The following is a 115343-nucleotide window of genomic DNA, read 5'->3' as shown; positions in this document are numbered from 1 at the left end:
GTTGTATCTGATATAACCTGCTGGGGATTCACGTTACGGGAAATAATATTTAAAACAAGAATGACCAGATGCTGAAGATTTTCATCAAAATAGGAAGGCTTGTTGCTGTATTCTGTGATCATATTTTCAATTAATGAAGCGATCATGTTGCAGTCTCTCTCATCTTTAATCAATACCTGCTCAAAGCGGTTGTGATGCGTGAAAATAGCTTCCAGCTGCTTTAACCATTCTATGACTCTTTCTTTTTCGTGTTTGGTTTTGTACTGTTCGAGAAAGACTTCGGAAAACCGGATGGAGCAATAACGTGTATTGGTAGTGCTCTCAAAACCTCTGCAGTCCAGCGGGGTAAACAAAAAAATACTGCCTTTAGTATATGGAAACTTGTTTTCATTAATAATCCTGGTGCCTTCCCCTTCCATAATCTGTACAATTTCAAAGAACTGATAGATCAACGGACGTTCATGCCAGTGTTCCATATCGGATACAAATATATCTAAAGGTTTATGTAAATGTTTAGTTTTCATTACCCGAAATGTACAAAAAAAACCGCCCGATATCCCTGTTTTTACCTCTTGGTTCATGTTAATTTTGTCAAAAAAATATGTCACAGAAAAAATTAGTCGCTCCGTTTATCAGCGAAAACATTTCTCTTTCCAGCAGAGTTGTAATGGCTCCCATGAACCGTAGAAGAGCCATTAAAGGCATCCCGTCACCATCCATGATTACCTATTACCAGCAGAGAGCCGGTGCAGGATTATTAATATCAGACAATATTGCCGTTTCCTCCAATGGTGGAGCGTATATGAATACTCCGGGAATATATACTAAAAACCAAAAAGATGCCTGGAAAAAAGTAGTTGAAGGAGTACATACAAAAGGCGGAAAAATATTTGCCCAATTAGTACAGTCAGGCCGTGTTGGCCATCCGGCCATCCAAAATAATGAGCCATTGATAGCACCGTCTGCCATACCTGTGAATGAAACTATCCGTATTCCTGATAACAGCTATCAAAGCATGACCATTCCTGATGCTATCAGTACAGAAGAGATTCCGGTTTGGGTAAAAGTTTTTAAAGAAGAAGCCATCAACGCGATGGAAGCGGGATTTGACGGTGTTGAAATTCATGCAGCTCATGGCTTTCTGATCGACCAGTTCATCAATCCTCTGAGCAATACCCGAACGGATGAATACGGCGGAAGTATTGAAAACAGAACGAGGTTCCTTTTTGAAGTCATGCAGGAAGTTATTGCAGCAATTGGTAAGCATAAAGTAGGTATAAGACTTTCCCCTTTCCGCGAAATTTATGACCTTAAGACTTATCCTGAGGAACTGGCAACCCACGAATATATCCTTGATGAACTACAGAAACTGGATATTTTGTATGTTCATTTTTCTAATGCGGTAGCTGATGGAAAACCTTCAATTCCATTGAGCTTTTTAGAGAATGCGAGACAACGTTTTAAAAACATCATCATAATTGCCGGTGGCTTTAGCGTAGAAACAGCGGAAGAAATATTGCAAACCGGGCTTGTGGACCTGGTCGCTTTTGGCAAACTCTATATTTCCAATCCTGATTTGGCAGAACGTATAAAAAATGATCTTCCGCTGGCGGATTGGGATGAGGAAACGTTTTATCACGGTGGAGACAAAGGGTATATTGACTATCCGAAAATATCATTTCAGGGATGTATAGAGTGTTAGCTTTCATATTGAACTAAATTTTAATTGATCTGATACGAATTCCCGGATAGCTGGGAATTTGTGTCAGATCAATCGCGTTCTGCTGTTCGATTTAAAATCCTGTATTTAAGCCTTGAAGCAGGATTTTCAATCATAAAGCGATATAACAAACCTCCGGCAATACATCCTGCCAGGCAGACTAAAAGACTGAAATTGTCTGACACATTCATTCCAAACTGCCCAAGAGTATATTGAATCATATGGATAATTCCTTTATGTGAAAGATAAATTGCATAAGAAAGCGCCGCAATCTGTGTAGTACTATATGATTTTGACCTGAAGAGAAATGAAGACCCAGAAAGTGACGACATCAAAATAATCCCATAACTTATCGCTACAAAAGTAAATCCAAAAATGGAAGCTTCTTCAGAAACCTGATCATTACATATCCAAAATGAAATCCCCAACAAAATCGCTCCAAGAATGAGAAGCTTATTCCCGTTGTTATGAACTGCATTTTTAAACTGAGATGAATATTGCATTAAATAACTGACTGTAACTCCTACTGCCAGACCGTCCAGACGTGTATGTGTAGGATAATACATTTCCATATACCAAACTTTCCAGAAATCTTCGGTATCCAGCACCGGAACAATAAAGTCTTTCCAAATGATAAATCTGGCTGTCAGCGAAAAGATGATGAGGAAGGCAGTAAAAAACACTGTATATCTCAAAACTTTTGCCTTCACTACGACTAAAAGCATGAAAGGAAGGAAAAGATAAAACTGTTCTTCAATACATAAAGACCATGCATGCGAAAACGTTCCGCGGTTAATGACATCGAGTCCATAGTTTTGAGTAAAGGTGATAAACTTCCAAAAAGAGGATAATGCCTCTCTTTCTCTGAAAAACGGAAATGAAAAGTACAAAGCCAAAGTGAAACAATACGGCGGGATAATCCTGAAAAAGCGTTTGGTAAAAAATATTTTTAAACTGATACTTCCACTTTTCTCAATTTCTTTAAACAGCTGTCGTGATATCAAATAACCACTCAGTACAAAGAAAAGATCTACCCCGGTCCACCCGAATCTCCCTAAGGTATCCAGCCAGGCCGGATGTTGAAACGCTCGGTAATGGTACAATAAAACCAAAACAATGGCTAAAGCTCGTAAATGATCCAGTCCGTAAAGTCTTTCAGAAGAATTGTAGTTTGTCTGCATTTTTTTTCTGCAAATGTTGTAAAACAGATCAGACTTTTTGTATAATCATGGCAGACAGCTATAATCTGCATGCCAACCGTAAAATCAGCCGTCCGAATGATAAATAAATCTTTCCGTCACTAATTTGCTTCTTTTTATCAAAAAATGGCAGGCTGCACTTCAGGATTTTATATTTTTGAAGACTATGACACTCGGACCGGAAAATAATCTCAAACAGAATATCTGTTTCCAACTGCTCTTTTGGACGGCTTTGTTTGTATTTGGAATTGCAAGAATGTATGGAGAATATGATGACGGAATCTCTTGGGAAATCATCATTTATAATTTCTGTCACTGGATATTTCAGATCGCAGGAGCCAATTTTATCTATTTTGTTCTTATCCGGAATTTTTTTGACCGGAAAAATTATTTCGCATTTTCGCTGTCCCTTATTTTCAGTCTGTATGTTATTTCTGTGGTCAACAGGATATTCATTGTTTATCTGGCAGAACCTTTCTTCATCAGTGTTCCTAAAGACAGCTTCTACAGTATTTTTACGGATATCGGCTATCTTTGGACTCACTATATTTTTACAATTATCAGTGGAGCTTTTATTTTTGTTTCAGTAATATTTGTGATTCGGTATAAAGATGAAAAAGAAAACACGGCGAAACTGCAGAAGGAAAAAGCCGAACTTGAATTAAAATCTTTGAAATCCCAGCTTAACCCACATTTTCTATTCAATACTTTGAATAATATTTATTCCCTTTCGATCAGCAATTCAGAGAAAACTTCTGAATCAATCAGCCGTCTTTCAGATATTCTGGATTACATTCTGTATAAAGGCCCTAAAAATGAAGTATCCATATCTGAAGAACTCAATATGATTGATCATTATATCACCTTGGAAAGCCTTAGATACAGTGAAGGAAGGTTAAAAATCAGCAGAACAGCTTCCTTATATTCAGCCGCTATGATTCCTCCGCTACTCTACCTTACATTGGTTGAAAATGCTTTTAAACATGGCGCAGAAAAAACGATAGGCTCAACTGAGATAAAAATTGATGTTTCCACAGATGGCTCCTATTCAGTTTTCAGGATTCAGAATACTTGTGGAGATGATGAGTATAACAACCCAGAAGGTATCGGGTTGAAAAATATAGAAAAACAGCTCCGGCTCCATTACCATGATGATTTCATACTCAAAGTTTCAAAAGAAAACAATATTTTTAAAGTCGAAATAAAAACTCCAGCAATCTTATGATCAACTGTATCATTGTAGATGATGAACCTCTGGCAGCAGCCCTGCTTGAAAAACATATTTCCGGGATCGGACATTTAAAACTGACTGGAAAAGCTGAAAATGCAATGGATGCTTACAAACTTCTGCAGACGAAATCTGTAGACCTTATGTTTTTGGATATCCAGATGCCTCATTTAACCGGAATTGATTTTCTTAGATCACTTCCTCAAAAACCACCAACTATTTTCACAACAGCCTACCGCGATTTTGCCATCGAAGGTTTCGAGCTGGAAGCTGTGGATTATCTTTTGAAACCTATTACTTTTGAACGTTTTTTCAAATCTGTAGAACGGGTTTTAAGAAACAGAAGTGATTTTCAGGAGGACTTTATCATCATTAAAACGGAAGGAATGAACCGGAAAGTCTTTATTCAGGAAATTGTTTATTTTGAAAGCCAGGGAAACGATATCAAAATGGTGTTGGCCAATAATGAAAACATTATATCAAAGCATACAATAACAGAGCTGGAAGCCATTTTATCCGGAAGAAATTTTGTCAGAATTCACCGTTCATTTATGATCAATGCTCAATTCATGACTGCTTTTAACAACAATGAAGTCCTGCTAGGCATTCATCATCTTCCTGTAGGCAGAAGCTATAAAAATGAGTTCAATGCTCTTATAATAAAGGTTTCTAAAGGCTCTATTAATTGATGAAAACCAATTATCTCCTCTAATCTAAATATAGATCTAATTACGTTTAACTATATAATAAGCTAATTCACCATATGTTCTTTTCAGATTATCAGTCCGATTAAATCCTGCTTTTTCTGATACTTTTTGTGAACCTATGTTATCAAGATCAGTTACGGCTACAACTTCATTGGTCTCAGTATTTAAAAAGCAATATTTTACGAGAGCACGGCTCACTTCTGTTGCTATTCCTTTCCCCCAATATTTTTTACTTAAAGTATATCCTATTTCAATCTGATCAGGTACATCAGCAAAGGTCCTGGCCAGGCACATTCCGATAAAATCATTATTTTCAGAATCAAATATTCCAAAACGGCCAAACGGGCCTTCAAGGTAATCCTTCAGAGCTATTTCGAACATTTCTATATACTGTTCAGGTGAACGATAAGGAAGATATTTGGTAACCTCCGCATCTTCAAAAAGGTCACAAAACAGGTTTTGCTCTTCAACTGAAAATTGACGGATAATAAAGCTTTGATCCTGATGTAGAATATTCATATTGGAAAATTATACTAATGAAAGGATAAAATTACAAATTATATAGCTTTTATCAAGATTATAATGCTGATCACTTATATTTTCTGAAAGCAGGCGCTTTGAAATAGTCTTTTCATTCAGAAACTTTATATTTCGCAGCTTTTGAAACTTAATTAATTATCTTTGAACAAATTGAAAGGCAAAACGGCTCTCTGACCAACTGTGGAACATTTAAGTTTGTTCATGTCTGGAAAAAGACTCCTGACGGGCGGAAAATTTCAAGAGTGGTCAGCTACGGACACTAAATAACTCAGAATAATTTTAAAATCCCAGTTAATTAATAGTTTACAGCACTAAAAAGCTTATCCAGCTCATTTAATATTTTGGAAATGATGCAGATAACTTATAAACGTCTGCCAACAAATGATTTGCAAACCTCCCCGCATGCAATGGCATGCATAATATCAACAGCTTCCCCATCATGGATATTAAAAAAAAGTCTTACTTTTGTTTGAAATAATAAAATTGTTTAGAAACTTTTTATTAGTAATTTTAAGACACAAATTTATAAAACATTAAAATCCCTTCCACATGAGAAAAATAATTCTACTCATTACATGCATGTTCAGTATTTCAGTTTTCTCGCAGATCAAAGTGCTGAAAAATGAGAGCTTGGTGGAAATTGGCAAAGATAATTCCGTAGGTTTATATAAAAAAGAGGATAAATTTACCATCAACTACCAGGATCTTAATACAAGTAACCTGAATACCATAAGGTCTTTTTCTTTCCAGAACCTGAACAGCGATGTATCTGGTCTGTATAAACTGCTTATGGACGGCTTTATATCCTCTCCGGACGAAAACATCATCCTGGAACTTCCTAATGATATTATTGAGCTTCATTACGAGAAAAATTATGGCCAACCAACCGTACAGTTTATCCAATACATCAATAAAAACCGTAAATATGTTGGCAAATCCCAGTTTTTAACCAGAAAACAGGTAGACAAAGTATTCGGAAGAACGAACGGAAAATCTGCCATGTATGAGAAGCCTGCTACCATGCAACAGATCAATGGTACAAAGTCTTACTCAAATCAGGCATCCACTGCGGCACCAGCTTCAAACAGCGGCAGTAAAAACAAGAAATCAAGAAAATAATCATATTTATTTTTCAATAATACTGAACTCATTCATCCGGATGAGTTTTATTTTTAAGATAAATCCCAGATATACCGCTATTATTTCTAATATTACGCAACCGTACATTACGAAATGAGTTTTTTATTTTTTACTTTTGCAGAAAGACATTACTTATTATGCCGCTTCAGATAATCAATTTAACCAAGAAATTTGGGGAACAGACCGCACTAGATAATATCAATATTTCTATTGATAAAAATGAGATCATTGGCCTTCTGGGTCCTAACGGAGCCGGAAAATCCACCCTCATGAAATCTATTGTCGGAGCATTGAAAATTGATCAGGGCGAAATTATCTTTAATGGAATGAATATTTCCGAAAATGAGATCGAAAGCAAGAAGAAAATAGGTTTTCTTCCCGAAAACAATCCGTTATACCTGGAAATGTATGTCAGAGAATACCTTCAGTTCGTTGCCAATATCCATAAAATATCTGCAGCCAGAGTAGATGAGGTGATCGAGCTTGTGGGAATTACTCCGGAAAAATCAAAAAAGATCGGCCAGCTGTCTAAAGGATACAAGCAGAGGGTTGGTCTTGCACAGGCCATCATTCATCAGCCGGACCTGTTGATCCTGGATGAACCAACCAACGGCCTGGATCCTAACCAGATTATCGAGATAAGAAATGTAGTGAAAGAAATCGGGCAACAGAAAACAGTACTTCTGTCTACTCATATTATGCAGGAAGTGGAAGCGCTTTGCTCACGGGTCATTCTCATTCACAAAGGAAACATTCTTCAAGACTGCCCTATTGATGAATTTAAAGGCAGATTCGACAGTCTGGAAGAAGCTTTTGCAAGCTATACGGCTGTTTCTTAATACTCATGGAAATACACATCACTCACGGACAGGGCATTATCAAAGTTCTGTACGATGGTTTTGCCAGCTGCTTAATCATCAGGCGTCCTGTGGCTGTTAACTGGCCGGATTCCCGGGGAAGTGTGGGTGAATATTATGCTGTTTCGGAACTCTCTGATGAAGAGAAAATAACTTTGGCTGACGGTCTTAACCATGCCCTTACGGATGGAACCGAAGAAGAGATCATAGCTCAGGTTGAGGATTTTCTAAAGCTTTTTGAAAGTGGAAGTTACCAGGTTAACCTGGGTAAAATTCCGTTCGACAATTCCAATTTCTATATGGCCAGGCCTTTGCCTGATAACGAAAATATTCCTGACCGGAAGAAATTTTCCGGCTGGTTCTACCCTTTCCAGGATTTTAATTATCTGTATACGCTGGAAAGTAAAAGTATAGATCCCAAAAGAATCGAATATTATGTAGATCTTATCAGAAAAGGAGGCCGTCCGAAACCCGTTGTATTTTACAGTCTCTACCATCTCGATCCGATGATGAGCTGTGCTTTTGTTCTGGACGGACATCACAAAATTGAAGCTTATACCCGACTGAAGATGGATATCCCGGCAGTTTTTATTGTAAAGGATAATAATGACTACAGCCCTGCATCAGAGATCATGCATGGAGCACACCACCTCCTTCAGGATATTGAGTTTGAACATCTTTTTCAGAATAACGACGAAAATCTGCCCAACATTAATTTTATCAATGATGAGATACTGACCAATGCGCTGGATAAAATGCTTAAGGAATCGGAAAGAATTGACACCTCTATTATTGAAATATTGATCAGGCATCACGAGTCCGGTTCTATGGATGAAAGAAAGTGGCTGAACAGGCGGCTTGATTTTTTAAAGGAAAACGTTAACCTTAGCTTTTTTAGTTTCAAAAAAGGTTTAAATGTATATTCACCGCAATATTCTGAAAGACATAAGACCAATATATGGTTCCTGAAAACGCTTAAAAGCGCAGTGGAACTGAATGCATGGATCAAAGAAACCATCTTACGATAAATATCCAATGGCTTCATATTTGATGAGTCTATTAATCTAACCAATAACCCATAATGCGATGATTAAAAGAATCTTATTAGGAGCCTTTTGTATGGCTCAGTTTTCTTTGGCTTATGCAATTGATAAGCCGGTAACCTCCAATTTTATTACTGTTTCCAGCAAGATACTTTCTTCTCAGCAGGTTCCGAAAACAGTGATCATTAAAACGAAAAAATTTAAAATCAGGATCGACAAGCAGCCAAATGGAAAATATCTTTACCAGTCATGGGCTGCCAACGCCAGGATCACATCAAAGCCAAGCATGATCATCAGTGACGGTGAGCTGATCCCTGATGGTTCCGGAGGAAATTACTATTTCAGCTTTGCCAATAAAGGATATACGTATCAGATATGGAGAAACTACCTTACCGATTCAGCTTCCAAAGCACCTTATACACTGACCGTGAATAATGAGAATGATCAGGAAGTTGTACGCCAGGACGGATTTGTAGTGAAGCAATAAAATAATATTATATGGCTTAACTAATATAAAACAACAAAAAATAACCAACCTGCAGATTACATCATTTCAAGACAGTTAAGCTGTGGAATTGTGTAATCCGTGGGATTTTTATAATATTAATTTATTGTATAGATAAGCTTATTACGAGCCAGACTGTTTCAGCTCTGTATGGAAACCGCTTGCTTCATAGCTTTCTTCAGCAGCTTTATACCCTATGTTAAAAATTTCTTCCAGACGGTCTTTTTTGCGCTCAAAAGTTCCATAGGAGGAAAGTTTTTGGGAAGAAATAAACCAGTCACAATAGTCGAATTTTCCTTTTTCGACTCTATATGAAAGAAGGTCGTAGGAACGGGAAACAATCGCTTTAATGGATTTCAGGTCTTTAATATCAATATCATGCGGCGGTGACACGAAAACACCGATCAGTTTATCGCATTCATCTCTGATGATATCTGCAGGAAAGTTATTCAGAACGCCTCCGTCACAGTACATTTCCTCACCGATGATATAGGGTGTTGTAACTCCCGGAATAGAGCACGATGCAATAATAGCATCTACTACTTGGAAGTTTTCGTCAAAGATTTTTTGAGTCCCGGAAACCAGTTCTGTGGCTACAATTTTCACTTCTTTTTTCAAATCCCCTAATTTCATATCATGAAAAATGGGTTTAAGATAATTACTGAAAATCACCGAAGAAACCAACCCCGGCTGGTTGAAAGTAAAATGCTTCCAGTTGAAGAAATAAACCGAATTGAAAAATTCCAGAATCTCATCCGGCGTTTTTCCTACTGCATGCAGACACCCCACAATAGATCCTGCACTGCAGCATGACAGCACATTAATATCTATGTTCTTTTCATTCAAGAATTTTAAAACTCCTGCATGGGCGATCCCTTTGGTACCGCCTCCTGACAAAACCAGCCCTGTTCTCTCAAAATTCATAGAATAAATGTAAGAAAACAGCCTGAAATAATCAGATTAATTTTAAGAAACATGCGGATTTTAGAATTATTTTAACAAAACACCTGGTAAGCTGTTCTTCCTATCTGATTCAAAAAAGCAGATAATTTAATTTGGAACGATCAGTTTAAATTGTATATTTGTCTCATGCCAAGAAATAAGGAATTTGATTATACAGAAAAACTGGAACTAGTGCGCAACCTCTTTTGGGAAAAGGGATACCACACGACATCCATGCATGATATTGTAGCTGTCATGAAGCTGAACAGGAGCAGTATCTATGATACCTATGGCAATAAGCATGATTTATTTTTAAAATGTCTGGCGAATTATGCGGCCTTCAAAGAAAATCAATACTCAAAAGCGTCACAGGCAAAAGATAGAGGAATTGAATCTCTAGAATATATCATCCGGGATGTTGTAGATCAGACACTGGCAGATAACAGAGCGTGTCTTATTGTAAAAACTATTTTTGAAGTGGCCCCTTCAGACCAGAAGGTTAAGCAGTTCATCCTGAAGAATGGTGCGGTGCTGCAGGCGATTTTAGAACAGGCCATATTACAGGCCCGTACGGAAGGAGATATCAGAAGTGAAAGTTCTTCATCTGTTATTGCCCGTTATATTCTTGCTTCTTTCAGTAGTTTTTGGAGTCATTATATCTTAACGCAAAATAAAAAAGAAGTAACGGAAATGGTTGATTTTTTAATGGAACAAATCAGGAAATAAATTTTTTTATCCAATAACGGAACGATCGGTTTAAAATACAATAATAAATATTAATCAAGTAAGAATAAAATGGAAAAAAAGACTTTAAATGAGATCAGAAAAAACAAAATTGAAACCTATTTCAAAAAGATAGATTCAGTAATATTTGATGATGAATACTTTGATCTTTATGCCGAAGATGTAGAAATGTATTATCCTAAATTTGGGTTTGAAAAAGGGAAACAGGGAATTAAAAATTTCGGAACGGTCATAGGAAAGCATTTGGAGAAGCTTACTCATGATATTCAAAATTTCAGGTATACTTTTTCAGATACTGTCATTGTGGTTGAAGGCAACGAAAAAGGAGTTACAAGGTCTGGTAAGGAATGGCCGGACAATCATACGTCTTTTGGTAAATTTTGTAATGTTTTTGAATTTGACGGTGAACTGATTAAAAGAGTTCATATCTATGTAGATCCTGATTTTACATCGGAAGATACCGAAAGGCTTGCTATTTTCAGGAACGACTCCGGTAAACAAAATTCAGTACCCTCGACCAGAGATGTAGTTGAAGAATTCTATGATCTGCAGTTCGGAAGGAAAGAAGGAAATATAGTAGATCTTTTTGCAGATTATGTAGACTGGGATTTGCCCGGCAACAAGGATAAATTCCCATGGACAGGAAAAAGAGAAACCCGTGAGGAAATAGAGCTGTTTTTTCAAGAATTATACAATAACATACAATCGGAAAGCTTTACTATTGATTTTATTTCTGTAGAAGGGGAAAACGCAGCCGTAGCAGGACAGTTATCCTCCAGAATACTGAAATATGACAAAGTGTTCAGTACCGAATTTGTTGTTATTTTTAAAGTGATTAACGGAAAAATTGTCAAATATCATTTCTTAGAAGACAGCTATAAACTTAATGAAGAAATGAAATAAAACGCATTCTCTTCCCTGTACAACATTCTTATGGTCGTTACAGAATATTTTAAACCACAAAAGTCACAGAATTTTCAAATACTTTAAGCATATAAATTTTCTGACTTTTGCGGTTTTATTTTGATACATCCAGAATATGGACAGTTTTTATACTGTTGTTATTTCAGCAGGTATTCCTGCATGAATCTGATCACGGCAAGACGCTGAAAATCCACATTTTCTTTTTTCCTGAATCCGTGGCCTTCATTTTTAGCTTCCAGATACCATACTGTTTTTCCCTGGGCTTTCAGCTTATCTCTCATCTGAACAGCTTCTGTGACAGGAACTCTGGGATCATTGGTTCCCTGGATGATGAACATTGGTTTTTTAATCTTATCGATATTATTCAGAGGGGCAATTTTAGTAAAGAATTCTGCCATTTTGGGAATTCTTTCGTCGCCATACTCTACCCTTCTCAGGTCTCTTCTGTATTCTTCCGTATTTTTAAGAAAGGTATTAAAATCGGAGATTCCAACAATATCTACGGAGCATCTGATCTTATCGGCATATTCATAAGCAGTGGCCAGAGTCATAAAGCCTCCATAGCTTCCTCCCATGATCATGATCCTGTCTTTATCCAGCTCAGGCTGCCTGGCGATCCAATCAAGTAGGGCTCCGATATCTTTCACGGAATTCATTCTCAGGTCCCAGTTATCGGCCGCAATAAATGTTTTCCCAAAACCGGATGAACCTCTTACATTAGGATAAATCATGGCAACTCCCATTTCATTGGTAAAATAATTGGAAGAACCCAGAGAAGATGCCATAGACTGGCCTTCCGGTCCTCCGTGGATATTAATAATCACCGGCCTTTTTCCTGTAAACTTCGATGACACCGGATAATAAAACCCTGAGATCTTCATATTGTCAAAGCTCTTCCATTCGATCAGTTTTGGGACGGACATATCGGAAGGCTGCATTTCACCTTGCTCACTTTCCGTCCACCTTTCTATATTCCGGGTGGCCATATCCATTTTATAAACATCTGCACCTGAATCTGCTGCTGATCTGGAGAAATAAAGAGATTTCCCATCATTGGAAAATTTCACACCACCAATCAGACCGATCGGGATTTGGCTGACAGGTACATATTTTTTTGTAGCCGTATCCAGAATATACAATTTATTGATTCCGCTTTCATTGGTTACAAATGCCAGCGTGGATTTATCTTCAGAAAGCTCATAATCTTCTACATTCCATGGAATGGAAGAGGTCAGGTATTCTGTTTTTTTAGTTTTCAAATTCAAAACTGCCAGTCTGCTGAATTCATTATTCCGGTCTGTAACATAAAAAATTTCATCAGGATTTTTGCTGAAAATACCCGCGCTTTGCACGACTCCTTTTTCTTTGCGGTCTGTGATGGGTTCCAGTTTTTTAGCTTCCAGATCATACAGGTACAGATAGGAATCGTTAGCTGAAACATATTCTGCAACCAGAAGCTTTTTACCGTCTTCGGAAAGATCGGAAATTCCCCAGCCGCCTCCTTTGACTTCCAGTACCAATTGTGCATTTTCCGGTTTTAGAGGATTCATGTAATAAATATCCCTGTCGCCACCGTTTCTTTTTGTGGATGAAAAATAAAATCCTGACCCATCTTTTTTCCAGATTACTCCTCCATTCTGGGATCGTCCGCCATCGGTGAGAAGTTTAGATTCCATCGTCTTCAGATCAAGCTTAAAAAGCTGCCCGAATTCATTTCCTCCGGTATCTTTGGTGTAGATCAGATACTCCCCCTTTACGGGCTCATATGAGGCTGTATTGACGGGTTCATCAAAGAAAGTAATCTGCTTTCTCGCTCCCATGGGAACAGAAATCTTATGAAGCTGATTGGTCGAAGCAAAACGGGTCACCGCAATGATCTCTTTTCCATTAGGATGAATGTCTGCAACACCTGCATTTCTACTCTCAGAATACTTTTTAATAGTCTGATTCAAACTCTTTGGAATAGGCAGAATATTTTCGACAATAAGATTTTCATTGGGGCTTACAAAGTCATTTTTCGTCTGTGCAGACAGGAGTCCGGCGAACAGAAGAGGAAGAATAATATATTTGTTTTTCATGCTTAAATTTTGCCTGAATTTACAAAAAACCACAGACATTATCCATGGTTTCATTTATTTACAAAGTTTCTATATGATTATTTTTTATCATATCGTTCAAGGATCTTTATTAAATCTGTATCCTCAACCATCCCATCTATCAATAGTGAAAGATCGGGGTACGCTCCGAATATTTCCTTCAATTGTGCTCTTGCTCCCGGTGCCCTAAAATATATTTCATTAATATTTTTGTTCTTCCGCATGATCAAATAATCTGTATTCTTTGTTTCATAGGTATAGATAGGGCCGTCGTAAAAGCTCTTTCTGTACCATTGCGTCTTATTCCCGCTATACATTACCTGAAGCAATCCGGAATCTTTAGAAAGAACGGATTTTGAGTTAACGAATGTTCTTTTTACTTTTTTAAGGTCTCTTATTTCCAGGTATTTAATATCATTTTCATTCACTTTCAGCTTTTTACCTGAAGGATCTAACACTGTGATCTGGCGGATATAAGTTGCCGGAGAAAACTCTTCATTATCATACAATCCAATATTCAGAATTTTTGTTTTTATAGTGTCCTTAGAATTTTTCAGGACATATTTTGCCGGAAAGTATGTTTCTTTCTGAGAAAATAAAAAATTAAAACAAAGGAAAAGAAGGAGTAAATTTATCTTTTTCATAATTGCAGCTATCATAAAAAAAGCCCAGAACAAATCTGAGCTTTAAATATAGTTATTAATATTTTAGTTATTCATATACTTTTCAAAAATCGCTGAAAAGTCTTTCTGATTGTTATCTTTCAAAACTGTTTTTTGACCAGTTAAAAACATATTCTGAATACAGGTATCAGTTAAATTGATCTTAGATATGGATTACTTCACCGTAAGCTGCTGCTGCTGCTTCCATAATCGCTTCGGAAACCGTTGGGTGTGGGTGGATCGATTTAATGATCTCATGACCTGTAGTTTCCAGTTTTCTGGCCACTACTGCTTCTGCAACCATATCTGTAACTCCTTCTCCAATCATGTGACATCCTAACCACTCACCATATTTGGCATCAAAAATAACTTTGATGAATCCGTCTGTATTTCCGTTAGCAGTTGCTTTACCACTTGCGGAAAGAGGGAACTTCCCTACTTTGATCTCGTATCCTTTTTCTTTAGCCTGCTTTTCCGTAAGACCTACAGAGGCTACTTCTGGGTGACAGTATGTACATCCCGGGATATTGCCATAGTCGATTTTTTCAACGTGCATTCCTTTGATTTTTTCAACACAAGTGATTCCTTCAGCAGAAGCAACGTGTGCCAAAGCCTGTGTAGGAATGATATCACCGATTGCATAGTAACCCGGAACTGAAGTTTCATACCATTCGTTCACTAAAACTCTTCCTTTATCAGTCTGGATTCCTACTTCTTCCAATCCGATGTTTTCGATATTGGCAGCGATACCTACGGCAGAAAGTAAAATATCAGCTTCAAGGGTAATGTTTCCGTTTGCTGTTTTTACAGTTGCTTTTACGCCTTCTCCGCTTGTATCAACACTTTCAACTGATGCATTAGTCATGATCTCTATTCCTGTCTTTTTAAGAGATTTTTCCAGGTGCTTAGAAATTTCCTCATCTTCTACAGGAACAATGTTTGGCATAAATTCTACAACAGTTACTTTAGTACCCATTGTATTATAGAAATCGGCAAATTCTACCCCGATAGCGCCAGAACCTACAACAATCATAGATTTCGGTTGCTCAGGAAGAGATAATGCCTGTCTGTATCCGATTACTTTTTTACCATCCTGAGGAAGGTTAGGAAGTTCTCTTGAACGTGCTCCTGTTGCGATAATAATGTTCTCTGCTGCATATTCAGTCACTTTACCATCTTTATCTGTAACAGAAACTTTTTTACCTTTCTGAACCTTAGCTGTCCCAAGAATCACGTCGATCTTGTTCTTCTTCATCAGGAATTCAATTCCTTTGCTCATTTTGTTGGCTACGCCACGGCTTCTCTGGATTACATTTGGAAACTCAAAGCTTCCTTCCACTTTATTCAGACCATAGTCTTCAGCATGGTTGATATAATGAAAAACCTGAGCAGACTTCAGTAAAGCTTTCGTAGGAATACATCCCCAGTTCAGGCAGATTCCCCCTAAGTTTTCTTTCTCGATAATTGCAGTTTTGAAACCCAATTGTGCTGCTCTGATCGCTGTAACATAACCGCCAGGACCGCTTCCGATGACAATGATATCGTAGTTCATTATTTTAAAAATTTTATGCGAATTTAAGGAAAAATATTGGATGTTCTATGTTCTGTCATTCATATTTCACTGAATACTACGTTCATTTGGTGGACCGTTGACTGGCTTTATATTTCCTGGTTATTTTTTCCTTTTCAATCTTTTACTTTCAGGAAAATTATATAAAGCTGAAATAAGCACAGAAAAAAAATAAAGAAAGCCGTTCTCAGCTGGTGAAAACGGCTTTCTTATCAGTTTAATGTATAATTTTAAAAAGATCCGGGATTACAGTTTTTTAAGTAATCTTTTCTCGGTCCGGTATCTTTCATTTAAAGCTTTCATCTGATCTCTTTTCATCTTTTTTGTCGCAAGCGGATGATTCATAATCAGTTTCTTTTCTGTATTGTATTTTTTGTCCAGCTCACGCGATTTACTGCTGATTAGCTCACTTTTGGATGGGTGTGGAGGTGCCGGTGGTCGTTTCTGGGCATTCACACTCATCGATAAAACTAATAACAATACGGTCGATATAAAAAACTTTTTCATGACATTTTACTTTTAAGAATGATTTTAAAATGATTAATTAATATCCATTCAATTCATTCAGGTTTTGCAATACATATTACATATATCGTACCAGAGTTTTTATCCTTCGCATTCACCTTCTGTCAGCAGGCTTTAGAAAAGGATAAATCCTGAATAAGAAATTATTCTACCTCAATATTCTGTTTTAAGGGAAGGTTTTTAGAGGAATTTCCGACCATAATTCTGTAGGTTCCTTTTTCTACTGTCCAGTTCATATTTTCATCTAAAAACCGGAGTTCTTTGACTGGAATTTTAATGGTTACCTGCTTTGATTCCCCGGGATTTACATACACTTTCTGAAAACCTTTTAACTCAATAACAGGTCTTGAAACTGATGCCAGCAGGTCTTTCACATACAGCTGAACGACTTCACTTCCTCCTTTGGTTCCTGTATTTTTGACATTGATTCGGGCAGTAACAATATCATTTTCAGAATATTTCAACTGATTAAGCTGCAGATCCGAAAGCTCAAAAGTGGTATAGCTAAGGCCAAAACCAAAAGGATATAATGGTTCACCACTCAAATCATAATAATCATTTCCTCTTCCTGTCGGATGATGATTGTAGGTCAATGGCAGCTGCCCTTCTTCGGCCGGAAAGGTAATGGGCAATTTCCCTGAAGGATTTTCCGCTCCGAAAAGAATTTTCGCCACCGCGTTTCCGCCCTCTTCTCCCGGATACCAAACATCCAGAATGGCTCCTGCTTTATCTTTCCACGCTGTGGTTTTGATAGCAGAGCCCCCAACTAAAATTACGGTTATGGGTTTGTTCAGTTTTGAAACTTCATGAATAAATTTTTCCTGATTTCCGGGCAGGCTCAGCGAGGAACGGTCCTGAAACTCTCCTTCATGAATTCCGGCAGCAACAATGATATGATCTGCCTTTTCTGCAGTTTTTAAAGCCTCATTAAATTCTTTCTGAGCATCATCAATACCATAATTCCAGATCAGCTCAACATGAGCTTCTCCCCTGCTTTCCCGGAATTCTATAATGAGATTGTATTGTTGGTCTTTCACAAAATCTATGGCAGCTGTTTTTGTTGAATAGCCCAGCTTTTCCCATTGATCAACAATTAATTTTCCGTCCAGATATAATCTGAAACCATCGTTTCCACGCAGGCCGAGCTGGTATTTTCCATTACCCGGAGCCTTCAGTTGACCTGTCCACCGGATGCTGTAGTTGTCCGGCTGTAGTTTTTCAGGATCCGGTGAGTATAGGGTCCATTTGAAATTAATCTGCTCATCCTGCCTTTGAAAAGCCTCCTTTCCCTGTAAGCCCGTATTTGGGAAATAATTTCCTTTTAAGCCTTTCTTATTTTCAGATGATAAAAGATCGGCAGGAACCGTTGCAAAATCCTTCAGATCCCATGTAATACCTTTTGAATAAAGGATCTCTATATTTTTATCTTTTGTAATGTTTTTAATTCCCTCAAGCATACTTACTTTATAGTTTCCCGGCCCGGAATAGCCGCCAAGTCTCGCATCAACGGCATCTGTTCCGATCACTGCTATTTTCTTCACATTAGCAGAAACCGGGAGTGTTCCCCTATTATTCTGTAATAAAACAATAGATTCAAGAGCTGCTTTTTCGGCTAACGGTTTATGATTAATCATTTTCAATTCATGAATTTCCCGGTCAGAGATATAAGGATTCTCAAAAAGCCCGAGTTCAAATTTTGCCTTTAAAACCCTTGCTACCGCATCATCTATCCTTTCCTGTGAAATCCGTCCATCCAAAAACGGAGGAATAAACAGCTGATAATGTTTGTATTCTGTCTGGAAAATTACGTCAAGCCCTGCATTCATAGCCTGTGCAGAGGCATCATCATAATCTTTTGCCGTAAAATGAAGTACATTGGCGCCTCCTACAGCACTGGCATCGCTAATGACAAAGCCTTTGAAATTCCATTCTTTTTTCAGTTTTTCTGTGAGCAGCCAATGGTTGGCAGTCGAAGGTCTTCCGTCGAGAAGGTTATAGGAGGTCATCACAGACCTGCTTTTTCCTGAGGTAAATGCTGTATGAAAGGGAATAAGATGGGTTTCTTCAAGATATCTTCTGCTCCAGTGAATAGGATAAGAATCTCTTCCGCCTTCTCCTACATTGGCTAAAAAATGCTTTGGAGTGGTAATGATTCCCTGGTTTTCAAATGAGCTTACGAAACCAACGCCCATCACAGAGGTTAAAAAAGGATCTTCCCCGTACGTTTCCTCTGTCCGTCCCCATCTCACATCGCTGGCCAGATTCACTACCGGGGTCAGAACCTGGCGGATTCCTCTTAATTTTGATTCTTTTGCAATGGCAGAAGAAACCTGCTTCATCAGTTCGGGATTGAATGTGGCAGCAAGCCCAATAGCCTGGGGAAAAGCCGTTGCTCCATCACGCATTAATCCGTGTAAAGCTTCATCAAACGGGATGATCGGAATTCCCAGTCTGGATTCTTCAACAAAATATTTTTGAATAGCATTGATTTTTCTCGCGAGCTTTTCCGCATCTTCACCGGCATTATATTTCAATAGCTGGCCTGCTGCCCCGCCACCCTGATTTCCGGCACTGACCTGCAGACCAAAGATTCCGTGCCTGTACTGGTCTTTGGGAACATTATCCAGATCTCCCGGGATCATAAAACACTGCCAGAATTTTTCTTCGGGAGTCATTCTTTTTAACAGATCCTGAACTCTTACTTCTACGGGCTGTTTCGGATCTTTGTATAAAGGTTTTTCTTTCTGGGCACTCAGGAATGCGGAATTCAGAACAAGCACAATGACCGCTGCTTTAATACAGTTAAATTTCATTAATTCGTTATTTGAATGGCGGTGGCATACTTTAATTTTTTTCTGTCTTCCGGCAGCTTCAGCTCTACTGTAGTTCCTGTCTGTTTCCACGTCACTTTTGAATTGATTCCAAGAATTTTCAATGCTTTCGGTTTGAAGTTTTCCGGAAGTGAAAAAGTGAGTACATCAGGAGCCTGATACTCTTTCTGATCATCAATATGAAAAACATTGAGGATTTTGCCGTCTTTAGACCGGGTATAATAGAAGTTCCCGTTATGGTAAGGCTCAGTGCTTCTTGTAGCAAATACAGCTGATTGATTTTTCTCCATCCAGCCCGAAATCTCATTTAATCTTTCATAAACAATTGCATCATAATCTCCATTTGGGCCAGGAGCAATATTCATGAGGTAATTTCCACCCCGGGAAATAATTTTGATGAGTGTTTCAATGATTTTTTGAGAGGATTTATAATGGTCGTTGGGAACATACGAGAAAGAATCTCCCATCGTAATGCAGCTTTCCCAGGGAATGGAAAGGGGATGTTCCGGGACAGCCTGCTCGGGGGTCACATAATTTTCCCACTTTCCGGGTACGGTACGGTCTACAACTATGATTCCCGGCTGGTTTTTCCTGGCCATGCTTCCAATTTTATCCATATCAATATCCTGCTCTACTTTGATGGTTCTCTGCCATTCCACAGACGGATCAATGGTTTTGAAAGGCCGTACCCAGCCTCCATCCAGCCACAGAATATCAATTTTCCCGTAGTTGGATGTAATTTCATTAAGCTGATTAAAAGTGAATGTTTTAAAGCCTTCCCATCTTTCAGGATACTTTTTCGGATCGTAATTTACATTTCTGTCTTTCGGCGGAAAATAGGGCCACCAATAGTTTTCCGAATGCCAGTCGGGCTTTGAAAAATAAGCTCCAATTTTGAAACCGTCTTTTCTGAATGCATTGAAAATCTCTTTGGTAACGTCTGCTTTAGAATTTTTTGAGAACGGTGTTTTTGGTGAGGTAACTTTATAGTCCGATTCCTTGGTGTCAAACATGGCAAAGCCGTCATGATGCTTTGTGGTGAAAACTACGTATTTCATTCCTGCTTTCTTTGCTGCATCTGCCCATTTTTGAGGGTTAAATCCTGTGGGATTAAAGGTAGTCTGAAGGTTTTCATAGTTCTTGACATACTCATTGTAAGATTTCCCATGTTCAGGCTTTCTCTGAGTCCAGGATTCGTCTTCAGGGCATAAGCTCCAGCTTTCTACAATTCCCCATTGGCTGTAGGTCCCCCAATGCATAAACAGTCCGAATTTCAGATCCTGCCACTGCTCCAGATTCTGAACAACAAGCGGATCATCCGGCTTCTGATAGCCTGCAGATACATTATGAGCCTGTGAAAAGAAAGCAGAAGAAATAAGAAAAGATGAAAGAAAAAAGGTTTTTGTTTTCTGTTTAATGAGCATATGACGTTCGTTTTTGCTAAATTAAACATCCTGCCACTAATCAGCAAACCTTAATTTTTCAATAAATGCTGCAGCGCTTTATCCAGTTCATTTCTGCTTTTCAATAAGAGTTCAGTTTCCGTATTTAAGAAGAGGGAAGCTATTTCCAGCTGCCGTACCGGAGCATTTAATCCAAAAGGGATTTTGAGTTTTGGCATAAGATCTCTGTTGGACACAGGATTGGGAGCGGTTACATTGATGGTTCCTGATATACTTTCATGGCTAATGATCCATTCAACAGCTTCACAGAAATCATCAATGTAAAAGAATCATCAATGTAAAAGCTCCTTTAAGCATGACATCCGTAAACTGGACGTTTTTTTGCATACTGATGATTTTGGTTGTCAATGTCTGATTAATTCCTAAATGTGTGGCTCTCCATGTTATGGTTTCATTTTCTTCAATCAGTCCGGACGTCCTGCTATTGCCTTTTCATTGGTTTTTGATGTTGATTTTTGGTGCAGGTCAATATCCCTGGCCAAGTCGAAAACTTTGTGAATATCTGCTTTGATCAGGGTTTCTAAATATATTGTAGCCATAGTTTTAGTTTTAAAGAGTTTCGGGATTCCTGTTCCGAGATACATATTTTAGTTTACCATTTGCTGTCTAAGCTATTATTTTTTTAAAAAGTCTGTTTTTTGTTCAGCTCCGGCAGTTCCTTATCTATTCTTGCAGCCAGTTCCGGTAATTTGATCGTTGGAACAGCAGGAAAAAGATGGTGCTCCATATGATAGAACATACTGAAAGTAATTTTGTTTTTCCAGGATCCACGCTGTGTTCTTGCGATATCAGGGTTTTCATGGGTGTCATGATGAACAGTCCATACTGCAAAGAATGCCATTAAAAATTCTCCGAAAAGCATGATCAACGCATGATAGATCAGAAAATTAATCTGAAAATAAAACACTATAAAAGTAAAAATCGCTATTGAAACGAGTTCTATCATCATATTTTTTTTATACTTTTTATTGGCTTTTTTAAAGGTGATCCAGTGGATCATGAACATATGTTTCGGACCATACAAGACTGCTTCATACCATTTCATAGAGGCCGATTTGCCTTCATAATCTTCTTCTGAAAGACAGAATTTATGATGCCTGATATGGTTAAATTTTACCGCATGAATAGATGCCATCATCAAAATACTGTTCAGATACAAGGAAAGCCATGTTAGAAATTTTCCGGTTCCCAAAGCATTGTGAAATCCATTATGCACCTGTCTGAGCGCCGTCAGAAAATAGAATGCAGAAAAAGGAAGAGCCAGCCAGTAATATTCATAATAAGCCAAAAATATCGAAATAAAAAGCCAAGGCAGACTGATATTGTTTTCAATGAGCATTTCTTTAACGGAAAGAGTTCTGAGGTCTTTCCATTCTACTTTTTTAATAAGTTCAAGATGGTTCATTTTTTTCATTTTTAAAGGGTAAGCCAAATAATAAATGCCCAAGTTATCATTTTGAATAGGATCCATGAGATGGTAGGAAGATCATTCAACTTTAAGAGTTTGCATCGTCTTAAATGTTCCAGAAGCATTATCAATACAACAATTCCGAAGTAGATAATATAAAAAGAAGATACGAAATTGGTTAATAAAGCCGGAATTAAAAACAGTGTTCCGATCAGAGAAACTGTCATCATATTTCCGAGATAGTCCCAGATTTTATCTTTTAAATAAATTCTCAGAAATACAGTCTGCCAGATAATCTGTCCGATGCAAATACCCAATTCTCTTGTAAAACTATGATTCAGGTTTAGTCCCAGCTTTCCGGAAAATATACTTAGAATATACGCCGAAAAGACAATTACAAAGGCAATGTACATTACTCTGTATTTCAAATTAAAACCAGGAATACAAGCCTGTTCAGTGTGATTTGCTGATGGAATGATCTGTTTCCGGTTATAGGAAACAAATGAATACAGTTTTTTGAAAAACCAGTACAAAGAATTCATCCTGCCAATTCTTTCAAGCAGAGGAAAGGAGTTTCCAATGATCAGAAGAAGGCTGTCCAACCCATACACAACTTCATTTCTGTTGTGATCTATCAATGCAATCTCGTTTTTTGCACGGTTAAAGTCTATGATGGATTTATTCGCTTTTGAGATTTCTGTAAAAGCTTCTCTTCCATTCTCATCAAGCATTCCAAATTTTGTAAAACCTTTAGAATAGATATTGCACATGGGACATTCATTGTCGTAGATCAGGGTGTGTTTTTTTAAAGTGTTCATGGCTGTTTATTGGTAAGATTTATAAGTTCTGTAATTATCATAGATGTAGATTACGGCCATAACCGGACTGTAAAATAGTGCGCCAATTAAGATCATCAGAAGCATTTCAGTAATATCTGGATGCACCTTAAGTCCGAAAACGAGCAACAATGAAATCCAGACCGGTAGAATAAGAATTCCATAAATGATATATAAAAGAGATTTTTTTCCCGGCTGAAGAACCCTTATTAAAAAGCTGACAAGCTGTGGAATGCCTACCACAAAATAAAATGCTCCTCCAAATATTCCTATGCTTTCGATTATGATTCCGGCAATCAAGATTGCTAACTGAATATAAAAGTCATATGCTGCAAATGTTTTCATGATCATTTATTTAAAAGATTAGAAAATCCCCGCGGGTTCTTTTATGGGAGGATCTGAAAGTGATATACATCCAGATCTTAAAGATGAGTGTTTTCATTTTGCAAGTATCTCTTATTAAACATCTTATAAATATTATATTTTCAGTAATTTTTGAAAATTAAATTCAAATAAAAAAGGATGGTATCCTTTTCTATTTTAACAGATTGGTAATTTTACCTACCAGCCAGTGATCATCACTTTTGATTGCCATATCCATAATATTGTTGATCTTTCCCGTTACGGAACTGAAATCATCCATCAGCTTTACAAATTCTTTCGCTTCCTGAGAATCATTATCCTCTATGTTTTTTAATTCTTCCAGGAAAGCAATGACAGGTTCTATTTCCCTTTTTCTCCGTTCTTTTGTAATCTGTTTGAACAGGTACCAAACATCTTTTTCTGCTACAAAGTATTCTTTACGGTCACCTTTTATAAATTCTTTTCTTACAATTCCCCAGTCAATCAATGCCCTGAGATTCATATTGGCATTCCCTCTTGAAATTTCCAGCTGTTCCATTACTTCATCGGTGGAAAGCGGTTTTCCAGTGGCCAAAAGCAATGCATGAACCTGCGCCATCGTACGGTTGATTCCCCAGTTTGTCGCGAATGTTCCCCAAGTCTGGATATACTTTTCTTTTGCTTCTGAAAGTTTCATTTGTTTTTCCATTTTCAATTTCTATAACAAATGTAATTATATTTTTTGAATTTTCAATAATTTTTGAAAATTAAATTTAAAATAAAACAGACATTTAAAATAATGTCTGTTTTAAAGCTATTTTTGAATGGTTTTATACGTTTCAACCAATCTTATAAATTCGGATCTGTACCCTTCTTCATCTTTATTTTTTCCTTCTCTGGCAAGTGTTTCGATATCATTAAGGTCTTTTTTGCTTATTAATTTTGAATCTCTCAAAACCAATCCAAACCATGCGACAGATGTTGCAAATTTAAAATCTGGGCTTGCAGAATGATCCGTATTTTTTACTGTCTGCACTATTTCTGTACTGGTATTTCCGTCTGGTTTCTTGTAACGGAATCTAATAGTTGCCAGTTCATCACTAAAATCCTCAGAAGAAGAAGTCTTGTTATATCTTAGTTTATTCTCTTCAGGCAGAAACTCAGATTTCACACCGGCAGGAATCATTTCATATAAAGCTGTTACCGTATGTCCGCTTCCCAATTCCCCGGCATCAATTTTATCATTGGTAAAATCTTCATTTCTCAATTTTCTGTTTTCATAGCCAATGAGGCGGTAAGAACTCACATATTTAGGGTTAAACTCAATCTGGATCTTTACATCTTTTGCAATTGTATATATGCTTCCTGCAAATTCTTTTCCCAGGAATTTATTGGCTTCTTGAAGATTGTCTATGTAAGCATAATTCCCGTTTCCTTTATCAGCTAAGGTTTCAAGCGTATTATCTTTATAATTACCCATTCCAAAGCCCAGGCAAGTCAGAAAAACTCCGGATTTTCTTTTTTCTTCAATCAAAGTTTTAATATCTGAAGTGGAAGAAGCACCAACGTTAAAATCTCCATCTGTAGCTATAATTACCCGGTTGTTGCCGTTTTTAATGAAATTTTCTTGCGCTAGCTTATAGGCAAGCTCAATTCCTGCACCGCCTGCTGTGCTTCCTCCTGCCTGGAGATTGTCCAGTGCAAGAACTATTTTTTCTTTCTCTCTGGCAGAAGTCGGTGGCAGAACCATACCTGCATTTCCCGCATACACTACAATCCCAACTTTATCTTCAGGTCTGAGCTGATCCAGAAGTACTTTGAAAGAGGATTTCAGGAGTGGTAACTTATTCGGTTCATTCATTGATCCAGAAACATCTATCAGGAATACGAGATTAGATGCGGGAACTTTATCCATGGCAATATTCTTTCCCTGAAGACCTATTTTTAAAAGTTTATGGGTTGGATTCCAGGGTGCATTGACATATTCTGTATTAATGGAAAACGGATCGTTATTTTTCGGCTGAGGATAATTGTATTTAAAATAATTGATCATTTCTTCAACCCTTACCGCGTTTTTATCTACGGTTTGTCCATTATTGATCATTCTTCTGATATTGGAATAGGCTGCATTATCCACATCAATAGAAAAAGTTGACAACGGCTGGTTTTTGGTGAGCTCAAATGGGTTTTCTTCAAATGCATCATAGCCTTCATTATCGGAAACATTCTGTTTGTATTGGCTGATTGTTTTCTGTATTTCCTCCATCCTTCTTTTCTCCTTTCTGGAAAGCCTTTTAGTTTTTACTACAATAATTCCGTTCGCTCCCCTGCTCCCGTACAAAGCTGATGCACCAGCTCCTTTTACAACTTCCACACTTTCAATCTTTTTGGGATTCAATGCATTGAAATAATCACGCTGTACTATTTCCCCGTTAACCACAAATAATGGTTCGTTTGTCCCTTTTAAACTTGCTGCACCTCTTATGCTTATTTGATTATTACCTGAAAAACCATTATTGATTGCATTCATTTTATTAGCAATCTGATCATTTTTTCTCCGCTTAGTTCCATAAGCCTGAATCTGGACTCCCATTACACTTCCCTGAAGTGCCTGAGGAATAGTATTTGAAGCAATATAATTAGACTGTACACTAACAGCACTTGAGGTATAAGCCTGTACTTTTTTAGGCGTAATTCCTGTTAAAACAACTTCTTCAATATTCTGCGTTTGTAGCGTATCTCCCTGCTTACCTCCTTTTACCGGGGCAACAGTTACATTACCGGCTTCTTTCTTTTTGATATAATATTTATCTGTTGAGTAAGCATTTTTTCGTGACGCATACCTCTCTTCATTCTTATTAACAGCTAAGGCTTTACTCTCGTTGTTCGGGACTTTAATAGCTTCATCTTTTGCGACAGAAAGGGCTTTCTGTGATGATTTTGAGATTTCAATTTCCTTTTCAATATTCGATTTAACTGTACTGTCTACAGTATAAATGCTCTTTTTTTCAGGATGTATTTCAGTACTGTTTTCTACCATTAAAGGAGCTGAATTTTCAACAGTTCCATTTTTGCTGATAAAATAAAATGCTCCCAGACCGAGAATTAAGCTGGCTGCAACTCCATAAGGAAGCCAAACCGGTAATATTCTCTTTTTTTCTTCTATTGTATCCAATTTTTCTTCAACCTTCGCCCAAACTTTATCAAAACCCTGAAAAACAGTCGGTTCTTCTGAAAGCTTAGAAGCATCATTGAATCTTTTATCTATGTCGTGATTATTTTCCATTTTCCTAAAGTTTAAATGTTCTGATTGACTAAAAGTTCCTGTAGTTTTTTCCTTGCAAAATTGAGCTGGGATTTAGAAGTCCCTTCGCTTATCGAGAGCATGGAAGCAATTTCTTTATGGGGATAACCCTCAATAGCAAACAGATTGAAAATTGCTCTGCAGCCTTCGGGAAGAAAATTCAGCAGGCTCAGAATATCTTTCTCAAATGAAATGCTTTCTGATAAGGTTCCGGATGTTTCTGCAAAACCGTCATCCATAGAGACGAATTGAGCTTTGGTAGCTCTCAATTTCTGAAGGCATTCATTGACTGCAATTTTTTTAGCCCATCCTTCAAAGGTGTCCAGATTCTGAAGCTGGGTGATCTTGGTGAATATTTTGTAAAAAGTATCGGCCAATACTTCTTCAATATCTTCATCATTTTTCAGATAGCGTCTGCAGACTGAATACAGCCTGCCCGCCATTTTCTCGTAGATCTTCCGCTGGGCACTCCGGCTGTTACGCTGGCATTCTATTAGTAATTCTTTTTCCATAGTCAGGCTTTATACTGTAATAGATGCATAAACTGTTGAATGGGTTGGAAACATTTAGATCTTTTTTTAATAAAAGCAAAATACTTAATAAATTGATTGACAAATTAATTATTTACTTTCAACTTTTTATTCAAATTTTCACTTCCAAATTTAACTTTTCCCTTTGTAACAAATCTTTAGTATGAACGACTATTCATAAAAATAATCTTTTTATAGTAATGAAAAATACCAAAATTGCCTCATTACTTTTTGTTTTGTCTGCAGGAAGTATGATGTTTGCCCAAGATGACTTGATCAACAAATTAAAAAACAATCAATCTCAAAATGCTAATTTTCAGTTCACAGCGTTAAAAGACGTAGGAGCTACTTCAGTAAAGAATCAGGGTTCATCAGGAACCTGCTGGAGCTACTCAGGAAATTCTTTTCTTGAATCCGAAATGCAGAGAATGGGTAAAAAGCCTGTAGACCTTGCTGAAATTTTCACAGCAAGAAATTCTTACCACGATAAAGCTAAACTATATGTACTGAATAACGGAGCGATCAGCTGGGGAGACGGTGGTGAGCTGCACGATGTGGTAAACATGTACAAAAAATATGGTGCTGTTCCTCAGGATGTTTATACAGGTCTAAAATCGGGGCAGACCCTTAATAATTTTAAGGAAATGCAGGGTAAGCTGAAACCTGTTTTAGACAGTCTTGTTCAGGCAGGATCAAAAGCACAGCTTACAGATAACTGGATGGATTCCGTAGATGCCATTCTGGATGAATACCTTGGAAAAGTTCCGGCTAACTTTACGTATGAAGGAAAAAATTACACTCCTAAAACATTCGCTAAAGAAGTTGTAGGGATTAACCCTGAAGATTATATCGAGATTTCTTCTTATAAGGATTATCCATATTACCAAAAATTTGTAGTTCCGATTCCTGATAACTGGAGCCATGATTCTGACTGGAATGTTCCGATGAAAGATCTTACAGCTATTATTGATAACGCCGTGAACAAAGGATATTCTGTGGGATGGGCAACGGATGTTTCCGAACCTTATTTTTCCTACAAAAACGGAGTGGCTTACGTTCCGGACATGGATCTGAGCCAGATTACTGCTGAAAACAAGCAGACTTTGTTCACTGAGCCTAAAAAAGATAAAACCATTACAGAGGATATGCGTCAGAAATCTCTTAATAACCTTTCTACAACGGATGACCACGGTATGCATATCGTAGGATTGGCAAAAGATCAGACGGGTAAGGAATATTATATGGTTAAAAATTCCTGGGGTGTAACCAATGATTTTGAGGGTTATCTGTATGTAACAAGACCGTATGTAGAATACAAATCAACGGCTATCTTAGTACACAAGAATGCCGTTCCAAAAAGCATTCTTAAGCAGCTAAAGCCCACAAAGAACATCGGTTTATAATCAACAATCACTGTTACCGGTCACTACGGTAATTTTAGATATTTAAATCTGTTAAAACCGCGCTCCAAAATATTGGAGCGCGGTTATTTTTTATGGATGGTAATATTTATTTACATACTATTTCGCTATTTAGTGAAAATAGTATATTTTTATTATCCAACAAATTATTACCATATGAAAAATTTAAAAAAATTAACAAAATCTGATTTAAAGAAAATTAACGGTGGAAATGCACCTGATTGTCCTACAGGAACAACAGCATGCTATATTCCTCCTAAAAATGGTTTTCCATCTTACTGGAAATGTATTTCAGATACTATGGAATGCCCGGATTAAGAACAATCAAAACCCGCTTTCAGAATTTCTGAAAGCGGGTTTCTTTAAATAAATAGGTGAAAAATTTAATATAAAAATAAAGAAAAATATAATTTGTGAATGGTGAATAGTGAATTCGCTTCGCTGTCAATTTTTATTTTCGCTGAAATTAAGTGAACTGTTAATTCTATTCACTTGCGAAGCAAAATTGACCATTCACTATTGCCATCTTAATACAATTTCGCCATGCTTTCTGCTGAAAAGTCAAGAAGCTCTTCTGTATTTCCGGTTTTTATTTTCTGAACCCATTGAGGGTCCTGTAAAAGTGCACGTCCTACCGCAACCAGATCAAATTCTTCATTATCCAGTCTTCTGATCAGGTCGGTCAGGTCAGTTTTTTCAGTTCCCTGCCCTGCGAAAGCACTCATGAAATCTCCTTTCAGTCCTACAGAACCTACGGTGATCGTCGGCTGTCCTGTAATTTTTTTAGCCCAACCTGCAAAATTTAAATCTGAACCTTCAAATTCCGGTTCCCAGAAACGACGTTGTGAGCAATGGAAAATATCTACTCCGGCTTCTTTTAATGGCAGTAACCATTCTTCCATTTCTGTTGGGTTATTGCTCAATCTGCTGCTGTAATCCTGTTGTTTCCATTGTGAAAGACGGAGAATAATAGTAAAATCCTCTCCTACTGCAGCTCTGATGGCTTTAATCACATCTACTGCAAAACGGTTTCTTTCTTTGATTGTTTTACCTCCATATTCATCGGTTCTTGTATTGGTTACTTCCCAAAAGAACTGATCAATAAGATAGCCATGTGCTCCATGAACCTCAACGACATCAAAACCTAAATCTTTTGCAGATTTTGCAGAAGCAGCAAACTGTGCAATGGTATCCTGAATATCTTCTAAAGTCATCGTAGATACCTTTTCCATCGGAGCCAGCGGATAATCTTCAGACATTCTTGTATCTCCTACATGCCAGATCTGGGGTCCCATTTTTCCGCCATTCTGATGAACAGCATTGATCACATTTTTCCAGCCTGCCAATGCTTCATCCCCGTAAAAGTCCGGGATGTTCTGCATATTTTTTGAGGATGGTCTTTTGATCACGGTTCCTTCAGAAAGAATTAGTCCAACTTCTGAAGCAGCTCTTCTTGCGTAATACTCAGCGATATTTTGGGTAGGAACTCCATTATCAGACTGGGCTCTGGTCATAGGAGCCATTACGATTCTGTTTTTAAGTTCCAGGTTTTTGTAAACAAACGGTTTAAATAATGATTCTGTGCTCATTTTTAAATTGATATTTTATAATTGTTACACAAAGTAACTAATAATAGTTCGTTTTTGTATCTTTTATCAAAAAAATAGTGGTAACTTCGCAGTAACTTACATTAGTAACATAAAAGTAACGCATGGTAAAGAATGAACTGATGAAATATAGCTGTCCTCTAGGCAAAGCAATGTCTGCGCTAGGAAGCAAGTGGAAACCGATCATTGTTTTGGTGATTAAAGACCGTAAGCTACGTTTCGGGGAACTAGCTGTACGAATTAATGTGATTTCCAGAAAAGTTCTTACGGACCAGTTAAGAGAGATGGAAAGTGACGGATTGGTTATCCGTGAAGAGTTTAAAGAGCTGCCTCCGAGAGTTGAATATTCATTGACAGAAAAAGGATTGGCATTGTTGCCGATTTTATATTTGTTGGAAGAGTGGGAAGCGAAATTTGATAATAAGGATGTGCAGTATGATAAGGACTGTAATGTGCTTAACAATAAAATAAAGGGAACTCTTCAAGTTTAATTAATTATCATAGAATTTATAATATTTATTCATCTTTTACAAGATTTAAAAAATCATATTTACTAAGATTTGTTTCAAAAATCTTTAAATGAAATTTATGCTCTCTACTTAATTCATGAAAAATATCTATAGCTTTTTCATAATTACACCTGAATGCTTCATTTGATTTTTTTAGTTCTTTCCCTTGGTAGTAATTCAATCCATATTCACGATATTTTTCAAGTTTAATTTGAATTTGTCTTTCCCTAAGCCCCATTTCGTCAACTTTAATGGCTGCTAAAATTTTCCAATCTGCATGAAAGCCATATCCTTTATTTTCATTTAAATATTTTTCTCTTTTCTCATAATTAGTTGTCGCTCCAATTTTAATTTTTCTCCCCCATAAAGTTCCTGCAATATAAATATAACCTTCCTCATGTTCTCTCATTTGAAAACTAATTCTTGCAGAATTACACATAACACACTGCCCTTTACTATTTTTAATTGTATGGCTTGAGTTTTTATTGCAAGGAAATGCATTGTAGGCAAATTTTTTATTATTATTTTCCATCCATAATTTTGCATACTTGGTCATTCTGCTTCCATTTACATTAGCACAAATATCAAAATCAATTTTATTTCTAGTTAAAAACTCTATTTCAATCTCATTCATCGATTGTAATTATACAATATTCTAAATTAAATTTACAAATTTGTGACAATCCATTTAGATTTATTTCATAAAAAAACCGCTTCCCAAGAAAGCGGCTTAATTTTATCTAAAATCCCAATTAAAATATCGCAGGATATTTCTGAGGATTTGTTTCATTGAACATCGCGTAGATTCTTTCTACCATATCATCTGAAGATGGCTTGCTGAAATAATCTCCGTCACTTGCATAAGCAGGTCTGTGATCGTTGGCTGCAATTGTCAACGGATCTGAATCCAGATATCTGAATGCTTTCTGCTTTTCAAGAATCTGTTGAAGAATAAATGCTGAAGTACCACCTTCCACATCTTCGTCAATCACGACCAATCTGTTGGTTCTTTTCACACTTTCAGCAATTTCATTCGTTAAATCAAATGGAATTAATGACTGAACGTCAATAACTTCCGCAGAGATTCCCAGTTTCTCCAATTGTTCTGCTGCATCCATTACAATTCTCCATGTAGAACCGTAAGTCACCAATGTAACATCTTTTCCTTCTTTGGTCACTTCAATTTTCCCTACAGGAACAGTGAATTCACCTAAGTTATCAGGCTGCTTTTCTTTTAATCGGTATCCGTTCAGACATTCAACGATCACCGCAGGATCATCACTTTGAAGCATGGTATTGTAGAAACCAGCCGCTTTCGTTAAGTTTCTCGGTACCAATACCAGGATTCCTTTAGAAAGGTTCAGAATTCCCGCCATCGGAGAACCTGAATGCCAAACCCCTTCCAGTCTGTGACCTCTTGTTCTGATAATCACCGGAGCTTTCTGACCGCCTTTTGTTCTGTACTGAACCGTCGCCAGGTCATCACTCATTCCCTGTAAACAGTATAAAATATAATCTAAATACTGGATTTCAGCGATAGGTCTCAGACCTCTCATTGCCATACCAATACCCTGACCAAGAATGGTAGCTTCACGGATTCCGGTATCCGCTACACGTACTTCGCCGTATTTTTCCTGCATTCCTTCTAATCCCTGGTTCACGTCGCCGATATTTCCGGCATCTTCACCAAACACTAAAGTTTCAGGATATTTTTCGAAAATTTCATCAAAATTATTTCTTACCACGACTCTTCCGTCTACTTCTTCAGAATTTTCTGAGAAAACAGGCTTTACCTCCTTCACATTTTCAGCTTTCCACTGAGACTGTGAATATAAGTGGGAAGAATAGTTATCTTTTTCTATTTCAAAAACTTCATTGTACTTCTGCATCAATTGGGTTCTTTCCGCAGAATTAGTTCCTCTTGTAGCCAGTAAAGCTTTTCTTGTCAGGTGGAAAATATCTTTTTTAGCTTTGGAAACCAATTTATTGAACTGAGCAATATATCCTTCGATTTCAGCATTCTGACCTTTAAGGTTTTCTACTAATGGAAGAACAGACTGAACTAAATCTGTAATGGTTTTCTGGTAATTATCCCAGGCATTTTTCTGACCTGCTTTTACTATTTTCTTAGCTTCTTCATCTATCGCATCCAATTCTTCTGCTGAAGCAATAATTTCTTCTTTTCCTTCGATTTCGATCGAATAATTCAGGATCCATTCTTTGAATTTCACCATACCGTCAAAATCTGCCTCCCAGGAAAGACGTTCTTCATTTTTATATCTTTCATGAGATCCTGAGGTTGAGTGCCCCTGAGGCTGTGTAACCTCAATAACATGAACCACAACCGGAATACTTTCTGTTCTGGCAAAATGTTCAGCTCTGGCATAAGCATCCAATAGTGAAGGATAATCCCATGCTTTTACCTGAATGATCTCGCAACCCTGGTTTTCACCTTCTTTTCTCTGAAAACCGCTTAGCATTTCAGCAATATCTGCTTTTGCTCTCTGGTTTCTGGTTGGAACTGAAATTCCGTACCCGTCGTCCCAGATAGAAACAATCATTGGAACCTGAAGCGCACAGGCTGCATTCAATGTTTCCCAGAAATGTCCTTCTGCTGTAGAAGCATCTCCAATAGTACCGAAAGCAATTTCATTTCCTCCTTTTGAAAACTTCTCAGAACCGTCGAATTTTACACTTTTATACACTTTAGAAGCTTGGGCCAATCCTAAAAGCCTTGGCATCTGTCCCGCTGTAGGAGAAATATCGGAAGAGATATTTTTTTGTGCCGTAAGGTCTTTCCAGCTTCCGTCTTCATTTAAACTTCTTGTGGCAAAGTGCCCGTTCATCTGTCTTCCAGCTGATGCCGGCTCTCTTTCAACGCTTGTATCTGCATACAACTGAGCGAAAAAACTTTCAACCGTTAAAGCATGTACTGCCAATGCAAAAGTCTGATCCCTGTAATATCCTGAACGGAAGTCGCCATTTCTGAAAACTTTCGCCATTGCCAGCTGAGGAAGCTCCTTACCATCCCCAAAAATTCCGAATTTAGCTTTTCCTGTTAGCACTTCTCTTCTTCCAAGATAAGACATCTCACGTGATATCTTTCCTAACCTGTAGTCTTCAAGTATCTGGTTTTTAAAGTCCTGGAAAGAAATTTGCTGTGTTTCAATATAGGTTGTCTGCATAGCTAGATATAAAAGTTTTTATTCTTCAAGTATGCCGCTAATATACAATTTTTAAATTAATTTTAATTTTCAATAATCTTTTTTAAAAATTTGATAATAAAAGAATTGTGTTTTATATTGTAAAAAAATTGTAAACGATGGAAAAAAAGTCAACTCACATCCTGAATGCATCCAGCAATCTTTTAGGTTTTTCCCTGATTATCATTACCTCGCTGAAAATCACTAAAATCAGTGGGAATACACATCTTGATGAGTTTGCCGGTATAGCATGCCTGCTATTTTCCTGCAGCTGCTTTTTTTCATTTATGGCGATCCGTACCAAAAGCCAAAAGCAAGAAAATAAATATGAGACCATTGCGGATTATCTATTTTTAATCGCTTTATTTTGTATTGTTTTAGCAGTTATTATTGTGACTGTAAAAATAATTGATTAAATCTATAATCTTATCATTCCATTTTTCAAAAATTCATTTTCTTTTGATAAATAAATCACTAGTTTGTTCTTATTATAGTAAATAATAAGAGGAGCTGTTGTATAAATTAAATCAAATAAAAGAGATATTTTTTTATGTAATCTGTAATATTCTTCTTCTAAAACACTCAAAATTATCATATCGTTAATTATTCTTTCTATAATGGTATAAAAATTGATAAATGAAATGGAAAGTTATGTAACTTTAACACACAAAAGAAAAAAAATTAAATCAAATGAAAAAAAAAATTATTTCGCTTCTTGGCGTTTTTTTAATGTCAAGCATTATCTATGCACAAGTAGGCATAAATACAAACAATCCCCAAGCCAGCTTCCATATTGATGCAGCAAAAGACAATCCATTATCTGGCACACCCTCCGCTGCACAGCAAGCTAATGATTTTGTTGTAACGAGTACTGCTAATGTTGGTATTGGGACTACGACCCCAACTGATAAGCTCGATGTAGCCTCAGGAAATGCAAGGATCCGAAACATTAATTCAAATATTGGAGTAGGAGGAACAGACAGAGTTGTTGTGGCTGATGCAAATGGTGTATTAAAAACAATAGACTTTACTGCTTATTCATTATTCCATGCCCGTCTGGCAGCCAATCAGAATTTGACATCAAGCACGATTGCTACTTTATTGTTTTCTTCTCCTTTGGCAACTTCACCGTTCTATTCTTACAATACAACCACCGGTGTATTAACTTTCAATCAACCCGGAAATTATCTGGTTACGCTACAGGCAAGCTTTGCGAGTGCTCCGGCCGGAACTCAGCTACTGGTTGGGGTAAGACCTAATCCGGATGCCAATTATCTGGGAAGAGGAAGCCATTATAATGCAACAGCAACCACTGCAACGGTAGGAGAACTGATGAACTATACCACTGTACTGGTAATACCAACGGCAGGCTACCAGATCCGTTTTACAGCTGCTCCTAATCAAAACTGTACAGTTTTGTCTACTGAAACCGGAAGTACGGGAAGCGGAAACGTAACCAACGTTACGGTACAAAAGATTTAACCTTAAAAATAAAAAGGGATGTAGTGCTACATCCCTTTTTTTATCATTAATTCTAAATACCTAGAATTTTCTTTCAATTACGTAATCAAGCATACTGTGTAATGATCTCCTGGCTTCAGAATCCGGAAATTCTTCCAGGATATCTTTAGCTTTCTGCTGGAAATCTTTCATTACTTTTATTGCGTAATCCATGCCTCCGGAATTTTTGACAAAGTCTATAAGCTCCTTAACGCGTTTCGGATCGTTATTGTAACGCTTGATGGTATTGAAGTAATATTTACGCTCTTTTTCACTGGCCATTTTTAAAGTATGAATCAAAGGAAGGGTCATTTTTTGCTCCTTGATATCAATTCCTACTGGTTTTCCGATGACGTTGGAGCTCAGGTAATCGAAAAGGTCATCCTTAATCTGAAAAGCCATTCCGGTATACGTACCGAAGTTCATCATCTTTTTAGCCAGAGTTTCATCCGCATCATTGGATAAAACCCCAATTTCACAGCAGGCAGCAATAAGAGTAGCTGTCTTCTGACGGATAATTTCATAGTAAACATCTTCTGTAATGTCCAGTTTTCGGGCCTTTTCCAGCTGGAGAAGCTCGCCTTCGGACATTTCGCGGATCGTTCTGGAGATCACTCCTAAAAGATCGTAATCTTTATGGTCTGTAGAAAGCAATACGGATTTTGACAAAAGATAATCTCCTACTAAAACAGCAATTTTGTTTTTCCATAAAGCATTGATGGAAAAGAAATTACGTCTTTTGAAACTTTCATCCACCACATCATCGTGTACCAGAGTTGCGGTATGGATCAACTCTATCATGGAGGCTCCGCGGTAGGTTTTTTCATTGACATCACCTATCAGCTTTGCGCAAAGGAATACGAACATAGGACGCATCTGTTTTCCTTTAGTAGTAACAATAAAACGGGTTACTTTATCCAATAAAGGCACTTTGCTCTGCATCGATTCATAAAACTTCTGTTCGAAAAGTTTCATTTCCTCATTGATCGGTCGTTTGATTTCTTCTACGATGTTTGCCAAAATCTGTTGAATGAAAGGTAAATACTAATTAATTCTCACAAAGATAATTGTTTTCACGCAATTTCAGGACAAAATTAATCTTTGAGTTCTTCATTTGGAATAAAATAGAGGGACGGCTGTGCACTTCCCAATCCAGACCTGAATTTTTCTCCTGAAATATAGATTCCCGACTCATTAACAGCAATGCCTTCAATCTGTCCTATTGCCAAAGCACTGCCCAGATAATAATGTTTTGGTTTTTCTTTAAAAAACATGCCGGATTCCGTTTCTGTAAAAACATTGAGAAAGACTTCCGTTTTTTTGGTATAGCCTACCAGATAAAGCTTTCTGTTAAAATAAGCAGCATCGGTTACCACAAAGTTGGTTTTGTAAGATTCTGTTTTTTCTGCTTTCTGCTTTTCAGATAATTGAGGATCAATGATGTAATGAGAAGTTGATTTTGATTTCCATTCTTTGGTAAACAGGTGCAGCTTTCCGTCCAGATAGATCATGGCCTCTGCATCAAAATCATTATCTGTGTATTTTGGGATGAATTCTGTCTGTTCCGAATAATAGAATGATATTTTCGTAATGGAATCATTCTTTATATCACCGTTTTCAAAAGGTAATTTATAGATTTCCAAATCTCTTCTTATTCCTCCGTTATTCCCTATATCTCCAATATAAAAGTTCTTTCCATCATTAGTCAAAGCCTCCCAGTCTTTATTTTTAGCATTGATCGTGAATGTATTTTTGATATTGCCCGAAGTTTCATCCAGTTCAAAAAGTTCCGGAGCATTACCGCTGTCATTGAACGTATACAGTTTCCCGTTGAAAATATTCAGCCCTGATGTTTCCTTGATTTTATCATCTAAATAACCGATTCTGTATTTTCTAATTTTTAAAAATTCCGTCTGCTGTGAAAATGAGAATTGAAAAATAATAAGGGCAGTAAAAAGAAGGAGCTTTTTCATAAGGCAAAAATAGGGGTTTGTTAGGAAACTGGAAAAGACTGAACATATTTTCAGATTGCACCTCTTTAATGTGAAACTCTCCTTAATATTCTTAACAACTTAAAAATGCTTAATGGTTAAAAATTTTCTCCCGCAGATCAAGCAGATTTTTGGTCATCAAAGATTTAGATAAAACTTAAGTGTGCTTTTTGCCGATGTGCGTTATTGCTTCAAATTTAAATGTTAAAAACGTTTGTGCCTTTTGTGGCTAAATAAAGACAGCGTATCTATTGCAAATTGTCAGGTTGATTTTATTTTTTGCTTTTATTCCAGCTTTTTAGTTTGTTTTTTTAAATAATCTTTCTGATATTGTCTTACTGTTTTTCCCGTACCGTCATGTCTCCAGCCTGGAGAATTAAAAATATAATTGATCCGATCGGAAAATTTCAGTCCCGGCTGCCTGATGTCTTTCCAGATCTCTCTCCATTCATAAAGAAGAACGGTATCTGGCTTATAGTCTGGCATTTTTGGATAGATTCCATACTTTACGGGTACATCCGGGTCTTCCTTTTCGAAGGTTCCGAATATTTTATCCCAGATGATGAGGCACATGCCCATATTCCTGTCCAAATATTTGATGTTGCAGGCATGATGTACTCTATGATGGGAAGGGGTTACCAGAATGTATTCCAGTATTCCCAGTTTTTTTACAGCCTGCGTATGCACCCATGTTCCGTACACCTGCCCTATGGCATAAACCACCATAATATGCCACGGATTAAAGCCTAAAAAAGCAAGCGGAGAAAAGTAAAGATACCTGTACAGCGGTTGTAGTACCGGACTTCTAAAACCTGTGGTAAGGTTGAAATACTCTGAATTGTGGTGGGTAATGTGAACGGCCCAGAACGCCCTGGAATGATGATCTACATAATGCAGCACATAATAGGCAAAATCTGTGACAGTAAAACAGATGAGCCAGTACCAAACCGTGAAATCCCACGTAAAAAGCCTGTGATTATAAAAGAAAAACATGATTCCCATGGCAAAAGCCTTCATGATAAGATCCAGGCCAAAGTTCATCAATGCAAGATAGACACTCGTTACCACGTCCTTTCCATTATACAGCTTAGCCTCAGAAATATGGCTGTAGATCATTTCTGCTAAAATTACTGTAGCATGAAGCGGAATTGACCATGCATAGACATTTTCAAGCCCATCTTCGCCTGTAAAGAAATCCAACATCCCTTATTAGTTTATGTAAAGGTAGGATTTTAGGAAATTTTTAAGGAAATTTTTATCTTTTTTAAGGAAATTTTAATCAGCTGTTTTATTGGCAAGCTGCCCACAGGCCGCATCAATATCTCCACCGCGGCTTTTTCTGATCATTACAGTAATTCCTGCATTTTCCAGCTGGCGTACATAATTTTCTTCTGCCTGCTTATTGCATTGGTCGTATTTTCCGTCCCCGATAGGGTTATATTGGATCAGATTCACTTTGGAAGGCACCTGTTTACAGTATCTGATCAGAGCTTTGATATCTTCATCCCCATCATTGATTCCTTTCCATACGCAGTATTCAAAAGTAATCACAGAGCCTGTTTTCTGGTACCAGTACTGAAGGGCTTCCATAATATCCGTCAACGGAAATTTATCCGAGAAAGGCATGATCTCATTACGTTTGGATTCAATAGCAGAGTGAAGCGAAAGTGCCAGTTTTACACGGAGCTCATCATCTGCCAGCATTTTGATCATCTTTGGAATTCCTGATGTAGAAACGGTAATTCTTCTTGGTGACATTCCCAGACCTTCCGGCTGGGTGATTTTTCTGATGGCTTCCACTACATTTTTGTAATTCATCATCGGCTCCCCCATTCCCATGAAAACGATATTGGAAAGCGGTCTGTTGAAATACATTTTGCTTTGACTGTCAATCAGAGCTACCTGATCTACAATTTCTGCTACCTCAAGGTTTCTCATTCTTTTGAGTCTTGCTGTTGCACAGAATTCACAGTTTAATGAACATCCCACCTGTGAGGAAACGCAGGCTGTAGTTCTTGTTTCTGTAGGAATAAGAACAGATTCCACCAGAAGTCCGTCATGAAGTTTCACACCGTTTTTGATGGTTCCGTCCGTACTTCTCTGAAGCTGATCTACAGAAACGGGATTGATGGTATACTCTTCGGAAATTTTTTCGCGGAGAGATTTCGAAAGATTCGTCATTTCATCAATCGAATGGAGGTTTTTACTCCATAACCAGTCATAAACCTGTTTTGCACGAAACGGTTTTTCCCCTAAAGTCAAAAAATAGTCTTTAAGCTGGTCTAGTGATAAAACTCGGATATCTTTCATTATTGTAAAAAGTATGATGTACAATGTACAAAGTAATAATCTTATGTATTATCTTAAGTTTTTAAACCACTAAAAAATACATTATACTTTGTACATTATACATTAATACATAATTTATAGAATTAACATGGCGTCACCGTAAGAATAGAATTTATACTTTTCTTTTACGGCTTCTTCATAAGCATGCATGATAAAATCTTTTCCGGCAAATGCAGCAATCATCATCAATAATGTTGATTTCGGCGTGTGGAAGTTGGTGATCATTGAGTTTGCTACTCCAAAATCGTGAGGCGGATAAATAAATTTGTTCGTCCAACCGTTGAATGCAGAGATCTTTTTGTTGGAAGAAACGGAAGTTTCCAATGCTCTCATCGTTGTAGTACCTACCGCACAGACTCTTCTGTGAGCATCTACCGCTTTATTGATGATGTCAGCATTTTTCTCATCGATAATGATTTCTTCGGACTCCATTTTATGCTTGGAAAGATCTTCCACCTCAATCGGGTTAAAAGTTCCTAAACCAACGTGAAGTGTTACTTCAGCAAAATCAATTCCTTTGATCTCCAACTTCTTCATCAGATGCTTGGAGAAGTGAAGACCTGCTGTAGGGGCAGCAACCGCTCCTTCTATTTTTGCATAGATCGTCTGGTATCTTTCTGCATCTTCCGGCTCTACTGCTCTTTTAATATATTTTGGAAGTGGAGTTTCGCCCAATTCCTTCAGTTTTGTTCTGAATTCGTCATAAGAACCATCGAATAAGAATCTCAATGTTCTTCCTCTTGAAGTTGTATTATCGATCACTTCAGCTACCAAAGATTCATCTTCAGTAAAGAATAATTTGTTACCGATTCTGATTTTTCTTGCAGGATCTACAAGAACATCCCATACTCTGGTTTCTTTATCCAGCTCTCTTAAAAGGAAAACTTCAATTTTAGCACCTGTTTTTTCCTTATTTCCATAAAGACGCGCAGGGAAAACTTTAGTATTGTTGAAAATGAATAGATCTTTCTCTTCGAAATAATCCACAACATCTTTAAACAGCTTATGCTCAATGGTTTGTGTTTTTCTGTTAAGAACCATTAATTTGGCTTCGTCTCTGTGTTCAGATGGGTGTTCTGCTAATAATTCCGCAGGAAGATCAAAATTAAAATCTGATGTTTTCATTTTTTTAAATTACGGTTTAAAAATTATTCAAATTACAAGTGTAATTTCGGAGTGCAAATATACGACATTCAATACCCCTTTGTCAAGTATTATTTAAATCAAATTGAAAACCGGGATTCTACGGTGATCCATGAGGGAAAAAAAGATTATTTTTGGAAATATTTAAAAACAATTTACACTATGAGCAAATATTCATTGGAAGCTTTCGTCAACGAAACTAAAGAAAATCCACAACAGAGAGATTATTTTGAGCTTGAAACTCCCCATATGCTGGAAATTAACCTCAACAATCAGGCTGTATGGACCAAACGAGGAAGTATGGTAGGTTATGTAGGAGGCATCAACTTCGAAAGACAGGGAATGCTGGCCGGAGGTATCGGTAATCTTTTAAAGAAAGCGATCAGCGGCGAAGGAAGCAAACTGATGAAAGCCGAAGGAAATGGTAAACTTTATGTGGCAGATGCCGGAAAGAAAGTTCGTATCCTTTATCTGAACAATGAGTCGGTATGTGTGAACGGGAATGATGTTCTTGCCCACGAACAGAATATAAAAAGTGATATCACTATGCTTAAAAGCGTTGCCGGAATGATGGCTGGCGGTCTTTTCCAGGTAAAACTTTCCGGAACCGGACATATTGCAATAACGACTCATGGTGAGCCATTAACTCTTATGGTTACTCCGGAAAATCCTGTTTTCACAGATCCTAATGCTACCGTAGCATGGTCCGGAAACTTAAGCCCGGATCTGAAAACCAATGTTTCTTTCAAAAGCCTTATCGGAAGAGGAAGCGGGGAAGAATTTCAAATGAAGTTTTCAGGAAACGGATGGGTACTGATTCAGCCGTACGAAGAAGTATATTTCACGGAAAAATAATATTAAAAATTGATGATTGTAACGGCTGCTCCTCATATCAGGACAGCCGTTTTTATTTTCACACCGGATTTTAAATCCCCGATTCCACAGCTCAAAACCAGCACCCAATACCCCCTACTTCGCAACTTTTTAATATATTTAAGGAAAAAATTTTAATGGACACCACCTCTTCACGCAGAAACTTTATTAAGACCGCTGCCCTCGCAAGCTTTGGGGCATTGGTTCTACCTAATTCTTTATTTGCCTATTCCAATGATTTTAAATCAGATAAAAAAATCCGTGTCGGTTTTATCGGTGTAGGACTCCGCGGGCAGGAACACGTAAAGCTGCTGGCAAAACGCAATGACGTAGAAATTGTGGCTTTTGCAGATCCTGATAAAAGAATGCTTGCTGCATCGCAGAAAATATTAAAAGACAATAATAAATCTGCGGCCCAGGAATTTTCAAACGGTGACTACGACTACCGGAATCTTTTAAAATTAAAAAACATTGATGCAGTAGTAATTGCTACTCCATGGGAATGGCATCTTCCACAGGGTACCGAGGCCATGAGGGCAAAAAAAATTGTTGGTATGGAAGTTTCCGGAGCGATAAAGCTTCAGGACTGCTGGGAATTTGTAAAGGTATATGAAGAAACAAAAGTTCCTATTTTCATGATGGAGAATGTATGCTACCGCAGAGATATCATGGCTGTTCTGAATATGGTCCGTAAAGGGATGTTTGGAGAGTTGGTTCACGGAAGAGGCGGCTATCAGCATGATTTAAGAGGAGTTCTTTTCAATGACGGTGTTACGCCCTACAATTCGGGTGCTGAATTCGGAGAAAAGGGATTCAGTGAAGCACATTGGAGAACAGAACATTATGTAAAACGCAACGGTGAGCTTTATCCAACGCACGGATTGGGGCCTGTGGCAGTGATGATGGATATTAACCGTGGCAACCGCCTGACGAGACTTTCCTCATTCTCTTCAAAGTCTGTGGGACTGCACAAATACATTGTGGAGCATCCTAAAGGCGGCGAAAATCATCCGAATGCCAAAGTAAAATTCAACCAGGGAGATATTGTTACTACACAGATTGCCTGTGCTAATGGAGAAACCATCCTTTTAACCCATGATACGAGCTTACAACGCCCTTATGATCTCGGATTCCGGGTGCAGGGAACGGAAGGTTTGTGGCAGGATTTCGGTTGGGGAGATTTTAACCAGGGGCATATTTATTTTGAAAAAACAATGAATCACACGCACCGATGGGAAAATACGGAAAAATGGATGAAAGAATTTGACCATCCGATATGGAAAAAATTTGAAGATACAGCTGCAGGCGCAGGCCACGGCGGAATGGATTTCTTTGTCATGAATACCTTCATCGAATGTATCAAGCGAAATATAGAATTCCCGATGGATGTGTACGATCTTGCTCTATGGTATTCTATCACACCGCTCAGCGAAGAATCTATTGCTAAAGGAGGCCAGGCTGTTGATATTCCGGATTTCACCAATGGAAAATGGAAGACCCGTAAACCTGTATTTGGAATGACAGATGAGTTCTAAAAAAGCACTGCTTATATTAGCCGGGGGCCTGGGAAGCCGCTATAAAGGCCTGAAACAGATAGACGGAATACTGGATAACGGTTCACCCATCCTGGAATATTCCATATATGATGCATTGGAAGCCGACTTCAGTAAGGTCGTTATTATTGTCAACAGACGTATCCCGGAAAGTTATATTGAAAGATTAAATACAATATCCCAGAAAGAACAGTTTGAACTTCATTGGGTATATCAGGAAAAAGAAAGCTTTCTGCCCCAAGATTATGATTCATCAGGGAGAGAAAAACCGTGGGGAACGGGCCATGCTGTTCTCTGTGCAAAAAGTGCCATACAGGAACCTTTTGTAATGATTAATGCAGATGATTTTTATGGGAAAGAGGTTTATCAACGGGCGTCTGAGGAAATCGCCCTGCACATTTCAGAATCACAGTTTGGAATGGCTGCTTATCCTGTAGCATCTACTTTAAGTGGAAATGGAAATGTAGCCAGGGGAATATGTACTTTAGATGCAGATAATTACCTTGTAAAAATAGAGGAACAGACCTCTATCCGAAAGGAAGGAAACCTGATTATGTATACTGAAAAAGGAAAGAATATAGAAATAGCTTCCAATACGCTGGTATCTATGAATTTTTTCATTTTTAATCCGGATATTTTTAATGCTCTCGAAATGTATTTTAATGATTTCATAAAGTCAGATCCGGAGCCCTCACAGGAATTTTATGTTCCTTCTGCCGTACAGAAAATGATTGACGAGAAAAAAGCAAAGATATTGGTGAAAACCTCTCCTTCAAAGTGGATGGGTGTTACCTATGCAGATGATAAAAGCAGTATTAAAGATTTTCTGGCATCAGAGATCAAAAATAACAGATATCCTGAAGATCTATGGAATTAAAACAAATTGTTACCGGATTTACCGGAACTGAAAATTGCAGCATCACTCCTATTACCAACGGGCTGATCAATACTACTTATTTGGTAGAGAATAAAGATTCTGAGGAAAAGTTCATCCTTCAAAGAATCAACACTCAGGTATTTCAGTTTCCGGAAATCATTACCCGTAATCATATTCTGATCAATGAAATGCTGGCAGGTAGAGACTATCCTCTACAGCCGGTCATACCAAAACCAACGTTAGCCGGAAATTTTATTGTGAAAGATGAGGAAGGAGGATCCTGGAGAATGCTCAGCTTTATTGAGGATACAAGAACTTTCTTTAAGATTCCCGATATCAAAACTGCCTACGAATCTGCAAAAGCTGTAGGGTGTTTTTTAAATATGATCAATCCCGAACATCTTCCGGATATTCAGCCTCCGATTCCCGATTTTATTAATTTTGAGAAAAGAATCCTTGATTATCAGGCTTCTTTACGATATGCGAATGAAGACCTGCTGAAAAATGCCGGACCACAAATCGAAATGATGGATAAGCTGCTTTTTCTTCCGCAAAAATGGATCGAAATGGAAAAAAACGGTTTATTACCTAAAAGAATCATACACGGAGACCCCAATGTAAGAAATATTCTTTTTGACGAAAACTCAAGGCCTCTGGCTGTTATTGACCTGGATACGGTAACTGTTTCTACGATCCTGTACGATTTCGGTGATATGGCAAGGTCTTATACCAATACTTTGGATGAGGATGATGGAAATGCCGAAAACAATTTTAACCCTCAAATTTACAGAACCGTAAAAGATGGATTTCTGTTGTATTTAAAAGATAAACTGACTTTTGAGGAGCTTGAAAACCTTGACTATGCTGCGCAGACTGTCATCTATATTCAGGCTATCCGTTTTCTGACTGATTATCTGAATGGGAATACTTACTATGCTACGAAATATGCTAATCATAACCTGGACAGAACAAGAAATCAACTGGAGCTGCTGAAAGGATTAAGGGAATATCTGCGTGTTGATTAGTTTTTCCACAGATCTTATAGATTGCTACAAAGTCAGTCACTGCGAGCGTAGCGAAGCAATCTCCCGGAAGAATTTTATAATCTCTCTGACATGAAAATCTGCTTTAATATGAGATTGCTTCGTCGATACTCTCCTCGTAATGACTAACTACATTGCGTTTATTCGTCAAAACCTCTGTGATTTTTGTAGTGAAAATTTTACATTAAGAACTCCAGAATCTTCTTCCACTCTTCCAGTTTCTTATCCAATGACACCGTATGAAGCGGGCTTGTTGAAGGTAGCTGAACTATTGGCAACCTATAATTTTTCCCTAAAAGCTTTTGGAGGTTTTTGTATGATTTTCCTCCGTTACAAAAGATAGCTCTAATATTGGGATGTTCTTCCAGAAGTTCATCAATTTGATTGGCTTCTTCATTTCTGATCTCCGAATCCAGGCTTCCTTTTCTTTCGCAGGAGTCTATAACGTCCCAGACTGCTATATGATGTTTCTTTAAAATATTTATCCGTTCAGGATAATTTTCAGTAAATTCTTCATTGAACAATTCAAAAATAATGATCCAGAATTTATTCTGCGGATGCGCATAATACTGTTGTTTCTCCAAAGATTTTACTCCGGGAATTGAGCCTAAAATTAAAATTTCAGACTGATCATCGATTATTGGCGGAAAGGAGGAAATTCTGTTTTGCATACTCAAATATATAAGGTTTGGCTAAAGCCTCTCAAATCTGAAAACAAAAAGCGGGCTAAAGCCCGCTCTTATTGAATTTTGAACATTGAAAATTAATATTTCCGTTTATTCATTTATATTTTCATTACAAAGTTTCCTTCAGCCAGTCGAAGAATTCTCTCTGCCATACCAATCCGTTTTGCGGATGAAGTACCCAGTGGTTTTCGTTCGGAAAGTAAACTAATTTAGATTTCAATCCTCTTAACTTGGCTGCCTGGAAAGCTTCCTGCCCCTGCTCGTAAGGTACACGGAAATCGATTCCTCCCTGAACAATCATAATAGGCTTGTTCCATTTTTCAACAAAATTGCTTGGATTGAATTCTGTGTATGCCTTTGGAAGTGGTTTTTCCCATGGAGAACCAAGGTCCCAGTTCGCAAACCAAAGCTCTTCTGTAGTAAGGTACCATGATTTCATGTCGAACAATCCATCGTGTGCGATGAATGTTTTAAATCTGTTTTCATGGATTCCAGCCAACATAAATACACTGTATCCTCCATAGCTCGCTCCTACTGCGGCTACTCTTTCGCCATCTACATAAGGTAAAGTTTTTGCAAAATCTGTTGCTGCCAGATAATCTCTCATCGGCTGTCCGCCCCAGTCTTTAGAAATATCTTCATTCCATTTTGTTCCCCATCCCGGCATTCCTCTTCTGTTTGGGGCAACAATGATATATCCGTTAGCTGCCATTAAAGAGAAGTTCCATCTTGTACTGAAATACTGCGTCAGTGCAGATTGCGGACCTCCCTGGCAATATACCAATGTAGGATATTTCTTATTCGGGTCAAAGTTCGGTGGATAATGGAACCAAACCCCCATCTCTTTGCCGTCTGATGTTTTCACCATTTTAAGTTCAGATTTACCTTGGGTCAACTTAGCATAAGTATCTTTGTTGACTTCGGTCACCTGCTTCATTTCACCATTTTTCAGATTGACGGAGAATAATTCCGTTGCATGATTTATGTCTGTTCTTCCTACTAAAACTGAAGATTTATTGTCGGTAAAGATCTCATTGACATCGAAATCACCTTTTGTAATCTGCTGTACTTTTGCTGACTTAGGATCTAAAGAGAAAAGCTGCTTTGTACCTCTGAATGCTGCTGTAAAATAAATGGCTTTTGAATCACCGCTCCAGAATACATCTCCTGAAACACTTTCATCCCATCCGGCAGTAAGATTCGTAGTTTTGCCAGATTTCCAGTCCATGATCTTTATATCATTTTTATCGGCTTCATAACCATCTCTGGCCATACTTTGCCAAGCCAGTGATTTTCCGTCCGGACTGAATTTTGGATTAACATCATACCCTTTATTGGATTCGGTTAAATTCTTTGTTGTTCCTGAAGCAAGGTCGTAAGCAAAAATATCTGTGTTGGTGCTTGTAGCATATTCTTTTCCGCTTTTAGGTTTGGTAACGTATAAAAGCTGAGAGGAATCCGGGCTCCAGATAAAGTCTTCTGCTCCTCCGAAAGGTCTTTGAGGAGAATCCCATGTTTTACCATCCAAAAGATCTTTTGCAGATTCTGCTTTATCCGTGGTATTGACTACAAATACATGGTTGTATTTTCCTTCATTGAAATAATCCCAGTGTCTGTGGTTCAGATCCGTATATACCTGGGCTGTCGTTTTAGGGGTATCGCTGTATTTGTCTTTCCCCATTAGTTTTTCTACCAGAACCTGTTTGCTGAACGCAATTTTTTTACCATCGGGAGAGATCACAATGTTATCAACTTCTCCAATGGTGTAAAATTCAGACCAGGTTTTTCCGTTGTCTTTTGAAAGAAAAATCTTATCTCCTTCCTGTGCATAAATCCCGTTTTTATCCCACTGAATAAGGGCTTTTTTACCGAAATCTATTTTGGAAGACTGGTTATTAAGAACATTGAGAAAGTAGTTCTCATTTTTTGTCTTTTCTGTTTTCAGATCTACCTGTCCTACTTTATAGATCAATGAAGACTGATCCGGTGAAACGGCCTGTACTCCTACTTTTTTCAAAGTCCAAAGAATTTCAGGCGTCATTAACTGTTGTGCATTCATTAAGAGCGGAGCTGCCAGAGCCAGCAGACTGTACTTAAGTTTCATATGTTGATATTCATTTTTAACGGAATTATTAATCGTACTGATTTCATAACTCCTTTTATTTAATTCAAAGATGGCCAAAGTTAGTATTTAAAATAAAAATGAACGAAAGAATTAACATTAAAGTTTTGATTTATCCTGCTTTCAGTCTAAATATTTCCAGAAATGACAATATGGTCCCAAATGAGACTTCTTCATCGTATTCAAAGCAATAAAAAAGTCTGCCGTAAAAACAGCAGACCTAGTATTGTATCTAATAGTGGATTAATTAATCTCCATCTGAAAACATGGAATTAGCCAGTGAAGTTACAAATGACAGCAACACACTGAAAATAAGTGCCCACCAGAAACCGTCTACCACCATACTGTCTATAAAATAATCTGCGATCAGAATAATCAATGCATTGATCACTAAAGCAAATAATCCTAATGTAATGATCGTAAGCGGAAGACCTAAAAGTCCCAGAATAGGCTTTACAAAAATATTTAATACCCCCAATACGATGGCAAAAATAATGGCCGAAGAAAATCCTTCGAAATGTACACCCGGAAGCACCTTAGTCAAAAGGTAGGCAACGATTGCTGTAATGAACAGCCTGATAATTAAGTTCATATTATTATTTTTTAATGTTATGTTATTTACGTTGCAAATCCTGTTCCATTAACCCTAAAAAAAGCTGGTAATCCCTTTATTTACTGGATATTTTTTGGTTACGTTTTCTATTTATTTGATCCTCATCATGGTTACCAATGAAGTGGCCACATGGCTTTCTGAACCTGTGTTTTCATCAAAAACATAAATTTCAGTTCTTACCACAATGATTTTTGCACCCCCTTTTACAACATATGACCTCGATATGAGGGCATCTCCCATTGCAGGACGAAGATAGTTCACCTTCAGTTCAACAGTCACTACATAACAATCATCTTTATAATGGCTTACCGATGCATATCCTGAAGAAACATCCACCAGAGAAGCGATCATAGCTCCATTGAACATTCCGGCTTTCCGGGTCATCATTTCCATTTTAGGAATTTTGATCGAGACGAAATCGGTGTCTACCTCCAACAGTTCGGCATTGTAAAATTTCAATGTTTCTGAGCGGCCGAAGCTGTCTGTCATGAGTTTCTTTTTTTCCGGAGTCATGAATATTTATTTAATCTGAATGTAAATACAAAGTACACAAATGTTTTTAGAAATGCCAGAAAATTTGAAACAAGTTTGCTTCTTACTACTGAAATTTCAAAATTTCAACAAGTTTTTAAACGCTTAAGCTTTTAAGTTAAATACATTGTGCATTAGATCACACTTAAGTTTCTATGAAAATCTTTGATTTCCTCCTTATATACTTGTTTTCAGGACGGTAAAAACTTTTGAAATTAAGTATTCAATGAATTAAAAACTTTTGTGACTTTTGTGGTTAAATAATAGGGTTTATAGTAGCTTTGCAGTAAATAGTATCCGTATGACCACAACAAAGATCTTCACATTTTTAGGCCTTCTAGTTTGTTGTATTTTTCAGGCCCAGACATTACATCTGTACGGCGGTTCCAACCAGGATCAATATCTTGGATGCTTAAATTGCGATACTTTTGATAAAAATTCGATCTGGAATTCCTACAGTGATTATGGAAATGTGCTCAGCTCAAAATCCATATGGAACGGTTCCGGAAACTATGGAAGTTCATACAGTACATATTCTCCGTGGAGCAATTATGCTTCATATCCTCCTGCCATTGTTGATCAGGATGGAAACTTTTTTGGTTATCTGACCTTAAATTCTTACAAATCTGAAAGGTCCGAACTGGAACTGGCGCAGATCTTATGCAAATACCATGATGCTATCAAAAAAGACATCAGTGGCTGGTACGATAAATTATTCCGTTAAATTTAAGAAAGCTGTACATGGAAATCTTCTCCAAGTGCTAAAATTCCCTCTGTCAATGCTTCCGAATGGGTAGTGAAACCTTTCAGTTTTGAAGTTTTACCTTTTAAAACAAGATCTAAAAGCTGTTTATCTGATAATTTCTTACCGAAAATATCAAAAGTAATTTTGAAACCACAATTCTTGAAATCGGAACAACCAACAGCTGCTTTTCCTTTGATCAGGTGATGTTCTTTACATTTCGGACATTTGGTTTCTTCCCAGGACTGAAGCTCTTTTTTTACGACAGGTTCGCGTTTTTTCTTTTCTTTGGCTTCTTCTTTTTCTTCGTACAATGTAATCACTTTCCCTTTTCCATACACCACTTTTTCGGTCAGTTCCGTCACCATCTGAATCAGCTCTTCCTTAAACTGGTTGGCTTCATATTCACCGCTTTCAATTTTACGAAGTTTTGACTCCCATTCTCCGGTTAACTCGGGACTTTTTAGCAGTTCGTCTTCAATAGTATCAATCAACTGAATTCCGGTTTGAGTGGCAATCAGATTTTTCCTTTTCTTCTCGATATACTTTCTTTTGAAAAGGGTTTCAATGATATTAGCACGGGTAGATGGTCTTCCGATCCCGTTATTCTTCAGAAGCTCACGCAATTCTTCGTCCTCTACCTGTTTTCCGGCAGTTTCCATCGCCCTCAGTAGAGTTGCTTCGGTGTAAGGTTTTGGTGGTGTCGTCTTTCCCTGGTGGATCATTGGATCGTGAGGTCCGGTTTCCCCAACGGTAAATTCAGGGATGGTCTGTTCTTCTTCCTTCTCTTTTTCTTTATCAGTTGATTCTTCTTTAGGTTCTTTTGCATAAACCGCTCTCCATCCCGGTTCCAGCACCTGTCTTCCGCTGGTTTTGAAAGGAATAGTTCCTACTTTTCCTTCTACTAATGTATTGGAAATTTTACATTCAGGATAAAAAACAGAGATAAAACGTTTTGCAATCAGGTCATACACTAACTTCTCTTCTCTGCTCAGGTTTTGAGAAGGCGGAACTTCTGTAGGGATAATTGCATGGTGATCGGTCACTTTCGTATCATCAAAAACTGCTTTTGACTTAGGAATAGGTCCTTCCAGTAACGGGGAAACCAGATCCTGATAAAAATGCATTTTCCGGAGAATGCCTTCTATTTTCGGATACAGACTCTCGGATAGATAAGTGGTATCTACACGCGGATAAGTCACATGCTTTTTTTCGTACAGACTCTGGATATAATTTAGTGTACTCTCTGCGGAGTAACCATATTTTTTGTTGGCTTCTACCTGAAGTCCTGTCAAATCGAAAAGTCTGGGATTTTTTTCTTTTCCTTCTTTAATTTCAAAAGAGACAATTTCAAAAGGATTGACTTTAAGATATTCCAAACCTTTCTCTGCACGGTCTAAAGTTTTCAACCTGTCGATCGCTGCATTGAAAATAACATCACGGTATTTGGTTTTAAGTTCCCAATATTCCTCGGTATTGAATGCATCAATCTCTTTCTGACGCTGAACCAGCATGGCCAAAGTTGGTGTCTGCACTCTCCCGATGGAAAGAACAGCTTTATTACCGCCAAACTTCTTGGTAAATAACCTCGTCGCATTAATTCCCAGCAACCAGTCACCAATCGCTCTTGCATTTCCTGCGAGGTAAAGGTTTTTATACTCTTCAGCCGGTTTCAGGTTCTCAAAACCTTCTTTAATTGCTTCTTCGGTAAGGGACGAGATCCATAAACGCTGAACGGGTTTATTACATTTTGCTTTCTGCAAAACCCATCTCTGGATCAGCTCTCCTTCCTGCCCGGCATCACCACAGTTAATGACCTCATCACATTCTTCCACCAATCTTTCAATGACTTTGAACTGGTTTTCCACGCCTTTGTTAGGGATTAATTTGATCCCAAAACTGGCTGGAATTATAGGTAACAAAAACAAATTCCAAGATTTGTATTGAGGGCCATAATCGTGAGGTTCCTTTAAGGTGCAAAGGTGCCCGAACGTCCATGTCACACAGTATCCGTTACCTTCCATATAGCCCTGTTTAGGCGTGGTAGCACCTAATACTTTGGCGATATCTCTGGCAACACTGGGCTTTTCGGCAATACAAAGTTTCATGAATTTCGGAATTATTGAAGGGGGACAAAAGTCGGGATTTTTTTTGGATTTTGCTAATTTAGTTCGGAGTTGTAGCGACTTGTTGAGGGTATAGAAAAATAATGGTTAAACGTCTTTCTTTAATAATCTAAGTAGAATTAAGCAATAAAAAAGTTTATTATCTATGAATATTAACAAAACTTAAAATAAATTAATTCATTGAAAAACAATTGATTAAAAATTCATAAAACAAAAAACATTAAAAAGTCTATTGTTTTAGTGGACTAATAAAAATATATGTCCTATACTTGCAACCGTATTCAGGAAAAGAAAAACAAAATGATACAAGGATTTAAACATCAATCAGTGAAGAAACAGACCATCAAAACTATGATGATGTGCAACTGTATGCCTATGCATCAGAAATCCCGTGGCTGACCTTATTTTTATATTACATATTCTAAAGGCCTTACCACGTTGTAGGGCCTTTTTATTTTAGTACACATTACACAAAAAACATACAGAATGAGCACTTCTAAAAACAGCTGGCTGGTGCCGGTGGCTTTTATCAATATTTACGTGATTTGGGGAATTACATTCCTCGCCATTTCATTCGGTCTTAAAGGGTTTCCTCCTTTTATTCTTTCCGGATTCCGTTTCCTGGCGGCAGGGCTTCTGATGATAGGCTGGCTGCTTGCTAAGGGTGAAAAAGCCAATTCTCTCATCAACTGGAAAAAGAATGCCGTCACAGGAATCCTTATTCTTACTGGTGGAACCGGTCTTGTCGCCTGGGGCGAGCAGTATGTATCGGCTTCTGAAGCAGCGATTGCCATTGCAACGGGACCGTTCTGGTTTATTGCTATTGATAAGAAAAACTGGAAGTATTATTTTTCAGATAAATTCATCCCAATAGGTCTAATTATTGGATTTGTAGGCTTAATCTTATTCCTGAACGGAAGCGTTTCCAGTGCACACCATGCAGCAACAGACGGAAACCTTCGAATCACCGCATTTATTGTACTGGCATTAAGTTCTGTGGCCTGGGTTTTGGGATCTTTATATTCAAAGAAAAACCCGGCCTCACAATCCACATTTATGAACATTGCCCAGCAATTAATCACAGCAGGTGTTGCCGCCTTTATTATTGCTGCATTCAGAAAAGAATGGCATGGTTTTTCATTCTCCAATGTTCCGGTATCGGCATGGGCTGGTGTTCTGTTCCTGGTGTTCTTCGGATCGATAGTCGCTTATTTATCTTACATATGGCTGCTTTCCGTAAAACCTGCAGCTTTGGTAAGTACACATACTTATATCAACCCTATTGTTACCGTATTGGCAGGCTGGATCGTAGCAGGACAGACTATTAACGGAAGTCAGCTCTACGGATTATCCGTGATCTTAGTGGGAGTTTTGCTCACCAATGTAACTAAGTACTTCAAACTTTCAAAAAGATCAAAAGTGAAGATAAGAAGAATGAAACGGTTTTTCAATAAGACATCACGACCGTATCAGCCTATTTAAAATTAAAACTAGACATTAAAAATGATAGAAATCAAAAACATTTCAAAGACATTTCATCAGAAAAAGCAGTCCTTCAAAGCTCTGGATCAGGTAAGCCTGAGCATAGAAAAAGGAGATATTGTTGGGATCATCGGGTTTTCCGGGGCAGGAAAAAGTACTTTGATCCGTACTGTGAATCTTCTGGAAAGACCTGATGAAGGTCAGATCATCATCAACGGGAAGGATTTCATTCAGCTAAGCTCAAAACAGCTCGCTGCTGAACGGAAAAAAATAGGTATGATTTTCCAGCATTTCAATCTGCTTTCCTCGAGAACGGTTTTTGATAATGTAGCACTTTCATTAGAACTGGATCACATCAGTAAAGATGAGATTAAGAGAAAAGTAAATGAACTGCTGAAGATCGTAGGACTGGAAGAAAAGGCCAATGATTACCCCAAAAGCCTTTCCGGAGGGCAGAAGCAAAGAGTAGCCATCGCAAGGGCTTTAGCGAATGATCCTTACCTCCTTCTCTGTGACGAAGCCACAAGCGCGCTGGATCCGGCAACCACACAGTCTATTCTGCAGCTTTTGAGGGATATTAACCAAAGGCTTGGTATTACCATCCTGCTTATCACGCATGAAATGGAAGTCATCAAGGCCGTTTGCAATCATGTGGCGGTTATAGACAAAGGAAAATTATTAGCAAAAGGAACATTAAGCGAGATCATCTCGGATAAAGAAAATCCGGTGATCCGACAATTTATAAATTCAGATATCATGACGATTCCTCAGGAACTCAATAAAAAACTTCAGAAAGAGCCGCAAGACGGTTTATTTCCGCTGGTTGAAATAGAACTCAATGAACATATCAGTGTTGAAAAACTGCTTTCAACGCTTTATGATCAATACAAAATACCTTACCGACTTCTGAAAGCCGATGTAGAATATCTCGGTGACTCTAATTTCGGAAAACTTCTGCTTCAGCTGCAGGGTGAAACCGAAGAAAACCAGAAAGCGATCTATTATTTTAACCAGAATAAAATTCAAAATACAGTAAAAGGATATGCTTAGTGACTCGGTAATTGCTCTTTTGGGAAAGGGACTTTGGGAGACGGTTTATATGACGTTTGTTTCAGGATTTTTTGGATTTGTTTTAGGCCTTCCGGTAGGAATTTTATTGTTTTTAACAAGAAAAGGACAGCTGCTGGAAAACAAAATTTATTACAGGATTATTTCTATTCTGGTTAATATTTTCAGGTCCATTCCTTTTATTATTTTAATTGTCTGGATGATCCCTTTCACAAGGGTGATCATTGGAACTTCCATCGGTATGAATGCCGCTTTGGTACCGTTAAGTGTAGGAGCAGCTCCGTTTATCGCCAGACTGGTAGAAAACAGCCTTCTTGAGGTTCCGCATGGCTTGATAGAAACAGCCAGAGCTTTGGGTGCATCCCCTTTGCAGATTATCCGGAAAGTCTTGCTTCCTGAAGCGCTTCCTTCCCTGATCAACAATGCAGCGATCACCCTGATCACTTTGGTGGGTTATTCTGCAATGGGTGGAGCTTTGGGAGCCGGTGGACTGGGACAGATCGGATATCAATACGGTTACATCGGTTATGATGCTGTGATTATGAACGTGGTATTAGTGCTGTTGGTAGCACTGGTGTTTATTATTCAGTTTGCGGGTGACAGATTGGCTAAAAAATTTGATCACAGGTAAGTCAAAAACCGGAAATTTAAAATATAATTCTAATAATTAAAGGTGGCTTCGAGTGCCTCAGCTACCTTAATGATAAAAAAATCTAATGAAAAAGATAAAAATCATAGCCGTTTTAGCGGCTGGACTTCTCGTATTCAACGCATGTTCAGGAAAGAAAGATGATCCGAATCATATCGTGGTAGGAATTACTTACGGCCCGGAACTGGAAATTGCCGAAGCTGCTAAAAAAGTAGCCAAGGAAAAATACAATCTTGATGTGGAACTGATTCCCTTCAATGATTATGTGGTCCCTAATGAGGCTTTGAACAACGGAGATATTGAAGCCAATGCTTTCCAGCATGTTCCTTACCTGAACGAGCAGTCGAAGCAGAGAGGCTATAAACTGGCTGTGGTAGGAAATACTTTTGTGTATCCTATTGTAGCTTATTCAAAAAAGATCAGAACAATCAGCCAGCTTCAGAACGGGAGTACAATTGTGATTCCCAATGACCCCACCAACGAAGGACGTTCCCTCCTTCTTCTTCAGAAAAACGGACTTTTAAAACTGAAAGAAGGAACAGGATTACTGCCAAAAGTTACCGATATCACCGAAAATCCTAAGCAGCTTAAAATCCTAGAGATTGAAGCTCCACAACTTCCAAGAGTTTTGGACGACAAAGAAGTAGTTATCGCGATTATCAACAATAATTTCGCATCACAAGCTGGATTAGATCCTGCTAAACAGGGCGTCTTCAGCGAGGATAAAGATTCTCCATACGTCAATGTAATCGTTGCGACCCATGACAATAAAAATTCTGCCAAAGTTAAAAACTTTGTCAAGGCCTACCAGTCTGATGAAGTGGCTAAAAAAGCTGATGAGATCTTTAAAGGTGGCGCTGTAAAGGGATGGGAGGATCATGAGTGATCAGTAATGAGTAATTGGTGATGAATTTGTTACGGTTACTGGGGTTTAAGAGCCAGAGAGGTTTAGAGCTCAAAACCTAGGAATACGAAACCCATACCCCCCACTCTCCTACCCTCAAACTTCGAAGCCCGAGATCAAATAAATTTATTGATTAAATTTATTTTCTCAATTTGAGATAATAAAAATTTTACTTACTTTTGTTGTTAATCAATAAAAAGGCATTTTATGTTCAAAAAAACCGCCATTGTAAGTTTATTCACTTTTATTGCCGCTTCATATATGGCTCAGAATCATACTCAACCCGTTTATTTAGATGAATCAAAACCTGTAGAGCAGCGTATTCAGGATGCTCTTTCCCGAATGACCGTAGAAGAAAAGGTGGCTATGCTGCATGCACAGTCCAAATTCAGCTCACCCGGTGTTCCAAGACTGGGAATTCCTGAATTCTGGACCACAGACGGTCCTCACGGCGTACGTCCGGAAGTGATGTGGGACGAATGGGACCAGGCCGGTTGGACGAATGACTCTATCATTGCCTACCCCGCCCTCACTGCGCTTTCTGCAACATGGAACAAAAAAATGTCCTGGAATTATGGAAAAGCTCTGGGCGAAGAAGCCCGATACAGAAAAAAAGATATTCTTCTCGGACCCGGTGTCAATATCTACAGAACACCTTTGAACGGAAGAAACTTCGAATATATGGGTGAAGATCCTTATTTAACTTCAAAAATGGTAGTTCCGTACATCCAGGGGGTGCAATCCAATGGTGTAGCGACTTCTGTGAAGCATTTTGCTCTAAACAATCAAGAAATGTTCCGTCATACAAGCAATGTTAATGTAGATGACAGGACGCTTTATGAAATCTATCTTCCACCTTTCAAAGCAGCAGTAACGGAAGGGGATTCCTGGACGATCATGGGTGCTTATGATATGTACAAAAATCAGTATGCCAGCCAGAATCAATATCTTTTAAATGACATTCTGAAAAAAGAATGGGGTTATAAAGGCGTTGTAGTATCGGACTGGGGAGCGGTCAACAATACGGAACAGGCTATCCATAATGGACTGGATCTTGAATTCGGGAGCTGGACGAATGGACTTTCTGCCGGAACTAAAAATGCTTACGACAATTATTATTTAGCAAAACCTTATTTAGACCTCATCAAAGCTGGAAAAGTAGGAACACAGGAACTTGACGATAAAGTAACCAGATTACTTCGTTTAGCCTACAAAACTACGATGAACAGGAATAAACCTTTCGGAAATATTGCTTCTGAAGAACATAAAGCCGTAGCCAAAGAGATTGGCGAAGAAGGAATTGTTTTGCTGAAAAATCAGGGAAATATACTTCCTATCGATATTAATAAAGCTAAAAAAATTGCCGTTATCGGTGAAAATGCCATCAAGATCATGACGGTTGGCGGCGGATCTTCTTCTTTAAAAGTAAAATATGAAACCCTTCCATTAGACGGAATCAAATCCAGGTTTGGAAAGCAGACTGATGTACAGTATGCAAGGGGTTATGTAGGTGACATCGGCGGAGAATATAACGGGGTAAAATCCGGACAGGACCTGAAAGATGACCGTTCTGCAGCTGAATTATTGAACGAAGCTGTAGAATTAGCCAAAAAATCCGACTATGTGATTTTCGTAGGAGGATTGAATAAGTCTGACTTCCAGGACAGTGAAGGGAACGACAGAAAAAGTTACGGACTTCCCTACAATCAGGACAATTTGATTTCCGCATTAGCAAAAGCGAATAAAAATCTTGCAGTTGTTCTGGTTTCCGGAAACGCGGTGGCTATGCCATGGATTAAAGAAGTTCCTTCTGTTGTACAGTCCTGGTATCTTGGTTCCGAGGCCGGAAATTCTATCGCTTCTGTATTGGCTGGTGATGCAAACCCGTCGGGAAAACTTCCGTTTACTTTCCCTGTGAAGCTGGAAGATAATTCAGCCCATCAGTTGGGAGAATATCCGGGACAAAAAGATGAACTGGCAGCCGGAAAAGGAAAAGATCAGAAAAACCCGATCAATATTACTTATAATGAGGGTGTTTTTGTAGGCTATCGTTGGCATGATACGAAGAAAATCAAGCCTTTGTTCAGCTTCGGGCATGGATTGAGCTACACTACATTTGAGTTTGGAAAGGCTTCTGCTGATAAAAAAGTGATATCCCAGGACGATAAGATCACATTCACCGTAACTGTAAAAAATACAGGGAAGAAAGCCGGTGCTGAAGTAGCCCAGTTATACATCAGTGATAATAAAGCTTCTGTACCACGTCCTGCAAAGGAACTGAAAGGTTTCGAAAAGGTATATCTAAATCCCGGTGAGCAGAAGGAAGTGACTTTCACGATTGATAAAACGGCATTGAGCTATTTTGATGCAGATAAGCATGAATGGACGGCTGAGCCTGGAGATTTTGAGGCGCAGATTGGAAATTCTTCGGATGCGATTAAGACGAAGGTGAAGTTTACATTGAAGTAATTGACAATAGTATTGTAAAAATATAATGTAAAGCAGGTTCCATTGAACCTGCTTTTTTTTTATTTAATGTTCTTTTGCCTTGAAGCAAAATGAACCAAAAGTTCAAGACTTAAAACCTTCCGCTAAAAATGAAATCTGTTCTCTAAAAACTCTAAAACTCGTGCGGTAGCGCTCTATGTTTAGAATCTTATTTTGTCCCGCACTCAGACAAAAGAGTTTTCTTTACGTTCACAGATTTCATTTTCTTTACGCTCCAGTTTCTTAGGTCAATGATTGGTCGGTACTACAGATTGAAAGAGCTACTTATTTTTTTAGTTTCTTTTTTTTACTCAATTCCTTCGTCAGCATTGACTTCAATAGTAATTTCTTTACCATACACCTTATGATAATATCAAGTGATACTATCAAGAACCCCTGTCACTTTCATCCACAAAAAAAATGCCCGGATCTCGCCCGGGCATCACATAGCAAATTTACAAGGATTAAAAAATAGATATGCTAGTTGACACTTTCAAAATAATGAATCATTCCTCCTTCCGGCAGATGATATTTCTGTGTATTGGTTTCTGACTCGCTGTTTCCGCTGTTTTCCAGAAAAGAATTACTGAACAGGGCGTAAGACGGCTGCTCGGCAAATTCATTTTTCAGCATCTGATGGGCCTCTACTACTGTTTTACCGTAAAGCTTTTTAAAATTTCCGATCGTATACTGTGAAAACTTTCCATAGTGAACGATGAATTTCAACGACATGTCAATGGCTGTACTGAGCTCCTTGCTCAATTCTTTTATCTTTTGGTTAAAAGCATCCCGCATTTTCCAAAGCATCGTTGAAATATTCTGATAGGACGGTTTGTCATCATATCTGTAAAATAAAATGGCATCGCCCTCGATCTCAGAAATTTCAAAATACTGATCATTCATATCGATTAGCGTAGATAGTAGTTGTCTTACAATATATTCTCCTGTATAAAGTTTCGTATTGAACACAAATTCAGTAAACCCGCTGAAATCAGGAATAAGAATAATACCTTCATGTATATTTGTATTCTTCATAATGATTATAGTTTAAAAACCTGCTGCATCCTTATAGACGAAGCAGGTTTCATTTTACTTTATTGCCAGCCGCCGCCAACCGCTCTATATAGAGATGTAATAGCATTTAAGCGTTGGGCTTTCAGGGAAGCGAGGTCCAGTTCTGCCTGAAGCTTATTGCTTTGCGCGATGATTACTTCCACATATGTTGCTGAATTGTATTTAAATAAAATATCAGCTTTCTTCACGGCTTCACCGGATTTCGCAGCTAATCCTTCTGCAATTTTCTGCTGTTCTTCCAGCTTCTGGATCTGTACCAGCGCATCAGAAACTTCTCCAACCGCTTTTAAAACGGATTGTTTAAAATTAATTTCAGCCTGATCTGCCAGCACTTTAGACTGCTCATACTGCGTTTTTAACTGTTTTCCGTTTAAAATAGGCTGTGCAATCATTCCTGCCGCCATTCCGAAAAGTGAACCGGGAACACTGAACCAGTGACTGGCCTGGAAAGCATTCAGTCCACCCTGAGCAGTAATATTCAGGGAAGGATACATGCTCACTTTTGCAACATGAATAGCTGCTGCACTTTTCCTTACTTCGAGTTCTGCGGTTTTAATATCCGGTCTGTAGCTTAACAGCTCTGAAGGAATTCCTGCTGCAATTCTGTCCGGCGATTGTACATTATTCAGGCTTGCACTTCTTTCAATCTTATCAGGCATGGAGCCTGTCAGAAGACTCAATGCATTTTCCTGAACTGCGATAGAACTTTCAATGGCAGGAATCGTCTTTAAGATCTGATCTTTTACAATTTCCTGTTGCTGCACGGCAAGAGCAGTCGTTAAACCTAATTCCTGCTGCTTGGTTAAAAACTTCAGGGTCGTATCCGAATATTCCAGATTGGATTTTGTGATCTGCAACTGGGTATCCAGCATGAGTAAGTTGTAATATCCCTGCACTACTGAAGCCACCAGCTGGGTTTTCACCGCTTTTGCCGCTTCCTGGGTTTTAAGATATTCTGTCAGAGCCTGTTCTTTTCTTCCTCTGATCTTTCCCCAGATATCTGCTTCCCATGAAATGTTGACCGATGTGGTATAATCTTCTGTATATTTTTTTCCCATGAACTGTCCGGCCATCATTCCGTTCATACTGTTGTCTGAAGGTCGGCTGATACTGGCATTTCCTACCGTTGCACTGATGGTGGGAACATTCCCCCACTTGCTTTGGTTATAAGCAAGGGAGGCGTATTCTATCTGTTTTAATGCCACAAGAAAATTATTATTCTGTGCAATGGCTTTGTCGATAAGACCAACCAGAACCGGGTCTTTAAAAAAGTCCTTGTAGCTGGTCTTTGCTATATTGTCCTGAACATCCGCAACGATACTGTCACTTCTGAAAGCTTCAGGCATTTTCACTTCAGGCTGTTCATATTTCTGAACTTTGCACGAAACGGCAACTCCTGAGATCAATGCGATATATGCTATATTTTTAATTGAATTCATTTTAATAATCATTTGGATTAATATTCCCAGTCGGCTTCCGTTATTACTTTTCCGCTCATTCTTTCATGTAAAGCCTGGAAGACTACAAAAAGCACCGGCACCACGAAAATTCCTAAAACAGTCCCGAAAATCATCCCGGAAACCGCCGCATATCCGATAGAATGGTTTCCTAACGCTGATGGTCCTATCACAAACAGCAACGGAAGAAGCCCCGCAATAAATGCCAATGACGTCATCAGAATCGGACGCAGACGGGCTTTGGCTCCTTCAACCGCAGAAGCAATAAGACTTTTTCCTGCTCTTCTACGCTGAATGGCAAACTCCACAATCAAAATCCCGTTCTTAGCTAAGAGACCAATCAACATGACCAAGGCAATCTGAACGTAAATATTATTGGAAAGATCGGCCATGGTAATTCCAACAAATACACCTGATAAACCTACAGGAATCGCGATCAGTACAGCAAACGGAAGCACATAACTTTCATATTGTGCCGATAAAAGGAAGAATACAAACACAATACACAATCCGAAGATCATCACCGACTGTGAACCTGCACTTACTTCTTCACGGCTCATTCCTTTGTAATCGTAGGTGTATCCCGGAGGAAGTACCTGCTTGCTCACCTCATCAATAGCCGTCATCGCCTGTCCTGTACTGAATCCCGGAGCCGGCATTACCGTTAAGTTCGAGGAGTTGAAAAGATTGAAACGGTCTACCACTTCTGCACCTGTCACCTGTTTTAAGCTAACCAATGTATTGATAGGAACCATTTCGCCTGAATTATTTTTAACGAAAATACCGTTCAGTGATTCTTTGTCTTCTCTCATTTCCGGAGTAGACTGAACCAGTACTCTGTAATACTTCCCGAATCTGTTGAAATCCGAAGACTGAATACTTCCGTAATAGCCCTGCATCACGCCCAACACATCGGAAACATTCACTCCAAGCTGAGCTGCTTTCACCTCATCTACCAACACTTCAAACTGCGGATAGGTTACGTCAAATGTTGTAAATGCCACCGCTACTTCCGGTCTCTGCATCAAGGCGCCCATCATTCCGTAAGAGATATTTCCGAGATTCTGAAGTTCGCCGTTGGTACGGTCCTGAAGCACAAGCTCCATACCGCTGGTATTTCCGAAACCGTCTACCGTAGGTGTATTGATGACAAGGAAATTCGCTCTTTTATCCTGGGAAAGTGTTCCCTGAACCTGACCGATAATGTCATTGATATTACTTACATTTCCTCTTTGCTCTGTTTTTTTCAGTTTAACGAAAATAGAAGCTGCTGAAGATGACATGGATCCACTGAATAAGTTCAGTCCATCCACCGAAATCACTTTTTCTACTGCGGGATTTTTCATTAACAGGTCTTCCGTATCAGAAACTACTTTGGTGGTCCTGTCTTTGGAAGCTCCCGGAGCAAGATTGGCGGTTACGATGATAAAACTCTGGTCTTCATCAGGAATAAATCCTTTAGGCGTCGTCATAGACATCCATGCGAACAAACCTCCAAATCCAACAATGATGATGGCTGCTATCCATCTTCTTTTTAACAGGAACAGAATCGCTTTTCCGTAACGGAAGGTCAGTTTATTAAAGCTTGCATTAAAACCAGCAAAGAAACGGTCTTTAAAGTTCATTTTCTCATGAGTACCCGGATGGTGCTGTTTCAAAAATATAGCACACAAAGCCGGACTCAATGTCAATGCATTAACCGCTGAAATTACAATGGCAATAGCTAATGTCAAAGCAAACTGCTGGTAAAATAATCCTGTAGAACCACTCATAAAGGCTACCGGAACGAATACCGCAGACATAATCAGGGTAATGGAAACAATAGCACCCGTAATTTCACTCATCGCCGACATGGTCGCAGCCCTTGGGTTAAGCTTTTTATGTTCCATTTTAGCATGGACTGCTTCCACGACGACAATGGCGTCATCCACCACAATACCAATGGCCAGTACCAGGGCAAACAACGTCAGGATATTAATAGAAAAACCAAACAAATTCATAAAGAAGAACGTTCCCACAATAGACACCGGAACCGCAATAGCCGGAATTAGCGTAGAACGGAAATCCTGCAGGAAGATATACACCACGATGAATACCAGGATAAATGCCTCAATCAAAGTATGGATTACCTGATCAATAGATTGGTCCAAAGCTTCTTTCGTCGCATAAGGAATTTCATAGGCCATTCCCTCCGGGAAGGATTTTTCAAGCTCTTTCATTCTTTCCTGAAGGGCGATCTGCACCTCGTTGGCATTAGATCCCGCCATTTGGAAAATAGCCATCGTCACCGACGGTTTTTTATTGAAATTAGAAGAAACGGTATAGCTATACGCCCCGAATTCTACTTTGGCAACATCTTTTAATTTTAAAACAGAACCGTCGCTCAGTGCTTTAATCGTAATATTTTCATACTGTTCAGGCTCAGTGAATTTGCCTTTGTAACGAAGAACATATTCCATCGCTTCCTTACTTCTCTCCCCGAATCTTCCCGGTGCCGCCTCAAGGTTCTGAGTCTGGATCGCGCGTGAAACATCTGCTGGTGTAAGGTTATAAGAGGTCAGCTTATTGGGATCAAGCCATACTCTCATGGAGTAATCCTTGTTTCCGTATACCATGGCATCTCCTACTCCTTTTACCCTTTTCAGGTCAGGAACGATGTTGATTTTAGCATAGTTTTCAAGGAAAAGATCGTCCATCTTACCATCTTTGCTGGTTAATGAAACCATCGCAATCATACTGTTCTGTCTCTTCACCGTTGTGATTCCGGCCTGAATAACTTCTGCAGGAAGCTGGTTCGTCACCTGCGCTACCCTGTTCTGAACGTTAATGGCAGCCTGATCCGGATCTGTACCCAGTTTAAAGATGACTGTGATACTTAACATACCGTCGTTACTAGCTGTGGACGTAATATAGTCCATATTTTCAACCCCGTTGATGGCGTTTTCCAATGGCGGTGCTACGGATCTTGCAATTGTTTCAGCGTTGGCTCCCGGATAGGCAGCCGTTACCATTACGGTAGGTGGAGCAATATCGGGAAATTTTGTAATCGGCAGACTGATCATACCGACGATACCCAGAATAACAAGCAATACGGATATAACCGTTGCCAGTACGGGGCTTTTTATAATGGTCTTTAACATGATTTTTCTTACGATTTTTTCGGTTGAGCATTCTTTTTCTGCGCCACTACGGGCGTTCCCGGCTGCAGTCTGTCGAAACCTGTTACGATGTACTCATCACCGGCTTTTAATCCTTTTGATACGATGAAATTATCTCCGGCCTTTCCAGTGACTTCTACCGGAAGCATCACTGCTTTTCCTCCTTTGATGGAGAATACAAAGATCTTATCCTGAATGATTCTCGTAGAAGCTACAGGAAGAAGAACTACGTTGCTGTAAAACTGGTCCATCACAATTTTCCCGGTATTCCCGCTTCTCAAAAGGTTGTCCGGATTGGTGAATTTTGCTCTTAAAGTGATGGAACCTGTGGTTTTGTTGAACTGTCCTTCCACCGCATCTATTTTTCCGGTCTGTGCATATTTTTCGCCTCCGGAAAGCAGAAGAGAAACTGCCGGTGTGTTTTTGATGATCTCATTGATGTTGCTTCCCGCCCGTTGTTTCTGGAAGCTGTTGAAGTCATTTTCACTCATGCTGAAATAGGTATAAACCTCATGAATGTCTGATAAAAGCGTGATCGGCTCCTGATTGGAGGGCGTCATTAAGCTTCCCAGACGGTAATTGAACCTCCCGATAAATCCGCTTACCGGAGCTTTGATCGTAGAGAAATTAAGATTGATCTTTGCGGATTCAATCGCAGATACCGACTGACTTACCGCTCCTCTTGCTGCGTTGTAAGCAGCTTCCGCTTCTTTCACCTGAATATCAGAGACCATTTTGTTTCGTAATAATTCCTTTTTTCTGTCGAGATCAATTTTGGAAGTGGAAAGATTGGCTTGAGCTGTGATCAGGGCTGCCTGAGCACTTTTCATCTGCTCGCGGAAGATCTGGTCTTCTATTTTGAACAGAGGCTGTCCCGCTCTTACATAATCTCCTTCATCTACGAAGATCTTGCTTAAATATCCCGTAACCTGTGGTCTGATCTCTACATTGGAAATTCCTTCCACGGATGCTGCATATTCTCTGGAAACAGAAGCGTCTCCCTGCTTCACTTTTTCTATCGGAAGTTCAGGGGCCTGCTGTTGAAAAGCCTGGTTTTGATTGTTTTTCCTGCACCCCGCCAAGACGATCAGCGAGAGGAAAAGTATAGTTGATTTTTGAATAAAAAATCTCTGCATAACAATATTCCTTTTAAATTTACGGGGCAAAATTCGCCTTAAAAAAATTCAATCGAAATATTCAAAAAACTCCTTGTTTTGTCAAAAAGACTCCTGATTCTTCAAAACATGAGAAATATCATTTAACACCTTCAATAGAATACATAAATAATATAATTCCACTTTTTGTATCAAAAAACAGCAATAATTTAGCAAAAAGACATCAATTATAAAATTTCCAAAATACAAAACACTGATTGTCAATACAAATCATCTTTTTTGTACTCTAATGGTGATTTCCCAACATGCTTTTTAAAAAATTTGCTGAAAGACGCCTGATCAGAGAACTTCAGCTCCACCGCAACATGATTGACATTGAGGTTCGGGTTCCTGAGAAGAAGTCTTGCTTCCACAGCCAATACCTGATGAATAATATCTCTAGGGGATTTGAACATGGTCTTATTGATCACTTTGGTTAGATATTTCCGGCTAATACAGAGTTTGTCGGCATAGAACTGTACATTATGCTCTTCTTTAAAATGTTCCCGAACCAGCGTAAAGAAGCTGGTTGTCAGTTCATCCTCACGATGGGTCACCTGATGGGGTTTTTCAATCTTTTTGAAATAATTGTCGATCTCATAGATCACGAGTGAAAAGTGATGCCAGATCATTTCATTGAAGTAATAATCTTCTTTCTCCGCATTGTTAAGGGCCTTTAGCTCATCAAGGTGGAAATCCAGCCTTCTGTAGAGATCAGGTTCATTTCTGATAATGTGAGTAGGATCTGCTGAAAGGCTTTTCAATACATCATTCGATTTGTAATTAAATCCGGCATCAGAAATAAATTCCAGGGAAAAGAAGATATATTTTGCTTTGTATTCTTCTGAGATCATATCTACCCAGAATATTTCTGAAAAAGGACAGAAAATGACATCGCCTTCCGATACATCATAGCTTTTGTCATCCAACCTGAAACGAATACTTCCCTGCTGGACCATAAAAATGCAGAAATAGTCTGAACGGTATGGGGTATTGAGCTTGATAAGATAATTAGCCTTATCAATTTCCATGACCACAAATTCCTTTACCCTGAGATCAAACTCTACATCCCGAAGAAGCTCTTCAAAAGTAAATACGGATACAAATTCTGAGGGGTTTTCGGTAGACTTTTTAGCCATGAAGGATGAATTAGAGTACGAAATTAGGGTATTTGAGTGAAAGGGGCAAAATCAAAAAAAGATTAAGTGGATAGAGAAAACTCTTTGATTTTACAATTCAATGATCAATTCTTTTTCATATCCATTATATTTTTCATCGATATAGCCATGCGGGTTGCAGATCACCTCGGTTTTCCCGATGTTGTATCTGCATAGGGTATGGATATGCCCATGAATCCAGTACAGTGGCTGGTGCTCTGTAATGAAATCTTCAAGATTGGAGGCATAAGCGGAAGTCACGGGATCTTCTTTGTACTGTTCCGGAACAGACTGAATGCTGGGCGCGTGATGGGTAACGACAATATTCTTTAAGCCTTTAGAGTTTTCCAGACTTTCTTTTAACCACAGCTTTGAAAACTGATGAATTTTAAAGGTATCAATGGTCCTCATTTTTGAATAGGAAGGATCCCGTCTGATCATTTTATAATCATTCATTATCGGCTGGCAGATCATTCCGTAATGTAAAGGATTTCCGAAAATAGAAAAATCCGTCCATAGTGTGGCTCCGTGAAATCTGATTCCGTCAATATCCACGGATTCATTTTCAAGAACAAATACATTGGATCCTTCAGCTGCCTGTTTTATCTTGTTTAAGGTTTTAGGATAGGAACCTTTATAATATTCATGATTTCCCAGAACATAGATGACAGGCTTATTTCCTATTTTTGATTTGATCCATTCAATTCCTTTGGTCCCAAGATTAACATCTCCGGCCAATATGATAACATCCGCATGATCAAAAAATAAATCAGTCGATCCGAATTCCTGATGAAGGTCGCTAATGATCTGTATTTTCATGCTGCTAAAATAAAAAGAACCGGCACAATAATGCCGATCCTTTTTCATATAGTTTGTATATTTTTAATAAAAACTGAACTTATCGGTAATAATATTTATTTAAGTTTATATGTTCTTTTGTCTTGAAACAAAATGAACCAAAAATTCAAGACTGGAATCTTTCGCTAAAAATTAAAACTTGCTTCTAAAATTCCCAAACTCGTGCGGATTCATTGTTACCGCTTCGGTTCAATATTCTTCCCGCACTCAAACAGTGGGAATTTTTTAACGAATCAAATTATAATTTTCTTAACGCTACAGCTTCCTAGGCCAACATTATCGGCCATAATAAAAATGATACTATCAGACATATTTATAAGCCAATAACTATTATAATTTTATACGTTCTTTTGTCTTGAAACAAAATTAACCAAAAATTCAAGACTGGAATCTTTCGCTAAAAATTAAAACTTGCTCCTAAAATTCCCAAACTCGTGCGGATTCATTGTTACCTCTTCGGTTCAATATTCTTACCGCACTCAGACAGTGGGAATTTTTTAACGAATCAAGTTATAATTTTCTTAACGCTACAGCTTCCTAGGCCATGATACAGGCTAAACTACGAAAGGAAGCAGGTGTATTCAAAATATTTATACTACAGCTTAATCAACGGCAGAGCCGTCTTCTTTGCTCTCCTCAAATAGAAAGGAATAATAATTTCTTTGCGTTAAAATCATGGTTTTATACATATTTCTCTTTTTATGAAACAGCAATTTCCGTCTGCCTGATTTTTAAACTTTTAAAGATAAAATACAAAAGCATTCCAAGAGCCAGTAAAGCATAACCTACCAGGATGATTAAACTCAAATCTCCAACCGCATATTTTGACGGAAAGATCTGACTCATCAGAGTCATGAACGAAAGGCCGATACCCGCTCCCAGAAAATAACTGGTAGAACTTAAGCTGGAGGCCACACCATAATGAGAAGGTTCCACATCCTGAATTCCCATCACCGAAAGTGCCGTAAAACAGAAGGTCATTCCGATTCCTGAAATACAGGCTGCTCCCAACAATACCACTGCCAAAGGATGCCCTGTATACACCGCAATCAGTAAGGATAAAGCGCCTGTCAGCATAAAACTCCATCCGAAAACACCCATTTGTGAAGAACTTAATCTCTTGGAAACATGAGGTAAAACAAATTTTGCTGCCAGTGCAGACATGATACTGAACGGTACAAGCATCAACCCTGCTGATGCTGCACTATGTCCCATATCTTTCTGAAGCATTAATGAAATTAGAAAAAGAAATCCTATGAAAAATGCTCCCAGTGTAAAGAAAACTGCATTAGAAATCATCAGCGATCTGTGTTTCAATAACTGTAAATCGATCAAAGGCTGAGCTACAGATTTCAGTCTGATAAATACAGCAGTCAAAAGTAAAACAGCAAGTACCAGAGAACCGATGATCATCATTGGATTTTCTTTGATATGAACCAATTCATGGGTTCCGTAGGTAAGACTCAGCAGGCCTAAAACCAGCAGCATTCCTGAAATGAGATCTGTTTTTTGTCCGGCTTCGCTTTTTTCATCTGCAGGAAGGTACTGGTAGGCAAAAATCAGGGTCAATAAAAGAATAGGAACATTGATCAGGAAAACCCAGTGCCAGCTTAGATAAGTACTGATAATTCCTCCTACAGAAAGCCCGCTTCCGGAACCGATCGCAGCAAACGAACTGAAAATCCCGATCGCCCGGTTACGTTCCTGTTCTCCCCTGAAAGTATTCGTCACAATGGATAAAGCGGAAGGCATGATCAAAGCCGCTCCCAGTCCCTGAAGGGCACGGAATACAGCCAAGACTTCAAAGCTTTGCGAAAGTCCCGCTCCCAATGATGTCAGCATAAAAATAAGAGCTCCAATAAGGAATATTTTTTTACGCCCGATCTGGTCCGAAAGTTTTCCACCAATGATCAGGAAACCTCCAAAAAACAGTACATAAAGGGTTTGCAGCCACTGTACAGTCTCCGCCCCAATATGAAACTGCTCCTGAATAGAAGGAATCGTTAAATTAATAATGGCAATATCCAAAGCCTCTACAAAAGTTCCTACTGATGCTAATATTAATATTAAATTTTTCCTTGTACTCATAGATTCAAATTTCCTGCAAAATTAATTTTAAAAGAACATATGTAAAAATTATATAGTAAATTTGGAACAAATTTGTATTTTTATCAAATTTAAAAGAACAAATACACTATCACCATTAATAACAAGCTTAAAAACAGAACAAATGACCGCAGAACATTACATTCCCGATGAAAAGGACCTTTCTATCCTGCGTTTGCTACAGAAGGATGCCAAAATGAGTGTGCGTGATATTTCCGCAAGGATCAATTTAAGCCCCACACCCACTCATGAACGGATTAAGCGGATGGAAAAGCTTGGCATCATCAGGGAGTATACGGCTGTACTAGACCGTAAAAAGGTAAATAAAGGCATGATGGTGATCTGCATGATTGCCCTGAATGTTCACAATAAAAAAACAGCCGGAAAGTTCATTGAAGAAGTAGGAAAACTGAAAGAAGTTGTAGAGTTTTACAACATCAGCGGGGATTTTGATTTCATGCTTAAGATCCTTGCTCCGAATATGGATGAGTTTCATGAGTTTTTTGTCAATAAGCTTTCTGAAATTGAGGGAATCGGGCAGACGAAAAGTATTTTTGTAATGAACAGCATTAAGGAAAGCGCGCAGATTTTATAAAGGATGGAAGCGGGAAGATGGGAGATGGAGGCGCTTTCAGTCTGTAAATGGATTCAAGAGCTTTTTAAGATCCTTGTCAAGTTTTAAAACCATGACAAAGACTTTCACCAAATTCATACTAAATTAAAACCTCAAATATTCAATAAAAACGAGATTGATTACCCTTTCTCCCTACAGTAACTTCCCGCTCCCCCATCTTTTAAGAATCTTTTAATATTTTAATTTCCTTATTCTATTCAGGAATTGCTAAATTGAAGATTCATTTAAATTCACTGAATATGCCCTGGAATCCTGACGTTTATAATCAATTTAAAGATATTCGCTTCAAACCGTTTTATGATCTTGCCGAGCTGATCACCGATGAAAGTAACATGAAAGCAGTAGATATCGGATGCGGAACAGGTGAGCAGACTGCCATCCTTACGGATAAACTTCAGGGAGCTGTTTTTACTGGAATAGATTCTTCTCCCGAAATGCTTGAAAAATCCAGGACCCTTGAAAATGAACGTCTCCACTTTAAATTATCGACAACTGAAGCTATGCTTGATGCTGATGAAAGCTGGGATCTTATTTTCAGTAACGCTGCCCTGCAATGGTCCGACAACCATCAGGAATTATTTCCGAAACTGATCTCCAAACTGAATGTGGGTGGTCAACTAGCTGTACAGATGCCTTATCAGCCGGGAAATACCCTGAATAAAATTCTTTTTGAGCTGGCGGATGAAGAGCCGTTTAAATCTCAGCTTAACAGCTGGAACCGTCCTTCTGCCGTCCTGACCATTGATGAATATGCACAGATCCTCTTCGATAATGGCATTCAAGATTTGAATCTTTCCCAAAAGGTATATCCTATTATTGCCGAAGATTATGATACCCTATTCAACTTTATTTCAGGATCGGCCTTGATTCCTTACCTGGAAAGACTTGATGAGGAACAGCAAAAAACCTTTACAACAGAGTTCAAACTGCGTATTACGAGGAATTTTCCAAAACTTCCGGCTATTTATGCTTTCAAAAGAATCCTGCTGTATGGGAGAAAAAATAAATAAAAAAAGCCCTGTTTACTTCTAATACAGGGCTTTTTTGAATAGTCTTATCGTATTGCTATTTCCAATAATTCCAAACCGTTCCGTCAAAAACAGCAAACGTTTTACTGACTGTATCGTAGCATATCATTCCCGGGTACGGATTTTTCACATTGAGATGCGGCGAAGATATTTTGGGAAGAATCATCGCTTTATCTGGTGATTCAAGGACCAGCACTCCATCTGCGCTACCTTCCTTATTACCTATCACTACGCCATTTCCAGCCTCATCCGAATCATTAGGTATTACTGATGCAACATTTCCCACATCACTAAGCGCTTTCCAAGTATTGTTTTCGTACACCTTCACTTTGCCATCGGATGTATCAAATACAAATGTTCCGTTTGCCGGACTGCCTGCAGGAATTCCCTGTGTTGCCGGAAGAATAAGCCCTTTTGTATTGGTGGATGTATTATTGAAATCCAGTATGGTGCTTCTTCCGTCAATTGTTTCTTTCCCTATAGCGACCTGAGTGTAAAAAGCATTAAAAATCATCAATGCCAGCGCTATACTTATCTTTTTTATAGGTTTCATATTATGTTCAAAATTTAGGTTAATCATTACAGCTTCTTTCAATACATTTCCATTGGGTACCGTTGTACAGTTTAACACAGTTGTCCTGAATATCATAAACAAGCATTCCTTCTTTCGGTTCAGCAACTGCATCTCCTGGCTTAGGAGTCTGGTCTACATGCTGCACTCTGGTGATAACAAAGCCTTTAGTTTTCGATTCTAATGCAAGAAAACCATTAGGAATATTCTCAGGCCAGCTTTTGGTTTTCTGCTGTGTAGTGATTCCCATTTTCGTATAGCCATCAGGGGTTCCCGAAAGTCCGGGTTTTGTACAGTAATTATCTAATTCATGAACAATTTCATCCGCAAAACCACAGGCAAATTTGTCATCAGGAAGCCCGGCAGGCCAAAGACCCGGACATGAAGCCTGAGTAGCATTTGGTCCGCAGAAGCTGGCATTTCCGGGAGCAAGCCCTGTTACCGTATCCATTGCAATGGCTATAATCTGGCTGTCATTACTGAGTATGGAGCTTCCCCCTCCATTTACCTGGGCTTTGGCAATACAATAGGCTTTTCCCAAAGGAGCACCAACATAATTTATAAAAGGATAGGTAATGGACTGCTGGCTGAAAGTTCCGCATATTTCCACAACACTGTATGTTCCCATATCAATGGTTGAAGTAGCTCCGGGAAATGTCCCCCAGAATGAAGGGTCTCCCTGAGAAACCGAACCGGTAAGGGAAAGGTAAGCTTTTGTTCCCAGTTTCACTTTTGAGTTCTTCTGGCTTCCGAAAATTCCTATGATGATTGATCCCTCAGATTTTACACTGGCAGCATCTCTGATCTCAAGGTTACCGTTTACCGTAACACCTTTTACAGTAAGCACTCCTCCAGGTTCAATAATAAGAAGTGTACCCTGTGGGATGGTTATATCATTAGCTAAAGTAAGGTTTCCGGTAAGACAATAAGTCTGCCCGGGATTCATTGCCTGACCTGTGTAGGCTGTACATTGCGCGTTCGTAATACCGTAAAAAAGAACCATTAACAAGAAAATGAATTTCCCATTAATGGTGCTAAAATTTAAATTATTCATATGATTTTATAATAAATTAACATTTTTCAAATAATTTAATGCGTTAAAAATAAAATTTTAGTTAGCCCTCTATTCAACAATTTACATACCAAAATTTTATTCAGAGTCTCATTTGAACTCGAATTATTCCGGTCAAAAACACTTAATTAACGCAATAACAGGAAATTAAACACGTGTTTAAAAAAATAAAATTATTTTAAAAATTAAATCAGTGTTTGCCAATTCAGATTGATTTCTTTTTAACAGCATTTATAAAAAAGATGACCATCATGATATATCTTCTGAATTAAAATTTATTGTTTCAAATTTAGTTAAGCTGCCACTCAATTATATCCGTATTGAAAAGGCTTTCAAAAGTAATTAGATGACACAAATAAAATGCATAGAAATTAATTATAATGCACAGATTTCCCTTTATTACTGAATTTAAAGCAATAAACAATCCTTAAACATCACATCAAAGTGATAAAAAATCTATTACAATAATAATATTTCATACTTTAGTGATAACTAAAACCATCAAAACTCAAATTTATGAAAACACCATTATTATCCATGAAAAGTGGTCTGGCAGCAGCTATGCTTTTTTTAGCAGGAATTGCTAATGCCCAGCAATGGCAAATTACCGGAAACGCTGGCATCACATCGGCAAATTATGCAGGCACAGTAGATCCGAGGCCTTTTTTTCTGAGAACCAACGGAGCATCTGCCAATCCGGGACAAGCTATCCTTAATGAAGCAGGTTCGTTTATCGTAGACGCCGTGAATAACTCCAATACCGCCAAAGTAAAAGGAAGTATCGTGACGGGAAGCTCCAATATTCTTGGAGGACTGGCCAGCAGTTCTATAGTAAGCGGCTGGGGAAATGATCTCGCCAATGGTGGAGGTGCCAACATCGTGAGCGGACAGGACAATATTGTTCTGAATAATTCAAGCAAGTCTGTGGCATTGGGCTGGAAAAACACTATCAGAAACCATAACCAGTTCGCATTAGGGGTAGGCATCGATCTTAAGGATGTATATTCCGGAGGATTCGGAATTGACCTGGCTGCTACCGGAAACCGTTCTTTCGTGATTGGGTCCGGAACCGGAGGGGTGAAACTGACGAATAATATTCCGCTGTCTATTATGTTTGGATTATCTCCTACATCAACCATGCTGATCAAGGATCAAAGTGTCGGCATTCTTACACTCGCCCCTACCGCCAATTTCCACACGGTGGGAACGGTAAGGCATGAAAATCTGCCCACAGGAAGCGGCCGCGCCCTGGTTGTAGATGCGAGTGGTAATGTAATGGTTTCGAATACGCCGCTCAACAAAACATCTTCGGCTTCAGATGAAACCATCCAGCAGCTGGAAGACCGCATTAAAAACCTTGAAAATACAGTAGAGGAACTGAAACAGCTTCTATTGAATAAAGGAGTTTCATCAACTGATCTTTCTTCTTCAGATGTTGCTCAACTCGCTCAAAATGTTCCCAATCCCACCAAAAACGGAACGAGCATCAGCTATTATCTTCCGAAAAGTACAAAAACAGCTTCTATTGAAGTATACAACATCACTGGCCAACTGGTGAAATCCCTCCCACTCCGTGAGAAAGGCAACGGAACGATCACCCTATCAGGTTCAGATCTTCAATCCGGCACGTATGTATATACCATGATGGCAGACGGAAAAGTGACGGGTTCTAAAAAAATGGTTATCCGGGATTAAATTCTTGATATTATATTTTCAAAAAAACGGCTGAAGAGGATTCTTCAGCTGTTTTTTTTGATTCGATCTGTTTTCCGAAGAAAAGAATATTATTTTTTGGATTTAAGGATTTTCACTTCCCGTTTCAGGGAATCTATCTGTTCTTTTAGAATTTTAATGTACTCTTGTTGGTTTTCTAATATGTATTCTGGGATGTTTCATGAAAGCACCTGAATTAGTTGAAGTATTACCAAGCCTGGAGAAGAAAAAATTAGTGGTGGAAATGAGGAAAAAACTAATTTCAGAATTGCTTCTGTAATATATTGACTCCACCAATCTTTTAATCTTTACTAAAGATTTTATATTTACAACCCCCTCTTCCCCACCATCCAATACGCCTGCGACCTGATACACTTCCCCTCCACACCTTTTGCCTTAAGAAATTTGCGAACCACTGACATGGTATTTCCGTTTCCTGTAAGATAAAAAACCGCTTCATTATTGTAAACGGCTTGTTTTTCTTCTTTTAAAAAATCGTTTAAAGCTTCCATGATGTTCTGAATGTCGTTTTTAGGAGCGTGATAGCCGTACAGTTCCAATTTTTTCAAAACAGAGGAATCTTCCAGCTCATGAAGGCATACAAATGCACCGCCTATTTCTTCCACTGCTTCTTTGATGGACAGAGAGCTTCCCAGCGAAGTTGCATCCCCTATGGAAAAATGGATTTCTGCATTGGGTTCAACAAAACGTTTCCCTCTTGGCATCAGTATTTTTGTAGTTTCGCCTGGTGAAAGACGGCTTGCAAAACGGCTTCCTACAGCATCCGTATCATGAAGATGGAAAATTACATCAAAAGTTCCTGCGTTCTTATTAAAACTGAAGGGTGAATAATTACGGTAATCCCTTTCGTTGACTCTTATTCCTATAGCGTAAGCCGGTTCAAAAGGAACATCTTGCAGATCAGAAGTAAAACGGATAAGGCGGAGATCTTTTGAAACAGCTTCTGTATGGGTAACGGTGCATTCTTTAAATTTTGAGGACATGACATTTTCTAATGTATCATTCATCCATTTTGGTAGGCTTGGCATAAATAATTTTTAATGCAAAGGAAGCTTCAAAATGAATGCAGACCGATAGCCGTATCAGGGTATTAGTTGGACAATTCGTGGGTTACTTCCTGTTCTGGTATTTGTCCCGGAATTCTGTCGGCGGGCAGCCTTCAACCTTAGAAAATAAGCGGGAAAAGTAGGCATGATCGCTGTAGCCCAGCACATACGCAATTTCTTTTACACTAAGTTGAGTGAAGGATAAAAGTCTTTTGGCTTCTATCAAAACTTCCTGATGGATCCAGTGCTGGGCAGATTTACCTGTTACCTCACGAATAACCTCAGTCAGATAGCCGGGTGAAATATTCAAAAGCCCGGCATAGGCTGATGGACTTTTCAGGGTTTTAAATTCTTTTCTTACCAGAATTCTGAACTTTCTGGCCAATTGAACGGCACGGCTTTCACTGGATGCTCCTGCATGATTTCCGCCTAAAAAGATAAGGACATACAAGCCTGTAAAAGCACTGATTAATGACTGAACAACAAGAAATCCTTCTTTAGTAGCCAGCATTTCTTCCGTACAGGACATCTGAAGCAACCCGGCACAGGCATTGAGCTTTTCAACCCAGCTACCATCAGCAGGTACCGGCTGTACATCTACTAAAGTTTCTTCAAAAACCGATCTTGCAGCATCGGGTAACAGATCTGCTTTCACGGCAATAAACCATCCGGTGACCTTTTCCATTAAAATTCCCTGATGAACCTGACCGGGCAGCAAAAAGAAAACAGCAGCATCCCGGGCTTCTATGATCTTGAAATCAACCATCATCTTAGCCCTTCCACTTTCCAGAAATGTAAAAATATAATGGCTGTCCCGGTGGATTCCTTTATCAAAAAGATTATCTATGGTGCTCATCGTCCGCTTTTCAATTCTTTCGATCAGGATACCATGCCGGGTAATACTGTTTAAATCATAAGTGGGAATGGTCTGTTTCATGCTTTGGAATCAGTTATTGATACAACATTTTACAGCAATAAGCTACATACCCGCTTATTTAGCCTTCGACAAAGCCATTTTTACAGCTAAATAAGTAAGTACGCCCGCCATAAACCATTTCTGAATCTTTACCCAAAATGGATTACCCGCAAAAAATGCGGCCACCTTTGCAGCTGTGAGTACGATGATAAAATTAACGCTGAAGCTTACAAAAACCTGGACAATTCCCAGTTCAAAGCTTTGCAATAAAACAGAACCATATTCAGGTTTTATGAATTGCGGGAAAAAGGACAGGTAAAATACAGCGACTTTCGGGTTCAGTGCGCTGGTGAGGAAGCCAACGCTAAAAAGCTTTTTGGTCCCATCATGCGGGCTGTTTTTATCTACTTCAAATATATTTTTACTCTTAGGTTTTATTGCCTGGTACGCTAAATACAGAAGATAAACGGTTCCAAGTGTTTTCAGAACGGTATAAGCAACCGGAACTGCCAGTAATACCGCTGTAAGCCCGAAAGATACCATGACAATATGAAACATAAAACCACATACTACTCCTGCCAGAGAAATCAATCCGGATTTTTTTCCCTGTGTAATTGATTTTGAAATGAGGTAGATCATATTAGGCCCGGGACTTATCACTAAAACAAGGGCAGCCAGAACAAAGAATAAAAGTTCGTGAAGTGGAATCATTTTTTATGCAGTTATTTATTAAACAGTCTGTGCGGAAAATAAGGTACCCGGATTCGGAGAATACTCATTGAACAAATATATTTAATTTCATTCACAGTCTGTATAAAGTGATACTCATTTTTATCTGCAGTGATCATTTAACATTAAGATGACAATAAAATATAAGTCTGGTTGTGGTATTTTGTTATTTTTGTATTCCCGGAACAGGGATTTTCTACCTTTTCAGGATAACCATACCAAAAACTATGAACCGAAATCAATTGCTGCCTGTTAACTATACAGGAAAAAAGACCATAAAGAGATCAATTCAGTATCAAAATACCCTCCCGCCTCTTCAGGCTATTCAGGAACCCATCTGCCATAAAAGATTGAGAAATTCTTATTCCGGTTTTGGTATCTGGTAGAATATTTTTTTCAAATTCTGTAATATCGCTTGAATTTTTACGTTTGACAGTAAACCATGAACTATTACCTAACACTAAAAGTTGCACCCGTCTAATTCCTTTTTCTGCAATTAGCTTTAACATCACTCAACCTAAACATACTATTTGACAGGATTTCTACTACATTAAAATTTAAACTCAATGCAAAAATTGTTTTTTAAAACTGCCGTCACCGCCGCTGTAGTCTGTTTCAGCTCCATGGCGCTGGCGCAGCAGAAATACTCAGTAAGCGGTACTGTGAAGGATCATAAAAACGGAGAGCTGCTGATAGGGGTTACTGTAAAAGTAAGTGAAGATCCGTCTGTTTCTGTGGTTGCCAACGAATATGGCTTTTATTCACTATCACTTCCCGAAGGAAGTTATACGCTGATCGTTTCCTATCCGGGTTACCGTGATTTTGAGCTGCCGGTAAAGGTGGAACAGAATACCAAGTTGGATCTGCCACTCGATCAGGAAGAAAAAGGAGATGAAAAAGTGGGGAAAATTGATGAAGTCGTTATTTCAGGGATTAAAAAGGATAAAAACCTTACCTCGGCCCAGATGGGAACTGAAACTTTAAGCATCAAAAATATAGAAAAACTGCCGGTTTTGTTCGGGGAAAAAGATGTGATGAAAACGATACAGCTTTTACCGGGAATCAAAAGCAACGGTGAAGGAAGCAGCGGATTCAGCGTAAGAGGCGGTGCTACGGATCAGAACCTGATCTTACTGGATGAAGCACCTGTTTATAATGCTTCGCACTTATTAGGTTTCTTCAGCACCTTCAACAGTGATGCACTGAAAGATGCCAGCATTATTAAAGGAAACAGTCCTGCCCAATACGGGGGCCGTCTTTCTTCTGTGATGGATGTTAAAATGAAAGACGGAAATAATAAGGATTATAATGTGAATGGAGGAATTGGACTGATCAGCAGCAGATTGAGTGTGGAAGGCCCTATTCAGAAGGAAAAATCTTCATTCATTGTTTCCGGAAGAAGAACATATGCCGATCTTTTTCTTAAGACGAGTGATGATTATAAGGACAGTAAACTGTATTTCTACGATTTGAATTTGAAAGCCAATTATCAGATTAATGAGAACAACCGTCTTTATTTATCCGGATATTTCGGAAGAGACGTCCTGGGACTGGGTGATACCTTCTCAACAGATTGGGGAAATACAACGGCAACACTCCGATGGAACAGTATTATCAGCAGTAAGCTGTTTTCCAATACTTCATTAATTTACAGCAATTACAATTATAAAATCAGCCTGAAAAGCAATGATAATACGTTTGGCCTGGATTCCCAGATCGAGGACTGGAACCTTAAGCAGGATTTCACGTGGTTTGCCGGAAATAAGCATTCGGTGCGTTTCGGGCTTCAGTCTATTCATCATACGATCACGCCAAGCAGTGCTTCCGGTACGAGTGTGAGCAGCTTTCCGAGAAACCCGAGAAAATCATGGGAAAATGCAGTGTATATCAATGATGATTTTAAAGCCTCAGATAAATTAACCGTAAATTATGGTTTAAGGCTTTCTACCTTCAGCATTTTGGGTGGTGACACGTATAATACCTATGATAATGGAGTGATTACGGACAGCAGATTCCTGGAAAAGGGTAAATTCGGGAAAACATACTTTAATCTTGAACCGAGAATTACCGCCAATTATCGCATCAATGAGGTAAGCAGCATCAAGGCCGGATATTCCCGCAACACACAGAATCTGCACCTTCTGAGCAACAGCAGCAGCGGAAATCCTACAGACCAGTGGATCGGGAGCAGCTACAGCGTAAAGCCGGAAATAGCTGATCAGATCAGTGCCGGATACAGCAGAAATTTCAATCATAACAATTATGAACTGAACGCTGAGATTTATTACAAATCCATGCAAAACCAGATCGACTTTAAAAATGGTGCGCAGATTACCTTTGATACGGCAGCAGATGTAGAAAGTGAATTGCTGTATGGTAAAGGAAGAGCCTACGGACTGGAACTGATCGCCAAGAAGAAAAGCGGAAGATTAACAGGATGGATTTCTTACACGTTGTCTAAAACAGAAAGAAAAATAAACGGAATCAATGATAATGAATGGTATAATGCCAGAATGGACAAAACCCACGATCTATCTATTGTCGCCACTTATGAACTGAATAAGAAATGGTCCTTATCCGGATTATTCCTTTACAGTACAGGGAATGCCGTTACCTTCCCTACCGCCAAATATGAGCTGAACGGGCAGACTATTTTTCAGTACAGCAGCAGGAATGCAGACCGTATGCCTGCCTACCACAGAATGGATCTGAGCGCTACCTATGAACCGGAATCTAACAAGCGTTTCAAAGGATCATGGTCATTCGGTATTTATAATCTCTACGGCAGGGAAAATGCCTATACGATTACGTTTGAAGACAATCCGAACAATCCTGGAACAACGCGCGCTATGCAGACTTCCCTTTTCCGTTGGGTACCCAATATCACTTATAATTTCAAATTTTAGATCATGAAGAATATCATTTTTATCATATTATCGCTGTTTTTACTAACTTCCTGTGAAAAAGAGATCGATCTTGATCTGGATGACAAGAGTGGAAACATCGTCATAGAAGGCAATATAACAAACCAACCGGGACCCTATATTGTAAGAATCACAAAATCTGTAGCTTTTACACAAAACAATCAATATCCTGCGGTTACTGATGCACAGGTTGTTGTAAGTGATAATACAGGTCAGACAGAAACTTTACAGTATGTAGGGGACGGCAAATATATAACCACAGCTTTTACCGGAGTGACCGGGAGAACCTATACCCTGAAAATACAGGCTGAAGGAAAACAGTATACGGCACAAAGTACCATGCCTGAAATTGTCAGCTTTGATGGCCTGACTCAGGATTCGTTTACCTTCGGAAGCGAAACCACCTATACTCTTTTACCTGTTTTCACCGACCCCGCAGTATTAGGGAACCGTTATCTTTTCAATTTTACCATCAATAACATGACGAAAAAGACATTTGAGGTATTTTCAGATAATGTAAATAACGGAATGGTCAACCAAAGACCTTTGTTTCTCCCGAATGAGGATAATGATGATGACCCTACGGATCATAAGGTAGTGCCCGGGGATACTGTTTATGTAGAAATGCAGTCCATCGATCACAATATATTCACCTATTATTCTGCTCTTCTTCAGATTTCAGGGGATGGCGGGCCCGGCGGAGGCGTTACCCCTTCCAATCCTCCAAGTAATATTAACAATGGGGCTTTGGGTTATTTCTCAGCACATACGGTACAGAAAAAAAGTATTGTCATTCAATAAATTATAATCATCAAGCTATATAAAAAGGCTATTCCTAATAATTTGGAGTAGCCTTTTTTATCGCTCTGCTAAAATTATCTTTCTACAGTTTATCTGAATTGTTTTATCAGAATTCATGTTTACAGGATTGGTTAAAAAATAATTCACAAACAACTAATAAACAACACATTACCCTCAATAAGTATTTCTACTGACGATAATATTTGGTTATTTACACGCTAAAATCCGGTTCTTTTTCTTCGTTCCTTTGAGTTGTTCAATAAGTAATTACAAACACCAACCAAAAAACAAAACAATGGAAACAATTCAAATTACACAGACCGAAGTGGGTTTCAAAGATCCGTTCGAACGCGTTATTTCAACCTCAAAAGCAGGAGGAGAATCCAAAGAGTCTTATTCTATCGAGGTAGCAGGAGAAGGACAGCTTACAGGGCTTTCCTATAGTGTACCACCATTCACTCAGGGAAGAATCACAGCTTCTCTTCAGGTATCTGCCATGTCCAGCCAGGATGTGAAAAATCTGAATGACCTGGCCATGAGCATGCTGAGTGCCAGCTATAAAGAAGAAGTTAAAGAGTACGAAAAAACATCGGCAAGTGCCAATTTATCCGTCTGGACTTGGTTCTTCGGTGGCGGTGGTGCTTCTGCTTCTTATGAAAAAACAAAAGAATCTATGAAATCCAAAGGGCTTACAGAGGCTCAGATCACCACATTAATGGATGCTTTTCTTGAAAAGGCAAAGCAGATGTCTACTGTAAATATTGACTTTTACGTGAATAATTCGGCCAATGACTTTGCTGTTTCGGGGGACCTGTATCTGTATACGGTTTCAGGAACCATCAAAACTGAAAAAGGAACGGCACAGTACCGTATGCTGGCTGATCAGGCTTCTGCAGGCGGACCTCCTCCTTCTGGCGGCGGTGCTCCTTCTTCGGGAACCATTAAACTGAACTAACATTAAGTTTTAAGTTTATTGAGATGATTCAAGTTCGGAACGGTAATGCCCGTTCCGAATTTTGATACAGTAGTTATTACCTATTCTATTTAGCCTGAGTTCCGGATAAGACATTTCTGTTTTTAATAAGGTAAGGAAGCCTGAAGCCGGAAGAGAGAAATTATTGAGGTCATAAAAAATAATTATACATCAGTTTTTATTAATTTTCTTAAGACTAATTAATTCAATTTTAAGAAACATCAGTCCAATAATAACTTCAAGCCTCCCACTTCCAGCTTCCAGCACATTAATCTTAATTTTCTTAACCCGAACTCCTATTTATCAATCCAATAAAACCACCAAATCATGAAACTAAGTAAAGAAGAACTGGCCCTGCACGATGAAATGGCCCAAAGACTCCCTGAACTCGTTGAAGAGTATTTTAAAAGACCCGAGATCACTTCTTTAGGGGTCTCTTTGAAAACAGTGAACGATCAACTGATCCCAAGCCTTAGCTATACGTTCGGAGTAAAAAAGAAACTGCCTTTAGCCAAAGTCAGCAATCCAATTCCAGCTGCCCTTTTTGGCTGTCCTACAGATGTTGTGGAGTTTGAAATCCAGGAAAATAACCTGGCTGCACCGGATGCTGTGGCAGATGCAACCAGAAACGAAAAAACAGATCCACTGATCGGAGGAATCAGTATTTCAGCAAACGGCGAACTGATGCAGAACGGAAGGGAAGTCGCCGGAAACGGGACGTTGGGCGTCATGGTAAATAAAACAGGGGACGATAATCCTTATTTGATAACGTGTGCCCATGTACTGGCAGGAACGACCACAGAACTGGATTCGGATGTGTGCCAGCAGTCTAAATGGGAAACAACCCTGAATTACTGTCACAACTGTGCGTCCCTGAAGAGTTATTACCATAAAAATGTTACATTTAAACGTAATTCAGCAACGATCAGTGCATGGCTGGACTGTGCTATTGCAAGAAAGGGATGGTTCAGATACGCCACAATAGGAAAAGTATACGGTGTGGGAAATATCATTGGGGGATTTTCTGATATCAACCCTGAACTTATTGGTGAGGAAGTGATGAAAAGCGGCATTGCAACAGAAGTCACCACCGGGGAAGTAACAAGTATTACCACTTCGCTGAAAGCCAGAAACTTTAACGGTACAGAAGTGACAGCCAATAATATGATTATGGTAAAGGGTAACTCAGGATCTTTTTCTGCTTCAGGAGATTCCGGGTCTGCCGTTTTTACAACTAATGGCTCCCTGATGATCGGTGTGCTTACAGGCGCTGGGCTTACCAGCGGCTTAACTTCCGTTTCTGCGGCTGATGCTATTTTAAGCCAGTGGTCGGATTTGAGTTTTTAAATTCAAAAAAAGATCAGTCCACAAACTTTATTTACAAACAAAAAAGACAGAATGGTATCCTACTTTTATAGGTAACCATTCTGTCTGATTTTTTTTAAGTTTAAGAAACTATATTCCTAAGAAGTAGGCCATTCTGCTTTGTAAGAAGAATTACCTAAGTCAATCTGCTCTGCACTTACGATGAAGCTGATGTACATACTGTTTTCATCTACTGCATTGAAATCTACTTCGTGCTGAATTACATATCCGTTCTCCCATTTCAGAGTAGTCAGTGTTCCTTCTTCATGAGATTTGTTGAACGTTACTTCTCCGGTTGTAGGCTTGTATTTTCCGTTCAGAAGACTTTCCAGAATATCTGATTTTTCTGTAGCTTCCACTGTGATTTTGATAAGCGCATTAGAAGGATCTGATGCCACTCTACCTGATACGTCCGTAGAACGTGATACACTGTAGTGAAGTTTTAGCAGTTTCTGCCCTTCTCCACCATTGAATTTTAAGATTCCTCTTGAATTTCTTTCTGCCATGATTTGTAAATTAATGGTTAATATTTTGTGATCTGATGTTATTCTAATTCACCAAATATAGAAGTAGTTGCGGTATAAAAAGGGCTTTTTATGATTTATCTGAGAAAGTGTAGTAGTAGTACGACTAACAAGTGTTAGGGTTTTTTATTAATTATAAATCAAATATTTACAGTTTTAAAGGAAAGATCAGATTTTATTTTATTTGTCTTTGAAATATTTTTTAAGATCTGATATATTCTTTATCTGAAGATCCTGAGACTGTTTTCTGCGCATCATCAATGCATAGGAATTATTGAATCCAAGAGGCTTAAGCCACTGAATACCGTACTGCTTTTTAAACTCCGAATTGACATAGTTGTATGTTTTATCAGGACTCTGGGTTACATTTTTAAGTGTTTGCTCCGAAGGCTTTAAAAGGACCAGAAGTCCGGTTCCCGTATATTCAGGATAAAAATCAATTCCATCATTCATTAAGGCATCAAAACAGATCTTGGTGCCACCCAGCCCTGTTTTTGTTTCCACCTTATAGTCTGTATAGCCTTCAATAAGCATTTTATACATTTCTGTGAGAATATACTGCTCACCAAAAATCTTCGACCCTATCCGTATCGTTCCGGAATTTCCTTTCCTTGAATTTTTATACAAATTATTTTTAACTAAAAAATCCTTTGCTATTTTTTCCGGTGTCTGGTTAAGATAATCAGATTTATAATTCAGATCGGTCATTATGGAGTCATTGAATTTACCGGCCAGCAGACCAAGGGTTTCTTCCAGCTCAGGAAATTTCTTCAGTGTTTTTGTTTTAAGAATGGGTGCTGCAAAATAAGGCGGAAATATTTTTTTGTCATCATTCAGAACATACAGGTCAAAAGCTTTGATCCTGCCATCGGTAGAATATCCGCTGATAAGATCCAGTTCCTTTTCATAGGCCGCTTTATACATAATGGCATCGTTTACCACAACAGGATTTACATTCAGTCCGTACACCGAACGCAAACCGAGGTCACCATCCTGTCTTCCCATAAATTCAGGGGTAAAACCTGCTTTAATTTTATTCTTTGATCCGGAAGTAAACAGATAAGCTGCACCAACAATAATAAAAACAGCTGGAATTATATATTTCAGTTTCTGAAATAAACGATAGCCGGATTTCTGTACAATGGCAATGGTTTGGTCGAGCAAAACCGCCAACAAAGCTGCAGGAATAGCACCTGCCAGGATCATATTGGTATTATTCAGAGAGATGCCTCCGAAAATAAACTCGCCCAAGCCACCTGCTGCCACAAAGGATGCCAATGTAGCCACTCCGACATTGATCACCGCTGCCGTTCGGATTCCGGCAATGATAACAGGCATGGCCAGAGGAAGTTTCACTTTAAAAAGGAGCTGCCTTCTGTTCATCCCCATTGCTTTGGCCGCTTCTACAACGGTGGGGCTTACTTCTGTAATTCCTGTATAGGTGTTTCGGATGATGGGTAAAAGAGCATAAATTAACAGGGCAACGATAGCAGGCCTGGCCCCGATTCCAAAAACAGGAATCATAAAACCCAGCAGGGCAATACTCGGAATAGTCTGCAAAATACCGGCAAAACCAAGCACAGGGCTGGAGAATTTTCTTTTCCTCGCAATCAGTATTCCTAAAGGTACACCGACAACAGTTGCCAAAAGTAATGACAGAAAGGTAAGCCCCAGATGCTGTACAACCTGGGTCAGTAATTTTTCCTGCTGTTCTATGATAAACTGCCAAAGACTTTGCTGCGTCATACGATCTGTAATTTTCTATATTCATTGAATGCCCTGATCAGGCTTTCATAATATTCAGTGTTTCTGTGATCCGAGCTTAATTTCTGTAAAGCATTCCAGACACTGGTATTTTCAGTAAAACCAAATTCACTGTACAGACTTTCTGAATTAGCAAGGTCTTTCAAAACCGCAATTTTGTATTCAAGCAAAAGCCTGTTTTCGGTAAAAAATTCATTGACAAAATCGTTTTGAGGACGATAAAGCATCTCTTCAGGGGTTCCTGTCTGGATAATTTTCCCTTTATCCATAAGGCATATGCGGTGTCCCAGTTCAAAAGCTTCCTGAACATCATGGGTAACCAGGATAATGGTTTTATTTTTAAGCTCTTCCAGCGATTTAAATTCTGAATGAATGTCAGCTTTGGTGATATTGTCCAGCGCTCCGAAAGGCTCGTCCATCAGCAGAACGGGTGTATTGGCGATCAGAGCTCTTGCAATGCCCACTCTCTGCTGCTGTCCCCCACTCAGTTCGCTGGGAAACCGTGAAAGCATATCTTCTGAAAGATGAAGCTTATTCAACAATTCATGGGTCCGGTTTTCTGTTTTCTTCCTGTCCCATCTCAGTAATTCGGGGACTACGGCAATATTCTGTTGAATGGTGTAATGAGGAAACAGACCGGAATGCTGCATCACAAAACCGATTCCCATCCGCAGTTCTTCCGGTTTCTGATCACGGATATTTTTACCGTTGATGGAAATATTTCCTGAATCCGCTTCTACAAGACGATTGATCATTTTAAGGGTCGTCGTTTTGCCACAACCGCTCGTTCCCAGAAGGACTAATATTTCCTGATCATGGGCCTGAAAAGAAATATCGTCTACTGCAGGTTTTCCGTTAAAATTCTTTGAAACTGATTCAACTGTAATCATTGGCAAAAATTATTGAGCAAGTCTGATTCCTGTAAACTGCCATTTCAGATTGGTCTGAAAGAAATTACGATAGGTATTCCTGCTGTGTCCGGCAGGTGTAGCCTCAGAGGCACCACGCAAAACCATTTGATTGACCATGAATTTGCCGTTATACTCTCCTACTGCTCCCGCTTCTTTCTTAAAACCGGGATAGGGTAAATAGGCAGAATTGGTCCATTCCCAACGGTTTCCCCAATTGAAATTACCGGACGCTGCTTCCCACTCTGCTTCGGTAGGCAGGCGCATTTCTTTCCAGGATGCAAAAGCAGAGGCTTCATAAAAATTAATGTGGCAGACTGCCTCATTAAGGTCAACTTCCTGTAAGCCGTTTAGGGTATAGTTCATCCATTTTCCATCAATAAAATGCCAGTACAGCGGAGATTCTGCATTGCTCTGCTTTACCCAATCCCATCCTTCAGCATGCCAGTGTCTGAAATCGGTATACCCTCCAGCTTCCATAAACTGCAGATATTCTCCGTTGGTCACCAGCTGATCTGCAATTTCAAAATCATTAAGATATACTTTATGCCTGCCCAGTTCATTATCAAAGCAGAAACCTTCTCCTTTAAACCCTATTTCATAAATTCCTTCGGAAAACTTTAGCATTTCAGTAGGTCTATAGCTTTCTTTTTTTGAGATCAATTCTTTTCTATAGGCTGGAAAAAGCGGATTGTGTCCTAAGATGTATTTAATATCGGTAATTAATAATTCCTGGTGCTGCTGTTCATGATTAAGACCCAATTCTAAGAGCGGTTCAACAGTTTCAGTCATAAACCTGCTCTGAAGAAATATTTTCATATGCTCATCCACATACTGCCTGTATTTATAAATATCTGAAACAGAAGGACGGCTGAGATTTCCACGGTCGGTACGGATCACTCTTGCCCCGATAGTTTCGTAATAGCTGTTAAAGACAAAATTATACTGGGTATCGAAAACTTTATAATCAGGAAAATTGGGAATGAGAATAAAAGTCTCAAAAAACCAGGTGGTATGGCCAAGATGCCATTTCGGAGGGCTTACATCTATGATGGGCTGCACTACATAATCCTCAATTTCCAAAGGAGCACAGATTTCTTCGGAATGTTTTCGGATATCTGTATACTTTTTTACTAAATCCGTTGTCGCTATATTCAGTGTCATGCTCTTTAGTTTTTAGTAGGTTATAATTTAAGTTCAAATAAATATACTTCTTATTTTTCTTTGAAAGAACGTTTGTTTCTATGAGATCTGATTAATCTGTGGAGTATTATGCTTTTTATTTAACGCAAAGTTTTATTAGTTCAAACATATTATTTAGATAAGCAAAAAAGTCAACAAAGTCGTTGACGAAACTGTACGGTTGTTGATTTGCTTCTTGAGAATTCATGGTATTAATTCTGTCCCCTTATTTCTCTTTATTTTGCCTGCCAGACGACATCTACAAACCATTTTTTTGAGTCTTTGATTTCTCCTATCCGTTTAAAACCCGATTTTTCTCTTAATTCTTCAATTTTTTCTTCAGAAAATTTTTGTGAAATTTCCATGTCAATGAGTTCATTTTCTTCAAATGAAATGCTGTCGTTTCCTATTTTTACGGTCTGTTTTTGCAGGCTTACAAGATAGCTTTTACAGGCTCCGCTTATGGGATCATAGGTTTGATAATGCTGGAATTGTTTCAAGTCAAAATTGGCATCAAGTTCCCGGTTGATACGGGTCAGCAAATTAAGGTTAAATGCTGCCGTAATACCTTTCCGGTCGTTGTAAGCATTTAAAATAGTGTGAGGATTTTTCTTGAGATCGAAACCGACCAATACCCTGTCGCCGGAAGTCAGATTCCGCTTTAAACTGTTACAAAAATTTTCAGCTTCCCCGGGATTCATATTGCCTATATTGCTTCCTAAAAACAGGATAACTTTTCTTCTGCCGGAAAGTGACGCTGCTTTCTGAAGCATTTCAAAATATTCTCCTTCCAAAGCCTGTACTTCCAAATCCGGTAATTCCCGGCTCAATTTTTCTTTTAATATGGAAAGGATGTTGCCTGAGATATCAATAGGCATATAGGTGAACTGAGTTCCCTGTTCCACCAGATGCTTCAATAAAAATGTGGACTTCATGGCATCTCCAGCTCCCAGTTCGATCAAATCGAATGGCTCATTTTCAGGGATAATAAGATGGGCCAGATCAGTTGTTTTATTTTTGAAGATGTCGAGCTCACACTGGGTGAGGTAATATTCAGGCATAGCCATGATTTCCTGGAAAAGCCGGTCTCCTTCTTTATCGTAAAAGTATTTTGAAGATAATCTTTTGGGACTGTTTTTCAAGCCTTCCAGAACATCCGGACGAAAACTGTCAACATGATGATTTTCAACCTTTGGGCATGGGTTTATTTGTAAATTCATATGTTTTAATTTGTGTGGTTGTTAGTTCACTACAACTATCTTGCCGCCTCAACATTGAATTTACAAAAAAATATTTTCTATCGTTTCATTAACATAAATATCTGCTTAATTGATGTAACTGATCGTCTGCTCTGAGCTTATTTTCCTAGTTCATACTCGATTTCACCATCATTTAAATCTGCTGTTTTCACAAAATTAAGCCGTTCCAGCAGTTTAATTGCAGGGCCGTTATGCTGATCTGTTGCTGCCCATATACGCTTCAGCCCTAATGTATGCAGTCCGAAATCAATGGCCAGCGTCATTCCGGCAGTCATATATCCTTTGCCGTAATATTGTGGCAATAAAACACAGCCCAGCTCACCTTCTCCTTTATCCAATCCCCGGTAATACCCACAGGTCCCAACAATTTTATGAGTTTCATTGTCCACGATGCCCCAGTGAATAGAATTTCCATCCAGATAATCCTGATTGATCTTTGCCTGCATTTCTGCTGCCTGCTGAACAGTTTCCGCCCGGATAGCATCATAAAATGAGATTTCGATAAGATCATCAAGGTCTGCATCCTTAATCTGTCGTAATGATACCCTATCGCCTGTTATGTGTGGAAAATACTCATGTTGAAATAGTTTCATGCTTTTTAGTTTTTAATCAGCCGTTAAGATATGAATAGCCCAAGCGTTACTCATGCTTTTTTAGGAAAATTTTAAATTTAAAAGTAGTTAAGGATACTAAATAAAAATAGTGCATTATCTTTCTGTCTTTGTTCTTTTGTCTTGAAACAAAATGAACCAAAAATTCAAGGCTGGAAACTTTCACTAAAAATTAAAACTTGATCCTAAAATTTCCAAACTCGTGCGGAGAGAGTGTTTCTGCTTCGTTTCAGTTGACGATCCCGCACTCAAACAGTGGAAATTTTTAACGGATAAAATTTTAATTTTCTTAACGCTCCAGCTTCCTAGACCGATATTCGAATAACTCTTCAGCAATACTTACATTAATGAGTTGTTCTCATATTTCATTTTATTAATCAGAGGGTTCGCATACATGGTAAGAAAAAACTCTTTGGAAATGGCATCAGAAGGGTCTATACGCATTTCAAGTCTGCGCACAAACAGCTGTTTTTCCTGTTCTGTATATTGATCAGCATAAGTATCGGTATTGTGAAGCAGGTCGTAAGCTATAAATTTGGTTGGCCAAAGCCTATAGTTCTGAATGATTGAATCATCAATAATCTGAGCAATTGCCTGCAGCTGCTTATTTTTATTTTCAAAATTGGCCGCAATATCATCCAGCTCAGTATCAAGAACGTTGCCTGCATGCAGGTGAATCCGTTTTTTCTGACCTAAAACTCCACTGAGCATGGTCATAAAATCCTCATCTTTACCTTTAACATACTCCTCATCTCTGTGCCTGGCCAAAAGCTGCGGCATTTTTAAGGAATCTGTAGGATCATATTCGTAGGAAATAGATACGGGAACGATTTTCAGGGTTTTAAAATAATCTGCCAATGGCATATCTTCTGCAGCCATAGCAAGCATTTTTAAAACGCCCTGCTGGGTAACATCATTTCCGTCTTTTGTACGGCCTTCGCGCTGGGCAATCCAGACGGAACGGTTTTCTTTATGTAAAAGTTCTTTAATATATTCCGACATGATCTGGGAACTCTTCAGCTGCTCACGAAGCGGCAATCCTCTCTGAACGAGAAAATTACGGTTCAGTTTGGCCAGGTCATGTAAAAAAGTTTTCTGAACAAGATTATCGCCTATCGCTGAAGCCGTCATGATAAGGCCTTTCTCCAAAAGAACCAGGTTGATGAGTGAAGTATCTAAAACAATATCTCTATGGTTCGAAATGAAAAGATACGGCGTCTGCTTATCCAGCTTATCGAATCCTGAAGTGGTAAGACCCTCGGAACTTTTCGCAAGGATCTGATGAATGGTATAGGCAATAAAATTGTGCTGAAAATCACTTACAGAGTGAATGTTTTTAAACTGCTCTCTCCATATTTTCTTATCCGTATCAGGAAAAGTAAAACTCATCAGCGCGTTCATCATAGGATCACGGGCAATTCCAAGTAATGCTTCATTCACTTCACTGTCATCAAAAAACCGGATCTCATCGAACTTTGACATGTAATACTGTTAAAATTAAACTTTTTGCAAAAGAACAAAAATTTATTGAGGGTACGCCACAATGTTTGTTAAAGTATTATGATTTACGTTTAAGTTTAGACGGACAATCTGTTTTTATAAATAGATAAAACATTAAACCAATTATCAATCCATTTTATAAGTTCTTTTGTCTTGAAACAAAAGAACCAAAAATTCAAGGCTGGAATCTTCCGCTAAAAATTAAAATTTGCTCCTAAAATCCCCAAAACTCGTGCAGATTCAAGATTACTTTTTCAGTTCTATATTCGGGCCGCACTCAGACAGTGGGAATTTTTTAACGGATCAATTTTTAATTTTTTTAACGCTACAGCTTCCTAAGCCGATAAACAGGTTACCACAATAAAAAGAGAGCCATTATTTTACTTTTTCCAATAGGTACAATTTAGCGCCTGAAAATGCCAGTTTAGGCATCAGGTTTCCTTCCAGCACCATGGTTTTGTTGTTGACATCAATTACTGAAATATAATTATTGGAATTGTATTCTATATAGTTTTCTTTTTCTTTAGTTAAAGGATTTTTTCCGAATTCCATAGAATATTTTACCCAATCTTCTTCTCCCGAACTGCAATGTACCGGTTTGAATTTGGATTTTTTAGCCTTGAAAATAATCTGGTCAAAACCTTCCGTACAATCTGACGTAAATGAACTTTCCGGATTCTGATCTTTTGAAAAGTCTTCAAACGAGCCTTTATAAACCCCTACAATTTTCCAGGTTCCATCCACACGGTCTTCATCTATTTTTCCTTTGGCTTTGCTTACTGCCCAGCTGATGCCATTCACGGTTCCTTTTACAGCTTTGTAGCCTATGGTCGCAGCTCCTGTCACTACTTTTGCAGCGGTTCTTACAACGCAGGAGTTCAGCACAAATGTGGCTGAGGCCAGTAATATTATTTTTTTCATATCATCAAGTTATTAAGAATACGAAGATAAGATTTTAAAAATATTATGTTTATTCCTGTAGTGTGGATTTTCAGCTTTAGTGATCTACTGCTTGAAAAAAAGTATATTTTTCGAAAAATAAAAAAACAGCAAAAAATTTCATCTTTGCTGTTTTTTTATTACTTCAACAGTATTCTATTTGCAGCTATTTCTGTACAAAAATACTGTGTGGGATAAGAATGTCATCTCCTTCTCTTCCATATTGTGGCACAATAAATCCTTTCGGTTCATACCGGTTGGTTCCGGAGTTATAATACCAGTTGGCACATCCGCTTATCTGTAGCTTAATATGGTAAATATGATCGTATGCCTGTTGTTGAAAAGCTCCAAAATCCGGGAGTGACTTGTGCAGATCATCCAATTCCTGACCATAGGCATCGTGCAGTCTCATCGCTTCAGTACAGGCCTCCTGATAGGTAAGGTTATACTGATGGCTTAAAATGAAAATAATATTCAGACTTTCACTTTCTATTTCAAGTTCTTTTTTCAGAGAAGCAAAATCATTCTGGATCACAATAATCAGGGAGAGCAGCTCTCTGCAACGCTGTACAATAGGGTGATTATAGATAAAAACCGGCAATGGAGAATTCGTTGCAGGATCTATCAGATCACCATACGGCCACATCCCGATTGAATATTTTCTAAAGCTGAGATAATGCGGAAGTAACGGATAGATTCTTTTCTCGGCCTGTTTGAAAGGGATTTCCTCGATCATTCCGTAGATGATGAATTCATAAAAATTGATAGCCACCCTGTCTATCCAGAAACGAGGCATAAATGTTTCCCACTCTTTTCGTGCTTTTGCCATTTGCCGGAGAATACCAATTTCATCCGGAAGAGGATCATCTCCCATCATGACTTCATATACCCTTTCTGCCATCGCTTTCAGTTCTTTTGCGGGAGTCATTCCGAAATAGTCATCAAATAGTGTGATGTAGATCATTAACCTAGCACAAGGGCGCATCCGTTCTATGCTGTCACAGGTAGGATTCATATAGGTAGCTACTCGGGACAGGAACTGGGGTTTGCATCTTTTTATTCCTTCTTCAGAAATAAAAGTATAATCATGGTCATACCATATTTTTTCTTCGTCATCAAAGGCATTGGCAATTGGGCTGGTAACGGTGGGCCATGGGTAGCGGCATTTAGGAACAACTAAATCTTCTCTCATGGGTTTATTTTTTATCAATTTTAAATAGTTTTCACATCATTACTAATTTCCGGCCAGGCAAAACCTACTCCTCCATGCTGGTATCTTTCAGTTTCCAGATAAAAAGAATTCACTCCCTGAAGTCCAACTCCTGCATAATAAACGAACTTGTCTACGTGCTCCTGATATTCACCAAACTCGCGGTACTCAGCATGTAAGGCAAGTACTTTTGCCAATTCTTCATTATGGATGCCGAATGCCTGTGCGCAGGCATCCTCCAATGAAAGATTATATTCCTGCTGTAATACAAAAACCAGGTTAAAAACCTCTGTACCCTTCGCCATTTCTTTTGGCAGAGAATGAATATCATTTTGCCATGCAACAACCAGGGTCATATGAGATATCATTTTTTGAACGACAACATGCTCAAAAATATGTTCAGGAAGTACAAGACCTGATTCAATCTCACCTAAGATCAGATAGGGACGCATAAGAACAGAATATTCACGAATGGTTTTGAAAAGCGTAAGTGACGGTGGACGCTCTGCTATTTTATAAGGGTACTCCAGTTCAATCCCATATCTGAATGACTGATAAAAGTAATAAATAAAACGCTCCACCCATAGGTCGGGCATCAAAGCGCGGAATTCGTCCCTTATTAACGCCATATGTTGGTAGAGAGCATTTTCGTCCTCCTTTGGTTGGGCACCCTTGAGAATGTCTACACAACGAATCCGTAACTGTTGGATTTCCTCCAGGGACGAATGCTCCACCTGATCATCAAGAGCCACGTACTGAAGCATAAACCTGTTACAGGGAATACTCTGTTCATAGGTTAAGTCCGGCCACATACGCGCAGTGCACATGTGCAGCCTCATTTTCTTGTATGTTGTGCGTTGTTTTTCGGTCAGGAAAGTGTAATCATTATCAATCCATCCGTCCATATCTTTACCCATCTGTTCTGCATTTGGATTGATAAGGTCGGGCCAAGGATAATGGCCACGTGGCAGATAATCTTTTGAATTATATTCTTCCGGTTTCATATTGTTTATTGTTGTTTGTCATTATAGAAAAATTTTATTTTCAGGGAGAATACTGTCTCTTTTTTCAATATCCCTGTAGCCATCCGGTTTATAACGTAATGTGTCCAAATGATACCAGGTATTTAAGCCTTGTATTCCAATTCCCATGTGTAGGGCATAGTTTTCAATATCTTTATTTATACTCCCAAAATCTGGAAGAGCTGATTGCAAGGCAACAAACTCTGTCACACACGCATCATGAAAACGTAGGGCTTCTTTACAGGCTTCGCCAAAAGTTAGTCCGTATTCATCTTCCATTACCCTTATAAATCACAGGGAACTTTGCTTGTACCCCTTACTGATTCTTTTTCTAAAGAATAAAAGTCATTCTGAAAACCTATAATTTTCCCCATAAGTGACCGTATCCTCTGTATTACAGGATGATCGACAACATGCTTCGGAAGTGTAAATCCTATTTCACATTCCACAAAATTCATAAAGGGGATCACTGCTACGTCAAATTCCCGAATAATAGAATAAACAGCCAAATTGGGACGTGTGCCAGTTGCCGTATATGCTGTCATTTCTCTTATTCCAAAAAGAAGATATTCATACATGTCCTTGGCCATGCGCTCCATCCATTCATTGGGCATAAAAGCTCGGTATTCATCACGCATAATAGCGTATTGGTGAAAGAAAGCCATTTCATCAGGAAGTGGATCCGCTCCCAATAATATTGATCTTACCCGTTCTGCTGCATGCTTTATCTCTTCCCTTGTACTTAGCTCATAATAATCGTCACTCACAGTGACTGCTACCATCCACCTAACGGCAGGTTTCATACGTTCATAGCTTGTATTTTCATTGGGCAGCATCCTTATTGTTGTATAGGCTAAATTGGCAATTTTGTATAATCTTCGTTCGGACGCTGTTAAAAATATGTAATCATTGTCGAGCCAGCCCTCTGCATCTTCTTTCAGCCGTTCGACATGAGCAGGAATAGAAGTCTCAGGGAATGGGTAATACCCCAGCGACAATGGGTTTTGGTAACTGTTCATATTGGATTATTTAAGATGCTTATTAATATTATATTTGATTTAGCCTTTCTTTCAGTTCCTTTACATCCGGAAATTCCAGTGCATTGTAACGGCCAAGTTTTGTAGAAATATTTTTCCAACCGCTTAGGACCATGCTCATATAATGTACCCAATTGACAACTGCATCCTGCCAGATACCGAAGTCAGGCAAAGAAGACTGAAGGGTTACAAATTCTTTCAGGTCTTCATTGTGCAGGCGCAGATCTTCAAGGCAGGCATCTTCCAGTGAGATCTGGCGTTCGTGCTGGATCACTTTAACAATATTGTAATAAACACTGTCGGTTGCTTCATCTTTCACTACAGACTGTACTTCGTTGAAATAAGTCACCAGATGACAGGCCAGAGTCTGCAGGCGGCGGATGACCGGATGCTCATGGATCTCCGGCGGAAGAATGATTCCTGTTTCTACCTCTGTAAGCTGTAAAAAAGGATACAGGCAGATAGAATCTTCCCTTAAAGCAATGCATTCTTCTATGGTCGGAAACATTTTTTTCTCCTTGTATTGAAGTTCAGTTTCCAGTCCGGTAAAGTATCTGCTGATCATCTTTGTAAACCGGACGATTGATTCCTGAGGGATAAACTGCAACAGTTCCTGCCTTAATGAAGCCAGCATAGATCCTAATGGTATTGTTGCTTCTTCAGCGCTTAACTCACCATTGAGAACTGCAACGGACTGGATATGGATTTTTTTAATATCTCCAGATGTGCTTTCCTCGTACAGATCGTCATTATAAAGCGTCCACAACATCAGTCTGCAGATAGGTTTGAAACGTTCAAGCGATGCTGTGGGAAACCATTGGGCAGCAATATGTGCAGTTTTAGTTTTTTTGTATTTTTTGCGGAGGTCAGGGTTCTGTTCATAAAGCCACAGATATTCGCCATCTATCCATTGGTTTTCGGTAATTTCCTGCAGCTGGTCTGCATGAGGGTTCTTTAATGTCGGGAAGGGATAATTAAATTGTTTGTTTAAGAGTTCAAGTGTGTTCATGGTTTTATTATTTTACTGTTTTTTCACATAAGGATACTATTTATAGGTATAAGTAGTTTAAAATTGATCATTGATAACGGGGCAAATAAATTAGTGTAAACATAAATCCCAACCTATCCACAAATAGTTGTACTTAAGACAAATTAAGAGGCTGATACCAAATAAACTAATTTATATTGAGCTTACCTGTTATATTTCTGTATGGGTTCGTGTAAGTATTAGAAGCAGGAAGAGATCAGTTCCCTAACTTTATTGCAAGAAAAATTTTCATAAATTTTAATTTGATGATTAATATTTTTACGGCATTAGTTTATAGCAATGAAAATAAAAAAAAATACAACACAATTCAATTTTATTTCACATAAGTTTGACATTACTAACCATATAATACTGATAAGCAATATTTAAGGGCCTTTGTGAACAACAAAAACATTTAAATGCAGCACGGAATACCAATATTATTGTTTTTTGGAGTCTTTTTTTCTCCCGTTTATGAGCACAGGACCATAAGAATAATGTAATCTGATAAAAAATATTGTGATAATCGGTTTCTACCTGCCATCATGCAGACAATATCCTGCAACGAAATACCCAATTAAAACATTACAAATCATCACCCTTACAATTAGAAAATAAACCCGGCAGGCAAAGTAATTTTCAACTGAATCCGCATGAAAGAAGCTTCTAAAAAATATCTATTTCAATAGCAATGTCTATATCTTCTATTTCTATACGGTTGATGCTGTCCAGCTGAAATGTTCCTTTTGCTGAAAAAGATTTACTGTAAGTTATATCATCACCCTGATTATCTGATTGCAATATTAGGTTACACGCAAAAAAGCCTTCATTAACTGAAAATGTTTTTGAAGGAGTGTCAACAAAAATATCCTCTTGACTGATTTCTACCTGCCAATTTTTGCAGACATAATTTTCCGGCTGTGTATTGCTTAATACATCACTCCAGATTCTGTAATCATTGCTAAATTTTTCTGCAATGTGATCTTTAATCTTGTTAATTTCCATGGTTATAGTTTTTTGATGTTAGAATTAAAGTCAGTAGTTAGCCATCTCAGGCTTATACATCCATCTCCTCAACCTTCTCACCGGCAGATACACAAAAATAACAGAAAGAATTCCTGCCAGCACACCTACAAGCACTGCCATAGCCGTAGCATCCAGTTTATAATATTTTGAAAAACCGTACTGTGCAAAAAGCAGGACAGACAATACCAATAATCCCGTGGTGAGTCCGTGCAGAATGCTCAGTTTGGTCATCAGTTTCTTTTTATTGAGTTGCTCATCTACGGTAAACTCAATGGCTCCCTGCTCGGCAGCAATAATAACCCTGTTGATGACATCGATGGTAAGCACCACCGGTAAGAATATGGCCATGGGCAGGGTCAGCCGGGCCAGATTTTGGGTTCCGGAAAAGAAGTGTGTGTATCCCAATTCCTGAAAGCTGGCGTAAGCAATAATGAAATTGAAGAACACATTCGGAAGGACATAATAAATCGTCCGCCTGATTAAAAAGCGTTTCAGCGTGGTTTTCTTGAGTTTTTTAGGGGGTGGCGGCTTCAGTTTAAATTTCATAGCGACGAGGTCAGGAGTTCAATGGCTTTATTTTTAATGGTAACAGCTTCTTCTTTCGGCAGAAAATGCTCATTGGACATAAACGTAAAATCCATTTGCTGGTTATACGTTGTGGCGACCAAAGTATTCGAATTCAGCCATGGAAAAGCAACAGTCGGACTGATGACGGTTTCCACTTTAAAATTTTTATAATCGCTTGGGATATTGATCCTTCCCATATTAGAAAGCGTTACATCATGCCCACCTTTACTGGATTTCATCATGGAAATCATACGTTCAGCAACGGGATGCATCTGCTCACCCATCCACAGAAGCTCTCTCGCCTCCATTTTTTCGATTTTTCCGACAAGATCTTTTTTGATCTGTCTGGCATTATCCATCAGATCTGTGCTTCCTTTTTTTAATGACAGTTCAACGGTCGGCGCAAAAGCAAATACATGATCCTGCCTGATCTCCGGAATAAAATGGCGGACATCTACAGGACTGATCACCTTACCTTTTGCCTGCTTTCCCTGAATCTCCTGAAAAGCCTGCATAAATGAGGAACAGAGCAAAGCATGTACAGAAACACCATGAGCTTTTGACTTTTCAGTGATTTGCGCAGTTGTATCTGAATTCAACTTCCAATGGACCACGTAATTTGTTCCGAGGTTTCTTATCTTACTTTTTCGCTGCATAAGAAAAAAGAGTCGGGCCATCACCAGGTAAAAACGGGCTTTGCGCTTCTTTTTTTTCATATTGAAATCCAAAGGCAGAAAATCATCTACAGAACTGAATACCTCATAAGGCTGCAGCTCCACAGCAGGATCATCCAGCAAAGTAAGAAGCTCCGTCATCATGGTGACAAGGGAAGTTCCGTCGCAGATACAGTGAGGCAGTACCCAAAGAATTTCGGACACATCATTTCCTTTAATCCAAACCAATTGGGCCAGTGGCTTTTTTTCATCTTTAAACAACCGGAACCACTCAGTTTCGGATTCCTGCAGCCAGTCTTCATCAGTTTTCCGTTCAACAATACGAAGCGGAATAGACTCAATTCCTTTTACTTCTATAAAAAACGGATACTTTTCACTGCTGTTATCAATTCTGGTTCTCAGCAAAGGATGTTTCTGCTGGATTTTTTCTAAAGCAGCCTTAAAGTTCTCCTCAGGGATATTCCCTTTGATTTTTGCCGTAAATACACAATTGACAGGGGTTTCCGGATCAACATACATAATCCGTTCCACCATCATTAAATTTCGCCTGATCATAATACTGCTATATGGTCTAATTGTAATTTCACCGTCTGAATCACCTCATCACGAATGGCTAAGGCTTCAGCATACGGTAAATATCCTTCGCTTCCTACAAAAGAAAAATCCATTTCCCCGTTGAATGTTGATGTCACCATCGTCGTCGTATTACCCAAAGGCCCAATCACAGAAGGACTGAAAATAGTATCCAGTGTAAATTCTTTGTATTGATGGGGAATCTGAATGCGTCCCAGATTGGAAAACATGCAGTCGTTGGAAGACTTGCCATGCTTCAACAGCTTCGTGAAATTTTTCAAAGCATCATGGGCAGACTCCATCACCATCATCGTAATGTAAGGATTAAGCTTGGAGGTTTTCCGTTCTACAGATTCCTGCATCAGTCTTAAGTTTTCCGAGAAACTTATTTTTTGATTCGCTGAAACCACAATCATCAGTCCGAAAGCAAAAATATGGTCTTCTTTGATCTGGCTGGCAAAACGCCTGATATCCACCGGACACGAAACCTTATTGAAAGCCGCAGTACCCCTTACTTTACTGAATGCCTGGAGTAGAACTGCACATAAAAAAGTGTTCACTGTAACTTCCTGCGATTTACAGTAGGCAATCAGTTCCTGACTCATCTCTTTGTCGAATTTCCAGTGAATAAGATAGTCATTTTGCCGGTCAACGGCTTTTTTGTTGACAGGAATACATTTGATGGCTGTCGCCGCCAGTCTTCCGATCACTTTCGCTTTCAGTTTTTGTTTGCGATTCGTTAAAACCTCAGCAGGAACCACATCATGAATTCCGAGTATGGGATTTTCCACCCCAATTTCTGCAGAAGGCCGATCCAGCAGCTGCAAAAATTCATACAGGAAAGCCATCGCAGAACCGCCATCGCATAAACAATGATGAAAAGAAAAAAGCATATCTGAAACCTCTTCCCCCTTGATCCATACAAATCGGATCAGCGGTAATTCTCCATAATTAAATAAGGTTTTCCACTCTCTTGCGGATTCTTCTTTCCAGTCATCCTCTCCTTTTCGGACCACCATCCGTATCGGGATGGGCAGAAGTCTTTCCGGAACTTCAAACCATGGGATATTGTTTTCATCATGGCTGATGAGTGCTCTCAACCACGGATGCTTGCGCTGAATCTGGTTCAGCGCATGTTGAATATTTTCCTCTTTAAAGGTTCCGCGCAACCGGAACGGAATCACCGCATTGAAAGGTTCTGTTCCGTCACCCAGCAGCATACGCTCACCAAATAACAATTTTCTTTTCATAAACTATACTGTAACTAATGTTGAACGATGTTGCTGTACAAAATCTTCCAGAAGCTCTACCGCACGGTCATTGCCGCCGGCATTCAGTAAGTTCGTCTGAACCTTCTTCGCTGCGTTTCTGTAGGCAGGATTTTCCAGCAGTTCAAAAACGGTTTCACGAAGAGCTTCAACACGCAATCGCTTGTATCGGATGCTGATTCCACAACCAGCCTTTTCGATTAATTTTGCAATATGAAAATGGTCGTAGGCGATAGGCGTAATCAGCATCGGTAATCCGTTGGTGAAAGTATCATTAACGGTATTAAAACCTCCGTGACAGATCACCGCATCCATATGAGGCATCAATGCAGATTGTGGCACAAAACCATTCACGATGAAATTAGAAGGCCATTCATCAAATATGTCCGGCGGAGTGGCTGCAATAACCGTTACAGGCTGATCTGCAAAAGCAGCAATCACCTTTTCAAAAAAGGCTTTCCGTATGTCTACCAACAAAGTCCCGAGTGATACAAATATTTTCGGGGTCGTAGATGCTTCCAGTTTTTCCCAGTCAAAAGGAGCCGGATTCGGACGTCCTTTTACGGGACCTACAAATCTCATATGAGAAGGAACGGTTTCAAAATCTGCAAAAGTCTGTGATGTGAATACCAGATTCAGCTTATTGGAATGGATAAAAATCCCTTCATCATCAATTCCCACTTCTTTTTGAAGATCTTTGATCAGGTTTTGCTGCCATTCGAATATTTTGGGTGCGTTATTCGCCGTATCGCCCATTACATCAGGAGGAACAGGCGTAGTTGTTACACATGGAATGTTGTGTTTGTGGGCAAAAAGAGCTCCTCCGAAAGTGATGCAGTCATTCACCAGAACATCCGGTTTCCAGCTTTCCATCATACGCTCCAATCCGGGCATCATCATCTTGGCAAACGGAACATAGGTTTCTTCCAGTGCGAGCTTCATCACCTCAGGTCCTGAACATGCCGGACCGTCATCCTGCCTCTTTAAAATACGCTGAATATCATCCTGAAACGGACTCAAATCTTCTTCAGGATAAAAATAACTTCCTCCTTCCGGAATATGTTTGTCGTCTAACGGTGTAATTCCAAACCATTTTACTTCGTGTCCACGCGCGATCAGGCTGGCTCCCACACTTAAGGTCGGGCTGATATGTCCAAAAAACGGCGGGATCACAAATAAAAATTTAGACCCTGGTTTTATAGTTTCATCAGCAGGGATTAATGCTTTTTCAAGCAAACTGGCTGCGGTGGCTGTACCTCCGGCTTCGGTGAAAGACTCACGAACCGTTTCAGCAGCTTCTTTATATTCTGAATGATGCAAGATATTTTTCACGGCTTCGTTTAAGTGATGGGATTTAAATCTGTTAAAATTAAGACGCTCTCCTGCTCCTGTACGCACTACACGACCTGCCACATGAGACTGATCATACGCAATCGGGATCACAACCAACGGAAGACCATTGGAAAGGGCTTCAGAAACGGTATTGTGACCGCCGTGGCAAACAACTCCATCCAAATGAGGCAGCAGATCCAATTGAGGAACCTGATTGTAGACCATAAAGTTCTCCGGCCAGCTGTCAAAAAGCTGTGGATCAGAAACCAATACCACGGTCAGATCTTCATCTTTAAAGGCATCTACCACTTTTTGGAAGAACGCTTTTTTATGATCATGATCGAAAGTCGTTCCGATGCTTACCAAAATCTTTTTATTCGTATTGCTTTTCAATCTGTCCCAGTCAAATTCACAGGAGATGCGACGTTCCGTAAGAACAGGTCCCGTGAACTGATAATTTTCCGGAAGATCCATTTCGCCAAAGAAATATTTTGAAGTTAAAACAAGCGTCAACAGATCAGAAGAAGCCAATGAACGGTTTTCCGTTACGCCAAGTTCTTTCTGCAGCTCAATGATTTTATTGACTTCCCATTCGTGTACTTTGGGTAGCTCATCCATCATTTTAATGGCCGCCGGAGCGGTAACGGATGTGCTGTAGGGAAAATTCAGTTTTTTAGCAGCAATAGCGGCCGCAAATAACTGATGATCCCCAATCACCATATCAGGCTGATATTGTTTTAGTAAGGTAACGATCCCATTGTAGCAATGTCTGTTTAAGGGAATCAATACGTCATCATAAAGAAACTTGATACTGTCGATACCGTAGACTACTTTTTTAGAAATAATATCAAGATAGCTCTCACTTTCTCTTTTTTCCTCGTCGGTCTGGTCATATTGAATGAGCAAAAGTTCTCCCCCGGCAGGAAGCTTTGAACTTAAATTTTTATCAAGACTGATCCAGGCCACTTCATGTCCTCTTTGCAGTAATTCTGCGCCGATGCTTAAGGTTGGATTGACATGGCCTGTCAATGGTGGAACAACAAATACAAATTTAGCCATGATTTTGTGTTAATGCGTTAGATAATGATTGAGATAAAAAATGAACCATCGATTCTGCAATCTGAACAGGTTCCTGTATCGGGACATTGTGATCACCGGGAATCAGTTCCAGTTCAGATGAAATGATTTGTGTTTTCAGCCATTCCCCTGTAGGTTTACAGTTCGATTCAGATCCGTAAAGCAAAAGTGTGGGGATATTCAGTTCTGAGAAATCCGCTTCCTTCAGAAAATGTTTTTCCCTGATCATATCTGCTTTGATGCTGGTCTTTTCAAACAGGAATTCATACATCCGGTGGTTTTTCTCCATCTGCCTTTTACCCATCTGAACTTTGGTGGTATCCGTAAAATTGGCCACATAATGTTCGAGGAATTCTTTACTATACTCATCGATGATGTTACGGGCCTTTTCATCTTGAGGGTCCGGTGCTTCTATAACGACCAGCTGACTGACACGTTCCGGCGCTCTCAATGCTGTTTTCAAAGCGATAAGTCCACCGAAACTGTATCCGGCCAGATGTACTTTTTTAAGGTTTAAAACATCCATCAAAGCCAATACATCGGATGACATACTTTCCAGATCGTAGCCGTCTGTAAAACGCTCACTCATGCCATGGCTTTTCAGATCGTACATCACTACGTGGAAATGCTTCGCCAGAATCGGGGCAATATTAAAATAATAAATGGAGAGGTTGCTGAACATCCCGTGGATAAGCACCACCGTCTGTTCAGCCCCGTTGTTGAGTTCCTGAATATGAACCTGTTTATGGTTTACATTGATTATTGGCATTCGTAGATATAATTGATGATCATACGGAGGTCAAGGTTGATCAGTTCGTCTAAATCCATAGAAGACAGCCATCCCGTGAAGTCAATCTGATCCCCGAAATGCGCTTTGATCTTCTCGGAAAAAGAAACGATTTCTATGCTGTCCATTTCCAGATCTTTTGTGAATGAACTGTCCGGAGTGATATCCATTTCCTCTACAAATTCAGCGCCTATCACTTCCGTAATAAAACCTTTTAAAAGAGTGAACAATTCTTCGTGATTCAATTTTAATGTGTTGTTTATAGTGTCCATCCGATAATATATTTTTTATGTTTAATAGTTTTTATTTCAGTTTGGTTGATCCATAAATGACCCCCCTCAATATGGGTGATTTCGAAGGCTTTTGGATTTCCTTTCAGTCCGGTTCCCAGAAACTTTCCGTACGCTTCTTTGGCTACCCAGAACCTGGTGGTCCATTCCGCCTGATCTCTGTCTTTTAATAAGGTTAATTCATGATCGGTAAATACCAGGTCGTAAAATCCGGAGCTTCGCTCTTCCATGATTTCCATGTCGATTCCTACCGGACCGCCCTGACGTGCAATACCTACCGCATCCTTTTCTTTATGGGCTAAAGAAATATGGATATCTTCTGTGACATCGCCTATCAGATAAGGTTTTCCAACTTCATCCTTTCTTATTTCAAAAGTGATGGGGAAACAAGGGTGATTTTTCTTTTCACGGAGAAGATTTCGTACGGCATCTTTCACGGCTACACGGCTTACCATCCATTCTTTCCGTTTGTTGGGAAACAACTGCTGATGATGCTGCTTTTCCGTCTGGTTGAAATATCTTTTAAGAATAAAATCCCATGAAGCCACTCTGGTATACGCCTGATGAAAGAAAAATACTTCAGGAGCTATTTCCTCCGAAAGACGGTTATGTAAAGGCGACATGGAAACATTCCACAGCGGTTCATCGATTTCCAGTCGGCGGTTTTGCCAGCCTGTAATCGCGCTCCATACTTTTCCGTCTCTTTTCAAGATAATATCGGCAATGGCAAATTCTTCATTGAGCTCAGTAAGGATACAGGTGCATTCAAAAAGGCCGTCCTGATCTTCCATATCTCCGAAGAATTCAATATCTCTGATTTTCACAGGGAAAGCAATACGGTCTTTTGTCAGGGTAAGCTGCAGCCACAATCCGAATAGCTGTCCGGCATTATCCAGTAAAGATCCTTTTCCTCCGTTTCCTTTAATTTTTCCTACAATTCCCTTCGTTCCTACTGCTGAAATCTCTGTAATTCCCTGGTAGAGTTCTCCATGGAACATATGTTTGTCATAGATCTCTTCTGGCGTTCTTTCGATTGGCAGAAGATCCCCGATTGCCAGGTTAAAGACCGGAACAGCAGGTGCAGATGAAGCCAGTAAAACTTCTGCATTGGCAAAGTTCTCGATATCAAGGTAAGCATGGTTATTGGAACGCCATTCTCCTTTGACTGTTTTTTCAAAAGGTTTGGCTACATTCATCCATTGAAACACACTTACATTCATGATTTTATGAACGCGGGTTCCCGGTATTTCAGCCTGTGCTATTTCTGCTAACTGCTCAAAAATCATGGTCATCGGGATCACCGGTTCCATATCAGAGACATTGGTCCATCCTTTCGGCTGTCTCAATAAACTGTGATCGATGAGGTAAGGATGCGTATCTAAAGTGACATACAGAAGTTTCGAGAAATTTTTGCTGGCAGGTGCTCCAGAAACCACAGGTCTTGGAACTGTAATTTCCGGGCGGTTTTGAAACAGGGCCAATACTTCTTCCTGCATCCGGATCATATCAGTGATATTTTCCTGGAAAGCCTGAACCAGAGGGTGACCTGTCTTAGCTACCGCTGCTGAAACCGTATTTTGTTTTGGCATCTCAAAAGACTGAGCCAAATTTTGAATTTCTTTAAAATCACGGATGATCGGTGAACCTAGCTGTAACTTGATTCCCTTTCCTGATGATTTTTTAGATTGGTTTTGTATTTCTAGAAAGTCTAATGCTACGGTTTTACCTTCCACAAATAATGCGGCTACCACACGTTGCAGCTGAGCCAGGGCAGATCTTGTAGCCACGCTGGAAGCAATCGTACTGAATGCTTTTCCTTTCAAAGTATCATCAATAAACCCGATCAGTCCTCCGGTACCAATTTGAATAAAGAATTTTGCGCCTTCTTCATACAGTTTATCCGTCAGTTCACGGAAACGGACCGGCTGCACCAAATGCTCTGCGCTTAGTTTTCTGATCGCATCCTGATCGGCAGGATACGGTTCTAAAGTCGTTGCAGACCACAACGGGATTTTCGTCTGTTGAAACTGCGCTTTTTCCATTCCTGCTAAGATCACATCCAGTTTATCAGCGATAAACGGTGAGTGAAAACCGGACTGGAACGGCAGGATCTGATGAAAGATCTGTTTTGATTTTAACAATGGAACCAGCTCATCCAAGGCTGCATTACTGCCACAAAGGATTACCTGATTGGGACAGTTGTCATTGGAAATATAAAGATTGGGAATGGCATCGATAAAAGGTTTCACCGCATCAATTCCCGCTCCGATGGCAATAAATCTGGAATCTTTTAATTCAAAGGTTTCCGGATTCAGAACATCAATCAAAGCTTTAACGGAATTCACTTCTGCCAGTTCTGAGGAGTATCCTGCCAGCCATTCTCCCAGGCTGTGTCCCGCGTTCATATCCGGAACAATTCCCAGTTTTTTCAGGGCGTTATCAAGGATGCTGCATTTGTTGAAAATTCCCAATGCATCGCTTAATAAACCTTCCCCTTCTGTTTCGATAGGTTCGGTTAATCCAAAATAACGGCTCACACTGTCCACTTCTCCTTTTGCAAGGCCATCCAGACCCGGAAATACGAAAGCGATTTTACCTCCATCTTTCAGTAAAGGGGTGTTGGTGTACCAGATATCCTGTTTATTGCGCCATGGATTATTTTTAGCTACAATTTTAGTCGCTTTTTCTATTCTTTCAGGGGTCGGGTCGAATAAAGCAATCCGGTAATCCCCTTCTCCTACTCTGTTGTCGTTGTTTTTTAAAGCTGAAAGCAGTTCTTCATGGGTAGGTCTTGCCAATACTAAAACACGGTCCTTTTTCGGCATATCATAGCCTTCCAAAACGACGTGTGCATTGATCCCTCCAAATCCGAAGGCATTGACTGCCGCTACTTTCGGCAAGCCTGTTTTTGACCAGCTTTTAGGTTCCTGTACCGGAGCAAAACGGGTCTGCTCCATATCTGCAATTGGATTTTCACAATACAGTGTAGGCGGTAAAGTATCATGATGAAGCGCCAGACAGGTCTTGATTAAACCTGCGATCCCGGCAGCCGGCATAGCATGTCCGATATTGGATTTAACGGAACCGATTCCTGCAGCCTGCGTTGTTTCTTCTTTAGTAAAGAACTGAGCCAGGGTCTGAAGTTCTGTTTTATCTCCAAGCGGTGTCCCTGTTCCGTGGGCTTCCAGATAACCGATCTGCTTTTCGTCCAGATCCGCATTGATCCAGGCCTGTTGTAAAGCTTTAAGCTGACCTTTAACGGATGGACTCATGACACTGGTTCCATTCCCATCGCTGCTAACTCCAACACCTTTGATCACGGCATAGATTTTATCCTGATCACGGACTGCGTCTTCCAATCGCTTTAACACGACGAAACCACAGCCTTCACCAATTAATAAACCGTCTGCATCCATACTGAACGGCTTGATCTGCTGTTGGTGAGACAAAGCTCCCAACTGGGCAAAAATACTCCAGAAAGCGGCATTCTGTCCGGTATGTACACCTCCCGCAATGACCATATCACAACGGCCACGGTTGAGTTCCTGAACGGCATGATCTACTGCAATCAGGGCACTGGCACAGGCAGCATCTACTGTAAAAGCAGCGCCTCCCAGATTGAAACGATTCGCGACTAAAGAAGCAACCAGATTGGGAATCAGTCCCATGGCTGTATCTGCGGCAAAACGGCCTTTTCTTTCCTGGAAAGCATGTTTCACCTTTTCGATATCTGCTGAAGATACCTGAGGCAGTAATTCCTGCAACAGCGAAGAAATCTGTTCTCCGGTGCGCACGATTTCAATGGCACGTGTCGCGCCGGGACCGGTATAGTTTCCTTTACCGATAATGATTCCTGTTTTTTCAAGAGATGTTCCCTTTTGAAATACACCGGCATCTTCCAACGCTTTCTGCACCAGATCAAGGGTTAATAAATGATCCGGCTCGGTGCCTTCTACTGCTAACGGGAGAATTCCAAAAGCCGTAGGATCAAATTCATAATCTGAAATAAATCCACCGCGCTGACAGTAAAATCTGTCGACAGGACTGGTAGCATCACTAAAGTGTACAGGATCAATCCGATCAGCAGGGGCCAATTGGGTGGAATCTACTTTATTGACAATATTCTGCCAAAAAGTATGGGCATCCTGTGCCCCGGGAAAGACACAGGATAAGCCAATAACAGCAACATCTGTTTTTTTCATAGTTATCGTATACAGAGGTTTACCAGTTGTTTCCGGACATGATCAATACTTGACTTTCGGTTCCGTATTTGATCTCATTAAGGAAAATTTCTTTCCCCTGGTCCAATGGAATTAAAGAAATACCGCGACGTTCATATTCTGTTTCCAGAGTCGATGAAACCATTCCGGCTCCTTTCCATGGGCCCCAGTTGATGGAGATTACTTTTCCTTTTAATTTTTTGTTTAAAGCTTTCGCATAATCATCCAGTACAGAGTTGGCCGCAGCATAATCTGTCTGACCTTTATTTCCATATACCGAAGCGATACTTGAGAAGAGCACTACAAACTGACAGTCAGCTCGAAGTTGTTCTGCCAATACACGAAGCGGTTTTACTTTTGTATCGAATACACGCTCAAATGAGCTGGATGTCTTCTGTCTGAACAGTTTGTCTTCCAAAAGACCTGCTCCATGAATGACTCCGTCTAAACGGGCGTACTTATCGTAAATATTTTTGATCAAATCTGATAATCCTTCTTCGTCACAAAGATCTAAGGACTGATAGACCACCGTACTTCCAAGCTGTTCCATATCACGGATGGTACGCAAGATCTGATTGTTTTTAAAAATTCTTACGGTCTCTTTTTCTATTTCGGAAGGAGAAGTGAATTTTCCGGTTTTAATAAGATAGCTTCTTATTTCTTCCTTGGTTTTCATGGCTTCCACTTCTTTAAGGTCTGCTATGACATCCCTGGGATCTGCTGATCTTCCCACAAGAATATAGGTGCATGGATATGCTTCGGACATATGCTTCACCAATTCAGAAGTGATTCCCTGTCCGCCTCCAAGTACCAAGACTACAGATTCCTGATCCAGTTGGATATGGGCTTCTTCAAGACTTGTTGACAATGGAGAAGGGATGATCTCTATTTTATGCCTTTGGTCGTGTTTGTAAACGACTTCGGAAGGTTTATCTGTGGTTAATATTTCTTTTAAAGTGATCTCTGTAATCTGATCAACTTCCTGTGGTGTACTCAGACTGATCAGCCTGCAGGAGGTCTGTTCAAATTCTCTGGCTAAACTTTTGAAAAGTCCAGGATAGCCTTTGTAATGACGCAAAAGACGGGTATCAGTCAATTCCTGAATATGGGCCGGAATATCTGAAATCAGATACACCCATTTGGCTTTATCAAGATCCAGTTTCTTGATCTGATCTACGTGATCAATGATGCTGTGTTTTACGGTTGAGGAGAACAGATCCAGAATGATGAGTCCGTCAAAATCTTTAAGATCTCTTTCCGTATCCACCAATTCTGCAATAGCGCCATATTTTTCAAGGGTATTTTTGATCGCCATCGTTTGCGGACTGTTGTCCTGAGTAATGGCAAAACGTTTTCCCTTTATGATTTCTGTATTCTGCTCTGTAGAAACATCGGTTGGAGTCAGGTCAAAACGAAGACGTGACAATAAGTTCTGTACCGGTTCAGCCTCGGTGTTTCCACTCATTTCACTGATCCATGAGGCCAGTCCTTTTAACGTTTTAATGGCAGCCAGTTTTTCCATCAGATCATCCGCCTGGTCCATATCTTCCCCGAATCCGATTTTGGTTTTAAGGTCTCCGATAATTTCCATTCTTTTAATAGAGTCAATGCTCAAATCTGCTTCAAGGTCAAGATCCAATCCAAGCATTTCCTTTGGATAACCCGTTTTCTCACTGACAATATCCAGAATTATATTTTGAAGCTCTTCAAGAGAGAATGCTGATTTACTTTCTACACCTGCTGCTGGTGTTACTGCAGTTCCGTTTTTTTCAGGAGCTGCTATTGGAGTTCCAGTTAATTCTGTCAACCAGGAAACCAGACCGCTTAACGTTTTGATCGATGCTAATTTTTCCATGATCGTATCTTCATCGGCATTACCTGATGTAAGCGCTCCCAACTCACTGCGAAGTGTTCCAATGATTTCTACCCTTTTGATAGAGTCAATACTCAAATCTGCTTCCAGGTCCATTTCCATACCGAGCATTTCGGGTGGATATCCTGTTTTATCGCTGACCACCTGTAGCAACAGGGTTTTAATATCTTTTACCGGAGCCTGTTTTACCGCAACAGCAGCTGGCTTTTCTACATGGACCGGCTGTGCAGGAATCGTCACCAAACGATCGTTCACAGGTGCTTGTACCGGCGCAGCATAAACAGGTGCAGGGCTGACTTGTGGATTCTGTCCCAGGAAGGAAAGCATCACATCACGCTGTGCCTGAATTAGCTGTTTCATGGTATTTAAATATTCCTGAAGCATACGTTCAGCAGCAGGCTGAGATTCGGCTACAGGGGCTGGTTGGTTATTCGTAAAATTGTTCATGGGAATAGGATTTAATATCGGTAATGCACCATTAGCCGGCAGATTACCTGTGGTTGGATGCGCCATTTGTCCGTTCACACGCCAGATGGCTGGATTTTTCTTATACAGTTCAGGCTGGTCTATCTGAATCAGTCTGGCATTACGGCCGTCGAAAAGTTTTTCAATGCTGAAGCTTCGGCCTGTTCCCAGATATTGTGCCAGCATGGAAAGAAGATGGCTCAGTTTATTTCGGTTGCTGTCTTCTACATACAGGATCAGCTGATCTTTTTCCAAGCAGGATTTAGTCAGTCCGGAAAGGACTTTTCCAGGGCCTACTTCGATGAATATTCTGGCTCCGTCTTCATACATCGCCTGAAGTTCCTCTACAAATCTTACCGGCTTTACCAAATGATCCGTGAGTCTTTCTTTGATTTCCGATGGACTTGTTGGATAGGTTTCCGCAGTTGTATTCGACCAAACCGGAATCTGCATTTCCTGAAAAGGAATGTCTTTTAAAACCTCATCATATAAGCCTTTAGACTTGGCCAATAATGGGCTGTGGAATGCACACGCAACTTCTAATTTCTTTGCAGAGATGCGTTCCTGTTTTAGGGTTTCCATTAATTTATTGATGGCAGGCGTACTTCCTGCCACTACACATTGGGTCGGAGCATTATAATTAACCGGATAACAACCTTCTGTTTTGTCTAATACCGGCTGCAACTGTTCTCTTGTTGCGCTTACCGCAATCATAGTTCCCGGATCACCTCCTTCTACTGAATCCAGAATGGCATGAGCCCTTTGAATACTTAGATCAACCAGTTTTTCTTCTTCAAACACTCCGGCAAAACATAAAGCTGGTAATTCACCATAACTGTGACCTGCCACCATATCCGGAACGATGTCCAGTGATTTCAGAAATTTAGCTAAAGCCAGGTCAACCATTCCTAAGATAGGTTGCGCCAGACGGGTATCTTTAATGGTTTCTTTCTGTTGTTTTAAAGCAGCTTCATCAAATGTTGCTGAAGGGAAAACTACTTTCTCCAATTCAGGATATCCTTCAATCAGGTTACGCATGGCCGGAAAAGCGACGAACAGATCGCGGGCCATATTGATTCTCTGACTGCCCTGTCCGGGGAAAAGGAAAGCTACTTTACCGTCACGTTTATTCACCGTGAAAGTGTCTTTACTTTCAATGCCGGATAGTGCCAGTTCGATGTTCATCATCAAATGTTCGGCGGTATCAGCAACGATGGTTAACTGAATTGGTTTTTCTGAGCCTACTGCTAAGCTGTAAGCCATATCTTTTAATGGAATATCACCGTTAACCTCTAATAAAGATTTGATCTGTGACAATTGAATTTTCGCATCCTCATACGTATCCCCGCGGAATACAAACAATTCTGACGGCCACGATTGCAATACAGCAGAATCGTCTTCCTTAGGATGGTTGGCAATGACCGTATGGAAATTGGTTCCCCCGAATCCAAAAGCACTGATCCCTGCATAACGGTTTTTCTCGCCCCATAATCCACTTTCTGCATAAAAAGCAAAAGGACTGGTTTGGGCATTATAATAAGCATTAGGCTGCTGTAAATGAAGTGTTGGTGGTTTTACGCCGTGGTATACCGCCAGTGAAGCTTTGATCAGTCCGGCTAATCCTGCCGCACATTTGGTATGCCCGATTTGTGTCTTTACAGAACCTAAGTGAGTCTGTCCCGGTATGGCTCCTGAACGGCTGAATAAATTGGTCAGTGCACTCAGTTCAGTTTTATCTCCTACTACAGTTCCAGTTCCATGGGCTTCCACTAAACCAACTGACGCAGGACTGATTCCTGCCTGGGTGTACGCGCGTTCCAACGCCCGTACCTGTCCTATTTTTCTAGGGGCTGTAAGACCTAACGCTTTTCCGTCACTTGACCCTCCTACTCCTTTGATCACAGAATAAATACGGTCGCCATCTCTAACAGCATCTTCGTATCTTTTTAAGACAAGGATTGCCACTCCTTCTCCAAGGGCAATTCCGTCGGCTTCTCCGTCAAATGTCGCGCATCTTCCTTTTCTGGAAAGTGCATGCGTACTGGAAAACATCAGATAATCATTGATTCCGTTGTGTAAATCCGCTCCTCCGGCAAGAACCATATCGGATTTGCCTAATACAAGTTCCTGACAGGCCAGATCAATAGCTGCCAGAGAAGAAGCACACGCCGCATCTACGGTAAAATTTCTTCCCCCCAGATCCAGACGGTTTGTAATTCTCCCTGCGATCACATTAGCCAAAATACCAGGAAATGAATCTTCCGTCGTATGGGGAAATGCCTGTTTCACTTCTTCATGAAGTTCTCCGAAAACCTGTTTATAGTATCCTCTGAAACTATAGCTGTTGGCGAGATCATTACCGCCTTCAGCGCCTATAATAACAGAAATATTTTCTCTGTTGATGTGTTTTTCTCCATAGCCTGCATCTTCCATCGCACGCTTGGCAACCAATAAGGTCAACAGCTGTGTGGGTTCAATGGCAGCAAGGGATTGTGGAGGAATTCCGAAGGCCAAAGGATCAAAATCAATTTTTGGAATAAATCCTCCCCATTTGGAATGAGATACATCCGGTCCGTCTGAATCCGGTTGATAGTAAAGTTCTTTGTTCCAGCGCTCATCGGGAACTTCTGTGACACTGTCTCTTCCTAAAATGATGTTTCGCCAGTACTCTTCAAGGTTTTTAGCGCCCGGGAAAATACATTCCATCCCGACAATCGCTACATCCAGAGGTTTTTCTGTGAATACCGGCTGTTCCGGTAAAGCCGCCTCTTCAATGTATTTATAGTTATCAATACTTACATTCTGATGAAGGGATGCAAGGGAAATCACCCGGTTTTGCATCGTAGCCACCTGACCGATCATGTACATTCCAAGATCCAGCTGCTCGTTTTTAGGAACATTAACCAACTTGTCTCCCTGACGGTCAATTCCTTTTGCAGCAATTCTAAGCCTGCCCACATTTAGTTTTTCAAGCTGTTCCCAAACTTCTTTTTTATCCATTCCGGCTGCCAGAAGTTTAATTTTCTCGGTGCTGAAATGTTTAGCAAAAGCTGTATTTAAACAACGTGTTTCATGTCCCGGTGCTGTTTCCAGTAAAACTGTGTCTTTTGCCTGCATAGCCTGCACCTGGAATTCTTCCTGAATAGCTCCGGTACGTACAGCTTCTTCCGTATAGAGATAGGCTGTTCCGATCAGTACTCCAACCTTTACGCCTCTTGCTGCTAACGGAGCTGCCATGATAGAAACGAATGCTGTTGAAAATGCATTATGAATTCCGCCCGCAAAAAATACACTGATATTTTCAGGATGTTCTTCTTTTAAAATACGTTCAATCTGTTTTTCCCAAAGCACCATGCTGGAAAGCGGACCTACGTGACCACCGCATTCACGGCCTTCAAAGATGAAGTTGGTAGCGCCTTCTTTTAGGAAAATATCCAGCAATGCAGGAGAAGGAACGTGAAGGAAAGTTGTAATTCCCGCCTTTTCAAATACCTTAGCCTGTGCAGGTCTTCCTCCGGCAATAAGAACTACGGGAGGTTTAGCTTCCAATATATAGGATGTCTGTTCTTCTCTCAATTCCTGAGGGGCAAATCCAAGAATACCTACACCCCACGTTTTTTCACCAGCCAGTTTTTTGGTTTCCATCACCAAAGCTTTCGCCTGCTCACCTTTCAACAATGATAAAGCGACAAAAGGCAAAGCGCCTGCATCTGCTACTGCATTGGCAAATAACGGAACATCGCTGACACGGGTCATTGGCCCCTGTGCGATAGGGTAACGCAATCCCAGCTTTTGAGCCATTATATTATTCTCACTGATCACTTTAAGTGCTTTAGCCTGCTTCAAATGACCATACATGGCTTCTCTGAATCCAAAAATCATTTTTTTCAGGGTTTTGAAATCTTCATACAGATCTATTGCCAATGAAATATCCTGGCCCATAGGAATATAGCTGTTGTTTAGGTCAAGATCAGTAAAATATTGTCTCAGCTCATCAGCCGTGATATCTTCCGGTAGCGCAGGTGAGTTGGGTCTCACCAATATCCGGTGATTCGCTATTATTTTAGTTTCGGTACCATTCAGTTTTGAGGAAAGGTCTTTGATCTCCTGAGGAACGGAACTTTCGGGGAATAATGCTAGCTGACTATCCAGTACAACACCTGCTGCTCCCAGTGCTTTGGCAGCAGCAGTTGTATGAATCCCTACTCCTCCATGCATCCAAACGGGAACAGAATTAATTTCTTTGATGACACGCTGAAATAATACAAATGTAGACTCATAGCCTACGAGGCCACCTGCTTCATTGCCTTTGATAATAATCCCTTCGGCACCAGACTGTTCGGCCAACCTGGCTTCATCTAAACTGGTCACCTGATAAATAACAGGAAGATCCGGTATAAGGTTCATTAAAATACCGGACGGAAGGATGGCCAACCTAACTTTTTCGGGAATCTGAAGGGATATAAATTTGTCGTTCGGCAGATAGATCCCATAAGAAGGTATATCTGTCTGGTTCATTTGATTCAGCGCTTCCTGAGCTGCTTTTGAATCATGTCCTAAGCTTAAGACGGGAAACGCACCTGCCTCATGTAATTTCAGCATAAGATTAACATCCGGCTTTTCAAAAGGCGTTACACCAATAATGGTTAAGTTTTTCATTGCATTCATGATATTGAGATAATAACTGGGAAATTATATAACACAACTCGCAACCTTTCGGCATAAAGAGCATTTATCAATTATTAGGGAATAAAAATAATAAATTTATATTACATTTCTAATCATAAATAAAATTTAATAATTAATTATTAATAATTAATTATTATTAATTTAAATATCATTAAAAAATATAGATT

At 39.2% G+C, this 115343-nt stretch carries 98 protein-coding genes (1 of these 98 running past the window's edge); 32 read left to right on the top strand and 66 right to left on the bottom strand.

Annotation, left to right across the window (positions count from 1 at the left end):
• A protein-coding gene (locus tag DRF61_RS04750; protein WP_167409396.1) for an AraC family transcriptional regulator crosses the window boundary here: on the bottom strand, nucleotides 1–524 show its 5' portion. It extends 334 nt beyond the left edge of the window; only the first 524 of its 858 coding nucleotides appear in the window; it begins with the start codon at nucleotides 522–524; its stop codon lies beyond the left edge, outside the window.
• A 77-nt stretch (nucleotides 525–601) separates the two neighbouring features.
• On the opposite strand from DRF61_RS04750, the gene DRF61_RS04745 reads away from it, so the two are divergent.
• Nucleotides 602–1702, top strand: a complete 1101-nt coding sequence (locus DRF61_RS04745; protein WP_111954589.1) for an alkene reductase — start codon at nucleotides 602–604, stop codon at nucleotides 1700–1702.
• Between the two features lie 68 nt (nucleotides 1703–1770).
• Here the strand turns inward: DRF61_RS04745 and DRF61_RS04740 are convergent, their stop codons facing one another.
• Nucleotides 1771–2901 (bottom strand): acyltransferase family protein, encoded by a 1131-nt coding sequence (locus tag DRF61_RS04740; RefSeq protein WP_111954587.1) that lies wholly within the window; start codon nucleotides 2899–2901, stop codon nucleotides 1771–1773.
• A 184-nt stretch (nucleotides 2902–3085) separates the two neighbouring features.
• On the opposite strand from DRF61_RS04740, the gene DRF61_RS04735 reads away from it, so the two are divergent.
• Nucleotides 3086–4144 (top strand): sensor histidine kinase, encoded by a 1059-nt coding sequence (locus tag DRF61_RS04735; protein ID WP_111955059.1) that lies wholly within the window; start codon nucleotides 3086–3088, stop codon nucleotides 4142–4144.
• Nucleotides 4141–4836, top strand: a complete 696-nt coding sequence (locus DRF61_RS04730) for a LytR/AlgR family response regulator transcription factor (RefSeq protein WP_111954585.1) — start codon at nucleotides 4141–4143, stop codon at nucleotides 4834–4836. Before DRF61_RS04735 ends, DRF61_RS04730 begins: the two co-directional genes overlap by 4 nt.
• Before the next feature lie 36 nt (nucleotides 4837–4872).
• Here DRF61_RS04730 and DRF61_RS04725 read toward each other — a convergent pair whose 3' ends face one another.
• Nucleotides 4873–5373 carry a GNAT family N-acetyltransferase gene (locus DRF61_RS04725; protein ID WP_111954583.1) on the bottom strand — a complete coding sequence of 167 codons (501 nt, stop codon included), beginning with the start codon at nucleotides 5371–5373 and terminating at the stop codon, nucleotides 4873–4875.
• Nucleotides 5374–5943: 570 nt separating this feature from the next.
• Between DRF61_RS04725 and DRF61_RS04715 the strand changes: the two genes are divergently transcribed.
• The 4 genes from DRF61_RS04715 (at nucleotide 5944) to DRF61_RS04700 (ending at nucleotide 8921) form a co-directional block, all read left to right on the top strand.
• On the top strand, nucleotides 5944–6513 hold the full coding sequence (locus DRF61_RS04715; protein ID WP_111954581.1) for a hypothetical protein: 570 nt from the start codon (nucleotides 5944–5946) through the stop codon (nucleotides 6511–6513).
• Between the two features lie 158 nt (nucleotides 6514–6671).
• Nucleotides 6672–7373 (top strand): ABC transporter ATP-binding protein, encoded by a 702-nt coding sequence (locus tag DRF61_RS04710; protein WP_111954579.1) that lies wholly within the window; start codon nucleotides 6672–6674, stop codon nucleotides 7371–7373.
• A 5-nt stretch (nucleotides 7374–7378) separates the two neighbouring features.
• Nucleotides 7379–8419 (top strand): hypothetical protein, encoded by a 1041-nt coding sequence (locus DRF61_RS04705; RefSeq protein WP_111954577.1) that lies wholly within the window; start codon nucleotides 7379–7381, stop codon nucleotides 8417–8419.
• Between the two features lie 58 nt (nucleotides 8420–8477).
• Complete coding sequence (locus DRF61_RS04700; protein ID WP_111954575.1) at nucleotides 8478–8921, top strand: hypothetical protein; 444 nt, start codon at nucleotides 8478–8480, stop codon at nucleotides 8919–8921.
• Between the two features lie 141 nt (nucleotides 8922–9062).
• On the opposite strand, the gene DRF61_RS04695 is transcribed toward DRF61_RS04700, so the two are convergent.
• Nucleotides 9063–9863 carry a patatin-like phospholipase family protein gene (locus DRF61_RS04695; protein WP_111954573.1) on the bottom strand — a complete coding sequence of 267 codons (801 nt, stop codon included), beginning with the start codon at nucleotides 9861–9863 and terminating at the stop codon, nucleotides 9063–9065.
• A gap of 165 nt (nucleotides 9864–10028) precedes the next feature.
• On the opposite strand from DRF61_RS04695, the gene DRF61_RS04690 reads away from it, so the two are divergent.
• Entirely contained in the window at nucleotides 10029–10607 is a 579-nt protein-coding gene (locus DRF61_RS04690) for a TetR/AcrR family transcriptional regulator (RefSeq protein ID WP_111954571.1), read from the top strand.
• 69 nt (nucleotides 10608–10676) lie between these two features.
• Nucleotides 10677–11528, top strand: a complete 852-nt coding sequence (locus tag DRF61_RS04685; protein WP_111954569.1) for a nuclear transport factor 2 family protein — start codon at nucleotides 10677–10679, stop codon at nucleotides 11526–11528.
• A 158-nt stretch (nucleotides 11529–11686) separates the two neighbouring features.
• Here DRF61_RS04685 and DRF61_RS04680 read toward each other — a convergent pair whose 3' ends face one another.
• From DRF61_RS04680 to DRF61_RS04615, 15 genes are all read right to left on the bottom strand, one after another.
• On the bottom strand, nucleotides 11687–13627 hold the full coding sequence (locus DRF61_RS04680; RefSeq protein WP_111954567.1) for a S9 family peptidase: 1941 nt from the start codon (nucleotides 13625–13627) through the stop codon (nucleotides 11687–11689).
• Nucleotides 13628–13704: 77 nt separating this feature from the next.
• Nucleotides 13705–14289: a hypothetical protein gene (locus tag DRF61_RS04675; RefSeq protein ID WP_146896991.1), complete on the bottom strand. Its 585-nt coding sequence runs from the start codon at nucleotides 14287–14289 to the stop codon at nucleotides 13705–13707.
• A gap of 63 nt (nucleotides 14290–14352) precedes the next feature.
• The gene (locus DRF61_RS23085) at nucleotides 14353–14439 is read right to left on the bottom strand and encodes a YvbH-like oligomerization domain-containing protein (protein WP_111954563.1); all 87 of its coding nucleotides are present in this window, start codon (nucleotides 14437–14439) and stop codon (nucleotides 14353–14355) included.
• A 31-nt stretch (nucleotides 14440–14470) separates the two neighbouring features.
• Nucleotides 14471–15859 (bottom strand): dihydrolipoyl dehydrogenase, encoded by a 1389-nt coding sequence (gene lpdA / locus DRF61_RS04665; RefSeq protein ID WP_111954561.1) that lies wholly within the window; start codon nucleotides 15857–15859, stop codon nucleotides 14471–14473.
• A gap of 264 nt (nucleotides 15860–16123) precedes the next feature.
• A complete protein-coding gene (locus DRF61_RS04660; RefSeq protein WP_111954559.1) occupies nucleotides 16124–16384 on the bottom strand; it encodes a hypothetical protein in 261 nt (86 codons plus the stop codon).
• A gap of 161 nt (nucleotides 16385–16545) precedes the next feature.
• A complete protein-coding gene (locus tag DRF61_RS04655) occupies nucleotides 16546–19215 on the bottom strand; it encodes a glycoside hydrolase family 3 N-terminal domain-containing protein (protein ID WP_111954557.1) in 2670 nt (889 codons plus the stop codon).
• The gene (locus DRF61_RS04650; protein WP_111954555.1) at nucleotides 19215–20657 is read right to left on the bottom strand and encodes an alpha-L-fucosidase; all 1443 of its coding nucleotides are present in this window, start codon (nucleotides 20655–20657) and stop codon (nucleotides 19215–19217) included. Before DRF61_RS04650 ends, DRF61_RS04655 begins: the two co-directional genes overlap by 1 nt.
• Before the next feature lie 50 nt (nucleotides 20658–20707).
• The gene (locus DRF61_RS22550; protein ID WP_157963357.1) at nucleotides 20708–20854 is read right to left on the bottom strand and encodes a hypothetical protein; all 147 of its coding nucleotides are present in this window, start codon (nucleotides 20852–20854) and stop codon (nucleotides 20708–20710) included.
• 246 nt (nucleotides 20855–21100) lie between these two features.
• Nucleotides 21101–21235 (bottom strand): SRPBCC family protein, encoded by a 135-nt coding sequence (locus tag DRF61_RS22995; RefSeq protein WP_262510818.1) that lies wholly within the window; start codon nucleotides 21233–21235, stop codon nucleotides 21101–21103.
• An 83-nt stretch (nucleotides 21236–21318) separates the two neighbouring features.
• Complete coding sequence (locus DRF61_RS04640; protein WP_228452582.1) at nucleotides 21319–22110, bottom strand: fatty acid desaturase; 792 nt, start codon at nucleotides 22108–22110, stop codon at nucleotides 21319–21321.
• A 2-nt stretch (nucleotides 22111–22112) separates the two neighbouring features.
• Nucleotides 22113–22922, bottom strand: a complete 810-nt coding sequence (locus DRF61_RS04635) for a DCC1-like thiol-disulfide oxidoreductase family protein (protein ID WP_111954553.1) — start codon at nucleotides 22920–22922, stop codon at nucleotides 22113–22115.
• A gap of 6 nt (nucleotides 22923–22928) precedes the next feature.
• Nucleotides 22929–23285 carry a hypothetical protein gene (locus DRF61_RS04630; protein WP_146896988.1) on the bottom strand — a complete coding sequence of 119 codons (357 nt, stop codon included), beginning with the start codon at nucleotides 23283–23285 and terminating at the stop codon, nucleotides 22929–22931.
• Between the two features lie 190 nt (nucleotides 23286–23475).
• A complete protein-coding gene (locus tag DRF61_RS04625) occupies nucleotides 23476–23979 on the bottom strand; it encodes a GbsR/MarR family transcriptional regulator (protein ID WP_111955055.1) in 504 nt (167 codons plus the stop codon).
• 117 nt (nucleotides 23980–24096) lie between these two features.
• On the bottom strand, nucleotides 24097–26568 hold the full coding sequence (locus tag DRF61_RS04620) for a vWA domain-containing protein (protein ID WP_111954549.1): 2472 nt from the start codon (nucleotides 26566–26568) through the stop codon (nucleotides 24097–24099).
• 11 nt (nucleotides 26569–26579) lie between these two features.
• Nucleotides 26580–27098 carry an RNA polymerase sigma factor gene (locus tag DRF61_RS04615; protein ID WP_111954547.1) on the bottom strand — a complete coding sequence of 173 codons (519 nt, stop codon included), beginning with the start codon at nucleotides 27096–27098 and terminating at the stop codon, nucleotides 26580–26582.
• A gap of 218 nt (nucleotides 27099–27316) precedes the next feature.
• Here DRF61_RS04615 and DRF61_RS04610 point away from each other — a divergent pair, with 218 nt between their 5' ends.
• Both DRF61_RS04610 and DRF61_RS22545 read left to right on the top strand, forming a co-directional pair.
• Nucleotides 27317–28519, top strand: coding sequence for a C1 family peptidase (locus tag DRF61_RS04610; RefSeq protein WP_111954545.1), 1203 nt, complete (start codon nucleotides 27317–27319; stop codon nucleotides 28517–28519).
• A gap of 174 nt (nucleotides 28520–28693) precedes the next feature.
• Complete coding sequence (locus DRF61_RS22545) at nucleotides 28694–28855, top strand: bacteriocin-like protein (protein ID WP_157963356.1); 162 nt, start codon at nucleotides 28694–28696, stop codon at nucleotides 28853–28855.
• A 209-nt stretch (nucleotides 28856–29064) separates the two neighbouring features.
• Here the strand turns inward: DRF61_RS22545 and DRF61_RS04605 are convergent, their stop codons facing one another.
• Complete coding sequence (locus DRF61_RS04605) at nucleotides 29065–30126, bottom strand: NADH:flavin oxidoreductase (RefSeq protein WP_111954543.1); 1062 nt, start codon at nucleotides 30124–30126, stop codon at nucleotides 29065–29067.
• A gap of 122 nt (nucleotides 30127–30248) precedes the next feature.
• Here DRF61_RS04605 and DRF61_RS04600 point away from each other — a divergent pair, with 122 nt between their 5' ends.
• Entirely contained in the window at nucleotides 30249–30635 is a 387-nt protein-coding gene (locus DRF61_RS04600; protein ID WP_111954541.1) for a winged helix-turn-helix transcriptional regulator, read from the top strand.
• A 25-nt stretch (nucleotides 30636–30660) separates the two neighbouring features.
• On the opposite strand, the gene DRF61_RS04595 is transcribed toward DRF61_RS04600, so the two are convergent.
• Together DRF61_RS04595 and DRF61_RS04590 are read right to left on the bottom strand one after the other, a co-directional pair.
• Nucleotides 30661–31287, bottom strand: a complete 627-nt coding sequence (locus tag DRF61_RS04595; RefSeq protein ID WP_111954539.1) for a GIY-YIG nuclease family protein — start codon at nucleotides 31285–31287, stop codon at nucleotides 30661–30663.
• A 118-nt stretch (nucleotides 31288–31405) separates the two neighbouring features.
• The gene (locus tag DRF61_RS04590) at nucleotides 31406–33838 is read right to left on the bottom strand and encodes an alpha-ketoacid dehydrogenase subunit alpha/beta (protein ID WP_111954537.1); all 2433 of its coding nucleotides are present in this window, start codon (nucleotides 33836–33838) and stop codon (nucleotides 31406–31408) included.
• 137 nt (nucleotides 33839–33975) lie between these two features.
• On the opposite strand from DRF61_RS04590, the gene DRF61_RS04585 reads away from it, so the two are divergent.
• Nucleotides 33976–34272 (top strand): hypothetical protein, encoded by a 297-nt coding sequence (locus tag DRF61_RS04585; protein ID WP_111954535.1) that lies wholly within the window; start codon nucleotides 33976–33978, stop codon nucleotides 34270–34272.
• Between the two features lie 274 nt (nucleotides 34273–34546).
• On the top strand, nucleotides 34547–35338 hold the full coding sequence (locus DRF61_RS04580) for a hypothetical protein (RefSeq protein ID WP_111954533.1): 792 nt from the start codon (nucleotides 34547–34549) through the stop codon (nucleotides 35336–35338).
• A 60-nt stretch (nucleotides 35339–35398) separates the two neighbouring features.
• Here DRF61_RS04580 and DRF61_RS04575 read toward each other — a convergent pair whose 3' ends face one another.
• The 5 genes from DRF61_RS04575 to queA form a co-directional block, all read right to left on the bottom strand.
• Complete coding sequence (locus DRF61_RS04575; RefSeq protein ID WP_111954531.1) at nucleotides 35399–36376, bottom strand: polyprenyl synthetase family protein; 978 nt, start codon at nucleotides 36374–36376, stop codon at nucleotides 35399–35401.
• Between the two features lie 74 nt (nucleotides 36377–36450).
• On the bottom strand, nucleotides 36451–37329 hold the full coding sequence (locus DRF61_RS04570) for a hypothetical protein (protein ID WP_111954529.1): 879 nt from the start codon (nucleotides 37327–37329) through the stop codon (nucleotides 36451–36453).
• A gap of 303 nt (nucleotides 37330–37632) precedes the next feature.
• Nucleotides 37633–38550: a sterol desaturase family protein gene (locus tag DRF61_RS04565; RefSeq protein WP_111954527.1), complete on the bottom strand. Its 918-nt coding sequence runs from the start codon at nucleotides 38548–38550 to the stop codon at nucleotides 37633–37635.
• A gap of 72 nt (nucleotides 38551–38622) precedes the next feature.
• Nucleotides 38623–39657 carry a dual-specificity RNA methyltransferase RlmN gene (rlmN, locus tag DRF61_RS04560; protein WP_111954525.1) on the bottom strand — a complete coding sequence of 345 codons (1035 nt, stop codon included), beginning with the start codon at nucleotides 39655–39657 and terminating at the stop codon, nucleotides 38623–38625.
• 114 nt (nucleotides 39658–39771) lie between these two features.
• Nucleotides 39772–40821, bottom strand: a complete 1050-nt coding sequence (gene queA, locus DRF61_RS04555; RefSeq protein WP_111954523.1) for a tRNA preQ1(34) S-adenosylmethionine ribosyltransferase-isomerase QueA — start codon at nucleotides 40819–40821, stop codon at nucleotides 39772–39774.
• 180 nt (nucleotides 40822–41001) lie between these two features.
• Here queA and DRF61_RS04550 point away from each other — a divergent pair, with 180 nt between their 5' ends.
• The 4 genes from DRF61_RS04550 (at nucleotide 41002) to DRF61_RS04535 (ending at nucleotide 45167) form a co-directional block, all read left to right on the top strand.
• Nucleotides 41002–41694 (top strand): AIM24 family protein, encoded by a 693-nt coding sequence (locus tag DRF61_RS04550; protein WP_111955053.1) that lies wholly within the window; start codon nucleotides 41002–41004, stop codon nucleotides 41692–41694.
• A 155-nt stretch (nucleotides 41695–41849) separates the two neighbouring features.
• Complete coding sequence (locus tag DRF61_RS04545; RefSeq protein ID WP_111954521.1) at nucleotides 41850–43247, top strand: Gfo/Idh/MocA family protein; 1398 nt, start codon at nucleotides 41850–41852, stop codon at nucleotides 43245–43247.
• Nucleotides 43237–44142, top strand: coding sequence for a sugar phosphate nucleotidyltransferase (locus DRF61_RS04540; protein WP_111954519.1), 906 nt, complete (start codon nucleotides 43237–43239; stop codon nucleotides 44140–44142). Before DRF61_RS04545 ends, DRF61_RS04540 begins: the two co-directional genes overlap by 11 nt.
• Nucleotides 44133–45167: a phosphotransferase enzyme family protein gene (locus DRF61_RS04535; RefSeq protein WP_111954517.1), complete on the top strand. Its 1035-nt coding sequence runs from the start codon at nucleotides 44133–44135 to the stop codon at nucleotides 45165–45167. Before DRF61_RS04540 ends, DRF61_RS04535 begins: the two co-directional genes overlap by 10 nt.
• Nucleotides 45168–45364: 197 nt before the next feature.
• On the opposite strand, the gene DRF61_RS04530 is transcribed toward DRF61_RS04535, so the two are convergent.
• The 4 genes from DRF61_RS04530 to DRF61_RS04515 all read right to left on the bottom strand — a co-directional run bounded on the left by DRF61_RS04530 (nucleotide 45365) and on the right by DRF61_RS04515 (nucleotide 49119).
• Nucleotides 45365–45856, bottom strand: a complete 492-nt coding sequence (locus DRF61_RS04530; protein ID WP_111954515.1) for a DNA-deoxyinosine glycosylase — start codon at nucleotides 45854–45856, stop codon at nucleotides 45365–45367.
• A gap of 124 nt (nucleotides 45857–45980) precedes the next feature.
• Nucleotides 45981–47975, bottom strand: a complete 1995-nt coding sequence (locus DRF61_RS04525; protein ID WP_111955051.1) for a S9 family peptidase — start codon at nucleotides 47973–47975, stop codon at nucleotides 45981–45983.
• Between the two features lie 265 nt (nucleotides 47976–48240).
• Complete coding sequence (locus tag DRF61_RS04520) at nucleotides 48241–48585, bottom strand: phage holin family protein (RefSeq protein ID WP_111954513.1); 345 nt, start codon at nucleotides 48583–48585, stop codon at nucleotides 48241–48243.
• A gap of 111 nt (nucleotides 48586–48696) precedes the next feature.
• Nucleotides 48697–49119: a PaaI family thioesterase gene (locus DRF61_RS04515; protein ID WP_111954511.1), complete on the bottom strand. Its 423-nt coding sequence runs from the start codon at nucleotides 49117–49119 to the stop codon at nucleotides 48697–48699.
• Nucleotides 49120–49438: 319 nt separating this feature from the next.
• Between DRF61_RS04515 and DRF61_RS04510 the strand changes: the two genes are divergently transcribed.
• Nucleotides 49439–49861, top strand: a complete 423-nt coding sequence (locus DRF61_RS04510) for a hypothetical protein (protein WP_111954509.1) — start codon at nucleotides 49439–49441, stop codon at nucleotides 49859–49861.
• A gap of 2 nt (nucleotides 49862–49863) precedes the next feature.
• Here DRF61_RS04510 and DRF61_RS04505 read toward each other — a convergent pair whose 3' ends face one another.
• Nucleotides 49864–51987: a type IA DNA topoisomerase gene (locus tag DRF61_RS04505; RefSeq protein ID WP_111954507.1), complete on the bottom strand. Its 2124-nt coding sequence runs from the start codon at nucleotides 51985–51987 to the stop codon at nucleotides 49864–49866.
• A 504-nt stretch (nucleotides 51988–52491) separates the two neighbouring features.
• On the opposite strand from DRF61_RS04505, the gene DRF61_RS04500 reads away from it, so the two are divergent.
• The 5 genes from DRF61_RS04500 to DRF61_RS04480 all read left to right on the top strand — a co-directional run bounded on the left by DRF61_RS04500 (nucleotide 52492) and on the right by DRF61_RS04480 (nucleotide 58577).
• Nucleotides 52492–53487, top strand: a complete 996-nt coding sequence (locus DRF61_RS04500; RefSeq protein ID WP_111954505.1) for an EamA family transporter — start codon at nucleotides 52492–52494, stop codon at nucleotides 53485–53487.
• A gap of 21 nt (nucleotides 53488–53508) precedes the next feature.
• Nucleotides 53509–54537, top strand: a complete 1029-nt coding sequence (locus tag DRF61_RS04495; RefSeq protein ID WP_111954503.1) for a methionine ABC transporter ATP-binding protein — start codon at nucleotides 53509–53511, stop codon at nucleotides 54535–54537.
• The gene (gene metI / locus DRF61_RS04490; protein ID WP_111954501.1) at nucleotides 54530–55186 is read left to right on the top strand and encodes a methionine ABC transporter permease MetI; all 657 of its coding nucleotides are present in this window, start codon (nucleotides 54530–54532) and stop codon (nucleotides 55184–55186) included. The genes DRF61_RS04495 and metI overlap by 8 nt, the downstream gene beginning before the upstream one ends.
• A gap of 85 nt (nucleotides 55187–55271) precedes the next feature.
• Nucleotides 55272–56090, top strand: coding sequence for a methionine ABC transporter substrate-binding lipoprotein MetQ (gene metQ, locus DRF61_RS04485; RefSeq protein WP_111954499.1), 819 nt, complete (start codon nucleotides 55272–55274; stop codon nucleotides 56088–56090).
• 225 nt (nucleotides 56091–56315) lie between these two features.
• Nucleotides 56316–58577: a glycoside hydrolase family 3 C-terminal domain-containing protein gene (locus DRF61_RS04480; protein WP_111954497.1), complete on the top strand. Its 2262-nt coding sequence runs from the start codon at nucleotides 56316–56318 to the stop codon at nucleotides 58575–58577.
• A gap of 498 nt (nucleotides 58578–59075) precedes the next feature.
• Here the strand turns inward: DRF61_RS04480 and DRF61_RS04475 are convergent, their stop codons facing one another.
• The 7 genes from DRF61_RS04475 to DRF61_RS04445 all read right to left on the bottom strand — a co-directional run bounded on the left by DRF61_RS04475 (nucleotide 59076) and on the right by DRF61_RS04445 (nucleotide 69541).
• Entirely contained in the window at nucleotides 59076–59630 is a 555-nt protein-coding gene (locus DRF61_RS04475; RefSeq protein WP_111954495.1) for a DUF2652 domain-containing protein, read from the bottom strand.
• 59 nt (nucleotides 59631–59689) lie between these two features.
• Nucleotides 59690–61108, bottom strand: coding sequence for an efflux transporter outer membrane subunit (locus DRF61_RS04470; protein WP_111954493.1), 1419 nt, complete (start codon nucleotides 61106–61108; stop codon nucleotides 59690–59692).
• A 17-nt stretch (nucleotides 61109–61125) separates the two neighbouring features.
• A complete protein-coding gene (locus DRF61_RS04465) occupies nucleotides 61126–64266 on the bottom strand; it encodes an efflux RND transporter permease subunit (protein WP_111954491.1) in 3141 nt (1046 codons plus the stop codon).
• Between the two features lie 8 nt (nucleotides 64267–64274).
• Nucleotides 64275–65420 (bottom strand): efflux RND transporter periplasmic adaptor subunit, encoded by a 1146-nt coding sequence (locus DRF61_RS04460; protein ID WP_111954489.1) that lies wholly within the window; start codon nucleotides 65418–65420, stop codon nucleotides 64275–64277.
• A 239-nt stretch (nucleotides 65421–65659) separates the two neighbouring features.
• Nucleotides 65660–66577, bottom strand: a complete 918-nt coding sequence (locus DRF61_RS04455) for a helix-turn-helix domain-containing protein (RefSeq protein ID WP_111954487.1) — start codon at nucleotides 66575–66577, stop codon at nucleotides 65660–65662.
• A gap of 90 nt (nucleotides 66578–66667) precedes the next feature.
• On the bottom strand, nucleotides 66668–67462 hold the full coding sequence (locus DRF61_RS04450) for a metallophosphoesterase (protein WP_228452580.1): 795 nt from the start codon (nucleotides 67460–67462) through the stop codon (nucleotides 66668–66670).
• Nucleotides 67463–68152: 690 nt separating this feature from the next.
• Nucleotides 68153–69541 (bottom strand): MFS transporter, encoded by a 1389-nt coding sequence (locus tag DRF61_RS04445; RefSeq protein ID WP_111954485.1) that lies wholly within the window; start codon nucleotides 69539–69541, stop codon nucleotides 68153–68155.
• Nucleotides 69542–69683: 142 nt separating this feature from the next.
• Between DRF61_RS04445 and DRF61_RS04440 the strand changes: the two genes are divergently transcribed.
• Together DRF61_RS04440 and DRF61_RS04435 are read left to right on the top strand one after the other, a co-directional pair.
• On the top strand, nucleotides 69684–70154 hold the full coding sequence (locus DRF61_RS04440) for an Lrp/AsnC family transcriptional regulator (RefSeq protein WP_111954483.1): 471 nt from the start codon (nucleotides 69684–69686) through the stop codon (nucleotides 70152–70154).
• 278 nt (nucleotides 70155–70432) lie between these two features.
• On the top strand, nucleotides 70433–71203 hold the full coding sequence (locus tag DRF61_RS04435) for a methyltransferase domain-containing protein (RefSeq protein ID WP_111954481.1): 771 nt from the start codon (nucleotides 70433–70435) through the stop codon (nucleotides 71201–71203).
• 55 nt (nucleotides 71204–71258) lie between these two features.
• Here the strand turns inward: DRF61_RS04435 and DRF61_RS04430 are convergent, their stop codons facing one another.
• Nucleotides 71259–71774: a hypothetical protein gene (locus DRF61_RS04430; RefSeq protein ID WP_228452578.1), complete on the bottom strand. Its 516-nt coding sequence runs from the start codon at nucleotides 71772–71774 to the stop codon at nucleotides 71259–71261.
• Between the two features lie 19 nt (nucleotides 71775–71793).
• Complete coding sequence (locus DRF61_RS04425; protein ID WP_111954477.1) at nucleotides 71794–72846, bottom strand: hypothetical protein; 1053 nt, start codon at nucleotides 72844–72846, stop codon at nucleotides 71794–71796.
• Between the two features lie 534 nt (nucleotides 72847–73380).
• Here DRF61_RS04425 and DRF61_RS04420 point away from each other — a divergent pair.
• On the top strand, nucleotides 73381–74559 hold the full coding sequence (locus tag DRF61_RS04420) for a T9SS type A sorting domain-containing protein (protein ID WP_111954475.1): 1179 nt from the start codon (nucleotides 73381–73383) through the stop codon (nucleotides 74557–74559).
• Between the two features lie 344 nt (nucleotides 74560–74903).
• Here DRF61_RS04420 and DRF61_RS04415 read toward each other — a convergent pair whose 3' ends face one another.
• From DRF61_RS04415 to DRF61_RS04405, 3 genes are all read right to left on the bottom strand, one after another.
• The gene (locus DRF61_RS04415) at nucleotides 74904–75626 is read right to left on the bottom strand and encodes a siderophore-interacting protein (RefSeq protein WP_111954473.1); all 723 of its coding nucleotides are present in this window, start codon (nucleotides 75624–75626) and stop codon (nucleotides 74904–74906) included.
• 82 nt (nucleotides 75627–75708) lie between these two features.
• Nucleotides 75709–76581: a helix-turn-helix domain-containing protein gene (locus tag DRF61_RS04410; protein WP_111954471.1), complete on the bottom strand. Its 873-nt coding sequence runs from the start codon at nucleotides 76579–76581 to the stop codon at nucleotides 75709–75711.
• Nucleotides 76582–76635: 54 nt separating this feature from the next.
• Nucleotides 76636–77271, bottom strand: coding sequence for a LysE family translocator (locus DRF61_RS04405; protein ID WP_111954469.1), 636 nt, complete (start codon nucleotides 77269–77271; stop codon nucleotides 76636–76638).
• 245 nt (nucleotides 77272–77516) lie between these two features.
• Here DRF61_RS04405 and DRF61_RS22540 point away from each other — a divergent pair, with 245 nt between their 5' ends.
• From DRF61_RS22540 to DRF61_RS04385, 5 genes are all read left to right on the top strand, one after another.
• On the top strand, nucleotides 77517–77675 hold the full coding sequence (locus DRF61_RS22540) for a hypothetical protein (protein WP_157963355.1): 159 nt from the start codon (nucleotides 77517–77519) through the stop codon (nucleotides 77673–77675).
• Between the two features lie 180 nt (nucleotides 77676–77855).
• On the top strand, nucleotides 77856–80195 hold the full coding sequence (locus DRF61_RS04400) for a TonB-dependent receptor (RefSeq protein ID WP_111954467.1): 2340 nt from the start codon (nucleotides 77856–77858) through the stop codon (nucleotides 80193–80195).
• Between the two features lie 3 nt (nucleotides 80196–80198).
• Nucleotides 80199–81014 carry a DUF4249 domain-containing protein gene (locus DRF61_RS04395; protein WP_111954465.1) on the top strand — a complete coding sequence of 272 codons (816 nt, stop codon included), beginning with the start codon at nucleotides 80199–80201 and terminating at the stop codon, nucleotides 81012–81014.
• Between the two features lie 295 nt (nucleotides 81015–81309).
• Nucleotides 81310–81969 carry a hypothetical protein gene (locus tag DRF61_RS04390; protein ID WP_111954463.1) on the top strand — a complete coding sequence of 220 codons (660 nt, stop codon included), beginning with the start codon at nucleotides 81310–81312 and terminating at the stop codon, nucleotides 81967–81969.
• Nucleotides 81970–82314: 345 nt separating this feature from the next.
• The gene (locus DRF61_RS04385) at nucleotides 82315–83334 is read left to right on the top strand and encodes a chymotrypsin family serine protease (protein WP_111954461.1); all 1020 of its coding nucleotides are present in this window, start codon (nucleotides 82315–82317) and stop codon (nucleotides 83332–83334) included.
• A gap of 116 nt (nucleotides 83335–83450) precedes the next feature.
• Here DRF61_RS04385 and tssD read toward each other — a convergent pair whose 3' ends face one another.
• From tssD to DRF61_RS04275, 22 genes are all read right to left on the bottom strand, one after another.
• Nucleotides 83451–83858 (bottom strand): type VI secretion system tube protein TssD, encoded by a 408-nt coding sequence (gene tssD, locus DRF61_RS04380; RefSeq protein WP_111954459.1) that lies wholly within the window; start codon nucleotides 83856–83858, stop codon nucleotides 83451–83453.
• 198 nt (nucleotides 83859–84056) lie between these two features.
• Nucleotides 84057–85622 (bottom strand): ABC transporter permease/substrate-binding protein, encoded by a 1566-nt coding sequence (locus DRF61_RS04375; protein ID WP_111954457.1) that lies wholly within the window; start codon nucleotides 85620–85622, stop codon nucleotides 84057–84059.
• Nucleotides 85619–86530 (bottom strand): ABC transporter ATP-binding protein, encoded by a 912-nt coding sequence (locus tag DRF61_RS04370; RefSeq protein WP_111954455.1) that lies wholly within the window; start codon nucleotides 86528–86530, stop codon nucleotides 85619–85621. Before DRF61_RS04370 ends, DRF61_RS04375 begins: the two co-directional genes overlap by 4 nt.
• 9 nt (nucleotides 86531–86539) lie before the next feature.
• Nucleotides 86540–87712: an ergothioneine biosynthesis protein EgtB gene (egtB, locus tag DRF61_RS04365; protein ID WP_111954453.1), complete on the bottom strand. Its 1173-nt coding sequence runs from the start codon at nucleotides 87710–87712 to the stop codon at nucleotides 86540–86542.
• 254 nt (nucleotides 87713–87966) lie between these two features.
• On the bottom strand, nucleotides 87967–88950 hold the full coding sequence (egtD, locus tag DRF61_RS04360) for an L-histidine N(alpha)-methyltransferase (RefSeq protein WP_111954451.1): 984 nt from the start codon (nucleotides 88948–88950) through the stop codon (nucleotides 87967–87969).
• Between the two features lie 137 nt (nucleotides 88951–89087).
• On the bottom strand, nucleotides 89088–89582 hold the full coding sequence (locus tag DRF61_RS04355; protein WP_111954449.1) for a GNAT family N-acetyltransferase: 495 nt from the start codon (nucleotides 89580–89582) through the stop codon (nucleotides 89088–89090).
• Between the two features lie 357 nt (nucleotides 89583–89939).
• Nucleotides 89940–91082, bottom strand: coding sequence for a 1-acyl-sn-glycerol-3-phosphate acyltransferase (locus tag DRF61_RS04350; protein WP_111954447.1), 1143 nt, complete (start codon nucleotides 91080–91082; stop codon nucleotides 89940–89942).
• Between the two features lie 393 nt (nucleotides 91083–91475).
• Nucleotides 91476–92021, bottom strand: a complete 546-nt coding sequence (locus DRF61_RS04345) for a hypothetical protein (protein ID WP_111954445.1) — start codon at nucleotides 92019–92021, stop codon at nucleotides 91476–91478.
• Nucleotides 92022–92205: 184 nt separating this feature from the next.
• Nucleotides 92206–93231, bottom strand: coding sequence for a terpene synthase family protein (locus DRF61_RS04340; protein WP_111954443.1), 1026 nt, complete (start codon nucleotides 93229–93231; stop codon nucleotides 92206–92208).
• Between the two features lie 20 nt (nucleotides 93232–93251).
• Entirely contained in the window at nucleotides 93252–94076 is an 825-nt protein-coding gene (locus DRF61_RS04335) for a terpene synthase family protein (RefSeq protein ID WP_146896982.1), read from the bottom strand.
• Nucleotides 94077–94274: 198 nt separating this feature from the next.
• A complete protein-coding gene (locus tag DRF61_RS04330) occupies nucleotides 94275–94550 on the bottom strand; it encodes a hypothetical protein (protein WP_111954439.1) in 276 nt (91 codons plus the stop codon).
• Nucleotides 94551–94555: 5 nt separating this feature from the next.
• A complete protein-coding gene (locus DRF61_RS04325; RefSeq protein ID WP_111954437.1) occupies nucleotides 94556–95290 on the bottom strand; it encodes a terpene synthase family protein in 735 nt (244 codons plus the stop codon).
• Nucleotides 95291–95318: 28 nt separating this feature from the next.
• A complete protein-coding gene (locus tag DRF61_RS04320) occupies nucleotides 95319–96317 on the bottom strand; it encodes a terpene synthase family protein (RefSeq protein ID WP_111954435.1) in 999 nt (332 codons plus the stop codon).
• Nucleotides 96318–97001: 684 nt separating this feature from the next.
• Nucleotides 97002–97340, bottom strand: coding sequence for a hypothetical protein (locus DRF61_RS04315; RefSeq protein WP_111954433.1), 339 nt, complete (start codon nucleotides 97338–97340; stop codon nucleotides 97002–97004).
• Nucleotides 97341–97370: 30 nt separating this feature from the next.
• Entirely contained in the window at nucleotides 97371–97907 is a 537-nt protein-coding gene (locus tag DRF61_RS04310; protein ID WP_111954431.1) for a hypothetical protein, read from the bottom strand.
• On the bottom strand, nucleotides 97904–99157 hold the full coding sequence (locus DRF61_RS04305; protein WP_111954429.1) for a condensation domain-containing protein: 1254 nt from the start codon (nucleotides 99155–99157) through the stop codon (nucleotides 97904–97906). Before DRF61_RS04305 ends, DRF61_RS04310 begins: the two co-directional genes overlap by 4 nt.
• Nucleotides 99154–100425, bottom strand: coding sequence for a condensation domain-containing protein (locus DRF61_RS04300; protein WP_111954427.1), 1272 nt, complete (start codon nucleotides 100423–100425; stop codon nucleotides 99154–99156). Before DRF61_RS04300 ends, DRF61_RS04305 begins: the two co-directional genes overlap by 4 nt.
• Nucleotides 100426–100428: 3 nt before the next feature.
• Entirely contained in the window at nucleotides 100429–102834 is a 2406-nt protein-coding gene (locus DRF61_RS04295; RefSeq protein WP_111954425.1) for a glycosyltransferase, read from the bottom strand.
• The gene (locus DRF61_RS04290) at nucleotides 102827–103621 is read right to left on the bottom strand and encodes an alpha/beta fold hydrolase (RefSeq protein ID WP_111954423.1); all 795 of its coding nucleotides are present in this window, start codon (nucleotides 103619–103621) and stop codon (nucleotides 102827–102829) included. Before DRF61_RS04290 ends, DRF61_RS04295 begins: the two co-directional genes overlap by 8 nt.
• Nucleotides 103612–103911, bottom strand: a complete 300-nt coding sequence (locus tag DRF61_RS04285; protein ID WP_034728171.1) for an acyl carrier protein — start codon at nucleotides 103909–103911, stop codon at nucleotides 103612–103614. The genes DRF61_RS04290 and DRF61_RS04285 overlap by 10 nt, the downstream gene beginning before the upstream one ends.
• Nucleotides 103899–108131 carry a type I polyketide synthase gene (locus DRF61_RS04280; protein WP_111954421.1) on the bottom strand — a complete coding sequence of 1411 codons (4233 nt, stop codon included), beginning with the start codon at nucleotides 108129–108131 and terminating at the stop codon, nucleotides 103899–103901. Before DRF61_RS04280 ends, DRF61_RS04285 begins: the two co-directional genes overlap by 13 nt.
• 19 nt (nucleotides 108132–108150) lie before the next feature.
• Nucleotides 108151–115146, bottom strand: a complete 6996-nt coding sequence (locus DRF61_RS04275; RefSeq protein WP_111955047.1) for a type I polyketide synthase — start codon at nucleotides 115144–115146, stop codon at nucleotides 108151–108153.
• Nucleotides 115147–115343: the final 197 nt, after the last annotated feature.

The organism is Chryseobacterium lathyri (genome assembly GCF_003290185.1).
Taxonomy (GTDB): domain Bacteria; phylum Bacteroidota; class Bacteroidia; order Flavobacteriales; family Weeksellaceae; genus Chryseobacterium; species Chryseobacterium lathyri.
Note: the sequence above shows the minus strand (reverse complement) of the source record. Positions and strands in the feature narration are given on the sequence as shown.

Bases quoted from the DNA above. Each gene is read 5' to 3' on its own strand.
- DRF61_RS04745 (WP_111954589.1), top strand. From the start codon at position 602: ATGTCACAGAAAAAATTAGTCGCTCCGTTTATCAGCGAAAACATTTCT.
- DRF61_RS04740 (WP_111954587.1), bottom strand. From the start codon at position 2,901: ATGCAGACAAACTACAATTCTTCTGAAAGACTTTACGGACTGGATCAT.
- DRF61_RS04735 (WP_111955059.1), top strand. From the start codon at position 3,086: ATGACACTCGGACCGGAAAATAATCTCAAACAGAATATCTGTTTCCAA.
- DRF61_RS04730 (WP_111954585.1), top strand. From the start codon at position 4,141: ATGATCAACTGTATCATTGTAGATGATGAACCTCTGGCAGCAGCCCTG.
- DRF61_RS04725 (WP_111954583.1), bottom strand. From the start codon at position 5,373: ATGAATATTCTACATCAGGATCAAAGCTTTATTATCCGTCAATTTTCA.
- DRF61_RS04715 (WP_111954581.1), top strand. From the start codon at position 5,944: ATGAGAAAAATAATTCTACTCATTACATGCATGTTCAGTATTTCAGTT.
- DRF61_RS04710 (WP_111954579.1), top strand. From the start codon at position 6,672: ATGCCGCTTCAGATAATCAATTTAACCAAGAAATTTGGGGAACAGACC.
- DRF61_RS04705 (WP_111954577.1), top strand. From the start codon at position 7,379: ATGGAAATACACATCACTCACGGACAGGGCATTATCAAAGTTCTGTAC.
- DRF61_RS04700 (WP_111954575.1), top strand. From the start codon at position 8,478: ATGATTAAAAGAATCTTATTAGGAGCCTTTTGTATGGCTCAGTTTTCT.
- DRF61_RS04695 (WP_111954573.1), bottom strand. From the start codon at position 9,863: ATGAATTTTGAGAGAACAGGGCTGGTTTTGTCAGGAGGCGGTACCAAA.
- DRF61_RS04690 (WP_111954571.1), top strand. From the start codon at position 10,029: ATGCCAAGAAATAAGGAATTTGATTATACAGAAAAACTGGAACTAGTG.
- DRF61_RS04685 (WP_111954569.1), top strand. From the start codon at position 10,677: ATGGAAAAAAAGACTTTAAATGAGATCAGAAAAAACAAAATTGAAACC.
- DRF61_RS04680 (WP_111954567.1), bottom strand. From the start codon at position 13,627: ATGAAAAACAAATATATTATTCTTCCTCTTCTGTTCGCCGGACTCCTG.
- DRF61_RS04675 (WP_146896991.1), bottom strand. From the start codon at position 14,289: ATGAAAAAGATAAATTTACTCCTTCTTTTCCTTTGTTTTAATTTTTTA.
- DRF61_RS23085 (WP_111954563.1), bottom strand. From the start codon at position 14,439: ATGTTTTTAACTGGTCAAAAAACAGTTTTGAAAGATAACAATCAGAAA.
- lpdA (WP_111954561.1), bottom strand. From the start codon at position 15,859: ATGAACTACGATATCATTGTCATCGGAAGCGGTCCTGGCGGTTATGTT.
- DRF61_RS04660 (WP_111954559.1), bottom strand. From the start codon at position 16,384: ATGAAAAAGTTTTTTATATCGACCGTATTGTTATTAGTTTTATCGATG.
- DRF61_RS04655 (WP_111954557.1), bottom strand. From the start codon at position 19,215: ATGAAATTTAACTGTATTAAAGCAGCGGTCATTGTGCTTGTTCTGAAT.
- DRF61_RS04650 (WP_111954555.1), bottom strand. From the start codon at position 20,657: ATGCTCATTAAACAGAAAACAAAAACCTTTTTTCTTTCATCTTTTCTT.
- DRF61_RS22550 (WP_157963357.1), bottom strand. From the start codon at position 20,854: ATGCCAAAACTCAAAATCCCTTTTGGATTAAATGCTCCGGTACGGCAG.
- DRF61_RS22995 (WP_262510818.1), bottom strand. From the start codon at position 21,235: ATGGCTACAATATATTTAGAAACCCTGATCAAAGCAGATATTCACAAA.
- DRF61_RS04640 (WP_228452582.1), bottom strand. From the start codon at position 22,110: ATGAAAAAAATGAACCATCTTGAACTTATTAAAAAAGTAGAATGGAAA.
- DRF61_RS04635 (WP_111954553.1), bottom strand. From the start codon at position 22,922: ATGAACACTTTAAAAAAACACACCCTGATCTACGACAATGAATGTCCC.
- DRF61_RS04630 (WP_146896988.1), bottom strand. From the start codon at position 23,285: ATGAAAACATTTGCAGCATATGACTTTTATATTCAGTTAGCAATCTTG.
- DRF61_RS04625 (WP_111955055.1), bottom strand. From the start codon at position 23,979: ATGAAACTTTCAGAAGCAAAAGAAAAGTATATCCAGACTTGGGGAACA.
- DRF61_RS04620 (WP_111954549.1), bottom strand. From the start codon at position 26,568: ATGGAAAATAATCACGACATAGATAAAAGATTCAATGATGCTTCTAAG.
- DRF61_RS04615 (WP_111954547.1), bottom strand. From the start codon at position 27,098: ATGGAAAAAGAATTACTAATAGAATGCCAGCGTAACAGCCGGAGTGCC.
- DRF61_RS04610 (WP_111954545.1), top strand. From the start codon at position 27,317: ATGAAAAATACCAAAATTGCCTCATTACTTTTTGTTTTGTCTGCAGGA.
- DRF61_RS22545 (WP_157963356.1), top strand. From the start codon at position 28,694: ATGAAAAATTTAAAAAAATTAACAAAATCTGATTTAAAGAAAATTAAC.
- DRF61_RS04605 (WP_111954543.1), bottom strand. From the start codon at position 30,126: ATGAGCACAGAATCATTATTTAAACCGTTTGTTTACAAAAACCTGGAA.
- DRF61_RS04600 (WP_111954541.1), top strand. From the start codon at position 30,249: ATGGTAAAGAATGAACTGATGAAATATAGCTGTCCTCTAGGCAAAGCA.
- DRF61_RS04595 (WP_111954539.1), bottom strand. From the start codon at position 31,287: ATGAATGAGATTGAAATAGAGTTTTTAACTAGAAATAAAATTGATTTT.
- DRF61_RS04590 (WP_111954537.1), bottom strand. From the start codon at position 33,838: ATGCAGACAACCTATATTGAAACACAGCAAATTTCTTTCCAGGACTTT.
- DRF61_RS04585 (WP_111954535.1), top strand. From the start codon at position 33,976: ATGGAAAAAAAGTCAACTCACATCCTGAATGCATCCAGCAATCTTTTA.
- DRF61_RS04580 (WP_111954533.1), top strand. From the start codon at position 34,547: ATGAAAAAAAAAATTATTTCGCTTCTTGGCGTTTTTTTAATGTCAAGC.
- DRF61_RS04570 (WP_111954529.1), bottom strand. From the start codon at position 37,329: ATGAAAAAGCTCCTTCTTTTTACTGCCCTTATTATTTTTCAATTCTCA.
- DRF61_RS04565 (WP_111954527.1), bottom strand. From the start codon at position 38,550: ATGTTGGATTTCTTTACAGGCGAAGATGGGCTTGAAAATGTCTATGCA.
- rlmN (WP_111954525.1), bottom strand. From the start codon at position 39,657: ATGAAAGATATCCGAGTTTTATCACTAGACCAGCTTAAAGACTATTTT.
- queA (WP_111954523.1), bottom strand. From the start codon at position 40,821: ATGAAAACATCAGATTTTAATTTTGATCTTCCTGCGGAATTATTAGCA.
- DRF61_RS04550 (WP_111955053.1), top strand. From the start codon at position 41,002: ATGAGCAAATATTCATTGGAAGCTTTCGTCAACGAAACTAAAGAAAAT.
- DRF61_RS04545 (WP_111954521.1), top strand. From the start codon at position 41,850: ATGGACACCACCTCTTCACGCAGAAACTTTATTAAGACCGCTGCCCTC.
- DRF61_RS04540 (WP_111954519.1), top strand. From the start codon at position 43,237: ATGAGTTCTAAAAAAGCACTGCTTATATTAGCCGGGGGCCTGGGAAGC.
- DRF61_RS04535 (WP_111954517.1), top strand. From the start codon at position 44,133: ATGGAATTAAAACAAATTGTTACCGGATTTACCGGAACTGAAAATTGC.
- DRF61_RS04530 (WP_111954515.1), bottom strand. From the start codon at position 45,856: ATGCAAAACAGAATTTCCTCCTTTCCGCCAATAATCGATGATCAGTCT.
- DRF61_RS04525 (WP_111955051.1), bottom strand. From the start codon at position 47,975: ATGAAACTTAAGTACAGTCTGCTGGCTCTGGCAGCTCCGCTCTTAATG.
- DRF61_RS04520 (WP_111954513.1), bottom strand. From the start codon at position 48,585: ATGAACTTAATTATCAGGCTGTTCATTACAGCAATCGTTGCCTACCTT.
- DRF61_RS04515 (WP_111954511.1), bottom strand. From the start codon at position 49,119: ATGACTCCGGAAAAAAAGAAACTCATGACAGACAGCTTCGGCCGCTCA.
- DRF61_RS04510 (WP_111954509.1), top strand. From the start codon at position 49,439: ATGACCACAACAAAGATCTTCACATTTTTAGGCCTTCTAGTTTGTTGT.
- DRF61_RS04505 (WP_111954507.1), bottom strand. From the start codon at position 51,987: ATGAAACTTTGTATTGCCGAAAAGCCCAGTGTTGCCAGAGATATCGCC.
- DRF61_RS04500 (WP_111954505.1), top strand. From the start codon at position 52,492: ATGAGCACTTCTAAAAACAGCTGGCTGGTGCCGGTGGCTTTTATCAAT.
- DRF61_RS04495 (WP_111954503.1), top strand. From the start codon at position 53,509: ATGATAGAAATCAAAAACATTTCAAAGACATTTCATCAGAAAAAGCAG.
- metI (WP_111954501.1), top strand. From the start codon at position 54,530: ATGCTTAGTGACTCGGTAATTGCTCTTTTGGGAAAGGGACTTTGGGAG.
- metQ (WP_111954499.1), top strand. From the start codon at position 55,272: ATGAAAAAGATAAAAATCATAGCCGTTTTAGCGGCTGGACTTCTCGTA.
- DRF61_RS04480 (WP_111954497.1), top strand. From the start codon at position 56,316: ATGTTCAAAAAAACCGCCATTGTAAGTTTATTCACTTTTATTGCCGCT.
- DRF61_RS04475 (WP_111954495.1), bottom strand. From the start codon at position 59,630: ATGAAGAATACAAATATACATGAAGGTATTATTCTTATTCCTGATTTC.
- DRF61_RS04470 (WP_111954493.1), bottom strand. From the start codon at position 61,108: ATGAATTCAATTAAAAATATAGCATATATCGCATTGATCTCAGGAGTT.
- DRF61_RS04465 (WP_111954491.1), bottom strand. From the start codon at position 64,266: ATGTTAAAGACCATTATAAAAAGCCCCGTACTGGCAACGGTTATATCC.
- DRF61_RS04460 (WP_111954489.1), bottom strand. From the start codon at position 65,420: ATGCAGAGATTTTTTATTCAAAAATCAACTATACTTTTCCTCTCGCTG.
- DRF61_RS04455 (WP_111954487.1), bottom strand. From the start codon at position 66,577: ATGGCTAAAAAGTCTACCGAAAACCCCTCAGAATTTGTATCCGTATTT.
- DRF61_RS04450 (WP_228452580.1), bottom strand. From the start codon at position 67,462: ATGAAAAAGGATCGGCATTATTGTGCCGGTTCTTTTTATTTTAGCAGC.
- DRF61_RS04445 (WP_111954485.1), bottom strand. From the start codon at position 69,541: ATGAGTACAAGGAAAAATTTAATATTAATATTAGCATCAGTAGGAACT.
- DRF61_RS04440 (WP_111954483.1), top strand. From the start codon at position 69,684: ATGACCGCAGAACATTACATTCCCGATGAAAAGGACCTTTCTATCCTG.
- DRF61_RS04435 (WP_111954481.1), top strand. From the start codon at position 70,433: ATGCCCTGGAATCCTGACGTTTATAATCAATTTAAAGATATTCGCTTC.
- DRF61_RS04430 (WP_228452578.1), bottom strand. From the start codon at position 71,774: ATGAAACCTATAAAAAAGATAAGTATAGCGCTGGCATTGATGATTTTT.
- DRF61_RS04425 (WP_111954477.1), bottom strand. From the start codon at position 72,846: ATGAATAATTTAAATTTTAGCACCATTAATGGGAAATTCATTTTCTTG.
- DRF61_RS04420 (WP_111954475.1), top strand. From the start codon at position 73,381: ATGAAAACACCATTATTATCCATGAAAAGTGGTCTGGCAGCAGCTATG.
- DRF61_RS04415 (WP_111954473.1), bottom strand. From the start codon at position 75,626: ATGCCAAGCCTACCAAAATGGATGAATGATACATTAGAAAATGTCATG.
- DRF61_RS04410 (WP_111954471.1), bottom strand. From the start codon at position 76,581: ATGAAACAGACCATTCCCACTTATGATTTAAACAGTATTACCCGGCAT.
- DRF61_RS04405 (WP_111954469.1), bottom strand. From the start codon at position 77,271: ATGATTCCACTTCACGAACTTTTATTCTTTGTTCTGGCTGCCCTTGTT.
- DRF61_RS22540 (WP_157963355.1), top strand. From the start codon at position 77,517: ATGAACCGAAATCAATTGCTGCCTGTTAACTATACAGGAAAAAAGACC.
- DRF61_RS04400 (WP_111954467.1), top strand. From the start codon at position 77,856: ATGCAAAAATTGTTTTTTAAAACTGCCGTCACCGCCGCTGTAGTCTGT.
- DRF61_RS04395 (WP_111954465.1), top strand. From the start codon at position 80,199: ATGAAGAATATCATTTTTATCATATTATCGCTGTTTTTACTAACTTCC.
- DRF61_RS04390 (WP_111954463.1), top strand. From the start codon at position 81,310: ATGGAAACAATTCAAATTACACAGACCGAAGTGGGTTTCAAAGATCCG.
- DRF61_RS04385 (WP_111954461.1), top strand. From the start codon at position 82,315: ATGAAACTAAGTAAAGAAGAACTGGCCCTGCACGATGAAATGGCCCAA.
- tssD (WP_111954459.1), bottom strand. From the start codon at position 83,858: ATGGCAGAAAGAAATTCAAGAGGAATCTTAAAATTCAATGGTGGAGAA.
- DRF61_RS04375 (WP_111954457.1), bottom strand. From the start codon at position 85,622: ATGACGCAGCAAAGTCTTTGGCAGTTTATCATAGAACAGCAGGAAAAA.
- DRF61_RS04370 (WP_111954455.1), bottom strand. From the start codon at position 86,530: ATGATTACAGTTGAATCAGTTTCAAAGAATTTTAACGGAAAACCTGCA.
- egtB (WP_111954453.1), bottom strand. From the start codon at position 87,712: ATGACACTGAATATAGCGACAACGGATTTAGTAAAAAAGTATACAGAT.
- egtD (WP_111954451.1), bottom strand. From the start codon at position 88,950: ATGAATTTACAAATAAACCCATGCCCAAAGGTTGAAAATCATCATGTT.
- DRF61_RS04355 (WP_111954449.1), bottom strand. From the start codon at position 89,582: ATGAAACTATTTCAACATGAGTATTTTCCACACATAACAGGCGATAGG.
- DRF61_RS04350 (WP_111954447.1), bottom strand. From the start codon at position 91,082: ATGTCAAAGTTCGATGAGATCCGGTTTTTTGATGACAGTGAAGTGAAT.
- DRF61_RS04345 (WP_111954445.1), bottom strand. From the start codon at position 92,021: ATGAAAAAAATAATATTACTGGCCTCAGCCACATTTGTGCTGAACTCC.
- DRF61_RS04340 (WP_111954443.1), bottom strand. From the start codon at position 93,231: ATGAGAGAAGATTTAGTTGTTCCTAAATGCCGCTACCCATGGCCCACC.
- DRF61_RS04335 (WP_146896982.1), bottom strand. From the start codon at position 94,076: ATGTGCACTGCGCGTATGTGGCCGGACTTAACCTATGAACAGAGTATT.
- DRF61_RS04330 (WP_111954439.1), bottom strand. From the start codon at position 94,550: ATGGAAGATGAATACGGACTAACTTTTGGCGAAGCCTGTAAAGAAGCC.
- DRF61_RS04325 (WP_111954437.1), bottom strand. From the start codon at position 95,290: ATGAACAGTTACCAAAACCCATTGTCGCTGGGGTATTACCCATTCCCT.
- DRF61_RS04320 (WP_111954435.1), bottom strand. From the start codon at position 96,317: ATGAACACACTTGAACTCTTAAACAAACAATTTAATTATCCCTTCCCG.
- DRF61_RS04315 (WP_111954433.1), bottom strand. From the start codon at position 97,340: ATGGAAATTAACAAGATTAAAGATCACATTGCAGAAAAATTTAGCAAT.
- DRF61_RS04310 (WP_111954431.1), bottom strand. From the start codon at position 97,907: ATGAAATTTAAACTGAAGCCGCCACCCCCTAAAAAACTCAAGAAAACC.
- DRF61_RS04305 (WP_111954429.1), bottom strand. From the start codon at position 99,157: ATGATCAGGCGAAATTTAATGATGGTGGAACGGATTATGTATGTTGAT.
- DRF61_RS04300 (WP_111954427.1), bottom strand. From the start codon at position 100,425: ATGAAAAGAAAATTGTTATTTGGTGAGCGTATGCTGCTGGGTGACGGA.
- DRF61_RS04295 (WP_111954425.1), bottom strand. From the start codon at position 102,834: ATGGCTAAATTTGTATTTGTTGTTCCACCATTGACAGGCCATGTCAAT.
- DRF61_RS04290 (WP_111954423.1), bottom strand. From the start codon at position 103,621: ATGCCAATAATCAATGTAAACCATAAACAGGTTCATATTCAGGAACTC.
- DRF61_RS04285 (WP_034728171.1), bottom strand. From the start codon at position 103,911: ATGGACACTATAAACAACACATTAAAATTGAATCACGAAGAATTGTTC.
- DRF61_RS04280 (WP_111954421.1), bottom strand. From the start codon at position 108,131: ATGAAAAAAACAGATGTTGCTGTTATTGGCTTATCCTGTGTCTTTCCC.
- DRF61_RS04275 (WP_111955047.1), bottom strand. From the start codon at position 115,146: ATGAAAAACTTAACCATTATTGGTGTAACGCCTTTTGAAAAGCCGGAT.